Annotated in this window: 108 protein-coding genes (1 of these 108 running past the window's edge); 55 read left to right on the forward strand and 53 right to left on the reverse strand. The window is 62.5% G+C overall.

Annotated features, from left to right (window positions below):
* Positions 1–85: 85 nt before the first annotated feature.
* The 6 genes from VLU25_00295 to VLU25_00320 form a co-directional block, all read right to left on the reverse strand.
* On the reverse strand, positions 86–376 hold the full coding sequence (locus tag VLU25_00295; GenBank protein HSR66352.1) for a hypothetical protein: 291 nt from the start codon (positions 374–376) through the stop codon (positions 86–88).
* Between the two features lie 49 nt (positions 377–425).
* The gene (locus tag VLU25_00300; protein HSR66353.1) at positions 426–3005 is read right to left on the reverse strand and encodes a GH116 family glycosyl hydrolase; all 2580 of its coding nucleotides are present in this window, start codon (positions 3003–3005) and stop codon (positions 426–428) included.
* Between the two features lie 37 nt (positions 3006–3042).
* On the reverse strand, positions 3043–4650 hold the full coding sequence (locus tag VLU25_00305; protein HSR66354.1) for a sodium:solute symporter: 1608 nt from the start codon (positions 4648–4650) through the stop codon (positions 3043–3045).
* A 124-nt stretch (positions 4651–4774) separates the two neighbouring features.
* Complete coding sequence (locus tag VLU25_00310) at positions 4775–6400, reverse strand: alpha-amylase family glycosyl hydrolase (GenBank protein HSR66355.1); 1626 nt, start codon at positions 6398–6400, stop codon at positions 4775–4777.
* 65 nt (positions 6401–6465) lie between these two features.
* On the reverse strand, positions 6466–7356 hold the full coding sequence (locus VLU25_00315) for an ROK family protein (protein ID HSR66356.1): 891 nt from the start codon (positions 7354–7356) through the stop codon (positions 6466–6468).
* A gap of 68 nt (positions 7357–7424) precedes the next feature.
* The gene (locus tag VLU25_00320) at positions 7425–7874 is read right to left on the reverse strand and encodes a universal stress protein (GenBank protein ID HSR66357.1); all 450 of its coding nucleotides are present in this window, start codon (positions 7872–7874) and stop codon (positions 7425–7427) included.
* Between the two features lie 107 nt (positions 7875–7981).
* Between VLU25_00320 and VLU25_00325 the strand changes: the two genes are divergently transcribed.
* The gene (locus VLU25_00325) at positions 7982–8317 is read left to right on the forward strand and encodes a helix-turn-helix transcriptional regulator (GenBank protein ID HSR66358.1); all 336 of its coding nucleotides are present in this window, start codon (positions 7982–7984) and stop codon (positions 8315–8317) included.
* Positions 8314–11094 carry an ABC transporter permease gene (locus VLU25_00330; protein HSR66359.1) on the forward strand — a complete coding sequence of 927 codons (2781 nt, stop codon included), beginning with the start codon at positions 8314–8316 and terminating at the stop codon, positions 11092–11094. The genes VLU25_00325 and VLU25_00330 overlap by 4 nt, the downstream gene beginning before the upstream one ends.
* A gap of 238 nt (positions 11095–11332) precedes the next feature.
* Here VLU25_00330 and VLU25_00335 read toward each other — a convergent pair whose 3' ends face one another.
* Complete coding sequence (locus tag VLU25_00335; GenBank protein ID HSR66360.1) at positions 11333–11662, reverse strand: type II toxin-antitoxin system PemK/MazF family toxin; 330 nt, start codon at positions 11660–11662, stop codon at positions 11333–11335.
* Between the two features lie 154 nt (positions 11663–11816).
* Between VLU25_00335 and VLU25_00340 the strand changes: the two genes are divergently transcribed.
* On the forward strand, positions 11817–13850 hold the full coding sequence (locus VLU25_00340; GenBank protein ID HSR66361.1) for a S9 family peptidase: 2034 nt from the start codon (positions 11817–11819) through the stop codon (positions 13848–13850).
* A gap of 4 nt (positions 13851–13854) precedes the next feature.
* Here the strand turns inward: VLU25_00340 and rsfS are convergent, their stop codons facing one another.
* The 7 genes from rsfS to trkA all read right to left on the reverse strand — a co-directional run bounded on the left by rsfS (position 13855) and on the right by trkA (position 20108).
* A complete protein-coding gene (gene rsfS, locus VLU25_00345) occupies positions 13855–14235 on the reverse strand; it encodes a ribosome silencing factor (GenBank protein HSR66362.1) in 381 nt (126 codons plus the stop codon).
* On the reverse strand, positions 14210–14869 hold the full coding sequence (nadD, locus tag VLU25_00350) for a nicotinate (nicotinamide) nucleotide adenylyltransferase (protein HSR66363.1): 660 nt from the start codon (positions 14867–14869) through the stop codon (positions 14210–14212). The genes rsfS and nadD overlap by 26 nt, the downstream gene beginning before the upstream one ends.
* Positions 14866–15942, reverse strand: coding sequence for a GTPase ObgE (obgE, locus tag VLU25_00355; protein HSR66364.1), 1077 nt, complete (start codon positions 15940–15942; stop codon positions 14866–14868). Before obgE ends, nadD begins: the two co-directional genes overlap by 4 nt.
* A 296-nt stretch (positions 15943–16238) precedes the next feature.
* On the reverse strand, positions 16239–16496 hold the full coding sequence (gene rpmA, locus VLU25_00360; protein HSR66365.1) for a 50S ribosomal protein L27: 258 nt from the start codon (positions 16494–16496) through the stop codon (positions 16239–16241).
* A gap of 31 nt (positions 16497–16527) precedes the next feature.
* Positions 16528–16839 (reverse strand): 50S ribosomal protein L21, encoded by a 312-nt coding sequence (gene rplU / locus VLU25_00365; protein ID HSR66366.1) that lies wholly within the window; start codon positions 16837–16839, stop codon positions 16528–16530.
* Positions 16840–17291: 452 nt separating this feature from the next.
* The gene (locus tag VLU25_00370) at positions 17292–18743 is read right to left on the reverse strand and encodes a potassium transporter TrkG (GenBank protein ID HSR66367.1); all 1452 of its coding nucleotides are present in this window, start codon (positions 18741–18743) and stop codon (positions 17292–17294) included.
* Positions 18744–18746: 3 nt separating this feature from the next.
* The gene (gene trkA, locus VLU25_00375) at positions 18747–20108 is read right to left on the reverse strand and encodes a Trk system potassium transporter TrkA (protein HSR66368.1); all 1362 of its coding nucleotides are present in this window, start codon (positions 20106–20108) and stop codon (positions 18747–18749) included.
* Between the two features lie 103 nt (positions 20109–20211).
* Between trkA and metF the strand changes: the two genes are divergently transcribed.
* On the forward strand, positions 20212–21102 hold the full coding sequence (gene metF, locus VLU25_00380; GenBank protein ID HSR66369.1) for a methylenetetrahydrofolate reductase [NAD(P)H]: 891 nt from the start codon (positions 20212–20214) through the stop codon (positions 21100–21102).
* A 42-nt stretch (positions 21103–21144) separates the two neighbouring features.
* Here metF and VLU25_00385 read toward each other — a convergent pair whose 3' ends face one another.
* Entirely contained in the window at positions 21145–21738 is a 594-nt protein-coding gene (locus tag VLU25_00385; GenBank protein ID HSR66370.1) for a hypothetical protein, read from the reverse strand.
* Positions 21739–21890: 152 nt separating this feature from the next.
* Between VLU25_00385 and VLU25_00390 the strand changes: the two genes are divergently transcribed.
* From VLU25_00390 to trpA, 15 genes are all read left to right on the forward strand, one after another.
* Positions 21891–23156: a citrate synthase gene (locus VLU25_00390; protein ID HSR66371.1), complete on the forward strand. Its 1266-nt coding sequence runs from the start codon at positions 21891–21893 to the stop codon at positions 23154–23156.
* Between the two features lie 32 nt (positions 23157–23188).
* A complete protein-coding gene (locus tag VLU25_00395) occupies positions 23189–24184 on the forward strand; it encodes an inositol monophosphatase family protein (GenBank protein HSR66372.1) in 996 nt (331 codons plus the stop codon).
* 152 nt (positions 24185–24336) lie between these two features.
* Entirely contained in the window at positions 24337–25659 is a 1323-nt protein-coding gene (gene tig / locus VLU25_00400) for a trigger factor (GenBank protein ID HSR66373.1), read from the forward strand.
* Between the two features lie 14 nt (positions 25660–25673).
* Positions 25674–26261 carry an ATP-dependent Clp endopeptidase proteolytic subunit ClpP gene (clpP, locus tag VLU25_00405; protein HSR66374.1) on the forward strand — a complete coding sequence of 196 codons (588 nt, stop codon included), beginning with the start codon at positions 25674–25676 and terminating at the stop codon, positions 26259–26261.
* 208 nt (positions 26262–26469) lie between these two features.
* Positions 26470–27720 (forward strand): ATP-dependent Clp protease ATP-binding subunit ClpX, encoded by a 1251-nt coding sequence (clpX, locus tag VLU25_00410; protein ID HSR66375.1) that lies wholly within the window; start codon positions 26470–26472, stop codon positions 27718–27720.
* A gap of 187 nt (positions 27721–27907) precedes the next feature.
* The gene (lon, locus tag VLU25_00415; GenBank protein ID HSR66376.1) at positions 27908–30337 is read left to right on the forward strand and encodes an endopeptidase La; all 2430 of its coding nucleotides are present in this window, start codon (positions 27908–27910) and stop codon (positions 30335–30337) included.
* A 109-nt stretch (positions 30338–30446) separates the two neighbouring features.
* A complete protein-coding gene (gene yihA, locus VLU25_00420) occupies positions 30447–31007 on the forward strand; it encodes a ribosome biogenesis GTP-binding protein YihA/YsxC (protein ID HSR66377.1) in 561 nt (186 codons plus the stop codon).
* 1 nt (position 31008) lies between these two features.
* Positions 31009–32310 (forward strand): transcription termination factor Rho, encoded by a 1302-nt coding sequence (rho, locus tag VLU25_00425; GenBank protein HSR66378.1) that lies wholly within the window; start codon positions 31009–31011, stop codon positions 32308–32310.
* A gap of 263 nt (positions 32311–32573) precedes the next feature.
* Positions 32574–33929: a chorismate-binding protein gene (locus tag VLU25_00430; GenBank protein ID HSR66379.1), complete on the forward strand. Its 1356-nt coding sequence runs from the start codon at positions 32574–32576 to the stop codon at positions 33927–33929.
* Entirely contained in the window at positions 33926–34597 is a 672-nt protein-coding gene (locus tag VLU25_00435; protein ID HSR66380.1) for an aminodeoxychorismate/anthranilate synthase component II, read from the forward strand. The genes VLU25_00430 and VLU25_00435 overlap by 4 nt, the downstream gene beginning before the upstream one ends.
* Positions 34582–35601: an anthranilate phosphoribosyltransferase gene (trpD, locus tag VLU25_00440; protein HSR66381.1), complete on the forward strand. Its 1020-nt coding sequence runs from the start codon at positions 34582–34584 to the stop codon at positions 35599–35601. Before VLU25_00435 ends, trpD begins: the two co-directional genes overlap by 16 nt.
* 2 nt (positions 35602–35603) lie before the next feature.
* Positions 35604–36410: an indole-3-glycerol phosphate synthase TrpC gene (gene trpC / locus VLU25_00445; GenBank protein HSR66382.1), complete on the forward strand. Its 807-nt coding sequence runs from the start codon at positions 35604–35606 to the stop codon at positions 36408–36410.
* Positions 36404–36964: a phosphoribosylanthranilate isomerase gene (locus VLU25_00450; GenBank protein HSR66383.1), complete on the forward strand. Its 561-nt coding sequence runs from the start codon at positions 36404–36406 to the stop codon at positions 36962–36964. The genes trpC and VLU25_00450 overlap by 7 nt, the downstream gene beginning before the upstream one ends.
* A complete protein-coding gene (gene trpB / locus VLU25_00455) occupies positions 36964–38181 on the forward strand; it encodes a tryptophan synthase subunit beta (protein HSR66384.1) in 1218 nt (405 codons plus the stop codon). The genes VLU25_00450 and trpB overlap by 1 nt, the downstream gene beginning before the upstream one ends.
* Before the next feature lie 31 nt (positions 38182–38212).
* Positions 38213–38986, forward strand: coding sequence for a tryptophan synthase subunit alpha (trpA, locus tag VLU25_00460; protein HSR66385.1), 774 nt, complete (start codon positions 38213–38215; stop codon positions 38984–38986).
* A gap of 66 nt (positions 38987–39052) precedes the next feature.
* On the opposite strand, the gene moeB is transcribed toward trpA, so the two are convergent.
* From moeB to era, 4 genes are all read right to left on the reverse strand, one after another.
* Positions 39053–40195 carry a molybdopterin-synthase adenylyltransferase MoeB gene (gene moeB / locus VLU25_00465; protein HSR66386.1) on the reverse strand — a complete coding sequence of 381 codons (1143 nt, stop codon included), beginning with the start codon at positions 40193–40195 and terminating at the stop codon, positions 39053–39055.
* Between the two features lie 19 nt (positions 40196–40214).
* On the reverse strand, positions 40215–40640 hold the full coding sequence (locus tag VLU25_00470; protein HSR66387.1) for a M67 family metallopeptidase: 426 nt from the start codon (positions 40638–40640) through the stop codon (positions 40215–40217).
* A 667-nt stretch (positions 40641–41307) separates the two neighbouring features.
* Positions 41308–41826: a DUF4442 domain-containing protein gene (locus VLU25_00475; GenBank protein HSR66388.1), complete on the reverse strand. Its 519-nt coding sequence runs from the start codon at positions 41824–41826 to the stop codon at positions 41308–41310.
* 13 nt (positions 41827–41839) lie between these two features.
* Positions 41840–42742 carry a GTPase Era gene (gene era / locus VLU25_00480; GenBank protein HSR66389.1) on the reverse strand — a complete coding sequence of 301 codons (903 nt, stop codon included), beginning with the start codon at positions 42740–42742 and terminating at the stop codon, positions 41840–41842.
* Between the two features lie 96 nt (positions 42743–42838).
* On the opposite strand from era, the gene VLU25_00485 reads away from it, so the two are divergent.
* Together VLU25_00485 and ruvC are read left to right on the forward strand one after the other, a co-directional pair.
* Positions 42839–43588 carry a YebC/PmpR family DNA-binding transcriptional regulator gene (locus tag VLU25_00485; GenBank protein HSR66390.1) on the forward strand — a complete coding sequence of 250 codons (750 nt, stop codon included), beginning with the start codon at positions 42839–42841 and terminating at the stop codon, positions 43586–43588.
* 157 nt (positions 43589–43745) lie between these two features.
* Positions 43746–44264, forward strand: coding sequence for a crossover junction endodeoxyribonuclease RuvC (gene ruvC / locus VLU25_00490; GenBank protein ID HSR66391.1), 519 nt, complete (start codon positions 43746–43748; stop codon positions 44262–44264).
* On the opposite strand, the gene amrB is transcribed toward ruvC, so the two are convergent.
* Positions 44212–45015 (reverse strand): AmmeMemoRadiSam system protein B, encoded by an 804-nt coding sequence (gene amrB, locus VLU25_00495; protein ID HSR66392.1) that lies wholly within the window; start codon positions 45013–45015, stop codon positions 44212–44214. The genes ruvC and amrB overlap by 53 nt on opposite strands.
* 32 nt (positions 45016–45047) lie before the next feature.
* Complete coding sequence (locus tag VLU25_00500; protein ID HSR66393.1) at positions 45048–45494, reverse strand: Hsp20/alpha crystallin family protein; 447 nt, start codon at positions 45492–45494, stop codon at positions 45048–45050.
* 137 nt (positions 45495–45631) lie between these two features.
* On the opposite strand from VLU25_00500, the gene clpB reads away from it, so the two are divergent.
* Positions 45632–48262, forward strand: coding sequence for an ATP-dependent chaperone ClpB (gene clpB, locus VLU25_00505; protein HSR66394.1), 2631 nt, complete (start codon positions 45632–45634; stop codon positions 48260–48262).
* Positions 48263–48435: 173 nt separating this feature from the next.
* On the opposite strand, the gene VLU25_00510 is transcribed toward clpB, so the two are convergent.
* From VLU25_00510 to VLU25_00520, 3 genes are read right to left on the reverse strand one after another with little or no spacing between them, the layout of a single operon-like run.
* Entirely contained in the window at positions 48436–49185 is a 750-nt protein-coding gene (locus VLU25_00510) for a hypothetical protein (protein HSR66395.1), read from the reverse strand.
* Positions 49178–49942 carry a hypothetical protein gene (locus VLU25_00515; GenBank protein ID HSR66396.1) on the reverse strand — a complete coding sequence of 255 codons (765 nt, stop codon included), beginning with the start codon at positions 49940–49942 and terminating at the stop codon, positions 49178–49180. Before VLU25_00515 ends, VLU25_00510 begins: the two co-directional genes overlap by 8 nt.
* Before the next feature lie 12 nt (positions 49943–49954).
* Positions 49955–50815, reverse strand: coding sequence for an ABC transporter ATP-binding protein (locus tag VLU25_00520; protein ID HSR66397.1), 861 nt, complete (start codon positions 50813–50815; stop codon positions 49955–49957).
* 132 nt (positions 50816–50947) lie between these two features.
* Here VLU25_00520 and VLU25_00525 point away from each other — a divergent pair, with 132 nt between their 5' ends.
* The gene (locus tag VLU25_00525) at positions 50948–51379 is read left to right on the forward strand and encodes a secondary thiamine-phosphate synthase enzyme YjbQ (GenBank protein ID HSR66398.1); all 432 of its coding nucleotides are present in this window, start codon (positions 50948–50950) and stop codon (positions 51377–51379) included.
* 24 nt (positions 51380–51403) lie between these two features.
* Positions 51404–52513, forward strand: a complete 1110-nt coding sequence (locus VLU25_00530) for a site-2 protease family protein (protein ID HSR66399.1) — start codon at positions 51404–51406, stop codon at positions 52511–52513.
* Between the two features lie 65 nt (positions 52514–52578).
* On the opposite strand, the gene VLU25_00535 is transcribed toward VLU25_00530, so the two are convergent.
* The 10 genes from VLU25_00535 to VLU25_00580 form a co-directional block, all read right to left on the reverse strand.
* Positions 52579–53370 carry a hypothetical protein gene (locus tag VLU25_00535; GenBank protein ID HSR66400.1) on the reverse strand — a complete coding sequence of 264 codons (792 nt, stop codon included), beginning with the start codon at positions 53368–53370 and terminating at the stop codon, positions 52579–52581.
* Entirely contained in the window at positions 53367–53588 is a 222-nt protein-coding gene (locus tag VLU25_00540) for a hypothetical protein (GenBank protein ID HSR66401.1), read from the reverse strand. The genes VLU25_00535 and VLU25_00540 overlap by 4 nt, the downstream gene beginning before the upstream one ends.
* A 106-nt stretch (positions 53589–53694) precedes the next feature.
* Positions 53695–54807 (reverse strand): ABC transporter permease, encoded by a 1113-nt coding sequence (locus VLU25_00545; protein ID HSR66402.1) that lies wholly within the window; start codon positions 54805–54807, stop codon positions 53695–53697.
* On the reverse strand, positions 54804–55949 hold the full coding sequence (locus tag VLU25_00550; GenBank protein ID HSR66403.1) for an ABC transporter permease: 1146 nt from the start codon (positions 55947–55949) through the stop codon (positions 54804–54806). Before VLU25_00550 ends, VLU25_00545 begins: the two co-directional genes overlap by 4 nt.
* Positions 55946–56707 (reverse strand): ABC transporter ATP-binding protein, encoded by a 762-nt coding sequence (locus tag VLU25_00555; protein ID HSR66404.1) that lies wholly within the window; start codon positions 56705–56707, stop codon positions 55946–55948. Before VLU25_00555 ends, VLU25_00550 begins: the two co-directional genes overlap by 4 nt.
* Positions 56704–57504 (reverse strand): ABC transporter ATP-binding protein, encoded by an 801-nt coding sequence (locus VLU25_00560; protein ID HSR66405.1) that lies wholly within the window; start codon positions 57502–57504, stop codon positions 56704–56706. Before VLU25_00560 ends, VLU25_00555 begins: the two co-directional genes overlap by 4 nt.
* Positions 57501–58706, reverse strand: a complete 1206-nt coding sequence (locus tag VLU25_00565) for an efflux RND transporter periplasmic adaptor subunit (protein HSR66406.1) — start codon at positions 58704–58706, stop codon at positions 57501–57503. The genes VLU25_00560 and VLU25_00565 overlap by 4 nt, the downstream gene beginning before the upstream one ends.
* Before the next feature lie 4 nt (positions 58707–58710).
* Positions 58711–60057 carry a TolC family protein gene (locus VLU25_00570; protein HSR66407.1) on the reverse strand — a complete coding sequence of 449 codons (1347 nt, stop codon included), beginning with the start codon at positions 60055–60057 and terminating at the stop codon, positions 58711–58713.
* Positions 60054–60683 (reverse strand): TetR/AcrR family transcriptional regulator, encoded by a 630-nt coding sequence (locus tag VLU25_00575; protein HSR66408.1) that lies wholly within the window; start codon positions 60681–60683, stop codon positions 60054–60056. Before VLU25_00575 ends, VLU25_00570 begins: the two co-directional genes overlap by 4 nt.
* A gap of 114 nt (positions 60684–60797) precedes the next feature.
* Positions 60798–61808 carry an NADP-dependent oxidoreductase gene (locus VLU25_00580; GenBank protein ID HSR66409.1) on the reverse strand — a complete coding sequence of 337 codons (1011 nt, stop codon included), beginning with the start codon at positions 61806–61808 and terminating at the stop codon, positions 60798–60800.
* 443 nt (positions 61809–62251) lie between these two features.
* On the opposite strand from VLU25_00580, the gene VLU25_00585 reads away from it, so the two are divergent.
* The 12 genes from VLU25_00585 to VLU25_00640 all read left to right on the forward strand — a co-directional run bounded on the left by VLU25_00585 (position 62252) and on the right by VLU25_00640 (position 74843).
* Complete coding sequence (locus tag VLU25_00585) at positions 62252–62908, forward strand: cytochrome c3 family protein (GenBank protein HSR66410.1); 657 nt, start codon at positions 62252–62254, stop codon at positions 62906–62908.
* Positions 62905–65967 carry a TAT-variant-translocated molybdopterin oxidoreductase gene (locus VLU25_00590; GenBank protein HSR66411.1) on the forward strand — a complete coding sequence of 1021 codons (3063 nt, stop codon included), beginning with the start codon at positions 62905–62907 and terminating at the stop codon, positions 65965–65967. Before VLU25_00585 ends, VLU25_00590 begins: the two co-directional genes overlap by 4 nt.
* A gap of 18 nt (positions 65968–65985) precedes the next feature.
* A complete protein-coding gene (nrfD, locus tag VLU25_00595; protein HSR66412.1) occupies positions 65986–67374 on the forward strand; it encodes an NrfD/PsrC family molybdoenzyme membrane anchor subunit in 1389 nt (462 codons plus the stop codon).
* Between the two features lie 11 nt (positions 67375–67385).
* Positions 67386–67934, forward strand: coding sequence for a DUF3341 domain-containing protein (locus tag VLU25_00600; protein ID HSR66413.1), 549 nt, complete (start codon positions 67386–67388; stop codon positions 67932–67934).
* On the forward strand, positions 67924–68520 hold the full coding sequence (locus tag VLU25_00605) for a cytochrome c (GenBank protein ID HSR66414.1): 597 nt from the start codon (positions 67924–67926) through the stop codon (positions 68518–68520). Before VLU25_00600 ends, VLU25_00605 begins: the two co-directional genes overlap by 11 nt.
* The gene (locus tag VLU25_00610; protein ID HSR66415.1) at positions 68517–69734 is read left to right on the forward strand and encodes a hypothetical protein; all 1218 of its coding nucleotides are present in this window, start codon (positions 68517–68519) and stop codon (positions 69732–69734) included. Before VLU25_00605 ends, VLU25_00610 begins: the two co-directional genes overlap by 4 nt.
* A gap of 9 nt (positions 69735–69743) precedes the next feature.
* Positions 69744–70178: a hypothetical protein gene (locus tag VLU25_00615; protein ID HSR66416.1), complete on the forward strand. Its 435-nt coding sequence runs from the start codon at positions 69744–69746 to the stop codon at positions 70176–70178.
* Positions 70179–70243: 65 nt separating this feature from the next.
* Positions 70244–71086: an SCO family protein gene (locus VLU25_00620; protein HSR66417.1), complete on the forward strand. Its 843-nt coding sequence runs from the start codon at positions 70244–70246 to the stop codon at positions 71084–71086.
* A gap of 84 nt (positions 71087–71170) precedes the next feature.
* Positions 71171–72121, forward strand: a complete 951-nt coding sequence (coxB, locus tag VLU25_00625; GenBank protein ID HSR66418.1) for a cytochrome c oxidase subunit II — start codon at positions 71171–71173, stop codon at positions 72119–72121.
* Complete coding sequence (locus VLU25_00630) at positions 72121–73809, forward strand: cytochrome c oxidase subunit I (GenBank protein ID HSR66419.1); 1689 nt, start codon at positions 72121–72123, stop codon at positions 73807–73809. Before coxB ends, VLU25_00630 begins: the two co-directional genes overlap by 1 nt.
* Positions 73810–73849: 40 nt before the next feature.
* Entirely contained in the window at positions 73850–74452 is a 603-nt protein-coding gene (locus tag VLU25_00635) for a cytochrome c oxidase subunit 3 family protein (protein ID HSR66420.1), read from the forward strand.
* 1 nt (position 74453) lies between these two features.
* Positions 74454–74843, forward strand: a complete 390-nt coding sequence (locus VLU25_00640; protein ID HSR66421.1) for a cytochrome C oxidase subunit IV family protein — start codon at positions 74454–74456, stop codon at positions 74841–74843.
* A 107-nt stretch (positions 74844–74950) separates the two neighbouring features.
* Here VLU25_00640 and VLU25_00645 read toward each other — a convergent pair whose 3' ends face one another.
* Together VLU25_00645 and VLU25_00650 are read right to left on the reverse strand one after the other, a co-directional pair.
* Complete coding sequence (locus VLU25_00645; GenBank protein ID HSR66422.1) at positions 74951–75529, reverse strand: hypothetical protein; 579 nt, start codon at positions 75527–75529, stop codon at positions 74951–74953.
* Positions 75530–75707: 178 nt separating this feature from the next.
* Positions 75708–76520, reverse strand: coding sequence for an OmpA family protein (locus VLU25_00650; protein HSR66423.1), 813 nt, complete (start codon positions 76518–76520; stop codon positions 75708–75710).
* Between the two features lie 121 nt (positions 76521–76641).
* Between VLU25_00650 and VLU25_00655 the strand changes: the two genes are divergently transcribed.
* Complete coding sequence (locus VLU25_00655; protein HSR66424.1) at positions 76642–77940, forward strand: MFS transporter; 1299 nt, start codon at positions 76642–76644, stop codon at positions 77938–77940.
* 16 nt (positions 77941–77956) lie between these two features.
* Here the strand turns inward: VLU25_00655 and lysS are convergent, their stop codons facing one another.
* Positions 77957–79447, reverse strand: coding sequence for a lysine--tRNA ligase (gene lysS / locus VLU25_00660; protein HSR66425.1), 1491 nt, complete (start codon positions 79445–79447; stop codon positions 77957–77959).
* 77 nt (positions 79448–79524) lie between these two features.
* Between lysS and VLU25_00665 the strand changes: the two genes are divergently transcribed.
* From VLU25_00665 to VLU25_00680, 4 genes are all read left to right on the forward strand, one after another.
* Positions 79525–80703, forward strand: a complete 1179-nt coding sequence (locus VLU25_00665; protein ID HSR66426.1) for an FAD-dependent oxidoreductase — start codon at positions 79525–79527, stop codon at positions 80701–80703.
* Between the two features lie 363 nt (positions 80704–81066).
* On the forward strand, positions 81067–81336 hold the full coding sequence (locus tag VLU25_00670; GenBank protein ID HSR66427.1) for a hypothetical protein: 270 nt from the start codon (positions 81067–81069) through the stop codon (positions 81334–81336).
* Positions 81337–81610: 274 nt separating this feature from the next.
* On the forward strand, positions 81611–82615 hold the full coding sequence (locus VLU25_00675) for an ornithine cyclodeaminase family protein (protein ID HSR66428.1): 1005 nt from the start codon (positions 81611–81613) through the stop codon (positions 82613–82615).
* Positions 82616–82618: 3 nt separating this feature from the next.
* Entirely contained in the window at positions 82619–83593 is a 975-nt protein-coding gene (locus VLU25_00680) for a pyridoxal-phosphate dependent enzyme (protein HSR66429.1), read from the forward strand.
* Positions 83594–83596: 3 nt separating this feature from the next.
* On the opposite strand, the gene VLU25_00685 is transcribed toward VLU25_00680, so the two are convergent.
* Together VLU25_00685 and VLU25_00690 are read right to left on the reverse strand one after the other, a co-directional pair.
* The gene (locus VLU25_00685; GenBank protein HSR66430.1) at positions 83597–83956 is read right to left on the reverse strand and encodes a response regulator; all 360 of its coding nucleotides are present in this window, start codon (positions 83954–83956) and stop codon (positions 83597–83599) included.
* A gap of 143 nt (positions 83957–84099) precedes the next feature.
* Positions 84100–85476 (reverse strand): pyridoxal-dependent decarboxylase, encoded by a 1377-nt coding sequence (locus tag VLU25_00690; protein ID HSR66431.1) that lies wholly within the window; start codon positions 85474–85476, stop codon positions 84100–84102.
* A gap of 156 nt (positions 85477–85632) precedes the next feature.
* Here VLU25_00690 and VLU25_00695 point away from each other — a divergent pair, with 156 nt between their 5' ends.
* Both VLU25_00695 and VLU25_00700 read left to right on the forward strand, forming a co-directional pair.
* On the forward strand, positions 85633–86844 hold the full coding sequence (locus VLU25_00695) for an HDOD domain-containing protein (GenBank protein ID HSR66432.1): 1212 nt from the start codon (positions 85633–85635) through the stop codon (positions 86842–86844).
* Positions 86845–86925: 81 nt separating this feature from the next.
* Positions 86926–88512 (forward strand): NAD(P)/FAD-dependent oxidoreductase, encoded by a 1587-nt coding sequence (locus VLU25_00700; protein HSR66433.1) that lies wholly within the window; start codon positions 86926–86928, stop codon positions 88510–88512.
* A 4-nt stretch (positions 88513–88516) separates the two neighbouring features.
* On the opposite strand, the gene VLU25_00705 is transcribed toward VLU25_00700, so the two are convergent.
* Positions 88517–90073 carry an alkaline phosphatase D family protein gene (locus VLU25_00705; protein HSR66434.1) on the reverse strand — a complete coding sequence of 519 codons (1557 nt, stop codon included), beginning with the start codon at positions 90071–90073 and terminating at the stop codon, positions 88517–88519.
* 261 nt (positions 90074–90334) lie between these two features.
* Here VLU25_00705 and VLU25_00710 point away from each other — a divergent pair, with 261 nt between their 5' ends.
* The 5 genes from VLU25_00710 (at position 90335) to VLU25_00730 (ending at position 96111) form a co-directional block, all read left to right on the forward strand.
* The gene (locus VLU25_00710) at positions 90335–91531 is read left to right on the forward strand and encodes a crosslink repair DNA glycosylase YcaQ family protein (protein HSR66435.1); all 1197 of its coding nucleotides are present in this window, start codon (positions 90335–90337) and stop codon (positions 91529–91531) included.
* Between the two features lie 168 nt (positions 91532–91699).
* Positions 91700–92689 (forward strand): L-histidine N(alpha)-methyltransferase, encoded by a 990-nt coding sequence (egtD, locus tag VLU25_00715; protein HSR66436.1) that lies wholly within the window; start codon positions 91700–91702, stop codon positions 92687–92689.
* Positions 92686–93972: an ergothioneine biosynthesis protein EgtB gene (gene egtB, locus VLU25_00720; GenBank protein HSR66437.1), complete on the forward strand. Its 1287-nt coding sequence runs from the start codon at positions 92686–92688 to the stop codon at positions 93970–93972. Before egtD ends, egtB begins: the two co-directional genes overlap by 4 nt.
* Positions 93973–94126: 154 nt before the next feature.
* Positions 94127–95305: an ectonucleotide pyrophosphatase/phosphodiesterase gene (locus VLU25_00725; protein HSR66438.1), complete on the forward strand. Its 1179-nt coding sequence runs from the start codon at positions 94127–94129 to the stop codon at positions 95303–95305.
* Positions 95306–95346: 41 nt separating this feature from the next.
* Positions 95347–96111, forward strand: a complete 765-nt coding sequence (locus tag VLU25_00730; protein HSR66439.1) for a 3'-5' exonuclease — start codon at positions 95347–95349, stop codon at positions 96109–96111.
* A gap of 16 nt (positions 96112–96127) precedes the next feature.
* Here VLU25_00730 and ftsY read toward each other — a convergent pair whose 3' ends face one another.
* From ftsY to def, 10 genes are all read right to left on the reverse strand, one after another.
* Positions 96128–97087, reverse strand: a complete 960-nt coding sequence (ftsY, locus tag VLU25_00735) for a signal recognition particle-docking protein FtsY (GenBank protein HSR66440.1) — start codon at positions 97085–97087, stop codon at positions 96128–96130.
* Between the two features lie 11 nt (positions 97088–97098).
* Positions 97099–97710, reverse strand: a complete 612-nt coding sequence (locus VLU25_00740) for a biotin--[acetyl-CoA-carboxylase] ligase (GenBank protein HSR66441.1) — start codon at positions 97708–97710, stop codon at positions 97099–97101.
* A gap of 10 nt (positions 97711–97720) precedes the next feature.
* The gene (locus VLU25_00745; GenBank protein ID HSR66442.1) at positions 97721–98530 is read right to left on the reverse strand and encodes a response regulator; all 810 of its coding nucleotides are present in this window, start codon (positions 98528–98530) and stop codon (positions 97721–97723) included.
* 4 nt (positions 98531–98534) lie between these two features.
* Positions 98535–99554, reverse strand: coding sequence for an outer membrane protein assembly factor BamD (gene bamD, locus VLU25_00750; GenBank protein HSR66443.1), 1020 nt, complete (start codon positions 99552–99554; stop codon positions 98535–98537).
* A gap of 82 nt (positions 99555–99636) precedes the next feature.
* Positions 99637–100308, reverse strand: coding sequence for a ribulose-phosphate 3-epimerase (gene rpe, locus VLU25_00755; protein HSR66444.1), 672 nt, complete (start codon positions 100306–100308; stop codon positions 99637–99639).
* The gene (locus VLU25_00760) at positions 100299–101144 is read right to left on the reverse strand and encodes a PASTA domain-containing protein (protein ID HSR66445.1); all 846 of its coding nucleotides are present in this window, start codon (positions 101142–101144) and stop codon (positions 100299–100301) included. The genes rpe and VLU25_00760 overlap by 10 nt, the downstream gene beginning before the upstream one ends.
* Positions 101145–101218: 74 nt before the next feature.
* Complete coding sequence (locus VLU25_00765; GenBank protein ID HSR66446.1) at positions 101219–102511, reverse strand: transcription antitermination factor NusB; 1293 nt, start codon at positions 102509–102511, stop codon at positions 101219–101221.
* Between the two features lie 8 nt (positions 102512–102519).
* Positions 102520–103503, reverse strand: coding sequence for a methionyl-tRNA formyltransferase (fmt, locus tag VLU25_00770; GenBank protein HSR66447.1), 984 nt, complete (start codon positions 103501–103503; stop codon positions 102520–102522).
* Positions 103500–103928 (reverse strand): YkgJ family cysteine cluster protein, encoded by a 429-nt coding sequence (locus VLU25_00775; GenBank protein ID HSR66448.1) that lies wholly within the window; start codon positions 103926–103928, stop codon positions 103500–103502. The genes fmt and VLU25_00775 overlap by 4 nt, the downstream gene beginning before the upstream one ends.
* A gap of 38 nt (positions 103929–103966) precedes the next feature.
* Positions 103967–104476, reverse strand: a complete 510-nt coding sequence (gene def / locus VLU25_00780) for a peptide deformylase (GenBank protein HSR66449.1) — start codon at positions 104474–104476, stop codon at positions 103967–103969.
* Between the two features lie 257 nt (positions 104477–104733).
* On the opposite strand from def, the gene VLU25_00785 reads away from it, so the two are divergent.
* The 5 genes from VLU25_00785 to VLU25_00805 all read left to right on the forward strand — a co-directional run bounded on the left by VLU25_00785 (position 104734) and on the right by VLU25_00805 (position 109357).
* The gene (locus VLU25_00785; GenBank protein HSR66450.1) at positions 104734–105492 is read left to right on the forward strand and encodes an ABC transporter permease; all 759 of its coding nucleotides are present in this window, start codon (positions 104734–104736) and stop codon (positions 105490–105492) included.
* A gap of 2 nt (positions 105493–105494) precedes the next feature.
* Entirely contained in the window at positions 105495–106286 is a 792-nt protein-coding gene (locus VLU25_00790) for an ATP-binding cassette domain-containing protein (GenBank protein ID HSR66451.1), read from the forward strand.
* Between the two features lie 23 nt (positions 106287–106309).
* A complete protein-coding gene (locus VLU25_00795; GenBank protein HSR66452.1) occupies positions 106310–107716 on the forward strand; it encodes an MlaD family protein in 1407 nt (468 codons plus the stop codon).
* 52 nt (positions 107717–107768) lie between these two features.
* Positions 107769–108404, forward strand: a complete 636-nt coding sequence (locus VLU25_00800; protein HSR66453.1) for a CDP-alcohol phosphatidyltransferase family protein — start codon at positions 107769–107771, stop codon at positions 108402–108404.
* A 170-nt stretch (positions 108405–108574) separates the two neighbouring features.
* On the forward strand, positions 108575–109357 hold the full coding sequence (locus VLU25_00805) for an NTP transferase domain-containing protein (GenBank protein ID HSR66454.1): 783 nt from the start codon (positions 108575–108577) through the stop codon (positions 109355–109357).
* Positions 109358–109393: 36 nt separating this feature from the next.
* On the opposite strand, the gene VLU25_00810 is transcribed toward VLU25_00805, so the two are convergent.
* Both VLU25_00810 and VLU25_00815 read right to left on the reverse strand, forming a co-directional pair.
* Positions 109394–111838, reverse strand: coding sequence for a TonB-dependent receptor (locus VLU25_00810; GenBank protein HSR66455.1), 2445 nt, complete (start codon positions 111836–111838; stop codon positions 109394–109396).
* 161 nt (positions 111839–111999) lie between these two features.
* On the reverse strand, positions 112000–112743 hold the full coding sequence (locus tag VLU25_00815; protein ID HSR66456.1) for a sulfotransferase family protein: 744 nt from the start codon (positions 112741–112743) through the stop codon (positions 112000–112002).
* Between the two features lie 296 nt (positions 112744–113039).
* Between VLU25_00815 and VLU25_00820 the strand changes: the two genes are divergently transcribed.
* A complete protein-coding gene (locus VLU25_00820; GenBank protein ID HSR66457.1) occupies positions 113040–113852 on the forward strand; it encodes a DUF5995 family protein in 813 nt (270 codons plus the stop codon).
* A 4-nt stretch (positions 113853–113856) separates the two neighbouring features.
* On the opposite strand, the gene nfi is transcribed toward VLU25_00820, so the two are convergent.
* The gene (gene nfi / locus VLU25_00825; GenBank protein ID HSR66458.1) at positions 113857–114582 is read right to left on the reverse strand and encodes a deoxyribonuclease V; all 726 of its coding nucleotides are present in this window, start codon (positions 114580–114582) and stop codon (positions 113857–113859) included.
* 27 nt (positions 114583–114609) lie between these two features.
* Here nfi and VLU25_00830 point away from each other — a divergent pair, with 27 nt between their 5' ends.
* A protein-coding gene (locus tag VLU25_00830) for a DNA topoisomerase IV subunit B (GenBank protein HSR66459.1) crosses the window boundary here: on the forward strand, positions 114610–115343 show its 5' end (the start). 1141 nt of this gene lie beyond the right edge of the window; the window shows 734 of its 1875 coding nt (coding positions 1–734); its start codon is at positions 114610–114612; the stop codon falls past the right edge of the window.

Genomic DNA, 115343 nt, shown 5'->3' on the forward strand with positions numbered 1-115343 from the left:
GCTTCCGCTGGCAGCGGGCTCCTCCCTGGGCTGGAGGATCGCTCGCCTTCAGCGAGCCCGGACTTCTTTTGTCAGGTTGCAGGCCTCAGCGGCGGTAGATCACTTCGTAGGCCTGCCCGCCGCCCACGTGGGCGGCGTCGATGAGGGTGCCGATGCCGGCTCCAATAAGCATGCTGATGGGCACGACGCTGTAGACGATGTCTCCCTGGGAGACGATGACGGCTCCGAAGCCGCCTCCAGCCGCCGCGCCAATGGCGGCGCCAGTCCAGACGGGATCGCTCTTGCGGAACCGCTTTTCTATCAAGTCGACGGCCGAACGTGGGATCTCCCGCCGGCTGTCGTTGGCAAGCCGCAGCAGCAGGGCCTCGTCCTCCAAGCCCTGGAATTCGCCCTCTGAGGGGAGTCTGCTTCTTGACTCGTTAGCGTTAGCGCCGCAAGGTCAGGGAATGCTCCTGATAGCCGGATCCCTGGGGCAGCGTGAAAGTCAAGGTTTTTCCGTCATGCGAGAGTTCGGCGCCCTCGACCGAGGCTAAGGGGACGCCGCCATGGAGGTCGATGCGGTAGCTGTGGCCGCCGCGTCCTGAAACGGTGAGCGTGAAGGCCGAGATGTCGTCGTTCCACTGCTGTGAGAGGACCTTGAGGTTGGAGCTGGGCATCCCCAGAGCCGGGAGCGAAATGGGAAAGCTGTAGCGGAAGTCGTGGACGTAGTTGGTCTTGAGCGTGGTCTTGCCGGGCGGCAACTGGCGCGCCGTATGAAAGCGGCGGCCGCGTCCCGCGCGATTGCCCACGGGGCCTGGTACGGAAGGCTGCAGTGTGGGAGCCCCTTCTTCCTCCTCCATCAAAGCTTCGAATTCCACCGTGGGAGCCAGCGTGGGGCGAAAGTCGAAGTCGAGGCTCGCCTCGGAGTTGTTGACGACCTCCAGGGTCGAACCGTTGCCGTCCCGACGGAAACGGATATCGACCCGTCCCTCTCCCAAGGGGATGTTGGTGATGGCGAAGCGGTCCCAGTCACCAGGAATCTGGGGCGCCAGGATGATGCGCCGCCGGGGGACGTCCACCTCCAGCCCCAGCAGTCCGCGCAGCAGCGGAGAGACCACCATGGCGGCTGACCAGATCTGGTGCGGCGAGCTGGTGGAAAGGGGGGAGTAGGCGGCTCCCGAGACTACTTCGGTGGTGTGTCCTCCCGAGCCGTCCAGCGCGATCAGGGCGTTGGCCATCAAGTTGGCGTAGGCGGGCTGCGGACGCTGGTAGCGGTACTGACCCAGCGAGGCCCATCCGCTGAAGAGCGGCCACACCGAGCCGAAGTGGTATCCGGCGGGACCGTAGTTGGCGCTCCGGGAGGAGATGATGCGGCTGCCCCAGTCGGAAAGGTGGTCCTCAGAAGCCAGTTGGGTGATCATGCGCGAGGAGCGCCGGCCGTCAGTGAGGCGAAACCACATTGGAACGGTGGCCAGGATGCTGGGCTCGTCAACCAACTCGCCTTCACCATCGATGGCCAGGCCATAGCGGGACCGCTCTTCCATCCAGAAGCGTTCCTCCAGCCTGACGCGGCTGGCCTGGTATTGCTCTTCCCACTCTTGGGCCTTGCTTTCATCGCCGCGCAGCAGCGCCAGCTCGCTCATAGCCCGGAGTGCGGCCACTCCTAATCCGGCTTGATAGAACTCGGTGCGGACGGGCAGCAGCGGCCCGCCTTCGATCCATCCGTGCCCGACCTCCTGGTTGCGGGGAAAACCGTCCTCGTCGTAGGTCGATTTCGTGAACTCGAGAGCGCTCTCGAGGCGCTCCCAATGCTCGCTGAGAAAGCGCCTGTCCCCGCTGGCCCGGACATAGTCCAGCACGGCCAGGATGTAGAGCTGGGTGGCGTCGGCCGAAGCCCATGGGTAGGGATAGTCGCGGAACCAGTCGGTGAAAGGGGCGCTCTGAGCGATCTCGTGGGGAAGCTTGCCGTCCCCCCGCTGGTAGTGGGCGATGAACTCGATGGCCTGGCGGGCCGTGTCCAGGTCGCCTCCGGCGGTCAGGGCCATGGTGCTCCAAAAGGTGTCGCGCCCGAAGAACCAGGCAAAGCCCGGACGCGGCGCGCCCTTGGAAAGGCCGAATCCGGCCACCAGCCCGCGTCCCGGCATGAAGGGGTTCTCCACCAGTCCCTTCATCATGCTCAGCATCGACCACTCGTAGGCCGCCTGCAGGCGGGCGTCGGGGAGTTCCAGCCGCACCATTTGGCGCAGATAGTTCCGGTAGAAGTCCTCGGTCTGCCGCAGCAGACCGGCCGCGTCTTGCAGCAGGCGCCGGTAGGTCTCCTTGAGCGAATCCAGCCCCTGGAAGTCGGCAGCGATCACCAGCCACACCTCCCCCGAACCCTGGAAAGTGCCCAGGTCCATGGCGGCGTGGCGGCTGGAGTTGTAGTTGGACGCGAAGGCGCGGCTTTGCAAGGAGGCGTCGGGCGAGCCCACCAGGGCCCTCCAGGGACGTCTTTCCACGCCCATCACGAAGGCCTTCAACTCCTCGTCCCAGCCGTTGTAGTCCGACTCCAGCCCCGCCGGCCACATCAGTTTGAGGGAGGGAATGAAGCGGGCCTCGACTTCCAGCGGGGCCGAGGACTCGATGGCGAGGCGGACGAGGGCGCCTTTTTCCTCGCGGGGGACGACGAAGGTCTGTTCCACCCTGAAGTGCTGGGCGTAGTAGTCGCCGGAGTAGATCAGCGTCGTCGATCCCGGCTGGTAGCGCACCGAGCGCACGACGGTGTGCGCGGGCATGGCGCGGCCGCCCAGTGTGAAGTCGAGATGAAAGTCGTCGAGGATTCCCAGCGGGTAGACCCAGGCCTCGAAATGTCCCGATTCCTTGCCCAGGATGGCGGCGTGGGGACCGACGGCGTTCATGAACTCCCAGGGCCGGGCCGTGCGCTCGATGCGCAGATGGGGAGCGTCGTAGGAGTCCTGTGCCGGCGCGGCGGTCAGCAAGCCGCCCGCCAACCCTAACGCCAATCCGGCCCCTGCAAGTTGTCTCATAACAGCGCAGCTCATGTCTTACTCCAGCGAATCGCTCCTACCAGTAGCTGATGACCAGCCACAGCGTCAAGAGGATAAGGCCAGCCGACTGGTAGCGATAGTCTTTGTACCAGGGCACCGGCGGAAGGTCGGCGGTGGCGTCCTTGACGACTTCGGGGTTGAAGACGAAGTTCTTGACCTGATCCTGGCTGGGCGGCGCGGTGAACTGGCTGACGATCCAGACCGTCAGGCAGGAGAGAGCGAAAAATATGCCGGCGTGGATGAGGAAATGGAGATTGGCGAAGTCGCCGGTAAACGTCCCCTCGATGGACGGGTAGACGCCGTCGCTGCGCATGATCAGCACGATGGCGGCGATGGCGTGACCCACGATCATGGCCATCAGCGCCGAGGTCCCGGTGGAGCGCCGCCAGAACATGCCCATGATGAAGATGGCCGCCACCGGAGGCACCAGAAAGGCCAGCATGTTCTGGAGGTAGTCGAAGAGTCCCTCGTACTCCTGCACGACCGGGGTCCAGGAGGCGGCGACAACCATGATGAAGAGGGTGGCGAAACGTCCGATCCAGGTCAGCCGGGCGTCCGAGGTATCGGGCTTGAACTTGCGCACGAAGTCCATGGTGATGAGGGTGGAGGCCGAGTTGAGCGTGGAGTCGACGCTGGACATGATGGCCGCTACCAACCCGGCCAGCATGAGTCCTTTGAAAACCGGGGGCAGCAGCTCGGTGATCAGGGTGGGGAAGACCATGTCGCCGTTGGGCAGATCGGGAAAGAGCTGTCGGGCCATCACTCCCGGAAAGACCATGATGAAGAGCACCGGCAGCTTGAGCAGGCCGGCGAAAAGGGCGCCCCAGCGGGCGTGGCGGATGTTCTTGGCGCCTAAGACCCTCTGCACGATGAACTGGTTGGTGCACCAGAAGTAGAAGCCCAGAATGGGCACCCCGGTGAGCAGTCCCAGCCAGGGCATGGTGGCGTCGTCGATGGGACGCACCACCGACAGCATCTCGGGGGGCGTGTTGTCGATGACGGCATCCCAGGAGCCGACCTGTCCCAGAGCGATGAAGGTGATGGCGATGCAGCCCACGATGATGATGACGGCCTGAATCACGTCGGTATAGACCACCGCCGAGAGTCCGCCGGCCGCCGTGTAGAGCCCTGCCACCAGAGCCAGCAGCAAGGCTGAAAGGATGAGGTCGGCCTCGGGCCAGAAGAGCTTGATGACCACGGCACCGCCGTAGAGGGCGCCGGCCACGTCGATAAAGACGTTGTTGATGATGGTCAGACCCGAGAAATAGAAGCGCACCGCCGGCCGAAAGCGGCGCTCCAGGAACTCGGGCATGGTGTAGACCTTGGAATTGAGATAGTAGGGAATGAAGAAGATGGCGAAGAAGACCAGCACCACCGCCGCCATCCACTCGTAGTTGGAAACCGAGATGCCGGTGACGTAGGCGGCCCCGCAGAGTCCGATCAGCGTGGAGCTGGAGATGTTGGAGGCGAAGAGCGAAAAGCCCACGGCCGGCCAGGCCAGCCGCCTTCCTGCCAGAAAGTAGTCCTCGGTGCCGGCGTGCTTGCGGGCGAAATAGAATCCGATGAAGAGGACGACGAAGAAGTAGGAGACGACGATGATCAGATCAATGAGTTCTAGAGGCAAGAGATCCTCCCTTCACTCCCGCGGTCGGGTCGTTGACGTTGCTGGCGCGTTCCGTCCTGTTCGGCAAGGGTCAGTGGGCATGCAGTCGTCTCAAGTCCTTGCATGATCGGTTCTAGCTTCGGCATCAATCCTTCAGTTTCACAATCAGGCCTTCGTCGGCGCGCAGTTGCAGGCGCGACAGGTCGGCGGGGCCGCTGCGGTCGAGTCGGGTAGAGAGGACGATCTCAGCGTGTCCCGCCTCCCGGCTAAGGTCCACCCTCTTGGCCTCGGAATCAAAGTTGAGGCAGACGGCGAAGCGTTCGGATTGCGGAAATGATCGTTCATAAGCGTACACTCCAGGAGCTTCCACGGCGAGTGTGCGGTAATGGCCCAGGTGAAGGGCGGGTTCCGCCCGGCGCAAGCCCGCCAACCGGCGGAAGAGGGCCAGATGAGAGGCGTCATCCTTTTCCTGGGACTGCACCGAGAGCCGCCCGTGGTCGGCGTGGAGAGGCAGCCAAGGCTCGGCGGAGGGCGGACAGAAGCCGGCGTTGGGTCCGCGCTCCCAGAGCATGGGCGTCCGCACCTGGTCTCGGGCCATGGCGTCCACCAACTCGGGCTGAAGATGGGCGATGGGATCATTCCATTTCTCTTTGGGTATGGGGACGTTCTCTAATCCCAGCTCTTCGCCGTAGTAGACGGTGGGTGTGCCTCTCAGGGTCAGCAGCAGCATGTTGGCGCAGCGGGCCTGGCGCTTTCCCACCCGGCTGGCGCTGCGGTGGCGGTCGTGGTTGCTGGCCACGTAGCAGGGCCAGGCTCCCGGCGGCAGCAGCGACTCGTAGCGCTCGACCATGGCCCGCACCGACGCGGCCTCCCAGGACGTTTCCACCAAATGGAAGTTGAAGGGTTGGTGGCATTCGTCCAGATCTTCGCCGTAGTAGCGCACCAGCTTCTCCAGAGGCAGGTAGATCTCCCCCACCATGTAGCGGTCGTCGAACTCGTCGACGGTGCGTCGGAAGGCCCTGATCAATTGGTGGATGCCGTCCACGTCCTGGGTGTAGCAGTGGATGAGGCTGTCAAAAGGATTAACCCCGTCCCAATCGGGATTGGGCGGTTCGTCGCGCAGCCTTTCGTCCTTGAGCATCAGCCAGATGACGTCCACGCGAAAGCCGTCCACTCCGCGGCGCAGCCAGAAGCGCATGTTGTCGAGCATGGCTTCCAGCACCTGTGGATTGCGGTAGTTGAGTTCGGGCTGCTGGGTGACGAATTGATGCAGATAGTACTGGCCGGTTCTTTCGTCCAGCGTCCAGGCCGGACCCCCGAAGACGCTCAGCCAGTTGTTGGGGGTTGAACCGTCCGGCTTGGGATCGGCCCAGATGTACCAGTCGCGCTTGGGATTGTGGCGGCTGGAACGGCTTTCCTGAAACCAGGGGTGCTGGTCGGAGGTGTGATTGGGGACCAGGTCGATGATGAGCTTGAGTCCGCGCTGGTGCATCTTCTCGAGCAGACGGTCGAAGTCGTCGAGAGTGCCGAAGAGGGGGTTGATGTCGCGGTAGTCGGCCACGTCGTAGCCGTTGTCGTGCATGGGCGAGGGGTAGACGGGCGAGAGCCAGACGGCTTCGACTCCTAATCGCTGCACGTAGTCCAGGCGCTTTTCGATGCCCCTCAGGTCGCCTTTGCCGTTGCCGCTGCTGTCCTGAAAGGAGAGCGGATAGATCTGGTAGACGATGCCTGTTTTCCACCACTCGGCCTGGGTTGCCGATTGCCCGTGCATAATCCTCCCTGGGGTCTCGCCTTGAAACCCGTTTCGAAGTGCATTGTCCGCGCGCGTTCGACTGCTCAGAGGGTCAAGCAAGCCGCCCCGAAAACTCCCGACGAATCGCCCAGTTGGTTTTTCTTAACCGGGGTATCGCAATAGTCGCTGAAAACGTACTCGTGGAGCGAGTCCAGACCTTGTCCGTAGAGAAAGGCCACGTTGGAAACACCGCCTCCCAGCACTATGGCGTCAGGGTCGAGCACATTGACGACATTGGAGAGGGCCAATCCGAAGTCGGTCAGGAATCCGTCTTTCCAGCTCTTGCAGCGCTGTTCCTGGGGGTGGGCTTCCACCCACTCGACGATCTCGGCCAGGCTTAAGGAGGGTCCTCCCTGGTCTTCTTCCCAGCGGCCCTCCAGCGCCGGACCCGAGAGGTAGGTCTCGACGCATCCTTTCTGTCCGCAGTAGCAAGGATTCCCGCCCGGGTAGAGCTTTTGGTGTCCCCATTCGCCTCCGATCAGCAGCCGTCCCGAGTGGACGCGTCCATCCAGCACGATGCCGCCGCCCACCCCGGTGCCCATGATGACGCCGAAGACGCAGGAATATCCGCGTCCGGCGCCCAGCAGGGCCTCGGCCAGGGCGAAGCAGTTGGCGTCGTTTTCCATGGCCGCCTCGCGCCCCAGGGCCTCTTCCAGGTCCTTCTTCAAGGGGCGTCCGTTGAGGCAGACGGTGTTGGAGTTGCGCATCAGTCCGCTGCGGGGCGAGATGGAGCCGGGCGTACAGATGCCTACGGGGCAGGACGTCCCGGCTTCCTCTTCAAGCTGCGCGACGAAGCCGGCCAGGCGGGTGACGATGGCCGCGTAGCCTTCGCTCTGGCGGGTGGGGATGCGGCGGCGCACCACATCTTTGAGATCGTCGTCGGCCACAATCCCCTCGATCTTGGTTCCGCCTAAGTCGATGCCGATTCGAAGCATAGAAAGCCCAGAAACGGCATCGAATTATAGACGCGGCCCGCAGCGGACGCAAGGGCGGCGGCGACCCCTTAGGGGTTGCGGCGTACGATGAGGACGGAACAGGGAGCCCGTTCCAGGACGCGTCCTGTGGTGCTGCCCAACACCACCTGGTCGAGGCCGGCCGAACCGTGCGAGCCCACCACGATCAGGTCGGCGCCCCATACGTTGGCGTTCTCCAGTATCTCCTCGAACCCGCGTCCGCTGCTGATTTGGGTCTTGAAGTTGACGTCCTTCAGCCTGGCCCTGAATTGCTCGACCAGCTTTTCCATGGCCTCGTGGGCCTTTTCCTGAAGATCGACGGTCAGTTCTCCCAGACCTTCGGGCGGAAGATACTGTGAAAAAACGGGTTGGGCTTCCAGGGCGTGCAATATGAACAAACGCGCCGAGCCGCTTTGCCGGGCCAGGTCCACGGCCCTGTTGAGGGCCTCGATGGAATCGTCCGAGAAGTCGACGGCGCAGAGGATCTTCTTAAATGCCATAGCACTCCTATTTTACTGCCCCGCCCGCAGCTAGGCCAGAACGCCTCCCAGGCGATCTACGTTTGGGCGGTTTGACTTTGGCTTTTCGTTTTGTTCAACTATGTTGAATGGGTAAGAAAGGGTTTTTGGGCGAGTTCGAGCAATTGGTCATGCTGGCGGTGGCCCGTCTTAAGGGAGGAGACGACGCCTACGGCATGCGCATCCATGAAGAATTGCAGGAGACGATCGACCGTCCCGTTTCCATTACGGCGGTTTACGTGACTTTGTCGCGGCTGGAGGAAAAGGGCCTGGTGTCCTCCTGGAAGGGAGAACCCACTGCCGAGAGGGGGGGACGGGCCAAGAAGTACTTCAAGCTGGAAGCTGCCGGTGAGGAAGCGCTCAAGCAGTCCAGGGAGTTTTTGGTGCGCCTTTGGGAAGGCGTCGAATTGGGTGCCGAAGAGTGAAATCCGAGCCTCGCCATCAGGACGATCCTACCCCAAAGGTGCGTCCGCCGGCCGCGGCCGAGTGGCTGCTGGGCTGGCTGCCCGAGATTTATCGGGAATGCATCCTGGGCGATCTTGAGGAGCGTTTCTATAGTCAAGTCCTGCCGCTGAAAGGCAGAGCCGCGGCCCGCAAGTGGTACTGGAGGGAGGCGCTGCGGGCCGTCAATCCGATTTACTGGCCCCACCTGGGCCGCTTTTCTCAAACAGCCCGCAAGGCGGCTGTGGGCATGCGCCGGGTTGGACGCGCGGCGGCGGCCGCGGGCGACGACCTTTCCCTGGCCTGGAGGCGCCTCAAGCAGAGTCCCGGCTTCGTGCTGGCGGCTTTGCTGAGCCTGACCTTGGGCATCGGCGCCACCTCGGCGGTCTTCAGTTTGCTGGAGGGACTGTGGCTGCGTCCCTTGCCGATTCCGGCGGGCCAGCGTCTGGTGGAACTCAGCCAGTCCATGCCTGGGGCCGGCTTCGATGTCTTGGGGTCGACGCCCCTGGAGATTTCGGAGTACGCTCAAGCGGAATCCTTGGAGTGGGCCGCCGACCATCACTCCATGTACTTCACCCTGCTCGACGGCGTCAGTCCCAGCAGCGTGGAAACGGGAGTCGTGGCCTGGGATTTCTTCCACAAGCTGGGAGTCGAGGTTCTGCACGGCCGAGGACTGCGGGCCGCGGACGACAGCGCCCACGGGGAAGGACGCCTGCTGCTCAGCTTCGGCTACTGGCAGGAGCATTACGGCGGTTCTCTGACGGTGCTGGACCAGGCGGTGGAGATGAACAACCGGCCCCACCGCATCATCGGCATCCTTCCCCCACTGCCCTTCTACCCCTTAGACGCTGACGTCTACATGCCTCATTCCAACTGCCCTTTCCGCGTCCGCACCCAGCAGGCGCAGCCGCGGGGACGGGGAGGCTACCGGGCCCTGGCCCTTCTGACCCCCGGAGTGAGTTTGGCGGAGGCCCGGCGGGAGGTGTCGGCCATCGCCCAGGACATGCAGCGCCGCTTTCCCGACGATTACCCACTGGACAGCGGGTTTACCGTGCGCCTGCGTCCCTTGCAGGACGTGTTGGCCGAACGGGCCCGCACGCCGCTGGCAGTCCTCTTCGCCACCGTCCTCTGCGTCTTCCTCATCGTCTGCGCCAACCTGGCCAACCTCAATCTGGCCCGTCTGACCCGGCGGACCCCCGAGATGGCCCTGCGCAGCGCCCTGGGGGCAGGACGCGGACGCCTGCTGGGGCAGCTCTTGACCGAAGGATTCCTGCTGGCCGGCGCCGCGGCCCTGCTGGGACTGGCTTCGGCCGCCGCCTCGCTGGAACTGCTGCGTCCTTTCGCCGCCCGCCTGAGCGTACGGGCCGCCGAGATCAGCATCGACGGAGGCGTGCTGGCGCTGGCCCTGACGGGTTCGGTGCTGGCCACCTTGATCTTCTGCCTGCTGCCGGGACTCATCCTGCTCCATTCGGAAGGGCGCGCTCAGGGATTGACCAGCCGTTCGCGCGTCCACCGGGCGCCCGGCGCCGGACGCCTGAGAGGACTGCTGGTGGTGGCCCAGGTGGCCTTCTCGGTGGTGCTGCTGGTGGCCGCCGGCCTGATGCTGCAAAGCGTCTTCAAGCTGCAGCAGGTCGATCCAGGTTTCGACCCCAAGCGCGTCTTGGGCACCAACGTCCGACTCAACTGGACCCTCTATCTCGACGATGACCAGGTCAACGCCTTCTACCTGCCCCTGCTCGAGGATCTCTCTCAGCGCCCAGGCGTTCTCTCGGCCGCTTTGGCGGCTCACGTGCCCTTGGACGGCCGGACCTCGACAGGCAGCTACCGGCTGGCCAAGGCCGTGGCTGCGGAGGAAGACTCGCAACCCCTGGCGACCTACAACCGCAGCCTGGTGCCGGCGCCGCAGGCCGAGATGCTGGTCGAGGAGCAGGAGTACCGCACCGAGTTGCAGTCGGTTTCCGGACGCTACTTCGAAGTCATGGGTATTCCTGTTCTAGCCGGCCAGATCGGAGCCTTCCTGGGGTCGCAGCAGGCCGTCATCAATCGTACGCTTGCCGAACGCCATTGGGACGATCCATCCCAAGCGCTGGGGAGCAAGCTCTACCTGGGGACATGGGAGAATCCTCTCACCGTCACCGCCGTGGTGGGCGACGTGCACGAGCAGGACCTGAGCGTGCGGCCCAGTCCTCAGCTTTACGTCCCCTTCAACTTGTCTCCCTGGAGGCAGGCCATCGTGCTGCTGCGCACGCCTCAGAGCGCCGGGAGCGCCGCAGCCATGTTGCGCCAAGCCGTGGACCGGCTGGATAGCGAGCAGCCGCTGGAGGCTTTCCAGCCCATGGAAGAACTGCACCGCGAGTCCATCGCCCCGCCCCGTCAGACGGCCCAGTTGCTGGGTGTTTTCGCCTTGGCCGCCCTCATCGTTACCGCCACCGGAATCGTGGGCGTGACGGCTTACTCGGCTTCCCGCCGCCGTCACGAGTTCGGCGTGCGCATGGTCTTCGGCGCCAGCCGCCGGTCGATTCTTTTCAACGTTCTCAGGGAGGGTCTGGGGCTGACCGCTCTGGGCCTGTTTCTCGGCCTGCCCGTCGCCCTGCTCACCAGCCGCCTCCTGCAGGAGCTGCTCTTCGGAGTCACCTGGTCCGACCCATTGACCTATGTCGCGGTAACCCTCTTCTTCCTCGTGGCCGCCGCCGCCGCCACTCTCTACCCCGCCCGCCGCGCCACCTCCATCGACCCCGCCGCCTCCCTGCGCTGCGAATGATGCAGGGCGCCCAGAAGTACGCCACTTGAGCATCAGAAAGCGGCCGAGTATCCGCAAGAAGAGGAAGAAAAGCTCGATCTTAGCCTATCTTCGCAGCCTCTTTTTCTAATCCAAAAAGTATCGCGGCAAGGATGCTTCTCCCACCGTGGCAACCGTGGGAGGCGCGTCTTTGCGGCGATGGTCTCGACGCCTATTGCCGGCAAGTCGGCCCCTACCCGAAGCAGCACAGATCCCGCCATTAGTGCGAGAACACTTCCTGGAGGACGTGCAGGGCGCGCAGAGAGGCGGCTTTTGTGAGGCGGCCCAGTTTCTTGACCAAGCGGGACTTGTCGACGGTTCGGATCTGGTCGAGGACGACTTGGCCCTCCTTTTCCTGCAAGCGGCAATCGACCCGGGTGGGGTAAGGCCGTCCCTTAGTGGTCATGGGAGCGATGATGACCGTGCGGATATTGCGGTTAAGTTCGTCGGGGGAGATAACCAACGCTGGACGCGTCTTGCGGATCTCTGAGCCAACCGTGGGATCGAGATTGATGAGCCAGACGTCGAAGCGGCGCACTACCACTGCCACTCCTCCTCATCCCAGGTCGGGGCCGGCAGGTCGGCATCCAGCAAATGGTCGTCTCCACCCTCGGCCATCTGGCTGAGAGCCCGATCCCGGCGATCCTCATTGACCCTTCAGAGCACGAGAGACTAAACTCGTCGCAGGAATCCAGGAGGTGAGCGTGCGAGATTTCAGAGGCAGAGCGAAAGAAGTGGTTGTGGCTTTGGCGGCGGTCTTCTTAGCGGCCGGTTGGGCCTGGGGGCAGGAGGCTGAGGAGGAAACCCAGCCGGAAGTTCCCGAGTTCGAGGACATTTTGAACTTGAAGTCGCCTTCATCGCTGGCGATTTCGCCGGACGGGCGCAAGGTGGCCTATGTGGTGCGGGAGGCGGATTGGGAGGAGAACGAGTACGTGAGCCAGATCTGGCTGGCAGGGCCCGATGAGGAGCCGCGTCAGATGACCTTCGGCGAGAAGTCGGCCTCTTCGCCCCGATTCTCGCCCGACGGACGCTGGCTCTCCTTCACCTCTTCGCGCGACGAGAAGAACCAGGTCTTCCTGCTGCCTCTGGCGGGCGGCGAAGCCCGCAAGCTGACCGACGCCGAAGAAGGCGTGCGGGGCTACCAGTGGGCTCCCGACTCGCAAAGCATCGCCTATGTGGCCAGCGACGAGAAAAGCGAGGCCATGAAGGAGCGGGAAGAGAAATACGGCAAGTTCATGCTGGTGGACGAAGACTTCGACATCGACCACCTGTGGATTCAGCCCGTCGAAGAAGGCGAAGCGCGCAAGCTGGTGGGCGATGAAGACAAGAACATCGCCGGCATGGCCTTCTCTCCCGACAGCTCGCTCATCGCCTTCTCGGCCGCCCCCGACTCGCGCACCAAGTCCTTTTCAAAGACCGATATCTTCATCGTCGAAGTCGAGAGCGGAGAGATCCGCACCCTCGTCGATCAGGAGGGACCCGACTCCAATCCGGTGTTTTCGCCCGATGGGACTCAAGTGGCTTTCAACACCTCGATGGGCACCGAGGTCTACTTCGTCAATACCGAGATCGCCTCGATTTCCGTCAGCGGCGGCCCCATTGTCAACCTGACCGGCGAGTTCGACGAGGACGCCCGCCTGCTGGACTGGAACGCCGCCGGCATTCACTTCACCGCCTTCCAGGGCATGTCGCGCCATCTTTTCCGCCTGGCGCCGGACACGCGGGCCGTCCGCAACCTGACCCAAGGCGGCAGCGGGAACTTCGTCCTGCAGTCGGCGGACATCAATCCGCAAGCCTCGCGAATGGCTTTCAGCTTCGTGGACGGGCAGCACTATCCCGAGGTCTATCTCTCGCCCGTCGGCGAGTTCGACAGGCTCAAGCTGACCGATTTCAACGGGCAACTCCAAGGCTGGAAGCTGGCCCGCAAAGAAACGCTAAGCTGGCAGAGCCGGGACGGCGCCGAGATCACCGGCGTCCTCATCAAGCCCGAGGACTTCGACGCCTCTACGCGCTACCCTCTCTTCGTCATCATCCACGGAGGACCCACCGGCATCTCCTATCCTCAACGGGTGGACCGTTACAACGGCATCTATCCCATCGAGCAGTGGGTGGCGCGGGGGGCTCTGGTGCTCTTGCCCAACTACCGCGGCAGCGCCGGCTTCGGAGCCGATTTCCGCAAGCTCAACTACCGCAACCTGGGGGTGGGCGATTATTGGGACGTTATTTCGGGCGTCGACCATCTGATCGGCCGGGGGATGGTCGACGGCGACCGGGTGGCGGCCATGGGCTGGAGCCAGGGCGGCTACATCAGCGCCTTCATTACCACCTTCTCGGACCGCTTCGCCGCCACCAGCGTGGGGGCCGGCATCTCGGACTGGGTCACCTACTATTACCAGACCGACATCACGCCTTTTACGCTCCACTATCTGGGCGGGAACCCCTGGGACGATCCCGAGGTCTACCGCAAGACCTCGCCCATGACCCACATCAACAAGGCTCAGACCCCCACGCTCATCCAGCACGGGGAGTTCGACCAGCGGGTTCCCACTCCCAACGCCTACAAGCTATACCGCGGGCTGCAGGATCGCGGGGTGCCCAGCAAGCTCATCATCTACAAGGGATTCGGGCACGGCATCAGCAAGCCCAAGGAACGGCTGGCGGCCTTGACCCATAATTGGGATTGGTTCGAACAGTGGATTTGGAACCGCGAGTCCGCCGACACCTCCAGCGGACGTTGAACCCTCAGGCCGACACTTCCAGCCGGGTGCCGTCGCCCCACAGCTTGTCGATGCTGTAGAAGTCGCGCGTCTCCGGCTTGAAGATGTGGATGACGAATTCCAGGTAGTCGAGCAGGATCCACTTGGCGTCGCCTTTGCCCTCGATGTGGCTGGGACGCAGGCCGTATTCCTTCTTCAGCCTCTCCACCACGGCATCGGCGATGGCCTGGTTCTGGCGCAGATTGCGGCCTTCGCAAATGAGCAGATAAGAGGTGAAGGAAGCGATATCGGAGACGTCCAGGAGCAGGATCTCTTCTCCTTTTTTATCGCTGATGATGTCGCAGATGCGTTGCAGGACGGCCTTGGTGTCTTGCGGTTTCTCAGTGATCGTCTTGACTTGTTTCATACAACCCGAATTTGCGGGCATAGCGGAGCACGGGGTCGGGTACGGCTCCGTTCTCCGGGATCCCGCCGGATGAGAGAGTTTGGCGCAGACGGGTCGAACTCACGTCCGGCGCGTCCAAGCAGATGAGCAGTGAAGCTCCCGGGCGGATGTCGAGAGGCATCGAGGCGTCGGCAACTGTGATCCTCTCGCGCAACGGGGCAGGAAGTTTCAGCGTTGTCAAATCAACCGTCTCTCCAGGACGCTGAACAAAAGTGAAACTGAACTCTTCCAGAAGTTTAGCATAGTCCCTCCAGGAATGCAGGTCCCTGAGGGAGTCGCTTCCGGCGATGAAGGTCAGTCTCCAGGCCGGATGGCGGCTGCGGAAATGGCGCAGGGCGTCGATGGTGTAACTGGGCGCCGGACGCTTCAATTCCCACGAGCAGGGACGTAAGAGGTTGTCGTCCTGAGTGGCCAGGGCCGCCATGGCGAAGCGGTGATACGGACCCGCCAGGGAGCGCTGCCGCTTGTGGGGCGGACGCCGCGCGATCAGCAGCAGCACTTGATCCAGCGTCTGCATGCGCAGGACATGGCGGGCCAAGTAGAGATGTCCGGCATGAATGGGGTCGAAGGTTCCGCCCAATATGCCTACCTTCACTCGTTCCAGCCCTCCTCCTGGCTCCATTCTCCAGCCAATTCGGCCTCTTCGCCGCGCTCTCCGTCCTCTTCAATAGAGTGCTTGAGGGCCCTGACAATGGCGTGCTTGAGCTTCTCGAGTCCTTGGCCTTGCACGGAAGAGACGGCAAAGCAGGGAATGCCCTCCCGGCGGCAGAAGCTCTGGAAGGCCTGCTGCCGTTGGGAGTCGGCGGCGTCGGCCTTGGAGGCCACCGCCAGCATGGGTCTTTCCAGCATTTGCGCATCATAAAGCTCGAGTTCGCGGTTGATGGCCCGGAAGGCCTCGCCGGGGTCCTCGGGACCCAGGGCCGAGACGTCCACCAGGTGGACCAGAACGCGCGTCCGCTCGACGTGGCGCAAGAACTGGTGTCCCAGTCCGCTGCCCTCGCTGGCTCCCTCGATCAAACCGGGAATATCGGCCATCACGAAGCTGCCGTACTCGCCATAGGGCACCACTCCCAGATTGGGGGTCAGGGTGGTGAAGGGATAGTCGGCGATCTTGGGCTTGGCGGCCGAGAGGCGCGAGATGAGGGTCGATTTGCCGGCGTTGGGATAGCCCAACAGACCCACGTCGGCCAGCACCTTCAGCTCCAGCCGCAGGTGGCGTTCTTGGCCCTCCCATCCGTCCTCGCAGCGGCGGGGCGCCTGGTTGGTGGAGGTGGCGAAGCGGGCATTGCCGCGTCCGCCGTCGCCGCCTTTGGCCACTCTCACCTTCTGCCCGGGCCGGGTGAAATCGATGATGGGTTCGTCCAGAGGCGAATCGCCGTCGAAGACCAGCGTGCCCACCGGCACCTCCAGCACCAGGCTCTGGCCATCGGCGCCTTTGCGCTTGCTGCCTTCGCCGTGACGTCCGCGCTGGGCCTTGAAGTGGCGCTTATAGCGGAAGGGGAGCAGCGTGTTGAGGTTCTCGCTGCTTTCCAGGAAGACGTCGCCGCCGCGTCCGCCGTCGCCGCCCGAGGGGCCTCCCTTGGGGACGTACTTTTCGCGGCGGAAGGCCACGACGCCGTTGCCGCCGTCGCCGGCCTTGACGTGAATGGTGGCTTGATCGATGAACACGGTTCCAACGTCCCGTTCACCCCTCCTTCGCCAAAGGCTGTGGAGGGCGGGCAGAGACTAAATTGAACAACGAGTCCCGGTTCCCTGAAGGGCGAGCGGTCCGCTTTCCTTCGCCGAAGCTGCGCAGGGCGGGCTAGCGCCTCCCTTGAAATCGAGTCCGGGCTCGCTGAAGGCGAGCGATTCGCCAGCCCAGGGTGAAGCCTGCTGCAAGCGAAGCGCCGCGAGGGCGAAACCCTGGGTTACCGTCACTCTCCGACCCACGCTGAAGGTGTGGGATAACGTTGGTTCTTGCGTAGCTATTCGGCGGGGAGGACGTGGACGAACTTGCCCCGGCGTCCGCGGTTCTGGTAGGAGACCACGCCGTCGACGGTGGCGAAGAGGGTATCGTCTTTGCCGCGTCCGACGTTTTTGCCGGGCTTGATGGGCGTACCCCGCTGGCGCACCAAAATGCTGCCGCCGGTCACGCTTTGTCCCGCGAAACGCTTGACGCCCAGGCGTTGGGCATTGCTGTCGCGTCCATTCTTAGAGCTTCCTAGTCCTTTTTTGTGCGACATACCGGTTTTCCTCTTTTAATGCGACAGGCCCTCAGTTGACCTGGATTTTCTCGATATCGACTCGGGTGTAGTCCTGGCGGTGTCCGCGCCTGTTGCGGTACATCTTTCGGCGCTTGAACTTGAAGACGATGACTTTCTTGCCGCGTCCTTGCTCGGCGATGGTGCCGCTCACTTTGCCCTTCAGGGTGGGAGCGCCCACCTGCACGCCGTCATCGCCGCCCACCATCAAGACCTCTTCAAAGTCGACCGAATCGCCGACCTCGCCGTCGAGTTTCTCGACCTTGATGGAGTCGCCCTCGCTGACCCGATACTGTTTACCGCCGGTTCGAATAATCGCGTACACTTCTATTCGCCTCCACAGAGCTATCCAAATGATGCTCCGGAAACCACGAAGTATAGAGGAGCCCCCGGCACCGTGTCAATCCTACCTGGCCACCGGTAGTGGTGCATGGACGACTCGTTGAGATGGAAGACTGCGAGGGGGCGAAACCCGCGGTTTCGCATCCGGCATACCGACTGCAACCACATCCAGTGCGATGGGATATGGACCTATTCTGGAAAACAGCGAAAGCGGCTCACCGTCAAAGAGACGCCCCTTGAGATTTCGGGCCGGGGCGGCGTCTCGTCAGTCCCAGCCGCCGAAGAAATGGAGCAGCAGATTGTGCCCAGCCTGGTGGGAGGCGCATCCTTGCGGCGATCCTGGGCGGGCTTCAATCCGCCCCGACGCCTGCCGTCCTGCGGCTCTCCTCGAGGCTATTGAAGATCCGTCGATGGCTCTCAAGTGGGACTTGAGGGCTACTTGCGCCAGAAGGCTCGGGTGCAGATGACCAGCAGGGTGTAGAACTCCAGGCGGCCGGCCAGCATGCAGAAGGCCAGGACCCATTTGACGGGGGCGGCCAGGTGGCCGTAGTGCTCGTAGGGGCCTACCTTTCCCAAGCCGGGGCCGATGTTGAACATGGAGGCGGCCACGGCGGAGATGGCGGTGAGGACGTCTACCCCGAAAGCGGTCAGGAAGAGGCAGGCGGCGAAGTTGATGATGAAGGCCAGGTAGATGAGGTTGAGGAGCCCGTCGATGGCGCTTTCGTTGACCGCCTTGTCGTTGAAGCGGACGGCGAAGACGCCCCGGCGCTCCACGATGCGGCGGAACTCCCGTCCCACCACCCGCGCCAGAAGGGCGATGCGGGCCACTTTGAGTCCGCCGGCGGTGGATCCGGTGCAGCCTCCCAGGAACATCAGCGCCAGCAGCAGAAGCAGCGTGAAGGGGGGCCAAGTCTCGAAGTCGGTGGTGGAGAAGCCCGTGGTGGTCATGATGGAGACCACCTGAAAGGCGGCTTTCCTGAAGGCTTCTTCGCCTACCGCGATGCCGTTGAAATAAAGGGTGGCGGCCACGGCGCCGATGGCCCCGGCGGTGGCGGCGAAGTAGGTGCGGACTTCCAGGTCGCGCAGAAAGGGACGCGGCCTGCCCATGATGAGCAGGCGGTAGTGCATGGTGATGTTGATCCCCGCCGCGAACATGAAAAAGATGATGACGTACTCGATCAGCGGCGAGTTGAAGGCCTCGACGCTGATGTTGCGGGTCGAGAACCCTCCCGTGGCCATGGTGGTGAAGGTGTGGCAGACGGAGTCGAAGGGGTCCATGCCGGCCAGCCGCAGGGCCACGTATTGGGCGATGGAGAAGGCGGCGTAGATGCGCCACAGGCTCTTGGCCGTTTCAGCGATGCGCGGCTTGATCTTCTCGGAGGAGGCTCCTGAGAACTCGGCCCGGTAGAGCTCCATTCCCCCCACTCCCACCAGAGGCAGGATGGCCACCGCCAGCACGATGATCCCCATGCCCCCCACCCACTGGGTGAAGGAACGCCAGAACAGGAGGCTGCGGGGAAGCGGTTCGATGGCGGTCAGGATGGTGGCGCCGGTGGTGGTGAATCCCGAAACCGATTCGAAGAAGGCGTCGGTGAAACTCGAGAAGAAGGGCGAGAAGTAAAAGGGCAGCGCACCCACGATGCCGGCTCCGACCCAGGTGAGGATCACCAGCATGATGCCTTCGCGGTTATTGAACTGACGGTGCTCAGGCTTGTACGAATAGACCAGCCCCGCGCCCGCCAGGACCGATATGGCGGTGGAAAGCCCCAGCGGCAGCAAGCCCTCGTCGTTGTCGTAGATCGCCAGGCCCAGGGCCACCGCCATCGCTCCGCTGAGGGCCAGGACGAAGAGTCCGAGGATTCTGAGTTGGTTGGGCCAGTGGATCACGAGCTAGCGCCCCGCGATGAAAGCCGATTCGAGTTTGGGAACGAGGTTTTCCAGGCAGAAGAAGAGGACCCGGTCGCCGGGATTGATCATAGCGTCGCCGCGGGGGACGATGACCTTGCCTGAGGGAGAGGCGATGGCTCCCACGATGGCTCCGTGAGGCAGGTGGACGTCGCGCAGCTTGCGCCCTACGTACTTCGATTCCTTGCTGGCCATCAGTTCGATGGCCTCGGCCTCTTCTTCGCGGAAGGTGGTGACCGAAACCACTTTGCCTTTGCGCACGAACTGGAGGATGCGGTCGACGACCGCCAGCCGGGTTGAAAAGGCCGAGTTGATTCCCAAAAGCTGTCCCATGGGAAGAAAGTCAAGCCGGTTGATGAGGGCCACTGCTTTTCTGGCCTCCAGGCGCTTGGCCAGCAGCGAGGCGATGATGTTGTCTTCGTCGTGGCCCGTCAGGGCCAGGAAGGCGTCGATGCCCTCGATGTTTTCTTCCACCAGCGCCGCTTGGTTGGTGCCGTCGTTGTTGACCACCACGGTATCCCGAACCAGGGTGGCGATCTTCTCGCAGCGCTTGAGGTCCTTTTCGAAGAGCTTGACCTGCACGCCCTTGCGCTCTAACTGCAGGGCCAGCTCGATGCCCAGTTGCTTGCCGCCCACGATGAAGACCCGCTTGAGCCTTTCCTGGCTCTGCACGCCCATAAACTCGAAGCAAGCCTCCAACTCGTCGGTAGGGACCACGATGTAGACGTGGTCGTTGGGACGCAGCACGTCGTGTCCGCGCGGAATGATGGCTTTGTGGCCGCGGAAGAGGATGGCGATGAGGGAGTTCTCGGGCGGGCCGGCCTCATCCATTTCGGCCATGGTCTTGCCAACCACCCAACTGTCGGGGGCCACGTTCATCCCGAAGAGCTTGATGCGTCCGTCGGCGAACTCCAGGATGTCGCTGACTCCCGGAAGTCCGATGACGCGCATGATGCGCTCGGCGGTTTCGCGGTCGGGATGGATGACCAGGTCGATGTCGAGCAGTTCCTTGCCGCACATGGCCCGCCAGCGGTCGACCTCATGGGTGCGCAACCGCGCCACCTTGATCTTGACGTTGGAATGGGCCTGGGCGATGAGGCAGCCCAGGATGTTGGCTTCGTCGCTGTTGGTGACCGCGATCATCATGTCGGCCTTGTCCAGGCCGGCCTTCTCCAGGGTTTTGACGCTGGAGGCGGTCCCATATACGACCTTGGCGTCCAGAGTCTCCTCCAGACGCGCACAGCGGTCTTCGTTGTTCTCGACGATGACCACTTCGCTCTTCTCGCGGATGAGGCGGCGGGCCACCAATTGCCCCACTTCTCCTCCGCCCAGTATGAGTACTCGCATGCGAAAGGCCTGTTATACACCGATTCAGCGCTGACTTAAAGCCGCGGCCGGGCTCCCATCACCGCGGCTGATGAGGGCTTTCTGCTATTCTGCCTTCCTATCCATGCGATTCGCAGAACATTATCGCTCTGGGGGACCCGTTTTCTCCTTCGAGCTGTTCCCCCCCAAGAGCGACCAAGGCATGAAGGAACTCGAGCGCCGGCTTCCCAAGCTGGTTGCGCTCCAGCCCTCCTTTATCACCGTCACTTACGGAGCCATGGGGAGCACCCGCGAGCGCACGCTGGAAATCGTCCGGCTGGTCGCCGGCCACGGCATGGAAACGGCTCACCACTTGACCTGCGTGGGCGCCAGCCGGGGTGAACTGAGCCGCCAGATCGATGAGATCGCCAAGTGGGGCATCGAAAATATCGTGGCCCTGCGCGGCGATCCTCCCCAGGGCAGCGAGGCCTTCGTGGCCCCCGAGGACGGCTTCTCCAACGCCTACCAACTGGTCGACCTCATTCGCAGCAAGGGGCGCTTCGGGGTGGCCGTGGCGGGCTATCCCGAGAAACATGTCGAAGCCTCCGACTTCGATACTGACGTGAAGTGGCTCAAGCACAAGGTCGATCATGGCGCCGACGCCATCATCACTCAGCTCTTCTACCGCAACCGGGCTTTTTTCCGCTTCCTTGGGCGTTGCCGCGAAATGGGAATCGAGCAACCCATCGTTCCCGGGCTTCTGCCCATCCTCAGCACCCACCAGATCAGGCGCATCAGTTCCATTTGCGGCTGCACCATTCCGCAGGGCTTGCTGGCTGAATTGATGGAGGCTGGAGAGGACGAGTCAAAGGTCTGCGAGATCGGCATCCGCTACACCGTCGAGCAGGCGGTCGAACTGCTGCAGCAGGGAGTGCCGGGGATTCACTTCTACGTGCTCAACCGCTACTTCCACATCAACGAAATCATGCAGAGGTTGCGCGAGAGGATAGCCCAGGCCCGCCGACTGGCTACTTGAAGGGTGAGACCTTGCGGCGATCCTGGTAGTGCTTCCGATGGCTCAGCGGTCGTCGGGCACCTGGGCGGTTTCCCGCTGTCTCCAGTAGAAGCTGGATACCACCTGCTCGTACTTGGGCAGGGCGGCTTTTAAGTCTTCTTCCGAGCGTGAGGAGAGGACCAGCAGCACGAAGTAATCGGGTACTTCGGTCACGGCCGTGATCTCGTGACGCATTCCCGGACAGTCGTAGCTTTTGACGATGAACTCGTGCCCCAGATTGGCACGGCTCAGCTTGACATCCTTGATTTCGAATGCCGGGCAGACGGCTTTGAAGCTCTCCACGTTGCGCTTGACGAAGGCTTCCAGGCTTTCGTCTTGCTGCTGTTCGTTCCGCCCCAGCGCCTCCTGCCCGTGTTCGCCACGCTCGGGATCCACCAGGCGGATGAAGAGGATGGCGGGGGCCTCGCGCCAGTCCATGCCTTCTTTGTGGAGGACGAAGTGAGCCAGTTGAGCCGCCTCGTTGTTGATCATCCAGCCGCTGGGCTCGAGAAAGCCGAAAGAAAAGGTGCGTCCGTTGAAGGAGCGCATGGAGCCCTCTTGGGCCCACAGGACCCCCAAAGTCATGAAAAAAAGGATGATGCAGACGGTCCGTCGCATAAAACCGAGTCTACCACGCAATTGTGTTGGGCGGGAGCTTTCGCTATGCTAAGGCGGTGGGCCGGCAGGGGGCCGATCTGGTCTCTTCCGGCGGCTGCAGAGACGACCCTCTTTGAGACTGGAAACCAGCACGATAGATAGGAATCAGCGCTATGCCCAAAGATACGCTCACCATCAGGGACAACCGGACAGGACGCGAGTACGAGTTGGACATCACCGACGACACCATCCGCGCCATTGAGCTTCGTCAGATCAAAGTCCGCGAGGAGGAGTTCGGGATGCTCAGCTACGATCCCGGCTACACCAATACCGCATCCTGCCGCAGCTCCATCACCTACATCGACGGCGCCAAGGGGATTCTGCGCTACCGCGGCTACCCGATCGAGCAACTGGCGGAGCGCTTTTCCTTCATGCAGGTGGCCTACCTCATCTTCAACGGCGAATTGCCCGACCAGCAGCAGGAAGCAGCGTTCCTGCGCTCCATCGACCGCCATCGCATCGTCAACACCAGCCTGCGGCGCCTGATGGAGTCCTTCCACCACGATGCCGACCCCATGCACATGCTGGCGGCCGGGGTGGCCGGGGTAGGAGCCTTGCATCCGGAAGCGTCCGACGTCTCGGACGAGGAGAACCGCCGTACCCAGATCCGCAGGTTGGTCAGCCAGATTCCCTGTATTGCGGCCTACGCCTACCGGCACAAGACCGGCCAGGTCTTCGTCGATCCCGACCCTTCCTTGAGCTACTGCGAGAATTTCCTCCACATGATGTTCGGAGGGCCCGGAGGCAAGGACCTGAACCCGACCCTGGTCAAGGCTCTGGACGTGCTTTTCGTGCTGCATGCCGATCACGAGCAGAATTGCAGCACGGCCACCATGCGCAGCGTGGGAAGCTCCAATCCCGGTCCCTACTTGTCGGCGGCGGCGGCCATCGGCGCACTGGCGGGTCCTCTGCATGGCGGCGCCAATACGGCGGTGCTGCGCATGCTGGGCGAGATCGGCAGCAAGGACAACATTCCCGAATACATCGAACAGGTCAAAGCCGGCGAAGTCCGCTTGATGGGCTTCGGGCACCGCGTCTACAAGAATTACGACCCGCGCGCCCGCATCATCAAGAAGATGGCCGACGAGGTCTTCCAGGTCACGGGCACCAACCCTCTGCTCGAGATCGCCCTGGAGTTGGAGAAGATCGCCCTTCACGAAGATTACTTCGTGGACCGCAAGCTCTACCCCAACGTCGACTTCTATTCGGGGCTGATCTATCAGTCGATGGGATTTCCCAGCGGCTTCTTTACCGTGCTCTTCGCTATCGCCCGGACAGTCGGGTGGCTGGCCCAGTGGGAAGAGCTGATGGTGGACGGCGAAAAGCGCATCGCGCGTCCTCGCCAGGTCTACACTGGACACGGCAAGCGGGATGTCTAGTTCCGGACCGGTTGAAAAACGAAGGACTCCTCTTGATCGATTTCGACGTTCCTGAAATAGGCGTGGCCCTGGAAACGGTGGAGAGCGGCGTGGCGCTGGGGCTGGAAGTGCGGCGGGCCGTGGCTCACGACGCACTGCAGAAAGAAGACCGCTCCCCGGTGACGGTGGCTGACTTTTCCATTCAGGCCCTGGTGGCCCGCCGTCTGCAGCAGGCTTTTCCCCGAGTGCCGCTGGTTGCCGAAGAACGCTCCGACGAGTTGCGGCAGCCCGGCCACGCAGCGGTTTGCCGACAGGTGCTGGAGTGGGTTTCCCGCTTCGTCGACCCGGGCGGCAGGGAAGAGGTTTTCGGCTGGATCGATCACGGAGCCTCCGATCCCGCCCGCCGCTTCTGGACTCTCGATCCCATTGACGGAACCAAGGGCTTTTTACGCGGAGGGCATTGGGCCGTATGCCTGGCTTTGTTGGAAGACCACCAGGTGCGCCTGGGCGTTTTGGGGTGTCCTCACTGGTCGGCCGAGGTGGGATGGCAAGCGCAGGGTCCCGGCGGTCTGGTGCTGGCGGTCCGAGGAGAGGGCTGCTGGTGGCGTCCCCTGGGCGGCGATGAGCCCTTGCGTCCTCTGCAGGCTTCCGGCCGCGATCGGCCCGAGGACGCCCGCATACTGCGTTCTTACGAGTCGGGTCACACCAACGAAGAGCAGATGGAGCGCCTGGTGGAGGAAATCGGAGCCCGGGCCGACCCCGTCCTCATGGACAGCCAGGCCAAGTATGCGGCCCTGGCAGCCGGCCAGGGAGACGTGCTGGTGCGTCTCTTGCGTCCTGACAAGACCGGCTACAAAGAGAAGATCTGGGATCAGGCCGCCGGGTCGCTGGTCATCCAGGAAGCCGGCGGCCAGGTCACCGACCTGGACGGGCGGGCCCTGGATTTCTCGACCGGCCGCAAACTGCTCAATAACCGCGGAATCCTGGCTTCCAACGGCAGGCTTCACCAGGCTTGCCTGCAAGCGCTGCAGGCTCTGCAGGTGGCCTGAGCGACTTGTAGTTGAAACCCTGCCCCGGTATAATCCCGCCTTTGTGCTCAGCAAGGAAGGTATTGCCTCTCGGCTCCGTTAGGCCCGGCTAAGAGCCCGCCGCTGCCGCTCGGCAGTGCTCACCTCAAGAAAAACCCAGAGATTCCCATCCCATGAAAGTCCAAGTCGAGTTGGAAGACGTCAGCCAGGTCAAGAAAAAGCTGACGGTCGAGGTGCCCCCCGAAGAGACCGACAAAGAATACAAGCGGATTGTGGGACAGTACCGGGGCATGGCCTCTTTGCCCGGTTTCCGCCGGGGACGGGCCCCTTCGGGCCTGATCAAGCGCCGCTTCAAGGAAGACATTCAAGACGAATTGTACCGGAAGCTGGTTCCCAAGGCCTACGACGAGGCCATCAAGCAACACGAACTGCAGCCGATCTCCGAACCCCGTGTCGAGGATGTCGAATACGAGGAGGGGAGCGTCCTCAGGTTCACGGCCGTCCTGGAGGTGTTGCCCGAGTTCAAGACTCCTCGATACCGGGGGCTGGAGGTGGAAGCCCCTTCCATCCAGGTGACCCCTGGCGACATCGATGAGGAACTGCAGCGGGTGCGCGAGCAGTTCGCCAGCCTGGTGGCGGTGGAGGGGCGCGAGGTGGAACAAGGCGATTACGCCACCATCGTCCTCAAGGGGTGGTATCTGGAGGAAGACGAGTCCCAGGCCGAGGAGGAGAGGGAGGCCGACATCCACGATGAGAGCGTAGTGGTGCAGGTGGGCGACCAACGCACCCATCCGGCCTTCACCCGTGCCCTGGTGGGGATGAAGGAAGGCGATGAAGAGAGCTTTCAGGTGGAATACGAGCCCGACTATGCCGATAAGAATCTGGCCGGGCGCAAGGTGGCCTATGAGATCCTCCTCACCGAGATCAAGGAAAAGCAGCTTCCCAAGCTCGACGACGACTTCGTCAAAGACCTGGATGTGGAAGATGTGGAAACCCTCGCCCAGCTTCGCGACAGGATCGCCGAGCGGCTGGGCCAGCGCAAAGAACAGCAGAAGGACGAAGCCATCTACGCCTCACTGGCTCAGCAGATGATCGACGGAACTTCCTTCGAGGTGCCGGACGCGCTGGTGGAGGAGCGAATCGATCAGAGGATTCAACAGGTGGCGTATAATATGATGAATCAGGGCATGGATCCGCAGTCGGCCCAAATCGACTGGCGGGCGGTCCGCCGCGATCTTCGCCCTGAGGCTGAAAAGGATGTTCGGCTGGCCCTGATCCTCAACCAGGTCGCACGCGATGAAGGCATCGAGATCGGTGACTCCGACCTGGAGGAAGAAATCGCCAAGATGGCTGAAAGTTCCCAGCAGCCGCCCGAGAAGGTGCGTCAGAGATTGCGCAGCGAGGGGTCGCTGGAAGGTTTCAGAGAGCGTCTCTTGAGACGCCGGGCCATGGAACGGGTAGAGAAAAGCGCCCAAATATCCGAAGAGAAACCATAAAGGAGCAAGTTGCAGTGACTCTTGTACCGATGGTCGTCGAGCAGACCAACCGCGGAGAGCGGGCTTACGACATTTATTCGCGTCTGCTCAAAGACAACATCATTTTCATAGGCAGCCCCATCGACGACAACGTGGCCAACCTGGTGATCGCCCAGTTGCTGTTCCTGATGGCCGAGGATCCCGAGCGGGACATCTCCCTCTACATCAACTCTCCAGGCGGTTCCATCACGGCCGGGCTGGCCATCTACGACACCATGCAGTTCGTGCGCAACGACGTCTCGACGATCTGCATCGGCCAGGCCGCCTCCATGGGAGCGCTTTTGCTGGCGGCCGGCGAAGAGGGCAAGCGCTTCGCGTTGCCCAACAGCCGCATCCTCATCCATCAGCCCTCCATGTCCGGGTTGTCGGGACAAGCTACCGACATCGACATCCACGCCAAGGAGATTCTGCGCATGAGGGAAAGGACCAGCGAGATTCTCTCCTCGCATACCGGAAAGAAGCTTGAGAAAATTCACCGGGACGTGGACCGCGACTACATTATGGACGCGGAACAGGCCAGGGAGTATGGTATAATCGATCAGATTATTGAACAGCCGACGTAACGTCGGAGAAGCCGGTGAACCCCCGATCCGAGGGGGATTTCATCCCACCCAAGCGACATGCTCACTCGCATTTGCAGTGACACCGTACGCGGTGACGGATAGCCTTGAGAGAGATTGCCCGAAGGAGTTGCCGCCTTGCTTTGAAGCCTTTGAGATGGGGGGAGCCGGGCCATCGGCTGCGGCCTACCGTACCCCAGGGGGGTCTTGAGTGAAAAAAGACACGGATGATGTTCTTCGCTGCTCGTTCTGCAACAAGAGCCAGAACGATGTCAAGAAGCTGATCGCCGGGCCGACGGTTTTCATTTGCGACGAGTGTGTCGACGTCTGCAACGAAATCATCTCGGACGACATGACCGCGGAAGCGGCTTCCATCAAGGAGACCCTTCCCAAGCCCAGCGAAATCAAGGAGTTCCTGGAGCAGTACGTGATTGGCCAGGAGGTGGCCAAGAAGAAGTTGGCAGTGGCCGTCTACAATCACTACAAGCGCATCAAGATGGGGCGGAGGCGTCACCAGGACGTGGAATTGACCAAGAGCAACGTGCTGCTGATCGGTCCCACCGGCACGGGCAAGACCCTGCTGGCCCAGACCCTGGCGCGCATGCTTTCGGTGCCTTTCGCCATCGTGGACGCCACCACTCTGACCGAAGCGGGCTACGTGGGCGAGGATGTGGAAAACATCATCCTCAAGCTGTTGCAGGCGGCTGGAGGCGACCGCGACCGATGCATGCAGGGCATCATCTACATCGACGAGATCGACAAGATTTCGCGCAAGGATGAAAACCCCTCCATCACCCGCGACGTTTCCGGAGAGGGCGTGCAGCAGGCCCTGCTCAAGATTTTGGAAGGCACCGTGGCCAATGTCCCGCCTCAGGGGGGACGCAAGCATCCTCACCAGGAATTCGTGCAGATCGACACCACCGATATCCTCTTCGTCTGCGGGGGCGCCTTCGTGGGACTGGACAAGACCATCCAGAAGCGCCTGGGGACCTCTTCCATGGGGTTCCACTCGCCTTCTCTCAGCGGCGACGAATTGCGCTGGCGCAAGGCCAGCAATACGGCGCTCTTCGAGAAGGTGCTGCCGGAAGACCTGATCAAGTACGGGCTGATACCGGAGTTTGTGGGACGCTTGCCCATCATCTGCACTCTCCACGAACTGGACAGCGATGCCCTCATCCAGATCCTCACCCAGCCCAACAACGCCCTCATCAAGCAATATCAGAAGATGTTCGAGTTCGAGAACGTGTCGTTGCGCTTCACCGACGACGCCCTCAGGGCCATCGCCGACTTGGCTCTGCAGCGCAAGATCGGAGCCCGGGGGTTGCGCCTGATCACTGAAGACCTGATGCTGGACGTCATGTACGAACTGCCTTCCAACAAGAAGGTCAAGGAGTTTGTCGTGACCCGCGAAATGGTCGAGAACAAGGACGTGGTTTTCAAACTGCTGGAAAAGGCCGGATGAGACTCCGGGACAAGACGCTTTTTCCCAAAGCACGGGTCAGAGGAAACTGATAATCTAGACATCATTCAGAGCGAGCATCTCCGCATCCCCAGAGGCGGATCACCCGGAAAGGCTCAGGCAAGGTGCCGCGGCACCGGAACGGCAGCGATTCGTTGACGGCCCCGACCGCCTTCGACAGGAAACAACCATGAGTGAACAAGAACAAAAAACGACCCAGCGCTACCCGATGGTTCCCATTCGGGACGTGGTCGTTTTCCCCTACATGATGGTCCCCTTCGTGATCGGTCGGGCTTCCTCGGTGCTGGCTTTGGAGAGGGCGCTGCAAACCGACAAGAAGATCTTCCTGGCCACCCAGAAAGACGCCTCCCAGGACAATCCCTCCCCCGACGAGATCTTCGAGGTGGGCACCGTGGCCAACATCGTGCAGAGCCTCAAGCTGCCCGACGGCAATATCCGCGTGATGGTGGAAGGCGTGCGGCGGGCCTGCATCAGCGGAGTCCACGAGACTGAGGACTTCTTTCAGGCCGACGTCCACTTCCAAAAGGTGCCCCGCATCTCCCACGCCAAGACCAGCCTGCTGACCAAGAAGCTGAACGTGCTCTTCGAGCAGTTCGCCAAGCTCAATCCCAACGTCAATTACGAGACCATCGTGCAGGCCTCGCGCTCCACCGACGCCGACCGCCTCTCCGACACCATCGCCTCCAACCTCCCCATCGCCGTGGAAGACAAGCAGGCCCTGCTGGAGATCTTCGACCCGGCCGAGCGGATGGAGAAGATCTGCGAATTCATCGAGATCGAGATCGAGAAGATCAAGATGGACAAGTCGATCCAGGGCCGCGTACGCCGGCAGATGGAAAAGGCCCAGCGCGAGTACTACCTGAACGAGAAGATCAAGGCCATCCAGAAGGAGTTGGGACGGGGCGAGAAGGACGAGATCGAGGAGCTGAAAAAGAAGGTCGAAGAATCCAAGATGCCCGAAGAGGCGCGTGAAAAGGCCCTCAACGAGATCCGCCGCCTGGAGCAGATGCCTCCCATGAGCGCCGAGAGCACGGTCAGCCGCACCTACCTCGACTGGCTGCTGGCCATGCCCTGGGAAAAGCGCACCGACGAGATCAAGGACATCACCAAGGCCGAGCAGATCCTGGAAGAAGACCACTACGGCCTGGAAAAGGTCAAGGAGCGCATCCTGGAGTTCCTGGCCGTTCGCCAACTGGCCAAGAAGCGGGAAGCTCAGGGGTCGATTCTCTGCTTCCTGGGACCGCCGGGCGTAGGCAAGACCTCGCTGGGGCGCTCCATCGCCCGGGCCACGGGACGCAAGTTCGTGCGCCAGTCGCTGGGCGGCGTCCGCGACGAGGCCGAGATCAGGGGCCACCGCCGCACCTACATCGGCGCCCTGCCGGGCCAGATCATCCAGATGATGAAGAAGGCCGGCAGCAAGAATCCGGTCATGCTGCTGGACGAGATCGACAAGATGTCGACCGACTTCCGCGGAGACCCCTCGGCGGCCCTGATGGAAGTGCTCGATCCCGAGCAGAACAGCGAGTTCAACGACCACTATCTGGACGTCGAATTCGACCTTTCCGAGGTGCTCTTCATCTGTACGGCCAATGTGCTGCACACGATTCCGCGTCCCCTGCAGGACCGGATGGAGATCATTCAGCTTTCCGGCTACACCGAGGAAGAAAAGCTCAACATCGCCCAGAAGTATCTGGTCAAGAAGCAGATCGAGCAGAAGGGCCTGACCCCCGAACAGATCGAATTCGACGACGAGGGCGTGCAGGAGATCATCCGCTCCTACACGCGTGAGTCGGGCGTCCGCAGCCTGGAGCGCGAAATCGCCAACGTGTGCCGCAAGGTGGCGCGCAAGGTGGTGGTCTCGCGCAACAAGGACGAGGACGATTTCGAGCCCGTCAGCATCGACCACGATGCGGCCCGCGATCTGCTGGGCGTGCCCAAGTACCGCAACCAGATGGCCGGCAAGTCCAACGAGGTCGGTTTGGCCACCGGACTGGCCTGGACCGAGGTGGGCGGCGAAGTGCTCATGACTGAAGCCACCGCCATGCGCGGCAAGGGCAACCTCACCCTGACCGGAAAGCTGGGCGAAGTGATGCAGGAATCGGTCAAGGCGGCCTTCTCTTACATCCGCTCGCGCAGCGGCGAATACGGCATCGCCTCCGATTTTCACAAGGCCAACGACATGCACGTCCACGTGCCCGAAGGAGCCATCCCCAAGGACGGTCCCTCGGCCGGCATCGCCATGGCCACCACCATTGTTTCCGCCTTGACCGGCATACCGGTGCGCCGCGACGTGGCCATGACGGGTGAGATCACCCTGCGCGGCAACGTGCTGCCCATCGGAGGCGTCAAGGAGAAGGTGCTGGCGGCTCACCGCGCCGGAATCAAGACGGTGCTCCTGCCCAAGGAAAACGAAAAGAATCTCAAAGATATTCCCAAGTCGGTCAAGAAAGAACTTGAGATCCGGCTCGTCGAAAGTATGGACGAGGTGCTGGATATCGCTCTGGAGCGGCCCATTGGAAAGAAAAAGGAGAAGGACGGGGACCTGATCGAACAACGGCCCCCCCAGATCAAGGGGGAGGATCGTCCCGGCGTCCATTGAACTCACCCGGAGGGCGGCTTCGGCCGCCTTTCCGTGTCTTGAGACCCTCCCAGAGCCTGCCGCCCGTCCCTACAGATTACCCGGAAGAAAAAGCAAAACGCTGGTCAACGTGGAAGCGTCGTTTGTTACAAGTGCAACCCAGCCCCGCGAATACCCGACTCGCCCTTTGCCGCGAATCGCCTTCGTGGGGCGTTCGAACGTAGGCAAATCAAGCTTGATCAACAGCTTGGTCGGACGCAAGAAACTGGCTCGCACCAGTTCCTCGCCCGGCCGCACGCGCCTGATCAATTTTTTCCTCGTGGATTCCAAATGGCTCTTCGTGGATCTGCCCGGTTACGGATACGCCAAGGTCTCCCGCTCGGAGCGGGAGCGCTGGGGACCGATGATCGAGGAATATCTGCGCGGCGACCAAGATCTGAAGCTGTTGATCCTGCTGGTCGACGCCCGGCACAAACCCAGCAACCTCGATCAGATCATGCGCGAGTGGCTGGAGCAATACAGCATTCCGCACCTGATCGTGGCCACCAAGGCCGACAAATTGTCGGCCAGTCAATTGCAGAAATCGTTAAAACGCGCAAGGGAGACCTTCAACGCCGATCTCGTGCTTCCCTATTCGGCCCATACCGGCGCCGGGAAGAAGGAGTTGTGGCGAATCATTCAAGAGGTTTGATATGGCTGAATCTTCGACCAAGACCGCAAACATTTCCGAAGGCGATACGCTCAACATTCAAGAGCTGAAAGAGCTCAAGAACCAAGAGCTGAACAAGATCGCCAAAGAGCTGGAGATCGCCGGCGCCACCGGCATGCGCAAGCAGGAGTTGATCTTTCAGATCCTCAAGGCGCAGACCGAACGCAGCGGCCTGATCTTCTCCGAAGGCGTGCTGGAGACCCTGCCCGACGGCTTCGGCTTTCTGCGCGCCCCCGAGTACAACTACCTGCCCGGACCCGACGACATCTACGTCTCGCCCTCCCAGATCCGCAAGTTCGACCTGCATACGGGGGACACCGTTTCAGGGCAGGTGCGGCCTCCCAAGGAAGGCGAGCGCTACTTTGCGCTGATCAAGGTCGAAGCCATCAACTTCGAGCATCCCGACGTGGCTCGCGAGCGCACCTTTTTCGAGAATCTGACGCCCGTTTATCCCGACGAGCGCCTGCAACTGGAGACCGAACAGGACAACCTTTCCGGACGCGTCATGGACTTGCTCACCCCCATCGGCAAGGGACAGCGGGGGTTGATCGTCTCTCCGCCCCGGGCCGGAAAGACCATGATCTTGCAGAGCATCGCCAACTCCATCACGGCCAACCAGCCCGAGGTGGTGCTGATCGTGCTGCTCATCGACGAGCGTCCCGAAGAGGTGACCGACATGCAGCGTTCGGTCAAGGGCGAGGTCATTTCCTCCACCTTCGACGAACCCGCCACCCGCCACGTGCAGGTGGCCGAGATGGTCATCGAAAAGGCCAAGCGCCTGGTCGAGCACAAGAAGGACGTGGTCATCCTGCTCGACTCCATCACCCGCCTGGCCCGCGCCTACAACACCATCGTCCCGCCTTCCGGCAAGGTGCTCTCGGGCGGTGTCGATTCCAACGCCCTGCAGCGTCCCAAGCGCTTTTTCGGAGCCGCCCGCAACATCGAGGAAGGCGGCAGCCTGACCATCATGGCCACGGCTCTGATCGACACCGGATCGCGCATGGACGACGTCATCTTCGAAGAGTTCAAGGGCACCGGCAACATGGAACTGCACCTCGACCGCAAGCTGGTTGACAAGCGCGTCTTCCCCGCCATCGACATCAACCGTTCCGGAACCCGTAAGGAAGAGCTGCTGCTCAGCGCCGAAGAACTGAACCGGGTGTGGGTGCTGCGCAAAGTGCTCAACCCGCTTTCGGTCACCGAATCTATGGAGCTGCTGCTGGAGAAGCTCTCCAAAACCAAGAACAACAACGACTTCCTCAAGGCCATGACCAAGGGCATGTAGAGACCCGGCAAACGGCCCCGCCCGAAAAAAGGGGTTGATTTTAATCCAAGGAATCCCTATTCTGATTGTCTGGGAAGAAGGATGATGGCAGACGGTTTTTTCTGGCGAAGCGACTTCAAGATGTGACGCCGGAGAATTGTCTGCCGATCTGACTTTCTACTAGATCAATGAGTGGAAAAGCCGTGGGGACTAGTTCTCCACGGCTTTTTTTTGTGCCCGACATCAAACCGACGGGGCGGGCTTGCGAGGGAGAAGACGCTGTCATGATCCATCAGAAGCGATTGTTGGGCGACACCTTCACGCCGGTGTCGACGTTTCTCAAGCTGGCGGCTGAAGCCGATCGAGCCTTCCTGCTGGAATCGGTGGAGGGCGGTGAACGCATCGGACGCTATTCCTTCCTGGGGATGGCTCCCGAGCGCCATTTCAGCGGCAGCTTCGAGGAGTTCAGGGAGGAGTTCCGCCGCTTCGAGATCTCGCCCGATCAACTGCCGCCTTTCTGCGGAGGAGCGGTGGGAATCTTTTCCTACGACCTGGTGCGCGAGTTCGAGCCTTTGGGTGAGGGCCGGAAGGCCGGTCCCCACCTCCTGCCGGGCCACAGCGTGCGCATGGACTTCTACTCGACGGTGGTGGTCTTCGACCATCTTCGTCACGAAATCGTCGTGCTCTCCCACGAGGGCCCCGACAAGGTGGAGGAACTGGCGGAACGGCTGCTCAGGCCGCAAGCCGAGGATGGGGCTCATTACCGCAACGGGCCCGCCTTGCGGAGTTGCGGCGGCGAACCGCTCTCCTATTCGGCCAGTTGCGGGTACGGCGGGGAGCGCTTTCAACAAGACGTCCGCACCGCCAAACGGCACATCGTGGAGGGAGACATTTTCCAGGTCGTGCTCTCCCAGCGTTTCGAGGTCGACTACCCGGGCGATCCCTTCAACGTCTACCGGGCCCTGCGCTACCTCAACCCCTCGCCCTATCATTTCTTCCTCAAGCAGGGGGACCTGGCCGTGGCGGGAGCCTCTCCCGAAATGCTGGTGCGGGTCCAGGGCCGGCGCCTGGAATGCCGTCCCATTGCGGGGACGCGCCGCAGAGGCAAGGACGAGGCCGAGGACGAGCGCTTGGCCGAGGAACTCAAGGCCGACGCCAAAGAGAGGGCTGAGCACCTGATGCTGGTCGACCTGGGACGCAACGACCTGGGACGCGTTTGCCGTTTCGGCAGCGTCGAGGTGGACGGCTTCATGTTCCTGGAGCGCTACTCGCACGTCATGCACCTGGTCAGCTCGGTGAGCGGACGCATGCGTCCGGGCCTGGACGCACTGGACGCGCTGCGGGCCTGCTTCCCGGCCGGGACCGTTTCAGGAGCGCCCAAGGTGAGAGCCATGCAGATCATCGAGGAACTGGAGCCCTGGAGACGCGGCGTCTACGCCGGAGCCGTGGGCTATTTGGACTACACCGGCAATCTGGACACCTGCATCGCCATCCGCAGCATCGTCTTCAAGGACGGCAAAGCCTACGTGCAGGCGGGAGCCGGCATCGTGGCCGACTCCAAGCCCGCACACGAAGACATGGAATGCCACAATAAGGCCCGAGTCCTCTTCAGGGCCCTGGAAATGGGAGCCGCATCATGAACAGCAAAGGATTGAGGGACAACGCCCCGGGCCAAGGCAAAGGAGCCCCAGGACTGGGCGACTGGGAGCGGACGGCCGGCGGCGCGTCCCGCCAGGGCAGTCTGCTGGTCATCGACAACTACGACAGCTTTACCTTCAACCTGGTTCAGTACCTGGGCCAACTGGGCGCCCGTCCTCAGGTCTACCGCAACGACGCGCTCAGCCTGGAGGAGGTGGAAGCCATGCGTCCCGACCGCATCGTCATCTCGCCCGGGCCCGGACGTCCTCAGCAGGCCGGCATCTCGCTGCAGGTGGTGGAACGCTTTTCGGGCCGCATCCCCATCCTGGGCGTATGCCTGGGGCATCAGGTCATCGGCCAGGCTTTCGGGGGACGCATCGTCCACGCGCCTGAGCTGAAGCACGGCAAGACCTCCATGGTGCACCACCAGGGAGGAGGCCTCTTTCGGGGACTCGACAATCCCTTCGAAGCCACCCGCTATCACTCCCTGGTGGTGGAACGCGACTCGCTCCCTTCTTGCCTGCAGGTGACGGCCTGGACCGAGGACGGTACCATCATGGGATTGCGCCATCGCGATCACGACACCGAGGGCGTGCAGTTTCACCCGGAATCGATCATGACGCGGGCCGGTATGGCCCTGCTTGAGAGGTTTTTATGTTGCGGGAGTTGACCCGGCAGGCCGAGGGCGGAGAGCATCTCTCGGCCCGCCAGGCGGAAGAAGCGCTGGACGCCATACTTTCCCGCCACCTGCCGGACTCCGAGATCGCCGAGCTGCTGGTGGCGCTGGCCGAGAAAGGCGAGCATCCTCAGGAGATCACCGGATTTGCCCGCGCCATGCGCCGCCACGCCTTGCGCCTACCCGTGCGGCGCGACGACCTGGTCGATACCGCCGGCACGGGCGGGGGAGCCGACACCTTCAACGTCTCCACCACGGCGGCCTTCGTCATCGCCGGAGCCGGGGTGGCGGTGGCCAAGCACGGCAACCGGGCCGTCACCTCGCGCAGCGGATCCGCCGACCTGCTGGAAGAACTGGGCGTCGACATCGGCCACCAACCCGAGTTGGCCGCCGCCTGCCTGCAGGAGATCGGAGTGGCCTTTCTCTTCGCACCGGCTTTTCATCCCGCTATGGCCAGGGTGGCCCAGATCCGCCGCAACCTGTCCAGACGCACCATCTTCAATCTGCTGGGTCCTCTCACCAATCCCATGGGGGCCTCCTATCAACTGGTAGGCGTGTTCGCGCCCGAGTTGACGGAGTCCTTGGCCTGGTCGCTGGCTTCGCTGGGATGCCGCAGGGCCTGGGTGGTCCACTCCCGGGACGGCCTGGACGAGATCTCTCCGGCCGCCTTGACCCGCGTCAGCCAGGTCGAGGACCGGCGCGTCCAGACCTTCGATTTCGATCCCCGCGATTACGGAATCGAAGAGGACGAGAGGCCTCTGCCCAAGGGAGGCGATCCCGCCCGCAATGCCGAAATCACCACCGGACTGCTGGAAGGGCGCCTGGGGGGCCGGGCCCGCCAGATCGTCCTCCTCAACGCCGCCGCTGCCATCTATCTGGTGGAAGGCGGCAGCTTCGAGCAGGCTCTCGACAAGGCCGCCGAATCGCTCGACTCCGGTGCGGCCCTCGAAAAACTGCGCCGGCTGGTGCAAGCCACTCAAACAGGAGATTTGTCGTAGCCGTGCACATCCTCGATCAAATCGTCGCCCGTAAGCGAGCCGAAGTGGACGAAATGCTGCGGCAAAAAGCCTTCGCCAAGCTGCTGGAGGAACTCCCCGGCGACCTCATCCAAAGCGCTCCCCCTTCCTTCTCCCGGGCCCTGCAGGAGGATGGCATCAACATCATCGCCGAGATCAAGTACCGCAGCCCTTCTCACGGTCCCTTCGCCATTCAGTGGCCGCCCGAGGAAGTGGCCGAGGCCTACCGCAAAGGTGGCGCCGCGGCGCTCTCGGTGCTCACCGACGAGTCCTTCTTCGACGGCCGTCCCGAATACCTGCAGCGCCTTTCCGCCCAACAGGAGCACTTGCCGCTGCTGCGCAAGGACTTCATTGTGGAGCGCTACCAGATCGTGCAGGCCCGCATCTGGGGCGCATCGGCCTATTTGCTCATCGCGGCCTGCCTGACCCCGTCCGAGTTGGCCGATCTGGTCTCCTGCTCCGAGGAATACGGCATCGACGCCCTGGTCGAAGTGCATGATCTGCGCGAGCTTGAAATGGCTCTGGAGGCCGGGGCCAAGGTCATCGGAGTCAACAACCGCGATCTCAAGACCTTCCAGGTCGACCTCGACACCTCTTTCCGGGTGGCGCGGGAAATGGAAGGCGAGAAGGGACGGCTTCTGGTGTCGGAATCGGGCATCGATGAGCATCTTCAGATCGCCGAATTGCGCGATGCCGGCTTCAGCGCCTTTCTGGTCGGTTCCAGCCTGATGAATTCCGAAGATCCGGCCGCCACGCTGCGGAGCCTGCGGGGGGAGGACTCTGAATGCTGATCAAGATCTGCGGCATCACGACCCTGGAGGACGCCCTGGCGGCCTTGCACGGAGGAGCCACCGCGGTCGGCTTCAACTACGTCCGGCAAAGCCCGCGCTACATCGATCCTGAAGGGTCCCGGACCATCCTCAAGGCCCTGCCTGAGAGTGCCCTCAAGGTGGCCGTGGTGATAGCCTCGCGGGGTCCGCGGCCCTTCATTCCTCCCGAGATCGACGTGGTGCAGGTCCACGGGGCGACAGGTGAGGCCGACCTGCAAGGGTGGGGACGCCCGGTGTGGGCGGCGGTAACGCCTTCGGATATCGGCCGTTTTCCGCAGGGCGACCTGCTGGTCGATCCCTCCATGGGAAAGGGCGTCAAGGCCGATTGGGACGCCCTGCGCCGCCAACTCGCCGGACGCCCCTTCATCCTGGCCGGCGGACTCGATGCCGACAACGTGGCCGAGGCCGTACGGCGGGCGCGTCCCCAGGGGGTGGACGTATGCTCCGGAGTGGAGTCCGCGCCCGGCCGCAAAGACCCCCTCAAACTGAAACGCTTCCTTTCGGAGATATCCTGATGAGTTCCTATGCCAAGCTGCCCGACGCCGGAGGCCATTTCGGCCCTTATGGCGGCAAGTTCGTTCCCGAGACCCTCATGTCGCCGCTGGAGGAGCTTGACCGCGCCTACCGTCAAGCCCGCCGCGACGAGTCGTTCGAGGAGGAGCTGCAAGACGTGCTGCGCCGTTTCGTGGGCCGTCCCACGCCCCTCTATCAGGCCCGCCGCCTCTCCCAGCAAGTGGGAGCCCGCGTCTACTTCAAACGCGAGGACCTCTGCCATACCGGCGCCCACAAGATCAACAACGCGGTGGGGCAGGCCTTGCTGGCTCAGCGCATGGGCAAGTCGCGCATCATCGCCGAAACGGGAGCCGGACAGCACGGCGTAGCCACCGCCGCCGCCTGCGCCTGGCTGGGACTCGAGTGCGAGGTCTACATGGGCACCGAGGACATGCGCCGACAGGCTCTCAACGTCTACCGCATGGAACTCTTCGGGGCCACCGTGACCCCCGTCGACGCCGGTTCGCGCACCCTCAAGGACGCCATCAACGAAGCCATGCGCGACTGGGTCAGCAATGTCGAAGACACCCATTACCTGCTGGGATCGGTGTTGGGCGCTCATCCTTACCCGGTGATGGTGCGCGACTTCCAGTCGGTCATCGGACGCGAGGCCCGCCGCCAGGTCCTGGAAACCGAAGGGCGCCTTCCCGACGCCCTCTCGGCCTGCGTGGGCGGAGGCAGCAACTCCATCGGGCTCTTTCATGCCTTCCTCGACGATCAAGAGGTGGTCATGGTGGGGGTGGAAGCCGGAGGCCGCGGAGGCGACCTGGGAGATCACGCGGCCCGCTTTCAGGGCGGATCCCTGGGCGTGCTCCACGGCACCCGCAGCTATCTGCTCCACGACGAACTGGGACAGGTGGCCTTGACCCATTCCGTCTCGGCGGGACTGGACTACCCTTCGGTGGGGCCCGAGCACGCCTACCTGCATGACCAAAAGCGTATCCTCTACACTTCGGCCGACGACGAAGAGGCGCTGGAGGCCTTTCACGCCGTGTGCCGCCTGGAAGGCATCCTGCCGGCGCTGGAATCGTCCCATGCGGTGGCCGATCTGATGCGCCAAGAGTCGGTGGCCTTGTCGGCGGCCCGCCGGCGGTCAGGACGCCCTGAGCCCATCGTCATCGTCAACATGTCAGGACGCGGCGACAAAGACGTTGAAACCGTCCGCAGCTTCTCAGAGTGAGCGCAGGTTCGAGAAAGGACCGGGAACCAAGATGTCGAGACTGTCCGCAGCCTTTCAGAAACAACCCAAATGCTTCATCCCTTTCGTCACCGCCGGACATCCCGACCTGGAGACGACTGAAGAGATCATCGTGGAACTGGTGGCAGCCGGGTCCGACATCGTAGAGATCGGCATCCCCTTTTCCGATCCCATCGCCGACGGCCCGGTCATCCAGCGCTCCTCCTTTCAGGCTCTGCAGCACGGATACTCCATGAGCGATTTCATTCACATGGTGGGACGGGTGCGGGCCAAGACCGACGCCGGACTCCTCTTCATGAGCTACATCAACCCGCTGATGCGCTATGGACTTGAGCGCCTCGAAGAAGAAGCCGCCCGATCAGGACTGGACGGGCTGCTTATCTCGGACTTGACTCCCGAGGAATACCGGCTCATGCAGCCCTTGGAGAAGCTGGACACGGTCTTTCTGGCCGCGCCCACCTCCTCGGACCAGCGCCTGCAGAGCATCGCCCGGGTCAGCCGGGGCTTTCTCTACCTGGTGGCCCGAACCGGCGTGACGGGAAGTCACACCGAGGTGGGGGAAGAAATCGCCTCCACCGTGGCGCGCTTGCGCCGCTACACCGACACGCCCATCGCCGTCGGCTTCGGCATCGATTCCCCGGAGGCGGTGCAGCGGGTGTGGGAGCAGGCCGAGGGCGCCGTGGTGGGTTCGGCCATCGTCCAGTTCATCGAGGAACACAAGGGCGAAGCCGAGTTGCCCAAGCAAGTCGGCCGCTACGTGCGCCAACTCATCCCCGACGTCAGGTAGCACACGGTCGGTCCTTGAAAGCTGGGAGCGCATCCTTGCGGCGATCTGCACAACGCCTCAAGCCTCTCAATACTTGGCAATGGAAGGATCGACTTGATCCGACCAGGCCAAGATGCCTCCGGCCAGGTTGCGGACGCGTCTAAAGCCGTTCTCCAGCAACCTCTCGGTGGCGTCCGCGCTGCGCGCTCCGGAGCGGCAGAAGACCACGATGTCCCTGTCGGGATCGAGTTCCTCCATCCGCTCATCCAGCTCGGGCAGCGGGATCAGCGCCGAAGCCGCTTCCAGCTTGGCGATATCCAGTTCAGGCGGATTGCGCACGTCGAGGACGAACAGGTCTTTGCCGGCATCCAGTTCCTCTTTCAATTGACGCGGACTGACCTCGGGCACTCTGGTTTCTTGCTCGTGATTCCTCATTCCACAAAACCCCTCATAGTCGATCAGATTGCTTTGGGTGGGATGATCTCCGCACACGGGACACTCGGGATTGCGCTTGATCTTAAGTTCGCGGAAGCGCATGGACAGCGCGTCCACCAGCAGCAGGCGTCCCGCCAGCGGCCGGCCGCGGCCCACTATCAGCTTGATGATCTCGGTGGCCTGGATCACTCCCAACAAACCCGGCAAGATGCCCAGCACGCCTCCCTCGGCGCAGGAGGGCACCAGTCCCGGATCGGGCGGTTTGGGAAAGAGGCAGCGGTAACAGGGGCCTCCCGGCAAGCCGAACAGCGAAGCCTGTCCCTCGAAACGGAAGATGCTGGCGTAGGCGTTGGGCGTGCCCGTCAGCACGCAGGCGTCGTTGACCAGGTAGCGGGTGGGGAAGTTGTCGGTCCCGTCGGCCACCATGTCGTAGTCTTCGATGACTTCCAGCGCATTGCTCGAATCGAGGCGCATCTCATGGGTCACCACTTCCACCTCGGGGTTCAGATCGCCCAGCCGCTCCCGCGCCGATTCCAGCTTGGATCGCCCCAGACGGGAAGTGCCGTACAGGATCTGCCTTTGCAGGTTTGAAGCGTCCACTACGTCGAAGTCGACGATGCCCAGGCGCCCCACGCCGGCCGCCGCCAGGTAGAGGGCCAGCGGAGAGCCCAGTCCGCCGGCGCCCACGCACAGCACAGAAGCCTGTTTGAGCTTCTTCTGCCCTTCCATTCCCACTTCGGGCAGGATCAAATGCCGGCTGTAGCGCTCCAGTTCGGCGCGGCTCAACTCGCTCATGGCTCCAGCATAGCAGGATTCAGGTGCAGATAATTTCCACCTGGTCGGCTGAAGGGCGCAGCCTCCAGGCTCTGCTCTGGCGGGCCTGGCCGCGCCTGACGCTGAAGATCCAGTAGACGAGTTCGGGCCAGGCCATCTTCAGGTCGAAGCGGGACGGCTGAGGCGGTGCGTCGGGATGGGAATGATAAACGCCTACGACGTGCAGGCCTTTCTTGCTCAGGGCGGAGTGAACCCGGCGATGAAAGCCGGGTGCGATGGTGAAGCGGGAACCCCTGCCCTCTTCCCCATCCTGCGGCCACGAGTTGGGGGCCGGGAAAGCCTCCGCCACCTGGACGGTCTCTCCCTCCCGCCTTCCTCCCAACAGGCCGCAGGCCTCCTCAGGATAGGCGTCTTGCACACGTTCGGTAATGGAGGCCATCAATTGGCGGGAGACCTTCAACTGCACCAGGGCAGTATCTCACAGTCAGAAAGTGAAAAGGCCCGCAGGGTGCTTGCGGGCCTTTTCGGTTTCCAATCGGTATGGAATCGATCGCACTCGACGCGGCTGCCTTTCGGGGTCGTCGAATCGCGCCCACCGCATTAGGGTGTGGAACGGCGGTATCGGGTTGCGACTCGCCAGCCTCTCCGGCTCTGCAGCGCAGGTCCCTTAAGGGGAAGGGAAACAGGCCTGCGCTAAAGGCCACGTCAAGCTTTTCTATTCTGTGCCGAATTCCCTTTCCTGTCAATAAGTTTATGCCCATAGAAAGGGTTTTGGCTTCTTGCGCGCACTCTCAGCCGTTGGCCCGGGTGCTGCCGATCGACCGGAGAAAGGAGGATTACGCTAAGCCTTGGGGGAGATGGCAGGGGCGAGAAGGGCTTGAGCTCGCTAGGGTAGGTAGGGTTGCCTTCCCGCCCCCCGTTTCATCCATCAGGAGGCACCGCCATGAATGGCGATGACTTTCATAAGAGTTAGACGGTTTTCTGCGGAAAAAGTTCGTATGAATCTCCAGTTTTTTCCTCGAACTGCCGAAAAATCGCCGTCACAAGGCCGTGAAATGGCCCGAATCTTTTGACGGCGTGGCAGGCGGAGGACTGTCTCGGGCGGCTCCTGGAACCCATTCCAGACTTGGTCTTCAACGGGTTTGACGCTTCTTGAAGGACCATGTGAAGGCGAAGCGGGCCACCACGGTTCCGTCCTTGAGACGACCGACGGTTTCCACCCTGGCGGTGGCCGGCTCGCCCTCTTGCAAGGTCTGAGATACGGCCCTGGCCAGGGCCTCTCCCTGCTGGCAGGTGAAGAAGGTGGTCCCCGTGGCCTTCTTTTCGAACTCGGCTTCCAATCCCACTATGAGCATGGCCACCGAAGCGGGCGCCAGACGCACCTGCAGATCGGCCAGCAAGCCGGTGGAAAGCTCGGCCGCCATGGAGAGAGCAGCGAAATAAGTGGAGCGGAAGGGATTGGTGGTGCGCCATCCGTAAGGCACTGAGACCCGGCAAGAGGACTCGTCCAGGTCCCTCACCCGCAGCCCCGCCATCAAGGCCAGCGGCAGCTTGGTCAAGAAGAAGAGGCGCAAGTAAAAGGGACTGCGCACCTTCTCGATCATCGATTGCACCGTGCTGCGCTGAGCGGGGGCGGCTTCTGCTTTGTCCATGGCTGTGTTCCTCTCAGCGGCCGATGACGCCCATTTGGTCGAGGAGGCCTTCGCGGTCGCGCCAGCCGGCTTCTACCTTGACGTTGAGGTCGAGGTAGAGGCTCTTGACCTCGAGCATGCGCTTGAGCTCCTTGCGGGCTTCGGTGCCGATCCGCTTGATCATGCGTCCGCCCCGCCCGATGACGATTTTCTTGTGGTTGGGCTTGTCGACCAAAATCGAGGCCGTGATGCGCAGGAAGCTTTCCTCCTCCTGGCGACGGCTCTCGTCGAACTCCTCGATCACTACGGCGGTGGAGTAGGGAATCTCTCGGCGGGTGTGAGCCAGAACCTTTTCGCGGATGATCTCGGAAGCCAGGAAGCGCTCCTGCTGATCGGTGAAGTAGTCTTCGGGAAAAAGCCAGTCCGACTCGGGCAGATGCTCGGCGATGCGCTCCAGCAGCACCTCGACGTTGTCGCCCTGGGAGGCCGAGATGGGGATGATCTCCTGGTAGGCGAAGCGCTCGTTGTAAGCTTCGATCTCGGGCAGCAGACGGCCCTTGTTGACGGCGTCGGCCTTGTTGAGCAGCAGCAGGGTGGGCTTGCCGGCCTGCTTGACCAAATCGACCACGAACTGCTCGCCGCGTCCGTAGGGCTCGGAGGCGTCCACCATGTGAAGCAGCAGATCCACGTCCTTGATGGCTTCGTAGACGGTATCCATCATGATCTGGTTGAGGCGGTAGCCCGGCTTGTGGATTCCCGGAGTGTCGACGAAGATCATTTGTGCCTCCCCGCGGTTGAGGACGCCCAAGATGCGCCGACGCGTGGTTTGGGGCTTGTCGCTGACGATGGCGATCTTCTGCCCCATGAGGTGGTTGAGCAGCGTCGACTTGCCCGCGTTGGGGCGTCCGATGAGCGCGATGTGACCGCATTTGGACATGGCTTCAGTGTATCGGATTTCGCTTCGCCGAGTCGCGATGTCAGCCGCGCCGGCCGTGTTAAAATAGGCGTTTGGACCGACGGGAGCAGAACCAATATGTCAGGACATTCCAAGTGGCATTCGATTAAACATAAGAAGGCGGCGGCTGACGCCAAGCGGGGCAAGCTGTTCACCCGCTTGATCAAGGAGATCAGCGTGGCCGCGCGCCTGGGCGGCGGGGACGAAGATTCCAATCCGCGGCTACGCACGGCGGTTGAGAAGGCCAAAGGCGCCAACATGCCCCAGGACAACATCAAGCGGGCCATTCTCAAAGGCACCGGAGAACTGCCGGGGCAGGTCTACGAACCCGTCAGCTACGAGGGCTACGGACCGGGCGGAGCGGCCGTCTTCATCGAAACGCTGACCGACAACAGGAACCGCACCGTGGCCGAGATCCGTCACCTCTTCTCGAAACATAACGGCAACCTGGCCGAGAACGGGGCGGTGGCCTGGATCTTCGAACGCAAGGGCTACTTCAGGGTTCCTCTGGACGCAGCCGAGGAAGACCAGTTGCTGGAGATTGCCCTGGAAGCCGGCGCCGAGGACATGGAGACGGGCGAGGACGCTTACGAGATCTATTCGCCCTTCGAGCAATTCGATGCGGTGCGCGACGCGCTGGACAAGGCCGGCATCGAGGCCGAAAGCAAAGAAGTCACCATGATCCCGCAGAACTCCCTGGCCCTGGAGGGCAAGCAGGCCCAGCAGATGCTCAAGCTGATGGATGCGCTGGAAGACCACGAAGACGTGCAGAACGTCTACTCCAACCTCGACATCGACGAAGCCGAGATGGAAGCCCTCATGAACTGAGGGGCTGGCCTGGCTCGCCAAAATCCAACTTCCAAAGCCCCCAACTCACAACAGTCGGTCTTGCCCTTTTTTGGAGCCTTTGCGGGTTGGGAATTGGAGCTTGAGAGTTCGAGTCGGCCACGACTCGCATGACAGAGCCGCGTGACAAGATAAGCGGATGAAGGTGTTCGGCGTCGATCCGGGCAGCCGGGTGACGGGCTACGGGGTCATCGAAGCGCAGGGAAGCCGGCTCAAGTGCCTCGACTATGGAAAGGTGGAGGGGCTCAAACGCGGAGACTCTTCCGATTTCGCCCAGCGTCTGGTTCGCATCTACCAAGGATTAAAGCAGCGCATCGCCGAGCACCAGCCCGAGGTGGTGGCGGTGGAGAAGGTCTTTCACGCCGTCAACGTGCAGACGGCCCTCAAGTTGGGCCATGCCCGCGGCGTCATCTTGCTGGCCGCCGCCGAAGCCGGCGTCCCCATCCTCGAATACTCGCCCCTGGAGATCAAGAAGTCGGTGGTGGGCTACGGACGGGCCGAGAAAACGCAGGTGCAGATGATGGTCAAGACGTTGCTCAACCTGCGCCGTACGCCTCAGCCCCACGACGCCGCCGACGCCCTGGCGGTGGCTATCTGCCACAGCTTCAACGGATCACCACGCCGGCGTAGCCGACAACGCTGGAAAATTCCCCGGTAACGTCGCTGGACTGGGCATAGTCGACCACCTCGGCTCTTCGCGCCTCCAGCAGCCTGCACGCCTCCATAATCGCGATCATGGGACCGTATCCGCACATCGAGATGGGCCGTTCCCGCACCTCGCGATAGAGCCCCTGGCAGTCCATTTCACAGATCAGGCGCAGGGCGGCTTGGTCCTTTTGGCGGCCGACCTCGGCGGGCTCGAAGTGGTTCATGTCGGAAGTGGCGATGAGCATGACCGGCTCTTCCGCCTCTTCCAGCACAGCCGCCAATCCGCGTCCCAGAAGCAGCAGGCTCTGCAGTCGCGAGGTTCCCACGGCCACCGGCACGAAGGTGAACTCGTCCAGGAAGTACTGGAGGAAGGGCAACTGCACTTCCACAGAGTGCTCGCGGCGCAGGGCCTCGGGGCTGTCCTGCACGTTCAGGCAGTGGCGTTTGATGGCGCGCGCCAGCGGACGGTCGATCTCAACCTCGCCGAGGGGAGTCTGCCAGCGTCCCAGCGACTGGATGGAAAGCGGGGCGCCCCGTCCCGTGTGGTTGGGGCAGAGCAGGATGAAGCGGCGGGGAAGCTGCAGCCCTGCCAGGGTCTTGCCGATGATGTGGCCGCAATAGCGGTATCCGGCATGGGGCAGCATCACGCCCAAGGCCTTGTGCTTGGAGCGTTGAGGAGGAATGGCCGAGGCTACCTGGCGGCGCAGTTCCGGCGCTTCTCCAGGATAAAAGCTGCCGGCAAAAGCCGCCTTGTGGATCATTTCAATGCCTCCCTCTCTATCTTAACGTCCTCCTAGCTGATTTCAATGCGGCGGGGGCTGAGCTCTCTCTGCTTGGCCAAGCGGATGGTCAGCACGCCGTCGCGCAGCAGGGCGGAAATGGTGTCCGAGTCGAGGTGACCGGGCAGGTTGAAGTGGCGGATGAAGCGGCCCCAGGCGCGCTCGCGCTGATGGTGGACCACTTCGCCCTCGGCCCTCGGCTGCCGCCGCCGCTGCCCGCTCAGGGTCAGCACGTTGCCCGTCAACTGCAGTTTCACGTCCTCTCGCTGCACTTCGGGCAACTCGGCCTTGACCACGAACTCCTCCGCCGTTTCCAGGATATCGACGACGGGGGTCCAGGCCCGCTCGGAGGAAGGTGCGGAGGACTCTTCGGCCGAGGGTCCCGATTGGACGCTCTGCTCCAGGATCTGCTTCATGCGTTGCTGGAGCTGTTTCAACTCTTGAAACGGGTCTTGACTCATGCGGTCACGTCCCTGAAATCAAACTTGAGTCTGTTCTTGTCAACTTTTTTAAGCCCCGGCCTTGCTTCCGGCGCGGTCGGGTCTTAGATAAACTCTCGCAGAAGAGTTTAAAAGAATTCCTTTGAGGACGAAAGTAAATGGATATAAATCGAATGACCGAGAAAGCCCGCCAAGCCCTGATGGAGGCCCAGAGCGATGCCGCGCGCAGAGGCCATCAGCAGGTCGACGTCGAGCATCTGCTGGCCACGCTGCTGGTGCAGCCCAAGGGATTGACGGCTGCCATCCTCAACAAGGCCGACGTCAACGTGGAAGGGCTGCAACAGCGCATCGAGGGGGATCTTGAGCGGCGTCCCTCGGTTTCGGGACCGGGGGCCGAGGCCGACAAAGTTTACATAACCGGACGCCTGAATACCTTGCTGGCCCAAGCCGAGTTGGAGGCCAAGGGCCTGAAAGACCAGTATGTCTCGGCCGAGCATCTGCTGCTGGCCATGCTCGACGACAAGGGCACGGCAGGCATGTTGCTGAAGGAATTCGGCGTGACCCGCGACCGCATGCTCAAGGCGTTGCGCGAAGTAAGGGGATCGCAGCGCATCACCTCCCAGAACCCTGAATCCACCTATCAAGCTCTGGAGCAGTACGGGCGCGACCTGACCCAGGATGCCCGGCGGGGCAAGATCGATCCCGTCATAGGACGCGACGAAGAGATCCGCCGCATCACCCAGGTCTTGTCGAGGCGCACCAAGAACAATCCGGTGCTGATCGGCGAGCCCGGCGTGGGCAAGACCGCCATCGCCGAGGGACTGGCCCAGCGCATCGTCAACGGCGACGTGCCCGAGGGACTCAAGAACAAGCGCATCGTCTCTCTCGACATGGGCGCCCTGATCGCCGGCGCCAAGTACCGCGGCGAGTTCGAGGAGCGTCTCAAGGCCGTGCTCAAAGAAGTGCAGGAAGCCGAAGGAGAGATCATCCTCTTCATCGACGAACTGCACACCGTGGTGGGCGCCGGACGCACCGAGGGATCGATGGACGCCGGCAACCTGCTCAAGCCCATGCTGGCCCGCGGAGAACTGCACTGCATCGGCGCCACCACTCTGGACGAGTACCGCAAGCACGTGGAAAAAGACGCCGCGCTGGAACGGCGTTTTCAGCCGGTGCTGGTCGATCAGCCTTCGGTGGAAGACACCATTTCCATCCTGCGCGGCCTCAAGGAGCGCTACGAAGTGCATCACGGCGTGCGCATCCAGGACGCAGCACTGGTGTCGGCCGCGGTGCTTTCCAACCGCTACATCTCCGACCGCTTTCTGCCCGACAAGGCCATCGATTTGATGGACGAAGCGGCCGCCAAGCTGCGCACCGAAATGGATTCCATGCCGGCTGAACTGGACGAGATCCGGCGCCGCGTCATGCAGCTTGAAATCGAGCGCGAGGCTCTCAAGAAAGAGAAGGACGAAGCCTCCCGCCAGCGCCTCGACAAGCTGGAGGAAGAACTGGCCAACGCCAAGGGTTCCTTCGACGCCCTGCAGGCTCAATGGCAGTCTGAAAAGGAGGCGGTTCAGAAGCTCCGCGACATCCGCGAAGAAATCGAGCGCACCCGCACCGAGATCGAGAAGGCGGAACGCGAATATGACCTCAACAAAGCCGCCGAGTTGCGCTACGGCCGCATGCAGGAGTTGGAGAAGCAGCTCAAGAAGCAAGAGGAAACGCTGCATCAAAAGCAATCCCAGAGCCGTCTGCTCAAAGAGGAAGTCTCGGAAGAGGACGTGGCCCAGGTGGTTTCCCGCTGGAGCGGCGTGCCGGTTTCCCGTCTGATGGAAGGGGAAACGGAAAAGCTGCTTCACCTGGAGGAAGAACTGCACAAGCGGGTGGTGGGGCAGGACGAAGCCGTCCATGCCGTGTCTCAAGCCGTCATCCGGGCCCGCTCGGGACTCAAGGACCCCGAACGGCCCATCGGCAGCTTCATCTTCCTGGGGCCCACCGGCGTGGGCAAGACCGAGCTGGCGCGGGCCCTGGCCCAGTTCCTCTTCGACGACGAGCGGGCCATGATCCGCATCGATATGTCGGAGTATCAGGAGAAGCACTCGGTGGCCCGCCTGGTGGGCGCGCCGCCCGGCTACGTGGGATTCGAGGAAGGTGGCCAGCTCACCGAGGCGGTGCGCCGCCGTCCTTACTCGGTGATCCTGTTCGACGAGATCGAAAAAGCCCACGTGGACGTCTTCAACAGCATGCTGCAGATCCTCGACGACGGGCGTCTGACCGACGGACACGGGCGCACGGTGAACTTCAAGAACACCATCGTCATCATGACCTCCAACATCGGCTCCACCCGCATCCTGGAGTTCCAGGGGGACTTCGAGAGCGAAGGCTATGAGCGCATGAAGACGGAGGTGTTGAGCGAGTTGCGGCGCAACTTCCGGCCCGAGTTCCTCAACCGGGTCGACGAAACCATCGTCTTCCATGCCCTCAGCCGCCAAGACCTCAAGGCCATCGTGACCATCCAACTGGGCTACCTGCAAAGGCGCCTGGAAGACCGCAAGATCACCATCGAGCTGAGCGATGAGGCCGCGGGACATCTGGTGGACGTGGGTTACGATCCCCACTTCGGAGCCCGCCCCTTGAAACGGGCCATCCAGCGCGAGATCGAGAATCCGCTGGGCATGCTGCTGCTCAAGGGCGAGATCGCCGACGGCCAGCACGTCGAAGTCGACCTCAAGTCCGACGGCACCCTGGACTTCGTCCCCGTCATCCCGGCCGAGCCCGTCGAGGCTTAAGGCGAGATTTCATAGGGCGCGCTGACGAAGGGATGGCGGGCGGGATCGAAGTCCTTGCTGTTGCGGGTGATCGGATAAGGGCGCGCCGCGAAATATGGTGTGTCGCTTCTCTGACCCCGTTGAAATGGTCAATCAGAACGAGAGAATGATATTGGTCGTGACTGCCGCTCTTGTCAAGGCCGACGGGCCCAGCGGCGGGAGAGCCAGAGGATCAGGGTTGTCTGGATGAGGAGCGAGATAGCGAAGTAGAGCCAGGCGGTCGTGGGGGTCGCGCCGGAGGCTTGGGCGTCGGCAAGGGTCCAGAGCATTTTGGCAGCCCAGAAGTTGGGGAGGATGCCGAAAGCGAGTTGCAGGGGCGGGTCAACGAAGTAGGCCAGCACAAGCGGCATCTGGACGCCGCTAAGAGCCTTGTAGAGGGCGAATCCCTGCACTTTGTCCTGGGCCCAGGCGGCCAGCGCCAGGGCCATCAGCGGACCGAAGAGGGCGGCGGCCAGGCTGCAAGCCAGCAGTTGCGTCCAGGAGAGGCCCGCCAGCCCCAGCCAACGCACCAGCAGCGCTCCCACCAGGGTGCTGAGCAAGACCGTGTATCCCAAACGGCCCAGCAGGTAGGTGGCGGGATGCAGAGGCGTGACGCTGAGGGCTTCGCGGGTGTGCTGGTCGCGCTCCTCCAGCAGCAGAAATCCCAGCACGAAGCCGTAGCTGCCGGGAAGGATTCCCAGCACCATGACGGCGATGAGGGGTTCGTAGTCCCCCAGCTCGACCTGATAGACCTCGGCCAGCAGTCCGGCCAGCATCGGCAGCCCCCAGACCAGCACCAGAAAGAGGGCCAGGGGAAAGACCACCATCCAGCGCAGCAGGCTGTCGCGCAGCACCAGGCGGCGGTCGATCCCCAGCAGGACGAAGAGGCGCTTGACTTCAGACATTCCAGCCCCCCCGCTGGACGATCCAGCGCCGGTAGGCCTTGCCGCACAGCCAGGCCAATAGCAGCGCCCAGCCGGCCAGGATGGCGGTGTCGGCCAGAGTCCAGATCCAGGCGCGGCGGGCAAACGCTCCCTGCAGCAAACCCATTCCCGCCGCTACCGGATGCCAGGCGGTTACCCAGTAAGGGGCCATCCCGAAGGCGGCCGGGAAGGGAAGAACCAGCCCGGTCGCCCACAGCATGGAAGGAAAGAGGAAGGTATTGACCGAGTCATGGCGGGCGGCCGCCAGGAAGCCCAGCAAAGTCATGATGATCCCCATCCCCATCACGCCCGCGAAAAGAGCGGCCGCGTCAAAAGAGACCCGAAGTCCCAGCAACACCAGCAAGAGGGATTCGCCGGCCACGATTCCCGTCAGGACCAGCGCCTTGGATCCCAGGTAGAAGCCGAAGGGCAGGGGCGTTACCGCCAGGGCCGCCAGCGAACCCTCTTCCTTTTCGAGAATCAGCAGCGCGGCCAGGAAGAAGAACGTCCCCATGAAGAGCTCTCCGAAGATGAGCAGCGGCGCCATGGGGATGCGCATTTCCTGGGGAATCCACTGCAGGACGGCCAGCATCACCGCCACGACCAGGGCCGAAGCGACGATGAATCCCTGCCTGACCTGGATGCGGAGGTCACGCCGCAATGTGACCAGCAGAAGGCGCAGCCGAGGCCAATCCCATGGTGTCTGCAACTGCACGTCCGCCGTTGAACTTGGGCGCATTGAATCCGTCTCCTAGTGCAGGTATTCGCCGGTGACCTCGATGAAGACGTCCTCCAGGGTCGCCTCGCGCGAATGCATGGTGAGCACGCGTCCCGAACGCAACAAGGCCAGGAACTCGGGATTGTCCCCCAGCCCCTCAAGGCTGAAGGCGGCCTCTTCGACTTCCCCCTCGGCCTCGTAACGGAGGTTGACTTCCCTCTTCCCGTGCCTCAGCTTCAAATCTCCGGGGACGCCCACGGTTGAAATACGCCCCTCCACCAGGAAAGCGGCCCGGTGGCAGAGCGCGTCCACCAGGTGCATGTCGTGGCTGGTGAGAAAGACGGTGCAGCCGTTCTCGTTTTCCTGCCTGATCAAGTCCCGCACCAGGCGGGCGTTCTTGGGGTCGAGTCCGGCTGTGGGCTCGTCCAGAAAGAGGACGTCGGGCCTGTGAAGCAGGGAGCGGGCCAGGCTGAGCCGGTTCTTCATGCCCTTGGAATACTCCTCCACCCGCTTCTGGCCTTCGCCTCCCAGCCCCACCCACTCCAATACCTGCTGAGGCGAGCGCCGCTCTCCTTCGAAGAGCGCTCCGTAGTAGCTCAAATTCTCCAGGGCCGTGAGCTTCAAGAAATGGGTTGGATACTCGAAGGAAATCCCGACTCTCTGGTAGAGTCCTCGCCCCCACTTGCCGATGCCTTGTCCCAGGACCGTGGCCTGCCCCTCGAATTCCGGCAGCAATCCGGTCAGGATTTTCTGGGTGGTCGACTTGCCCGACCCGCTGGGCCCCAGGAAGCCGAAGATCTCGCCTTCCCGTATCTCGAAGTCAAAACCCTTCAGCGCCTCCTCGGCCGCGCGGGGATAGCGGAATCTCAAGCCGCTGACTCCAATCACGCTCATCGCCAGTTTCCTTTCTCCCGCCCAAGTCTACGCTCCCGCGGCTCCAGCATTCACTGCCGCTAGTATTCTTTCAAGCGGGCACATGCCGCATCAGTAGCTCCACTGGGAAGCAATCTGTTAAGTTGAGCGGGTATGGCGTGGACGCAAAGACAAGTACGGCTCAAGCCCCGTCGACGCGGGTTTCACCTGATTACGCGGGAGGTCGTGGAGCAGTTGCCGGAGCTGGAGGAGTACAGCGTGGGGCTGCTTCATGTGTTCATCCTCCACACCTCGGCCTCGCTCTCCCTCAACGAAAACGCCTCGCCCGACGTGCGCGGGGACATGGAGCGCCATTTCGACCGCATGGTCCCGGAAAATCAGCCATACTATGAACACACCTTGGAAGGGCCGGACGACATGCCGGCCCACATCAAGGCCTCCTTGCTGGGCAGCGGGCTGACGCTTCCCATCAGCGACGGCAAGTTGAAGCTGGGCACCTGGCAGGGTCTTTACTTGTGTGAGCACCGCAACAACGGCGGCGCCCGCGAGCTCGTCCTCACCCTGTGGGGCGAGAAGCGTAGTTGAACAGGGCTTCGATTCGGATTTGCCATGAAATGGTCTATCAAGCTCGGCCGCCTGGCCGGGATCGACGTTTATATGCACCTCACCTTCGTCCTCATTCTGGGGTGGGTGGGATGGATTTACTACAACCAAACCGGGACTCTGGAGGGGGTTCTCAACGGTCTGGTCCTCATCCTGGCTGTCTTCGGAATCGTGGTTTTGCACGAGCTGGGGCACGCCTTGACGGCTCGCCGCTATGGCATCGAAACGCGCGACATCACCCTGCTTCCCATCGGGGGCGTGGCCCGTTTGGAGAAAATGCCCGAAGACCCGCGCCAGGAACTCGTAGTGGCCTTGGCCGGACCCGCCGTCAACGTGGTGCTGGCCGTCATCTTCATCGCCTCCGTGGTGGGATTGTGGGGCACGGGCCGGCTGCAGGACGTGGAGATGGTCACCGGTTCCTTCCTGACCCAGATGGCGGCCATCAACGTCATGCTGGCCGCCTTCAACATGCTTCCAGCCTTCCCCATGGACGGCGGGCGCGTCCTGCGGGCCCTGCTGGCCTTGCGCATGGACTATGTCAAGGCCACCCAGGTAGCGGCTTCCATCGGCCAGGGCATGGCGCTGCTCTTCGGCTTCCTGGGGCTTCTTTGGAATCCCTTCCTGATCTTCATCGCCCTCTTCGTCTGGCTGGGAGCCAGCGAGGAGTCGGGAATGGTACAGATCAAGTCCGCCATGTCGGGGCTGCCCATTTCCCACGCCATGATCACCGAGTTCCGCACTCTCGAGGCCAGCGACTCGCTGCGCCAGGGAGTCGATCATCTGCTGGCGGGATTCCAGCACGATTTTCCGGTGGTGGACCGCGACGGCGAACTGATCGGCGTGCTGACCCGCTCCGACCTCATCAGCGCCTTGCGCAACCAGGGCGAGGAAACTCGGGTCCACGACGTCATGCAAACCGATTTTCAGGTGGCCGAGCCCAACGAGATGATGGAAACCGTCTTCAACCGCCTGCGCCAATGCACTTGCCGCTCCCTGCCCATCCTCAAGGACGGACGCCTGGTCGGCATGGTGACCATGGACAACCTGGGCGAGTTCATGTCCATCCAAGGGGCCGCCAAGATCGTGGAAAGCGATTCCATGCCTTCAAGCTCATGAGCTCTTCCGGCGCCTGCCCGTTGTCCAGGAACCGAGCCGGCCGCGCCTTCCCTGAACCTTGAGCTCTAGAGTTCGATTTGCCGAAAGCGCCCTTCCATTTCCTGCAGGCGCTTGAGCAGATCGCTGAGGAGAGAGGCTGCCTCAATGGGCTTGGAAGACGTGAGAGCGCGGCGCGCTTGGGACAGTCCGTCCTCAATCGGAGCCGGGTCGAAGCCGTGGTGGGTGAGCATGAACCTGAGGCCGTGCCCCTTCCGGAAAGCGCCGTCGGCTTGGGAAAGCAGGGCCAGGGCTTGTTCGCTTTGACGCTCTTCAGCGGCCTGCCGCGAGCGCTCCACCAGGTCGGCCAAATGACGGATGACGTCGAGACGAGGCTGGCTGCAATGGACGCGCAGTGAAGCGAGCCGGTCAGCCGCTTGGCCGTCGATGTAGGGACGCAGGTAGAAGCGTCCGTGCCCGGCCGTCCACCGCGCCCGGTAGCTCCCGTCTTCCCGCCGCTCCATGGGGAGGCGGCGCCGGGGCATTCTGCTGTCCAGAATCTGACGGACTTTGGGGTCATCGAGAGAAGGCTGATAGGCTTGCGCCCGTCCCTCCAGCACGTCTTTCATGTGGGCCATCTGCCTGTCATGCGGCCAGCGATCGGGTTCCGGCGCCAACTCGGGATGGTGGAAGTAATGAAACTCCACGATTTCTAATTCCACAGTGCTTGTGTCGTCCCGGCCTACAACCAAGACCGCCTCGACCTGCTCTCCGGCCTTGGCGAAGGCAGGCACCGAGAAGGCTTCGATTTCCTGGCCCCTGGCCTGAGACGCCCAGCCCGACGCCGCAACGACAACGAGGAAGATCCTGAATACTCTCATGCCCGCTTGGACGGCTCCAGCGCCGTGAAATCTTCCCTCTTCCTGGCCGTCGCTGATGCCGGCATCTTGACAGCAGATCTCACGTTCAGATCGTGCTGCCCGGACAGCGTCATCTCGAGATTTTTCAGGGTTTGCTGGAGGATGCCGGAGTCGGCGGCAACCTCTGTACCGACGCTCATCTCGCTTCCCTGGCCATCGAGCACCAGTGCGAGCTGCATTCCAATAACGCCCACTTCTCCCGCTTCAGAGGCTTACGCTGGAATAATCCGTTGGGCTGATTGGGGCGGTTGGCCCGTTCGAACCTCGCCAATGGCAAGCCGCACTTCACTGGTTTCGCTTTTGGAAGCGCCAGGTGCTGAGGGCGATGGTGGCGGCGGCCATCAGCGTCAGGACCAGGCATTGCGGCCACAGGATTTCCAGTCCGGTGCCCTTGAGAAAGACGCCCCGCACCAGCTCGAGAAAATAGCGCATGGGATTGGCCAGGGTGATCCACTGGACTGGTTCGGGCATGTTGCGGATGGGAAAGGCGAATCCGCTCAGTAGAAACGAGGGCAGGAAGAAGAAAAACGATCCCATCACGGCCTGCTGCTGGGTATTGGAAACCGTCGAGATGAGAAGTCCCACTCCCAGGGTGGTAGGGATGAAGAGGGCCGATCCCAGCAGCAGCATGCTCCACGATCCTGCCAGCGGGATGTCGAACACCAGCAGGGCCGTCAGCGTAACCAGGGCCATCTCGGCCAACCCCACCACGGCGAAAGGCAGCGTCTTGCCCAGCATCAGTTCGAGGCGGCTGATGGGGGTCACCATCAACTGCTCCAGGGTGCCGATTTCCTTTTCCCTCACCACGGCCATCGAAGTGAGAAGGATGGTCACCAGTCCGATGATGTTGACCACCACTCCGGGCACGAAGTAGTCCTGGCTGCGCAGGTCGGGATTGAACCAGACGCGGCTGCGCAGCTCCACCCGCTGCAGGGTGGTCGCCTCGGTGGGCCGAAGCCGGGCGCCGGCCTGGTTGAGCGCGCGGGTCAGATAGCCGGAGACGATGGAGGCGGTGTTGGAGTCCGATCCGTCAACCAGCACCTGCACGGCTCCCGGCCTGCCGGAGATGACGTCGCGGCCGAAGCCGGGCATCACATGAACCGCGGCGGTCACGCTGCCCCGTTCCAGGAGCGATTCCATCTGGCGCTCGTTTGCGGGCTGTCGGCTGATGCGGAAGTAGCGGGAGCCCTGCAAGGCTCCGGCCAGTTCCCGCGATTGGGCAGTTCCGTCCCGGTCCAGCCAGGCCAGACGGCTGAGTCCCACGTCGAGGTTGACGGCGTAGCCGAAGATGATGAGTTGAAGCAGCGGCGGCCCGATCAGCATGGCCCGCATCTTGGCGTCCCGGAAGGTGACCAGTATCTCCTTGAGGATGATGTGGCGGATCCGTCCCAGGTTCATGTGACCGCCTTGCGCGAGAGGCTGCGGGTGGCCGCCAAGAAGACGAGCAAGCCGAAGATCGTCAGCAGGACGAATTCCCAGGCCAGCACCTGCAGTCCTGATGCCTTGAGGAAGATCCCCCGCAGGATGGAGACGAAGTAGCGGGCCGGCACCAGGTGGGTAAAGGCTTGAATGGGCCCGGGCATGTTGTCGATGGCGAAGACGAATCCCGACAGCAGGAAGGCAGGAAGGAAGGAACTCATCATGCCCAACTGGAAGGCCAGAAGCTGAGAGTCGGCGGCGGCCGAGATGAGGATTCCCCAGCACAAGGCTCCGAAGAGATAGAGGGCGCATCCGGCCGCCAGCAGCAGCAGGCTGCCGCGCAGCGGCACCTGGAAGACGGCTACCCCCATGACGACGGCGATGAGGGCGTCGATGATGCCCAGGGCGAAGTAAGCGGCCATCTTGCCCAGGATGATCTCGCCGGGTCGGACCGGTGTGGAGAGGAGTTGCTCCAGGGTGCCGCTCTCCTGCTCGCGTGCGATGGTCAACGAGGTGAGCAGGGCTGCGATCAGCATCAGGATGACGGCCACCAGGCCCGGTACGACGTAGTTCTTCGATTCCAGTTCGGCGTTGTACCAAATGCGCTGGCGCAGCTCCAGGGGAGGTCTCGGCTTGCCTTCCACCCAGGCGCCGGATGGGGATAAATCGGTGCGCCTTGAGAAGTCGGCGACGACGTTCTCGGCGTAGCCCAGTCCGATGGAGGCAGTGTTGGAGTCGGAGCCGTCGAGCAGGAACTGGACGGCCGGGCGCAGACCTCGCTGCAGGTCTCTTTGAAAGCCCCGCTGGATGGCCAGTCCTCCCAGGGCGCGTCCCCGGTTGATGAAGGCTTCCAACTGGGCATAGTCGTGGGCTTCTCCCAAGATCTCGAAATAGCGCGAACCCTGGAAGAGGGAAACAAGCTCACGCGAAGCCGGCGTACGGTCCTGATCGAGCACCAGGATGGGGAGACGGTCGACGTCGAGCGTGAGGGCCCAGCCGAAGAGCAGCAGCATGAGGGCGGGAAGGGCCAGGGCCATGAGCAGGCTGCGCTTGTCGCGCAGGATGTGCCAGGCCTCCTTGCGGGCCATGGCCCGCACGCGCCGCCAGCGGAGGTCTTTCATGGCTTCTCCTCCTTGCGGCGCTCTTCCACCTCGCGTTCGATGAGCTGCACGAAGACCTCTTCGATGCCGGTGCGGCCCTTCTCGTCGATCCGGCGTTTGAGGGCCCTGGGCGAGTCGAGGGCGATGATGCGTCCGGCGTGCATGAGAGCCAGCCGATGACAGTGCTCGGCTTCGTCCATGTAGTGGGTGGTGACGAAGATGGTCCGCCCCTGCTGAGAGAGGGCTCTGATGAGCTTCCAGAACTCGCGGCGGGCGATGGGATCGACCCCCGAAGTGGGCTCGTCCAAAAAGAGGATGGGGGGATCGTGGAGTATGGCGCAGCCCAAAGCCAGACGCTGCTTCCAGCCTCCCGGCAGGCGGCGCGTCAATTCCCGCCGCCGCTCTTGCAGGCCCAGTCGTTGGGCGATTTCTCGCCGCCGCCGCCGCCCCTCCTGGCCGCGCAGCCCGTAAACGCCCCCGAAAAAGCGCAGGTTCTCGGACACGGTCAACTCGTCGTAGAGGGAAAAGCGTTGCGACATGTATCCGATGCTCTGCTTGATCCGTTCGGGTTGGAGGTAGACGTCATAGCCTTCTACGCTGGCTTCTCCCGAAGTCGGTCTGAGGAGTCCGCAGAGCATGCGGATGGTGGTGGTCTTGCCGGCTCCGTTGGAGCCCAGGAAGCCGAAGATCTCGCCCGGCTCGACTCTGAAGCTGACCCCGTCGACGGCCACGAAATCGCCGAACTTGCGGCTGAGATCCTGCACCTGCACTCCCTTCATGAACGGGCCTCGCTTTGCTGGTCTCGGCTATTGTCGAGGTGCTGTTGCCGCACCAGGGCGACAAAGGTTTCTTCCATGGAGGGCAGCTCTTCTTCCATGCCCGAGGCCCGGGCGCGGCGCAGTTGGCCGGGCTTGTCGCAAGCCACCAGACGCCCCTCGTACATCAGCCCCACCCGGTCGCAGCGTTCGGCTTCGTCCAGGTAGGCGGTGGCCAGCAGGATGGTGATGCCCTGGTCCGTCAAGCCGCTGAGGATTCTCCAGAACTCGCGCCGCGAGACGGGGTCGACGCCGTTGGTGGGCTCGTCCAGCAACAAGATCCGCGGCTGGTGCAGCAGCGCGCAGGTCAGACCCAACTTCTGTTTCATTCCTCCCGACAGTTTTCCGGCCGGGCGCGAGAGAAAGTCCTGCAGGCGGGTCATCTGCAGCAGCCGGCTTCCCCGCTCACTCAGGGTTTTCGGGTCCAGCCCGAACAGGTCGGCGTAGAAGCGCATATTCTCCTCCACGCTGAGGTCGAAGTAGAGTCCAAAGCGCTGGGGCATGTAGCCCAGGCTGTCCTTGAGCTGGTATCCGGGCCGCTTGCCCGCTTCGATGCGGTGGCCGTCCACCAGGGCTTGGCCGCCATCGGGCGCCAACAGTCCGCAGAGCATGCGGAAAGTGGTGGTCTTGCCGGCTCCGTCGGGTCCCACCAGACCGAAGATCTCGCCCCGCTCAACGCGCAGGTCAAGGCCGCCAACCGCTTCCAGATTGCCGAAGCGCTTGCGCAGATCCCGGCACACGACCGCCGCCTCCCGGCTCATGCCGCTGGTTCCTCCTCGTTCAGGTCTTGTCGGGCAGGCTGCAAGGGGATCTCGACGTCGCAGGGCATGTTGAGCTTGAGTTCGCCCCGCGGATTCTCGAGGCTGATCTTGATGCGGTAGACAAGCCGCGAACGCTGCTCCGGGGTCAGCACCTGACGGGGCGTGAACTCGGCCTCAGAGGCGATGAAGGTGATCTCTCCGCGGTAGACCTTGCCCGGATAGGAATCGGTGCTGACCTGCACCGGCGAGCCCAACTTGACCCGTCCCAGCAGGTTTTCGGGAATGTAGGCGCGCATCCAGGGCCGGGCATAGTCTCCCAGGCTGAGGATGGGGGTGCCCGCTGCCACCACTTCGCCCGCTTGGCCGCTCTTCAAGAGCACCACGCCGTCGATAGGAGACAAGGCTTGCGTGTCGTCCAACTGGGATTCGATCTGGCTGACCCGCGCTTGGGCCCGTTCGATCTCAGCCCGAGCGGTCTCGATGGAGCGCGAGAGGCGTTCGATGTCCAGGCTTCCAGCCTGCGCCAGCCTGAGTTGGGCCTGGGCCTGTCGGACTCGCGACCGGGCTGCCTCGATGTCTTCTTGGCGAGGACCCTCCCGCAACAGGTCGAGGCGCTGGCTGGCCTGCTCCGCCTCGGCCTGAGCGGTTTGGTAGGCCGTTTCGACCTGGTCGAATTGCTGGCGCGAGATGTCTTCGTGCTCCACCAGCGGCTGGGCGCGCTTGTAGTCGCTCTCGGCCTTGGACAGCCTGGAGCGGGCCCGCCTGAGGGCGGCGTCAGCCTCTTCGATCTCCTGCTTTCGGGTGCCTGAGAGCAACTCTTGCAGCAGGGAGCGCTGAGCCTGCAGGGCCGATTGGCGCTCCTCCACGGTGCTTTCCAGGCTCTCCTGCTGGAAGGCTCTCTGGGCCCTCAATTCGTCAACCCGAGCCGAGGCCGCCTTGAGTGCCGCCAAGGCTTCCCGGCGCCGCTGCCGCAACTCCTCATCGTCCAGGCTGGCCAGCAGGCTGCCCGCCTCTACCGGTTCGCCCTCCGCGACCCTGATCTCTTCGATTCGGCCGGCCCTTTTGAAAGCCACCTGGACTTCAGTCATCTCAATGTTGCCGGTGAGGCTGATTCTGTCGCTCGCTTGCGGGACAGGCCACAGCAGCCAGGCCGTGACTGCCAGCCCGGCCAGGACGAGCAAAGCCAACCCAGTCTTCTTCATCTTGCTATTCCTCCCTCTGCCCGATCGGTCCCAAATGGCTCCTGATGGTTCCGATGGCAGCCCGCAGTTCGACGCGGGCCGTGCCGCTTTCGAAGAGCGCCGAATTATAGTTCTCGCGTGCGCGCTCCAGGCTGGCTTGAGCTTCGGTGACCTCCAGCGAATTGGCCACGCCGGCCCGGTAGCGGCGTTGCGCCCGCTCCAGTTCTTCTTGTGCCAGGTCCAGACCTTCTCGCGACACCTGCACCTGCTGGTCGGCCAGGCGGGCCCCGGTCAGGGCCAGGCGCACTTCCAGCTCGACTTCCTGGCGCAGGTCTTGCAGGAGGGCTTGGCGGCGCCGCAGCAGCGCCCTCGCTTCGGCTTGCTGGGCCTTCAGGCGTCCCCCCTGGAAAATGGGGATGTCAAGGCGCAAGCCCAGCGTCCAGGTGGGCAGGGAATCATCGGCATAAATGCCGCTGGAACCGTAGTCGGCGAACGCCGCCACCGAGGGCAGGTGGCGGGCCCAGGCGGCCCGCACACGTCTTTGAGCGCTGCGCACCTGGTCCTCGAGCGCTTTCAGGTCAGGACGCGAGGCGCGGGCCGTCTCGTCGGCCTGGCGGGCGTCCATCAAGGGAGCAGAATCTCGCTCCAGCCGATCGGTGAGTTCGATGGGTGCGCCGATTTCGGCTCCGATGACGCGCTGCAGGTGCAGGTAGGCCCGTCCCAGCCGGTTCTGAGCCACCAGCAGGCGCTGCTGCTGATTGGACAGTTGGACAGCGGCCCGAGTCTCCTCCAGGCGGATGCCTGTGCCGGCTTGCAGGCGGCGCCCGGCTGTTTCCAAGAGCGAACGGGCCAGCTCAACGTCGGCCTGGGCGGCTTCAAGGTCGGCCCGGGCCCGCAGGGCCTGCAAATAGATGCGGCACACCTCGGCAGCCACCAGATCGCGGGTGCGCTCCAGGTCGTGAAGGGCGCCCTCAGCCGAAGCCTCGGATGCTTGCAGCTCTTTCAGCGCACTCCAGTCGAAGACCGTTTGGTCGATCTGGGCGCGGGCGTCGAAGGTGCTGAAGGGCCCGACAAGCCGGGGCGGGCGGAAGTTGCCTCCCTGGTCGCGCAGGCCTAGAGCTTCCAGATTGCGGGTCAGCCGCCGCTGGTCGACGAGAGCCCGCAGGTGAGGAAGCAGGGCCCCACGGCTGATGTCAGTCCTGGCCCGTGCCGCTTCCAGATCGGCGCGGGCCGCTTCCACCCTGAGGTTGCCCTGGGGAGCAAGCGCCATCTGGACGGCCTCGGCCAAGCTGAGGCGAAGGGTGTCGGCAGCCTCAACGCTGGGCGCCGTCCCCAGCAGGAGCGAAAACGCTACGGTCAATAGTCGTCTCATGCGTCGTTTTCACCTGTCAGTTGCCGCTTTTCGCCTTTGCCGTCCCTGCCCGGGGTGAGGATACCCGTCATCAGGACGGCGACGATCCGATCCAGAACCTGGCCGGCGGAAAGCGGCAGTTCCGCCAGCACCTGGGGCGTGATCAGTCCCTGAACCATGGAGAGGAAGATGCGCAGGATGAGGTCGGTGCTGAGGTCCTCGCGAAGAGCGTGCTGCTGCCGGCCCTCTTGAAGCAGGCGGCGGAAATGAGAGCTGAGTATCCGCTCGCGTTCCTGCACCAGTTCCTGCCACACCTCGGGGGCGCCGCCGCGCAAATCGCGGAAGAAGCGCTGCGAAGGCTGGGGCAGGGCCTGGGCCAGGCGCTTGAGGACGACGCGCAGCTTTTCGGCGAAGTCGCCGTATTGCCGAGCCGTGGCGTCGCGCAGCACCTGGTCGATATGCCGGGTTCGCCCCAGCAGCACCTCCCGCAGCAGGGCTCGCTTGGAGTCGAAGTGCTGATAGAGCGTCCGCTTGCTCATGCCCAGGCGCCGGGCCAACTCGTCCATGGTCACGGCCCGGATGCCGTCCCTGAAGAAGGCCTCCTCGGCCGCCTGTCTGATCTTGTTCTGCGCTGCGCCTTGTTGCAATTGCGAGTCTGCTCCCTAGAAAACTGAATGAGTTTTATAAGTTTCCAACGCATCTTAGCTCACTCTCTCCGCTCTTGTCAAGACCATGGAGTTTCCGACAACGCGGGTCGCTTGCTATGACTCGGGACCGACTTGCAGGATGAGTTTGCCCTGGTTGGCGCCTTCGAAGAGGTCGTTGAGGGCTTGGGGCGCGTTTTGCAGTCCCTCGCGGACGTCCAGGCGGTACTTGAGGCGGCCTTCCATCAGCCAGGGAGCCAAGTGCTGGAAGGCCTCGTCGCTGCGGTTCAGGTAATCCATCACGATAAAGCCCTGCACCTTGAGGCGCTGGGTGAGGATGCGCACGAAGTTGTAGGGACCTGGGACCGGCTCTGTGGCGTTGTACTGGGAGATGAGTCCGCAGACGGGGATGCGCCCGTAGCGGTTCATGCGCGCCAAGACGGCGTCCAGAATCTTTCCGCCCACGTTTTCGAAGTAGATGTCGATGCCCTGGGGACAGGTTTCCTCGAGGCGCTCGTAGACGTCCTCGCTCTTGTAGTTGATGGAGGCGTCGAATCCCAGGTCTTCAGTGATCCAACGGCATTTTTCGCCGCTTCCGGCGATGCCGATGACGCGGCAGCCCTTGATCTTGCCGATCTGTCCCACCAGCGAACCGACCGCTCCGGCGGCGGCTGAGACCACCAGCGTCTCTCCCTCCTTTGGATCGGCCACATCCAGCAGTCCGAAGTAGGCCGTCAGCCCGATGTGCCCCAGCACTCCCAGGTAGGCGGTCAGGGGGACGGGCAGCTCGGGCAGTTTGGTCAGTTGCTCGCCCGCCAGCGCGGCGTACTCCTGCCATCCCAGCAGGCCTTGGACATGATCGCCCTTTTTGAAGCCGGAATGCTTGGATTCCTCCACCTGGCCCACGGCGATGCCGTCCATGACCCGGTTGAGCTGAACCGGCTCCCGGTAGGAGGGTTCCTCGTTGGCCCATCCGCGGTTGGCCGGATCCAAGGAGAGGTAGATGACCCGCACCCGCACTTGGCCTTGCTGCAGGGGATCCAGTCCGCCCTCCACCCACTTGAAGTCCGATTCCTCGAGCCGCCCCTCGGGACGGGAGACCAACTGCCATTGCCGATTGACCGTCATGTTCTATCCTTTCCGCCACTTTTGCCGATGGCTTCTTCCCCTTCGCAGGTTTCGTTTGATTAGAACAGTACCATAGATTCAAAGGTAAAGAATGAGTGCAGAGAAGGGCCTTTCGAACGTGTGTGCCGGGTTCCTTGCGCGACTCGGAGGGACGCTTCAGGAGGGCTGAAACATCCTTGAGATGCAGAAATTCGCTGGAAGAACTCCCTGGATTGAACTGAGCCATGCGACAGGCTACAATACGGCGCGTGACCGTGAGAGCGCGGGCACCCGGACGGAACGGTGATACTCTGCCAGGGGAGGCACACGGATCACCGCAGCAGATCAGATGCAACCCTCTCTATTCCGTTCAGGTCAGGCTCCGGTGGGTGCCGCGGGAGTGAACTCGCGGCCGAATGCCGGGTACCGAACCCCGATGTAACTGGAAGTAGCGACGCTCGCATATGGGACAGATATTTCATCGAAGCACGAATGCCTACGCCAAGCTGAGCATTGCGTTCGGAGCTTTGCTTGTCGTGATTCTGGGCTGGGTGGCCTTCACGCTGCACGGATCGCCCTACGTGACTCGGCAATACATTCCCCGTGAACAGAAGGTGCCCTTCAGCCACCGCCATCACATCGCCGGCTTGGGCATAGATTGCCGTTACTGCCACACCTCGGTGGAGGAAAGTTCTTTCGCCGGAATCCCTGCCACGGAAACTTGCATGTCCTGTCACTCTCAGGTCTGGACCGAGGCCCCCATGCTGGAGCCGGTCAGAGCCTCCTGGCGGGATGAGCTTCCTTTGGAGTGGAACCGGGTCCATGACTTGCCCGACTTCGCATACTTCAACCACAGCGTGCATATCAAGAAAGGGGTAGGATGCGTCACCTGCCACGGACAGGTCGACCAGATGCCCCTCATCATGCAGACTCAGACGCTTCACATGGGATGGTGTTTGGATTGCCACCGCAATCCTGAACTCTACGTGCGTCCGCGCGAGGAGGTCTTCAACGTGAACTGGACGCTTCCCGAGGGCGTGACCCAGCGCGAGTTGGGCCTGCGCCTGGTCGAGGAATACGACATCCGATCCCTGCAATCCTGCTCGACGTGCCACCGATGACTACGGAATACTCCAAGCCCCGGCGCACCGAATACTGGGAGCTGTACGACAAGATGCTGGCGCGGACGTCCGAAAAGGGCGGACGCGACTACTGGCGCAGCCTGCACGAGCTGGCGGAGACTCCCGAGTTTCAGGAATACTTGAGCCGCGAGTTTCCACATGGCGCTAGCGAGATGCAGGACGCGGTGGGACGGCGGCGCTTCCTCAAGCTGATGGGAGCCTCCATCGCTTTGGCGGGAGCCACCGCCTGCACCAAGCAGCCGGTTGAGAAAATCTTTCCCTACGTGCGTCAGCCCGAGCAGATGGTGCCCGGCAAGCCTCTTTTCTTCGCCACCGCCTTCACCATGGGCGGGCGGGCCCGGGGAGTGCTGGCCGAGAGCCACATGGGACGCCCCACCAAGCTGGAAGGCAACGAGATGCATCCGGCCAGCCTGGGGGCCACCGATCTCTTCACCCAGGCGGCCGTGCTGTCGCTCTACGATCCCGACCGCTCCCAGGTGGTGCGCAACGCCGGCCAGATCCGCACCTGGAGCGTCTTCGCCGACCGTTATCGTCAAGCCATCGAAGAACAGGCCGCCCAGCGGGGCGCAGGTTTGCGCATTCTCAGCGAAACCGTGACTTCGCTCTCTCAGGCCGCCCACCTGCGGCGGGTTTTGGAGCGCTTCCCTCAGGCCAAGCTGCACCAGTGGGCACCCCTCAACCGCGACAACGTCTTCGAGGCCACCCGCATGGTTTTCGGCGAGCCTCTGGAAGTCCGCTACAAGTTCGACCGGGCCGACGTCATCGTCTCCCTGGACAGCGATTTCCTCCACGGTTCCGAGGCTCCGGTGCGTTACGCCCGCGACTTGGCCGCCCGCCGCGACCCTTCGGGGGACGGGCCCATGTCCCGCCTCTACGCGCTCGAAAGCAACTACTCCGTCACCGGAGCCTACGCCGATCACCGCTTGGCCGTGCCGCCTTCGCACATAGAATCGGCGGCCCGGGCGCTGGCGCGACGAATCGGCTCGGGGGGCGGACAGGATTGGGGCGAGCACGGGGAATGGATCGATGCCGCTGCTTCCGATTTGCAGGCGGCCGGCGCCGGCGCTCTGGTGCTGGCCGGAGACCACCAGCCGCCCGCGGTTCATGCTCTGGCTTACCTGATGAATCAGGCGCTGGGCAGCATTGGCCGCACGGTGGAGTTCACCGACCCGGTTGACGCCTTTCCCGTCAACCATCTGGAGTCGCTCAAGGAACTGGTCGACGACATGAACGGCGGCGATGTCGAGGTGCTGCTGATACTGGGCGCCAACCCAGCCTATGACGCGCCCGCCGATCTGGACCTTGCTTCCGCTCTAGACAAGGTGCCGCTGCGCGTCCACCACGGACTCTACGTGGACGAGACGGCCCGCCTCTGCCACTGGCACGTGCCTGGCGTCCACTTTCTGGAAAGCTGGGGCGATTGCCGCGCTTACGACGGGACGGTGACCATCCAGCAGCCTCTCATCGCGCCTCTCTACGGCGGAAAGAGCGTCTACGAGGTGCTTTCCTTCCTGACCGGTGAGGAAGGCATCAGGACCTACGAAGCGGTGCGGGAATTCTGGGAAGACAACAGCCCTTCCATCGATTTCGAGTCCTTCTGGCGGCAGAGCGTCCATGATGGAGTGGTGGCCGACAGCGCCCTGCCCGCCCGTCAGGTCAGCGGGTCGGCCCAGGGTTTGCCTCAGCCTTCGACCTCCATACAGGGGATGGAGGTGGCTTTTTTGCCCGACCCCACCCTCCATGACGGTTCCTTCGCCAACAACGGCTGGCTGCAGGAATGCCCCAAACAGCTTTCCAAGCTGACCTGGGACAACGCTTTGCTGGTCTCTCCCGCCACTGCCGAAAGGCTAGGACGGGTCTCCAGCGATGCCGCCCTGAAGGGTGAGATGACGCAGTGGAGCGTGGCCGGCCAGATGGCCCAGGTCAAAGTCGGCGGACGCACCATCGAGGCCGCCTTGTGGGTGCTGCCCGGACACGCCGACGATTGCGCCACCCTCTTTCTGGGCCATGGACGCAGCCAGGCCGGACGGGTCGGCAACGACACCGGATTCAACGCCTACCCGCTGCGCGCCTCCGACGCCATGGGCTTCGCCGGCGGACTGGAGATCACGCTGCAGAGCCGGCGCTACCCGCTGGCCTGCGTCCAGGACCATCACAGCCTGGAGGGCCGCAACCACTACCGCGCCGCCACCCTCGAGTACTTTCGTGAACACCCCCACTTCGTAGAGGAGTTGGAGCACCTTCCGCCCGATGACCTGCCCACCCTCTATCCCGAGTGGGACTACCAGAACGAATACCGCTGGGGCATGGCCATCAACCTGGGCGCCTGCACCGGATGCAACGCCTGCGTGGTGGCCTGCCAGGCCGAGAACAACATTCCCGTGGTGGGCAAGGACCAGGTGCTGCGCGGACGCGAGATGCACTGGATTCGGGTGGACCGCTACTTCAAAGGCGACATCCATGCTCCGGCCGCCTTCAACCAGCCCGTTCCCTGCATGCAGTGCGAGAACGCACCCTGCGAGCCGGTTTGCCCGGTGGCCGCCACCGTTCACAGCGATGAAGGCCTCAACGACATGGTCTACAACCGCTGCGTGGGAACCCGTTATTGCGCCAACAACTGTCCCTACAAGGTGCGGCGATTCAACTTCTATCTCTACGCCGACTGGGACACCAAGTCCCGCAAGATGCAGTACAACCCCGACGTCACCGTGCGCAGCCGGGGCGTCATGGAGAAGTGCTCCTACTGCGTGCAGCGCATCAGCGCCGCCCGCATCGAGGCCAAGCGCGAAGACCGCCGCATCCGCGACGGCGAAGTGAGGACGGCTTGCCAGCAGGTGTGTCCCACCGAGGCCATCCTCTTCGGCGACCTCAACGACGCCGACAGCCGGGTGGCGGCGGCCAAGCAGCAGCCGCACCACTTCGCCATGCTGGCCGAACTCAACACGCGTCCCCGCACCAGCTATCTGGCGCGCATTACCAACCCTCACCCCGGTCTGGAAACACCCGTCGAGCAGGCCCAGGAAGAAGGGCATCACTGAAGCGGAGCAAGAGGATAAATGGCGACCCAATCGCAAAAACTGCCGTCCGGATACGAGCCGCCGCCCAAGGTGATTAAACCGGGTCACGACCTGGGGACGATCAGCGACCGCTTGAGCGCCTTCGTGCTGCGCAAGAGGACGCCTCAGTGGTGGCTGGTCGGACTCAGCATCAGCTTCATCTTCTTCATGGGCTTCATGCTGGCCGCCGGCTATCTGCTCTACTGGGGCGTCGGCGTCTGGGGCGTCAACAACCCGGTGGGATGGGGATTCGCCATCGTCAACCTGGTCTGGTGGATCGGTATCGGCCACGCCGGAACGCTGATCTCGGCCATTCTTCTGCTCTTCCGCCAAAAGTGGCGCACCTCCATCAGCCGCTTCGCCGAAGCCATGACGCTTTTCGCCGTGGCTTGCGCCGGACTCTTCCCCATCCTCCATACGGGACGCCCCTGGCTGGCCTACTGGCTGCTGCCCTATCCCAACACCATGCAGATGTGGCCCCAGTTCCGCTCGCCGCTGGTGTGGGACGTCTTCGCCATCTCAACCTACGGGACGGTCTCGCTGCTCTTTTGGTACGTGGGCCTGATTCCCGATCTGGGCACTTTGCGCGACCGCACCAAGAAGCGCTTCTTCCAGGTGATCTACGGATTCCTTTCCCTGGGATGGAGAGGATCGGCCAAGCATTGGCAGAACTACGAGATGGCCTACCTGCTGCTGGCCGGACTGGCCACCCCGCTGGTGCTTTCGGTGCACACCGTGGTCAGCTTCGACTTCGCCGTCTCGCTGATTCCCGGATGGCACACCACCATCTTTCCTCCCTACTTCGTAGCCGGCGCCATCTACTCGGGATTCGCCATGGTGCTGACCCTGGCCATTCCCGTGCGCTGGTTCTGCAAGATGGAGGACTTCATCACCATGCGCCACCTGCACAACATGGGCAAGGTGATGCTGGCCACCGGACTGATCGTGGCCTACGGATACATGATGGAAGCCTTCATGGCCTGGTATTCGGCCGCCCAGTACGAAGTCGACATGATGCGCTACCGCGTCTTCGACGGTCCTTACGCCCATGTCTACACGATGCTGATCCTCTTCAACATCCTCATCCCGCAGTTGCTGTGGTCGAGCAAGATCCGCGCCAACGTGGTGATGCTGTGGATCCTGTCCATCGTGGTCAACGTCGGCATGTGGCTTGAACGCTACGTCATCGTCGTGACCTCTCTGGCCCGCGACTACATGCCTTCCGCCTGGGATACCTATGGAGGAACCGTTTGGGACTACATGCTCTACTTCGGAACCATCGGGTTGTTCGTCACCCTGGTCTTCCTTTTCATCCGCGTTTTGCCCTTCATCTCCATGTCGGAGATACGCCATATGTGGAGGGAGCAGAAGCATCAGGGTGAAGCCTAGGAAACGAGAAGATGCAAGCTAAAACCCAGCAGACAGAGCTTTTCGGACTGATGGCCGAGTTCAAGGACGCCGAGTCCATCATTGCCGCGGCCGAGAAAGTTCGCCGGCAAGGATACCGCAAGGTGGAAGGCTACTCGCCCATGCCGGTCGAGGAACTCGATCACGCTTTGGGCCACTCCAAGAGCCACGTGCCCAAGCTGGTCTTTCTGGGCGGGCTGCTGGGATGCGCCACGGGAATCGGCATGCAGTACTGGATCTCGGCCGTCGACTACCCGCTCAATGTCGGGGGACGCCCGCTGGCCTCCTGGGTCTCCTTCATTCCGGTGACCTTCGAGTTGACCATTCTCTTCGCCGCCTTCGCCGCGGTGATAGGGATGATCGCTCTCAACGGACTGCCTTCGCCCTACCATCCGGTCTTCAACGTGCGCCGCTTCCAGTACGCCAGCCGAGACCGCTTCTTTCTGGTGGTGGAGTCGGCCGACGCCCGCTTCGACCGAGTTGAAACCAGACGATTTCTTGAGACCTTGAATCCCACGGGAGTGCATGACGTTGAGCCCTAGAACGACCAAGCCAACTGCTTTGCGGCTCTTTGCGACCCTTCTGCTGCTGCTGGCGGCCGGGGAGGGCTGCCGTCTGGACATGCACGACGCGCCCAAGTACGAGCCGCTGGAGCAGTCAGACTTCTTCGCCGACCGCCAGGCCTCGCGTCCGCTGGTGCAGGGTACGGTAGCCCGCGGTTATCTGCGCCAGGACAAGCTGCTCTACACAGGCAAGATCGACGGCGACTTTGCGCCCCTCTTCCCCTTCCCGATCACCGAGGAGATCCTGCTGCGCGGACAGGAGCGCTACAACATCTACTGCTCGCCTTGCCATGGGCGGACCGGCAACGGCCGCGGGATGATCGTGCAGAGAGGCCTCAAGCAGCCCGAGAGCTACCATTCCCAGCGTTTGCTGGAGATGCCTCCGGGTTACTACTACGACGTCATCACCAACGGATTCGGCGTGATGTACTCCTATGCTTCGCGCATCAAGCCCGAAGAACGCTGGGCCATCGCGGCTTACATCCGGGCCCTGCAGTACAGCCAAGCGGCGCCGCTTGAAGATCTGCCCCAAGAAGACCGCCAGAGACTGAGGGAACTGCAATGAACGAGTCCGCAAATATCGGCCCGCGTCTGGAGAGCCTGCAGAGCGCCGCACTGGGAGTGGGGGCGCTGGCCGCCGTGCTGTCGATCGGGGCTGCCTTTATGGACTTCGAGGCCTTTTCCAAGTCCTACCTGCTGGCCTTCGTCTTCTGGATCGGGCTGCCGCTGAGCTGCCTGGCCTTGTTCATGCTCCACAATCTGGTGGGCGGACGCTGGAGCTTCTTCGTGCGGCGGCAGTTGGAAGCCGGGAGCCGCACGCTGCCCGTTTTCGTGCTCTTCTTCATCCCGGTGGGGCTGGCCGTCTCGGGAACCCACCTCTATGAATGGCCCCACTATCAGGTGGGAAGCGGAGACGCCATCCTCGACCATAAGGCGGCCTATCTCAACCAGACCTTTTTCTACCTGCGCACAGCCCTCTTCTTCGCCATTTGGATCGGCTTGGCGCTGATGCTCAACAAGTGGTCGGCCCAGCAAGACCGCGGCGGCAACGGATCGCTGGTCAAGCGCATGAACTTCGTCAGCGGACCCGGAATCGTCATCTACTTCCTGACGGTGACGCTCTTCTCGGTCGACCTGCTGATGTCGCTTGATCCGCACTGGTTTTCGACCATCTACGCCCTCATCTACATCATCGGGCAGGCCCTTCTGACCCTATGCTTCCTGGTGCTGATCTCGCGCCGCCTGGCTGAGCGCGAGCCGCTCAAGACGGTGGCTTCGTCCGATCGCTTTCACGAACTGGGCAATTTCATGCTGGCCTTCGTGATGCTGTGGGCCTACCTCTCGGTTTCACAGTTGCTGATCATCTGGTCGGCCAACCTGCCGGAAGTCAATCCCTGGTACGTGACCCGCTTTCAGGATCCCTGGGCCCTGATGGGCTTCGCCATCCTCCTCCTCCATTTCGCAGTGCCTTTTCTGCTGTTGCTGTGGAGGACCACGAAGCGGCACCCCAACCTGCTGCGAAACGTGGCCCTCGGACTCATCGTCATGCGTCTGGCGGAGCTCTTCTGGATCATCAAGCCCAGCATAGATCCGGCCGCCCAAACCAGTTTCGCGCCCCTCAACCTGGCAATGGACCTGATCACCTGGCTGGCGCTGGGCGGCCTCTGGATCTTCCTCTTTTTGGGACAGTTAAAGAAGCGGGCCCTGCTGCCCGTCAACGATCCGCGGCTGCCTCATGAGTTCGTCGAGAAGCTGTCCGCCGAAGAAGCCGGAGCCTAGGAGAAAACGATGGCTCGACAACATCCCAAACATGACCACGAACGCAGCGATACCCCCCTGCGTCCGCTTATGATATTCGGAGGCGCTCTGTTGGCTGTCACGGTAGCCGCCATGCTGGCCATGTGGGGACTGTTCCACTACCTGCAGGACAAGACGGTAGACACCTATCCTCAGCCCTCGCCCCTGGCCGAGACTTTCGAGAGGCCGGCGGCGCCCCTGCTGCAAGCCGATCCGCCGCGCGAGCTCGAAATGCTGCGCCGCCAGGAAGACGCCATCCTCAAGACCTACGGCTGGGTCGACACGGTCAACAACGTCGTGCGCATCCCCATCGAACGGGCCATCCAGGTGGTGGCCGAAAAGAAATTGCTGCCCCACCGCCCGCAGCAGCAGCCCGCAGTGGCCGCGCCCCGGCCGACGGAGGAGGAATCGGATCAGAACCCTTAGATTGGCCGGCTGAGTTGGTTTGGTTGGCGGCAGAGGACGTGCGAATCTAGTGAACGCGACTTGATATGAAGGACCTTAAACCATTACGGACCGCAGTTGCGGCGCTGGCTCTCTTGGCGGGACTGACGGCCACGACCTGGGCCCAGATGCCCAATTCTGAAACGCCCCCTGAAAAGCGCCAAGGGGTGGGGATCGATCAGAATCTGGATGCGGCTCTGCCTCTTGATCTTGAGTTCGTCGACGAAGAAGGCCGCCCCGTCAAGCTGGGAGCCTACTTCCGCCAAAAGCCGGTCATCCTGGCCATGGTCTATTACGAATGTCCCATGCTCTGCACGCTGGTGCTCAACGGTCTGCTGCGGGGGTTGAGCCCTCTGCAGTTCAGCGCCGGAGAGGAATTCGACGTGGTGGCCGTAAGCATCGACCCCGGCGAAACCGCCGCGTTGGCCAAAGCCAAGAGGGCCGAGTACGTGAAGCTCTATGACCGCGAGTCGGGAGGCAGGGGCTGGCACTTCTTGACGGGCGACGAAGAGAACATCCGCAAGCTGGCGGAGGTGGTGGGCTTCAACTACCGCTACGATAGCGAGACCGACCTCTACATTCATGCCAGCGGCCTCATGATGGCGACTCCTGAGGGGCGGCTGTCCCGCTATTTTTATGGAATCGAGTATCCGCCCCGCGACCTGCGCCTGGCCTTGGTGGAATCGTCCCAGGGTAAGATCGGCAGCCCGGTGGATCAGTTGTTGCTCTATTGCTTCAGCTACGATCCCACGCTGGGCAAGTACACCATGGTGGTCATGAACGTGCTCCGGCTGGGTGGCATTTTGACCATTCTGGCGGTGGCCGCCTTCATCATCGTCAGCTATCGCCGCGACCGGCGCCGCCACAACGCGGAGGCCGCTGCCGGATGACGCATATGAGAACAGGGCTCTCGAAGCCCCAGGAGTTCAAGGGCCGGATGCTCTCGCTCCTCGAGAAGCTCTTAGCGAGGAACAATGTCTGAATTCAGTTTTATTCCTGAAAGCGCCTCGACTTTCGCAGCGCAGGTCGACGCCTTGTTTTGGCTGCTGGTGGCGGTCACGGCCTTCTTCACCACGGTCATCTCGGCCGCCGTGCTCTACTTTGCCATCAAGTACCGCCGCTCCAAGTCGCCGGTGGCCGAGCCGGCCCGCAGCACCTTGGCCCTCGAAGTGACCTGGTCGGTGATCCCGCTGTGCATCGCCCTCTTCATCTTCGCCTGGGGAGCCGACGTCTTCATGCACATGAACACGCCCCCGGCCGAGACCCTCGATATCTACGTCACCGGCAAGCAATGGATGTGGAAGATCCAGCATCCGGAAGGCAAGCGCGAGATCAACGACCTGCATATTCCCGTGGGCACCCCGGTCAAGCTCACCATGACCTCGGAAGACACCATCCACAGTTTCTTCATCCCGGCCTTCCGCACCAAGATGGACGTGCTGCCGGGGCGCTACACAACCCAATGGTTCCAGGCCACCCGGACGGGCGAATACCATCTCTTCTGCACCGAATACTGCGGGACCAAGCACTCCGAGATGATCGGCACCGTCTACGTGATGGAGCCCGAGGCCTACGATGCCTGGGTGGCTGGAGGAGTGGCCGGCCTGACCGCCGCCGAGGCCGGCGAGCAGCTCTTTCAGGGACTGGGCTGCGCCACCTGCCACAGTCCCCAGTCAGGCGCCCGCGGCCCTCACCTGCTGGGCAAGTACGGTACCGAACAAGCCCTGGAAGGCGGCCGCACGGCTCTCTTCGATGAGGAATATACACGCGAAAGCATCCTCAATCCGCGCGCCAAGGTAGTCAGCGGCTATCAGCCCGTCATGCCCAGCTTCCAAGGTCAAATCAGCGAAGAAAACCTCTTGCGCTTGATCGCTTACATCAAGTCCATCGGAGCTGACACGGCTTCGGGGGAGGAAACCGAATAATGAGCAGCACCTCAGTGGACCAGGGCGCGGTGCTGGAGCGTCCGCCCCGCGGCAGCAAGCCCTTGAATTATCTCAATATCAGCCACGGACTCAGGTCCTGGCTGTTGACCGTCGACCACAAGCGCATCGGCATTCTCTATCTCATCTCCGTCACGCTTTTCTTCTTCCTGGGAGGCGCCATGGCGGTGGGCATCCGCCTGGAGCTGGCCTCGCCCCAAGGAGACCTGCTGGCGGCCGAGACCTACAACAAGCTCTTCACCATGCACGGCGTGGTGATGGTCTTTTTCTTTCTCATCCCCAGCATTCCGGCAGTTTTCGGCAACTTCCTGGTGCCGATGATGATCGGCGCCCGCGACGTGGCCTTTCCCAAGCTCAACCTCCTGAGCTGGTACGTCTTCATAACCGGCGGCACACTGACGCTCATCGCCATGGTGGCGGGAGGCGTCGATACGGGATGGACCTTCTACGCTCCTTACAGCACGACCTACGCCAACGGATGGGTGGTGCTGACCGGGGTCGGCATTTTCATCACCGGGTTTTCATCCATCCTCACCGGACTCAATTTCATCGTCACCATCCACAAGATGCGGGCGCCCGGATTGACCTGGTTCAAGCTGCCCCTCTTCATCTGGTCCCACTACGCCACCGCGCTGATCATGATTCTGGGGACGCCGGTCATCGCCATCACCGTTTTGCTGGTGGCGGTGGAAAGGCTCTTCCGCATCGGCATCTTCGATCCGGCCTTGGGCGGCGACCCGGTGCTCTTTCAGCACCTCTTCTGGTTCTACTCCCACCCGGCCGTCTACATCATGATCCTGCCCTCCATGGGAGTGATGAGCGAACTGGTGACCTGCTTCTCGCGCAAGCGCGTCTTCGGCTACAAGTTCATCGCCTTCTCCAGCCTGGCTATCGCCGTCCTGGGCTTTCTGGTCTGGGGACACCACATGTTCGTGAGCAGCCAGTCCATCTACGCCGGAATGGTGTTCTCGGTGCTGAGCATGCTGGTGGCTATTCCCTCGGCCGTCAAGGCCTTCAACTGGACGGCCACCCTCTACAAGGGATCGGTTTCCTACCAGGCCCCCATGATCTACGCCTTCGGCTTCTTGGGCCTGTTTCTGATCGGGGGACTGACGGGGCTCTTCTTGTCCACGCTGGGGACCGACGTTCATCTGCACGACACCTATTTCGTGGTGGCCCACTTTCATTTCATCATGGTGGGGGGAGCCATCATGGGTTATCTGGGAGCCATCCATTTCTGGTGGCCCAAGATGACCGGGCGCATGTATTCCGAAGGTTGGGCGCGCTTTGCCGCGCTGGTCATCTTCATCGGCTTCTACCTGACCTTCTTCCCCCAGTTCGTGGTGGGCTACCTGGGCATGCCGCGCCGCTACCACGTCTACCCCGAGGAATTCCAGATCCTCAACGTCCTCTCCACAGCGGGAGCCTCCATCCTGGGAGCCGGATACCTGATTCCCATGGTGTATCTGATGGTTTCCCTCTTCAAGGGCAAGAAGGCTTCGCCCAATCCCTGGGACGCCAAGGGGCTGGAATGGCAGACGCCGTCGCCGCCGCCCACCGAGAACTTCCCGGTAACGCCGGTAGTGACCGAAAATCCCTACAACTATCCTGGAATGGAAGACGAAAGAGACAGGGAGGCAGACCGTGAGCACGCACCCGCAAGCGCCTGAGGCCGGCCACAATCCGTTCGTGGCCCATCACTTCGACGACATGGGCCAGCAGAAGGAAGCCGCGACGCTGGGCATGTGGGCCTTTCTGGTGACCGAGATCATGTTCTTCGGCGGACTCTTCGTGGGCTACGGCGTCTACCGCTTCATGTATCCCGAGGCCTTCCACTTCGGCAGCCATGAGTTGGACATTCAGTTGGGCGCCTTCAACACCGGGGTCCTCATCGCCAGTAGCTTGACCATGGCCCTGGCGGTGCGGGCGGCCCAGACCAGCAAGAAGAAACTGCTCATCATCTTTCTGGCGGCCACCTTCGTGCTGGGCGCGATCTTTCTGGGGGTGAAGGTTGTGGAGTACTCCTCCAAGTGGGATCACCACCTGGTTCCGGGCAGCCATTTCCAACGGCCCGAGGGAGCTCCCGTACAGCTTCAGGTCTTCTTCGCCTTTTATTTCATGATGACGGGCATGCACGCCCTGCACATGATTATCGGCGCCGGCTTGATGATCTGGGTCCTCTACGGAGCCGTCAAGAACCGATATCACTCCAATTACTACGCCCCCGTGGAGATGTTCGGCCTTTACTGGCATTTTGTAGACATCGTGTGGATTTTTCTCTTTCCGCTGCTTTACTTGATAGGACGCCACTGATATGTCGGATCACATCACGCCCATCAGAACCTATCTGGCCATCTTCTTCGCATTGGTCGTGCTGACCGTGATCACGGTGGCGGTGGCCTTTGTCGATTTCGGCTATCTCAACGACGTGATCGCACTGGGAATCGCCATTTTCAAGGCCACGCTGGTCATCCTCTGGTTCATGCACGTCAAGTACAATACGCGTCTGACCTGGGCTTTTGTCTCGGCAGGTTTCTTCTGGCTGGTGATTTTCTTCTTGCTGACGGGTGCCGACTACGTCTCCCGCAACTGGCAGTATCAGACCGATGGATGGGAACCGGTGGGCGATAAGGCCGCGGCAGCGGCGGCTCACGAGACCCCCGCCCAATCCGGTCAAGAGCAGGGGGCCGAAGAGGAGCACTGACCGCAGACGCCCGGTCAAAAAAAATCCCCCGGCTGGGCCGTTTTCGGCCGGGCCGGGGGATTTCGCTTCGATTCTGCTATATGGGGCTGCTTATATGGGGCGCGGGCTTAGCGGCGCCGCACGTTCATCAGGCGCACGAACTCCAGCCCGAATTCCTTGACTTCCAGGTTGCCCTGGTCGTCGAACTTGAGGCGGGCCGGGTAGGCCACTTTTCCTGATCCGCGGCCTTGCTCATCCAAGGTCAGTTCGATCCAGGTGTAGGGGTACAGGTTGGTGCGTGAGGAAGAACGCAACTCGAAGATCGACCGGTCGCGGACGCCCACCAGAATGAGCTTCCTGCCCTCGTCGGTTTCGTAGGAGCGCACGATGGCGATGTCGATGCCGACCTCGTCGGCTCGTCCCATTCGTCCTTTCTCGACTTCTTCGAGCCGGTTGAGCAGCGCGTCCTCGCCTTTTTCTTGGAGCAGGTTCTGCAGTTCCCGCAACTCGCCGTCGCTGGTCATCTCATCCACGTGGATGTTGACGGGAACGGACCTGCCGCCCACCGGGGAGCGGACGCCGACGGCCGTGGCCGTGTAGTGCTCGCCCTTTTGATCGGGGGCGGCCGAGGCCAAGGGCAGGGCCCCCATCAGTACAATCAGAATCGGCGCCAAACTCAATATGTAAACTCGATTTCTCGATTTCATGGTTTCTCCTTCTTTCCGTCTGCGGTGGCTTGGACATTCCCCCTTTCAAGTTCTCAGGGGGCAACATCGAGGATATTGCGGAGTCAGTTTCCTCGCCGCGCCACGCAATACCTTAGATGAGAATCAAGGCAGGTTGTTTCACTCCCAGCGGCTACGGGAGTTGCCGGGGAGCCGGGTTTCAACGCTCTTCGGCGGCCACGTCCGCGTAGCGGACGCGGGTGTTGACGATGCCGATTTCGACGCGGCGGTTCTTGGCCCGGGCCCGTGGAGAGTTGCCCTTCACCAGCGGGCGCGACTTGCCGAAACCCTTGGTGGTGATGATCTCGGACGGCACTCCGGCCTCCACCAGGTAGTCGCGCACCGTCTCGGCCCGCCGTTCCGAGAGGCGCTGGTTGTAGCTGCTTGAACCGACGTTGTCGGTGTGTCCGTAGACGTAGACGCTGTAACCGGAAGTAGTCAGAAGGACGCCGGCGATTCGGCTCAGGATTTCCCGGTTTCCCGGCCGCAAGGTAGCTTTGTCGAAGTCGAACTTGAGGGCGTCCTCGCCCAGGTTCATGACCAGCCCCAGCGCGTTGCGGCTGGTATCGGCGATGTCTCCCAGCACCTTTTCCAGGCGGCGCAGCTCTTTCTCCCGTTCACGGCGGATCTCTTCAGCCTCGGCGATGGCCTGGTTGCGTTCGAGTTTGGCCTGGGAGGCGTCCTCCTCCGCCTGCTGTGCTCGCGCTTGTGCCGCCTCCTGGAGTTCTTCGGCGTGCTGGCGGCCCTGGGCCGCCCGACGGGCTCCTTCTTCAGCGTTAAGGGCCCGCTGCTGGGCGCTGTCGGCCTTTTCGCGTGCTTCTTCAGCCTTTTTGAGGGCCTGGTCGACCTGGCGGGAAACAGCGGCCAATTGGCGCTCCACTCCCGAGAGACGGTTGAAAATGAGTACGGCCATGATGGCCAGGGCCGCCAGCAGGACCACCGACATCAGCCATCCCAAATGCTTCCAATTCATCGTTTGCCTCGTCGTTCCTTATAGAGGTCCAAGACAGCAGTTAAGTTGCATGCAGGATCGAATGCGCTTCTCCCCTGCCCTTCTGCGGTCGGGGAAGGATTGGTCTAAACTGCTTGCTGCCATGCACCAGCAGCGCAAGGCGATCAGGGCCTGGTGGCTCTACGATTTCGCCAACTCAGCCTACGCCACCACCATTCAGGCCACCGTTTTCGGACCGTTCTACCGCTCTCTCGTGACGTCATCGGGCGGTTCCGAAGCCGAGGCCACCGCCTACTGGGCCTATCTCAATTCGCTGACTCTCTTGTCGATCGCCCTGATCGGCCCCCTCCTGGGAGCCATCGGGGACTACAGCGGACGCCGCAAGCGCCTGATGGGCGTGTTTCTGGGGCTGGGGCTGGCCGCCACCTCCTGTTTCGTGCTGCTGGGCGACGACAACTATCTCTTCGCCTCCCTGCTCTACCTGGCCGCCACACTGGGCTACGCCTCGGCCGAGATCTACTATGACTCCTTTCTGCCCTTCATCTGCCGCAGCGATGAAGTGGATTCCGTTTCCTCAAAAGGCTATGCGCTGGGATACCTGGGCGGGGGCCTGCTCTTGTCGCTCAACGCCTGGTGGATGATCTCTCCTCAGACTTTCGGGATGCCGGACGTGGAGTTCGCGGTACGGGCCAGCTTCCTCAGCGTAGCCTTCTGGTGGGGCTTCTTTTCCATTCCCCTCTTCCGCCGCATGCCCTCCGACACTCCGCGCCGCCGCGCCCTGGGAGAGGCTTCGCCCCTCCTGGGAGGATTCCGGCGCCTGCGCCGCACCTTTACTCACGTGCGCCGCCATCGGCAGTTGTTGCTCTTCCTGCTGGCCTTCTGGATCTACAACGACGGCGTAGGGACGGTTCAGAAGATGGCCGCCGCCTATGGCGACGAACTCGGGTTCAGCATGGGCCAGTTGGTCTCGGCGCTCCTGCTGGCCAACTTCATCGGCTTTCCGGCCACCTATCTCTACGCGTTGCTGGCCAGGCGATTCGGGGCCAAGCCCATGGTGCTGGCGGGACTCTTCTTCTATGCCGTCATCTGCCTGGGCGCTTTCTTCATCGACAGCGCTGCTGACTTCTTCCTGCTGGCGGCGGCGGTGGGACTGGTGCAGGGAGGCGTGCAGGCTTTAAGCCGCTCGATCTTTTCCTGCATGGTTCCTCACACTCAGTCGGCCGAATTCTTCGGATTCTTCTCCACCAGCTCCCGTTTCGCCGGCATCTTCGGTCCCCTCATCTTCGGTGTCGTCGCTCAGGCCACCGGCTCCTCCATCTTTTCCATCGCCTCGCTGGTGATCTTGTTCCTGGGCGGTGCGCTGGTGCTGTCGCGGGTGGACGTCGAGGAAGGCGCCCGTCTGGCGCGCCTGGAGGACGCAGACATCGGGCCCGAGGAATAGAAGGCCGGGCTCCCGTTCACTCGTGGGCTTCTTTGCGCATGAGGGGGAAGAGCAGGGCGTCTTTGATGTTGGTCAGTCCGGCCACCCGCTTGAGCAGCCGGTCGATGCCGATGCCGGTTCCGGAGATAGGAGGCATGCCGTGCTCCATGCACAGCAGGTAGTCTTCGTCCAGATCCATGGCCTCGTCGTCGCCGCCGCTTTTCAGCGCGGCTTGCTCGGTCAGGCGGCGCCGCTGTTCCAAGGGATCGACCAGCTCCGAGTAGGCGTTGACCAGCTCAGCGCCGTCCACCACCAGTTGGAAGCGGTCCACGATGGCGGCATCTTGATCGTTGCTGCGGGCCAGGGGCGAGATCTGCAGAGGATGTCCAGTCAGAAAAGTGGGCTGTACCAGCATGGGACGCGCCGTTCTCTTGTAGAGCCCGTCGATGATCCGCCCCAGGTTGTTGGACTCCACGTCGTCCTCGTCCAAGCGCACCCCGGCACGGGAGGCGGCCGCGGCCAGCTCTTGAGCGGAATCGTATCGGCGCACGTCGACACCACTGTGCTCCTGGATGACGTCGCGAAAGTCGACGGCAGGCCAGTCTCCCGAGAAGTCGAGTTTCACCGTCTCGCCTTCCCGCCCTTCCCCTTGCGAGGGCAGTTCGAACTGGAGCGAGCCGAAGGTCTCGCGCAGGCTCTCCTGCAGCAAACGCTGGGTGAAGCGCATGTTGTCACGGTAGTTCCAGTAGGCCGCGTAGTACTCCAGCATGGTGAATTCCTGCAGGTGCTCGGCGCTGATGCCTTCGTTGCGGAAACACTTGGCGAATTCGAAAGTGCGGTTGAAGCCGGCCGCCGTGGCCCGCTTGAGGTAGGTCTCGGGAGCGATGCGCAGGAAGACGTCGATATCGAGGGCATTGTGGTGGGTGACGAAGGGCTTGGCCAGGGCCCCTGACTGAGTCACGTTGAGAACCGGCGTTTCGATCTCGAAAAAACCCTCACGTTCGAAGATGGTCCGCATGCTGGAGATGAGCTTGCAGCGCTTGAGCATGGTGAGGCGCGTCTGTTCGTTGCTGATGATGTCGAGGTAGCGCTGACGGTAGCGGGTCTCGACATCGCGCAGCCCATGCCACTTTTCGGGCAACTCGCGCAGGGCCAACCCCAGGATCTGGAAATTTTCGGCCTTGACCGTGAACTCTTCGGTGCGGGTCAGAAAGGTCTTGCCGGAAACGCCCACGAAATCGCCCACCTTGACGGCTTTCTTGAAAAGCTTGAAGGCTTCGTCTCCCACTTCGGCTTTGGAGATGGCCGCCTGAATGCGTCCAGTCACGTCCGAGAGCTTGACGAAGATCAGTTTGCCGAAGCCGCGCAGGGCCGTCACGCGTCCCGCCACGCGCAGGTCCTGGTCGAGTTGATGGGGAATGTCGTCGATATTGGGATAGGAGGTTTCGAAGCGTTCGGGATAGAGCGGCAGGCCCGCCTGGCGGATGCGCTCGATGTCTTGCTTGCGGCTTTCCAAGAGGTCGTTCATAAGAGGTCCACATTATGCCACATCGCTTGCGGCGGCCTGCTTGCTCCGCCGGGCCGGCTTGTGGTACTCCCTGCTTGATGACGCATAAGGCTTCAGAGGACGGCAAGGCGGGCTCCCTGGCGGAGTCCCAGGCCGTGGTGGTGGGGGCGGGGGCTTTCGGCGGCTGGACGGCTCTGCACCTGCAAGAGTCGGGCGTTCAGACCACCTTGGTGGATGCCTGGGGACCCGGCCATGGGCTTTCCAGCTCGGGAGGAGAAACGCGGGTGCTGCGCTGCGGATACGGGCAGCTTTCTCTCTACGCCGAAATGGCCCTCAGGGCCCGCCGGATGTGGCAGGAGCGGGAGGAACGCTGGGGGGTGGAGTTGTTGCATCAGCGTCCCATCCTCTGGATAGGTCATGAAGACGATCCGCTCTTGCGCGGCAGTCAGCAATGCTTCGACCAGCTCGGCCTTCCTTACAACAGGCTCAGCGCGGCCCGCATCCAAGAGCGATTCCCCGACTTCCGCTGCGGTGACGAGGTGGTGGGACTGCTGGAACATCAGGCCGGTGTCCTCTACGCCCGCCGCGCCTGCCGGGTGGTGGCGGACGCCTTCCAGGAGGCGGGAGGAGTGTTGTTGAGGGGACGGGCCAAGGCTCCCGCGGGAAGCGGTTCCTTGAAGGTCCTCGAGCTGGACGACGGACGTCGCCTTAAAGCCGACACCTATCTCTTCGCCTGCGGCCCCTGGATGGCCTCGCTCTTTGACCGCTACCTGGAAGACCGCCTGGAAATCACCCGCCAGGAAGTCTTCTTCTTCGGTCCGCCGCCGGCTCATCCCATGCTGGACGAGCGGGGCGGCCAGGACTGCCGCCTGCCGGTCTTCTATGACGCATCCATGGATTCCTACTACGGAATTCCGCCGCTGCAAGGACGGGGATTCAAGCTGGCCAGCGACCTGGCCGGCCCCGTGGTCGATCCCCAAGGCGATTCCCGCCAAAGTTCGCCTGAGGCCCTGCGGGGGGCGCGCGACTTCCTCAAGAAACGCCTGCCCGTTCTGGCCCATGCTCCCCTGTCTGAAAGCCGGGTGTGCGTCTACACCCGCACTCCGGACCGGCACTTTGTGATGGGGCCCCATCCGCGCATTTCAAATGTCTTCCTGGCTGGCGGCGGCTCCGGCCACGGCTTCAAGCACGGGCCGCTGGTGGGAGAGTATGCGGCCGCAATGATGAGCAAGAACCGACCGTTCCCCTCCCAATGGCGCCTCGACCGTTTGCTGTAAGCTCGCGGCAAGCCGGCCAAGGCACGAGTGCAGTGCGTCAGAAGTTTTGAACCACCCTGTGGCGTTTTCCCACGCTTTCACAGCGTTGGCACATTTGCCGTCTGAAACCCAGGGCGGCGCCCCGTCTCGCTTGCGCTCGCCGGGGCTGACCCTGGGCTGGCGAATCCGTCCCTTTCAGGAACAAAAACGGCGGCCCTGGCACCGAACTTATGACCGGGGGCACCCGCTTCGATGGCCACCATGATTCCTCTGGCGGAAATTCCCTATAAGCGTCTCAAAGTCTCTTCCTGTGTCAGACGCATTTAGTATATACTTAGGCTCGGGCAATCTGACTAGCCAATCAAAAAAGGGGGGAATACCTAAATGCTAACCGTAAAAGAAGGCCAAACATGGGCCGGGGATTTCGCCAAGAAGACCGCGGCCCAGATGGGACTTGACATCCGTACATTCTGGAGAGCGCCTGCCAACGGCGTCGATTGGACCTTGGAAATGACCGTGGAAGAAAGCGGCGAGTCGGTGGGCGTCTCCGTTTGGTTTCTTCATTTGAAGAAGCTGGAAGAAAAGACCAAGTCCAAGATCAAGGCCGATATTCGTAGAGGCCTCAAGGAGTTGCAGGCTAAGATCGCGGCATGAACGGCTCCTTCCGAGACTGCGGCGGTTCTTCCCCCCACCGCTGTCGTCGGCCCGACGGGTCCGCCCTCGGGTTTCTGGCGGGCGCCCTCCCATGCGCGCCGGGAAGCGGCCCCTTTTTCGGCCTGCCGCTTTCCAAATCGCGAAATGCTCAATAACTCATCAGATAAGTTAATATAACACTATTCTTAACTCCCCCATCATATACAATTAGCATCCCTGTGTCCCGGGAGGCGGCGCTTTTCTCCGTCCACCTCAGGGCCCTATACTGACCTGCATGGAGATTCTTGTCATCGATCGTCCGCTGGTGCGGCGCCTGCTTCCCATGGGGCAATGCATCGGGGCCATGCGAAAGGCCCTGGCCGGATTGGCCCGTGGTGAAGGGGTGCAGCCGCTTCGCACCATCATGTGGCTCCCCGAGAAGAAGGGCGCTATCGGCCTGATGCCGGGATACACGGCGGACCCGCCTGCCGCCGGCGTCAAGGTAGTGACCGTCTTCCCTCAGAATCACGGCACCGAGTTTGATTCCCACCAGGGGGCCGTCCTGCTTTTTCACGCCCAGCACGGCTACCTGCTGGCCTTGGCTGAAGCGGGCGAGATCACGGCCATCCGCACGGCGGCCGTTTCGGCGGTCGCCAGTGACTTGCTGGCTCGTCCTCAGGCCGGCGACTTGGCCATTCTGGGCAGCGGGGTGCAGGCCCGCCAGCATCTGGAGGCCATGAGTTGCGTGCGCGATCTGCGCCGGGTAAGGGTGTGGAGCCCGACCCGAGAGCACCGGGAGGACTTCGCAGCCCGCCTCAGCGGCCGCTTCGGCTGCCGGGTGGAGGCCATGAGAGGGCCACGCGAAACGGTTGAAGGCGCCGACTTGATCTGTACCACCACCTTCGCCTCCCAGCCTGTCTTAGAAGGCGGGTGGCTGGCGCCTGGTTGCCACATCAACGCCGTGGGCTCGAGCCTTCCCACTGCGCGCGAACTCGACAGCCAGGCCGTCTTGCGCTCGCGCCTTTTCATCGACCGCCTGGAATCGACCCTCAACGAGGCCGGCGACTTTCTCATCCCCAAAGAGGAGGGCGTGATCGACGACAGTCACATCCAGGGCGAGATCGGAGATATTCTGGAGGGCAAGATCGAGGGACGCCGGGGCCATCATGAAATCACCCTCTTCAAGTCGTTGGGACTGGCCGTGGAAGACGTGCAAGCCGTGGAGTGGATCTATCGCCAAGCCCTCAGTCAGGGCGTGGGCGAAAAAGTGCCCTTCGGCGGTCCCAAAGAAGCGGACTGAACGATGAAGCCTCTTCAGCCGATTCCTCTGCAGCAGGTGAAGGCGGCCCGCCGGCGCCTGCGGGGAAAGGTGGTGCGGACTCCGCTGGTGCCGCTCAACGCCTCCCAGTCTGCGGCTTCCATCTACCTCAAGCTGGAGAACCTGCAGCCCATCGGATCCTTCAAGCTGCGGGGCGCCGCCAACGCCATGTTGGCCTGCGACCCGGAACTGGTGCGGCAGGGTGTGTACACGGCCAGCGCCGGAAACATGGCTCAGGGCGTGGCTTACCAAGCCCAGCGCATGGGGGTGCAATGCAAGGTGCTGGTGCCCGATCACGCCCCCCGCACCAAGTGCCGGGCCGTGGAGCGGTTGGGAGGAGAAGTCATCAAGGTGCCGTTCGAGGAATGGTGGCGCGTGCTGGTCGAGCATGAACATCCCCGCATGCGCGGACTTTTCCTGCATCCGGTCAGCGACGAGCGGGTGATGGCCGGCAACGGCACTATCGCGCTGGAGATTCTCGAGGACTTGCCCGACGTCGAGGCGGTGGTGATTCCCTTCGGCGGCGGCGGCCTGAGTTGCGGCATTGCCTCGGCTTTACGGGCTCTCAAGCCCGAGGTGCGGGTTTATGCCGCTGAAGTGGAGACGGCCGCTCCTCTGAAAGCCTCCTTGCTCAAGGGAGAGGCCGCCAGCATCGACTACCGGGCCAGTTTCGTGGACGGCATCGGAGGCAAGAGCGTGCTGAGCGAGATGTGGCCGCTGGCCCGCCGTCTCCTCCACGATTCGCTGGTGGTCTCCCTTGCCGAGACCGCTCAAGCCTTACGCCTGACGGCCGAACGCAATCACGTCATTGCCGAGGGTGCCGGGGCGGCCGCCGTGGCAGCAGCCCTGGGCGGAGGTGCCGGTCAAGGCAAGGTGGTCTGCGTCATATCGGGAGGCAACATCGACAGCGAACGGCTTATCGCCGTCCTCAGCGGACGCCCGCCCCACGAGATCCCTTGAATCTCAGGACTGGTCCAGGGCGCGCTCAACCTCCTTGACCAGGTCGGGCAGGCCGAAGGGCTTGCGCAGCGTGGTGAAAGCCCCCAGGCGGCGCGCCGTTTCCAGTCCGGCTGTGCAGGAGGAGTCGCCTGAGATGGCGATGATGGGCAGTTCGGGTCGAAAGTCCTTCAGCCGGCGGATCAGTTCGAGTCCTCCCAGGCGGGGCATGGAAAGATCAGTGATGACCAGATCGGCGGGCGCCGTTTGCGCCAGGCCTTCCCGGCCGTCGCCGGCTTGCACGGGAGAATGGCCAAGTTCCTGAAGAGCGCAGCAAAGGGAGGAGCGCAGACCGTGGTCGTCATCGACCACCAGAATGTTTGCCATCGAAGAGAATCCTCTCCAAGTTCCCTGGACCTCACCTGCTACTACTTTACACGCTAATCGTCTTGCCTGTTTCACAAAAGGCCGGAGAGAATCCGTCGGTGCAAGTCAGCTAAGGAATTCTGCTACATGGGAATTTTCCTTGACTAAACCGGTGCGCCGACGGACAGGCTTTCGGCGACTTCCAGCAGCCAATCGAAGAAGCGGTCGATGTCTTTTTCGTCCAGGTCGGAATTGACGCAGGGCAGGCGCACCACGTTCTCGCCTTCCACGTCGCCATAGCCGACCTTGAGGACGCCTTGCCTGTCGAGTCGGTCACACAACTCCACCGCGTCCACCTCTTTAACGCGGAAACAGACGTTGACCGATTCGATGTCCTTGACCAATTCCAGACGGGGGTGGTCAAGCACCTTGCGGCGTGCGTAGCCGGCCAACTGAAAGAGGTGCGTGATGCGTTGGTCCATTCCGCTGTCGCCGTAGTAGCTCCAAAGGGCCCAGGCTTTGAAGGCGTCATTGCGCCGTCCGCATTGCAGCGATTTGGTGCCGGGGTTGAAGTCGTGCTCGGACTGGAACAGATAGTCGGCGTTCTCGTTGAAGCAGCGTTCCAGCAGTCCTCCGCGGTTAACCAGCAGCACCGAGCAACTCAGCGGCACTCCGCCCATCTTATGCAGGTTCCAGGCGAAGGAGTGGCTGAGCTGCGAGCCTTCCAGCAGGTGGCGGTAGCTGCTGCTGAGAAGGGCTGACCCTCCCAGTGCGGCATCCACGTGCATCCACAGTCCGTACTCTCGGCAGACGTCGGCGATTTCGGGCAGCGGGTCATAAGAGCCAAGCACGGTGGTGCCCGCTGTGGCCACCACGCAGAAGGGCAGGAAACCGCGCTTGAGGTCGCGCTTGAGGGCTTGCCGCAAGGCTTCGGGATCGAGCCGTCCAAGATCGTCGCTGTCCACCTTGCGCAGCGACTCGCGCCCCACGCCCATGAATCCGCAGGCCTTGACCAGCGAGTAGTGGCTGATGTCCGAGGCGTACGCTGTCATGCGCCGGCCGACTCCTCTTTCTCGCGAGGCCGGGTCGGCCTGGTTGCGGGCCAATAGCATCCCCACAAGATTGGCCAGCGACCCGCCGGGAGTAAAGGTGCCGTCGGCCGCCCCGCTGTATCCCACCTTTTCGATCATGCGTTCGATGACGATCCGTTCAATGAGGATGTGAGGCCCGGCCGCCTTGAAGGTGTACATGGAGCTGTTGAGGACGGCGCTGAGCATCTCGGCGGAGAGGGCGGGGAAGCACTTGCCTCCGAACAACTGATTGAAGAAACGCCGGCTGCCGACCTCGGGGGTGGTTTCCATGATGGCTTGCAGACGGCTGAAGAACTCTTCATCCGAGAGTCCCTGCTCAGAGATCTCCAAGTCGAGGTGCTGCTGCAGTTGCTGGGGCGTTCGGTACTGAAAGGGATGCAGCGTCTCTTCACGTTGAAGGTAGTCGCCGGCGAGCTTGGCGGTTTGCTTGAGGAATGTCTCTCGGTCCATAGGGTCGTGATCTCCCGCGTGACGGGCGGACGGGCGCCGCCGCGTCAGGGTGCGGACTCCTTAAGTTGTTTCCAGCCGAGATGCGGATCGGACAGGCAACGTTTCGCTGGGGTTAATGCCAGGCTTGATCCTGCCGAAGAGAAAAAAGAGTTTGCCATGGATGTATTCGTTGCCCGCCAGCCCATCTTCGACCGCCTGGGACAGTGCGTCGCTTACGAATTGCTCTTTCGGGCCGGATGGGAGAACATCTTCCCCCCTGTCGACCCGGACTCGGCCTCTGCCCATACCCTGTCCAACAGCCTGGTGTCGCTGGGCCTCGACACCTTGGCCGGAAGCAAAGACGTCTTTATCAATTTTACTCAAAAACTGCTGACCAGCGGCGCGGCCACCCTCTTGCCTCCTCAGAAAGCGGTGGTGGAGGTGCTGGAGTCGGTCGATCCGGCAAACGCCCAAGTGCTGGAAAGTTGCCGTGACCTGAAGAGCCGAGGCTACCGTTTGGCCTTGGACGACTTCGTATTGCGCGACGAGTCGCGGGAACTGGCCGGGTTGGCCGACATCATCAAGATCGACTATCGGGCGTCCAGCCCGCTGCAGCGTTCGACCATGGTCAGGCGGCTGGAATCTTCGGGCGTGGCTTTCCTGGCTGAAAAGGTGGAAACCGCCGAGGAGGTGAGGGAGGCCGAGGAACTGGGTGTCCGCTACCTGCAGGGCTATTTTTACTGCCGTCCCGACATCGTTGCCGGCCGGGTCATCCCCGGCTTCAAGTTCAGCTATGTCGAGTTGCTCCGTGAGCTCTACAAGCCGGATTTCGACCTCGACCGGGTGGAAAAGCTCATCAAGAGCGACCTTTCGCTTTCATACGGGCTGTTGAAGCTGGTCAACTCGGCGGCCTTCGCCTTGGCCCGGCGCATCGAATCGATGCGCCAAGCCCTGGTCCTGCTGGGGCAAGACAAGGTGAGGAAGTGGGTCTCGGTGGTGATTATGTCGCGCATGGCCAGCGACAAGCCGCAGGAGCTGGTGGTGAACTCGATCATACGCGCCTATTTTTGCGAGAAACTGGCTCAACAGACCAGCCTGCGGACGCGCAAGGACGATCTCTTTCTGATGGGCATGTTTTCGCTCGTCGATGCCATCCTCGATCAGCCTTTGACGGAGGCGCTGGAATCCTTGCCCATCGACTCCGACATCAAGCAGGCCCTTCTGGGCGAGGAGAGCGAATTGAGCGGCGTTTTGGACCTGGTGCTGCGCTATGAAAAGGCAGATTGGGAAGGCCTTTCCAGATGCGCCTCCCAGGCCGGACTTGCCGACGAGACGTTGCCCGCCCTCTACCGCGAAGCGGTTCAATTTGTCGATTCCCTCAAAGTCTGAAGAGCCTCGCGGCCCGGCTCCGTGTCCCGACCCGCTTGAACTCGCGGGCTCCCTGTGCCAGAAAGATGGCGGGTAAACGCCATGAAGAAGGCCACCGCCGTTATCGCCGGAGCCGGCCCTGCCGGACTGACTGCCGCTTTGGAACTGCTGCGCGGCGGTGAGGTGCATCCGCTGGTCTTCGAGATGGACGATTGCGTGGGCGGGATTTCCCGCACGGTCTGTCACAACGGCAACCGCATGGACATCGGCGGGCATCGGTTTTTCTCAAAGTCGGACTGGGTCATGGGCTGGTGGCAGTCGATTCTGCCCGTGGCTCGAGAGGAGAGCGGCCCGGTGAGCCTCACCTACCAGCGTCAGAGCCGTCCGCTGAGGGTGACGCGGCGGGCAACGGATAGTCAGGACGACGTCATGCTGGTGCGCCGCCGCATTTCCCGCATCTATTATCTGAGACGCTTCTTCAGCTATCCCATCCGCCTCAACTGGGCCACCCTGCGCAACCTGGGACCGGGGCGCGCCGCCCGCATCGCCTTCAGCTACCTGCGGGCGAGGGCCTTTCCCATTCGTCCCGAGCGCTCGCTGGAGGACTTTCTCATCAACCGCTTCGGACGCGAGCTCTACAGCACCTTCTTCCGCGACTACACCGAGAAGGTGTGGGGACGGCCCTGCAGTCGCATCTCGCCCGAATGGGGCGCTCAGCGCATCAAGGGGCTTTCCGTCAGCCGGGCCCTGCTTCATGCCTTCAAGCAAGTCCTTCCCCGGCGCGGCGGAGACGTGAGCCAAAGAGGCACCGAAACCAGCCTCATCGAACGCTTCCTCTATCCCAAGTACGGCCCGGGACACATGTGGCAGCGGGTGGCCGAGCAGGTTGAAGAGCGAGGCGGGGAGGTGCGTCTCAACCACCGGGTGGAACGTCTTTTGCTGCGCCAGGGGCGGATCAGCCAGGTCGAGGTGCTCGACCGCCGCAGCGGAGAGCGGCGGCGCGTGGACTGCGACTACTTCATCTCCACCATGCCCGTCAAGGAACTGGTGGAACAAGTCGATCCTCCTCCTTCTCCCGCCGTCCGCCGGGTGGCGGGCGGTTTGGAGTACCGCGACTTCATTGCCGTAGGACTGCTCGTCCCTCGCCTCAAACCCGAGGGCCAAGGACGCCGCGGCGACCGCCTCATCCCCGACAATTGGATCTACATCCAAGACCAGGGCGTGCGCTTGGGGAGGGTGCAGATCTTCAACAACTGGTCGCCTCACCTGGTGGAGGATCCCGACCAGGTATGGCTGGGACTGGAGTATTTCTGCCGCCAGGGGGACGAACTGTGGAACCTCGACGACCAGCAGATGGTCGCTTTGGCGGTGGACGAGTTGCGCCGCATCGAACTGCTCGAATGCGACGTTCCCGTTCTCGACCAGCACATCCAACGGGTGCCCAAAGCCTATCCCGGCTATTTCGGGACCTACGGCGAGTTCGAGGTGATACGCCGCTGGGCCGACTCGGTTCCCAACCTGTTCCTGGTGGGACGCAACGGCATGCACCGCTACAACAACCAGGACCACTCCATGCTTACCGCCAGGGCCGCCGTCGACGCCATTTACGGTTCGGCCGACAAGTCGGCTATCTGGGACGTCAACGTAGGCGACGACTACCACGAAGAGGCGTCTGTGGGCGAGTCCTGAGCGCCTATTCCTCCTTGCCGATGATCACGCGCTTGAGGCGCACGATGCGGTCTTCTTCGCCCGAACTGCCGTAGAGGTCCCAGCGCACCCGACCGTCCTCGACGGTGGCCACTCCGAAGTTGTTCTTCTCGAAGGCGGCATGGAGGGCCTGGAAGTAGACCTCTTCATGCTCCTCCTCTTTGCGCGGATGTGAGACCAGCTTGCCTTCCTCATGCACAACCAGCTTGAGGCCGCGTCCGATCAGCCCCGTATTGTAGGAGATGGCGCTGGAGGTCAACTGGTAAACCCGGGCCTCGGGATACTTGCGCTGGGAGAGGCTGAAGGCGGCGGCGACGTGCACGTCTCCGCTCAGGAAGACGACAGGTTTTTTCTGTTCATGAGAGACCTTGAAGATGGCATCCAAGAGCTGGTCGCGTTCGCGCCAGTTGCTCTCATGTTCCCATTCATCGCGCATGTCGTCGGCGAGCCCCAGAAGGTTGAGGTCGAGGGTGTTGACGAAGAAGGATCCGGCATGGACCATGGGCACCGGAGAAATCAGAAAAATCACCTCGCTCTGCTTGACCTGTTCGCCCTCCAGCCATGACTTCACCCGTTGGAATTGCTCTCGCCCCATGATCCTGAATTCCTTGCGTTTGAAATCGCGCGTACCCCGCATGTCGAAAGCATAAAAGGCGCAGGGACCCCATTGATAGTGATAGTCCCAACGTCCATCCTCGGTAGCTGGATTATGGCTGTGCTGATATTCGCCATAGACCTGAGCGGCGGCTTTGAACATGAGTTTGGCCAGGCCTAGGTTTGTCTTCTGATCCTCCCATTCCCAGATGGTGTCCAACTTGTCGGAAAGTTCCTCGTCGGTGTAAGAGCCCCATCCGTCCATGATCTCGTGGTCGTCCCAAATCATGTAGGTGGGAAAACTGCGCAGCACCTGACGCAGCGCCAATGGGCCCCAGTAGCCGCGGTAAATGTCGCGGTACCAGGAAAGCATGATCTGCAAGCGTTCGGCCTCTTTCTTGCGCAGGAGCTCGCCTTTGTTCTGCCGCAGCCACTCCCAGATGCTCAGGGTCTCGCGTCCGTCGCTGTAGACCTGATCGCCGCCGCCGATCACGAAATCGGCGTTGCGGTCCTGCAGGATTTCACCGAACCAGTTCCACATCTCCATGTTGGTCAGGTTGCCGTGCTTGTCGTAGGGATTATGGCAACTGTAGAGCCCGAAGGTCACCTTGTCGGGTTTCTTGGCCTGGGTGCGGAATTTCAATTCCTGCTGGTAGCCCAGCTCCCACGTTTGAGCCCGCTCTCCCGACGACTCCGGATCGGCGAAGGCCGCATAGTAGTAGGCGGTGGCGGCCTTGAGTCCCTTGACCTCGAAGACGCCGGTCAGGTCGGTGCTGAAATCGAAGGACTTCTTGTAGAGCTTGGCGGGGATTTCCTGCTTCTTGCCCGCCTCGGTCAGCACCAGCTTGCGGCTGCGCCCCGAGCCCTTGAGTTCGGGCTGGCGCTGGCCGGCGCCAATCGGCTCTTCGGAGACAACCAGCCAGTAGTCTCCTTCTTTCCAAACCCGCATCCAAAGTCTGCAGGAGGAGTGGGTGGTATGGCCGATAATGGCACTGTTAGTCAGCCTCGGATTGGGCCAAGGCCGATCTTCGCGGTCATAAAAACTCAAGGGTCTCATGGGCATTCCTCCATGCAGGCGGGTTCTTCGGAAAGGTATCTTTAAAGATGACTTAAGTGTACCCGCCCTTAAACCTTCGTGCACAGGTTGAGTCAGGACGCCTTGCCGCCAGAGGCTTGCGCGCGTCGGGAGGGTGGCGTACTTTTGGCCTTCATGGCCGAGAAAATGACGGCGCTGGCGGCGCGCAGGTTGTTGATGGGAGGGCAGGGGTTGTTGTCCTCGCCTGAAAGGAGAGTGGGGCCGCGGACTCTCTACAACCAGATCGAGCGGATGGGCTTTGTGCAGGTCGACACCATCTCGGCGGCCGTCCGGGCCCATCATCACATTCTCCTGACGCGCTTTGACGGCTATCGCCGAGGCCTGCTCAAAGGACTGCTGGAAAAAGAGCGCAGTCTATTCGAGCACTGGACGCACGACGCCTCCATCATCCCCAGCCGCTGGCTCGACCACTGGAAGGTGCGCTTCCAGCGATACCGCAAGGCTCCCCGCCGAGCCTGGTGGCACAAGCGCATGGGCCCCCAGCCTGAACGCGTGATGGAACACGTGCGCCGCCGCATCGAGGAGGAAGGGCCTCTGCTCAGCCGCGACTTCGAGCGGGCCCAGGAATTGCCTCATGACGAGGTCTGGTGGGGCTGGAAACCGGAAAAGACGGCGCTGGAGCACTTGTGGCGCTGCGGAGAGTTGGCGGTATGCCGTCGGATTCGCTTTCAAAAGGTCTACGACCTGTCCCACCGCGTCTTTCCCCACCTTCCCCGACTGGACGTCCCCAGCCGCGACCGCCACGCCGAGTGGGCTTGCTGCAGCGCTTTGGACCGGCTGGGCACGGCCACCCCCGGCGAACTGGCCGCCTTCTGGGACGCCCTGGACGCCGTGCAGGCCCGCCGCTGGAGCCAGCGAGCCTTGAGGCAAAGACGCATCGTGGAAGTCGATGTCGAATCCGAGGACGGTTCGCCTGCCCGGCGCTCGCTGGCCTGGCCCGATTGGAAGCGACGTCTTGGCGCCTTGCCCTCCCCTCCCCGCCGGGTTCGCCTGCTTAGCCCTTTCGATCCCGTCATTCGCGACCGGGATCGCTGCCGGCGGCTGTTCGGTTTCGACTACCGCTTTGAAGCTTTCGTCCCGGCGGCCAAGCGGCGCCACGGCTACTACGTGCTCCCCATCCTGCGGGGCGACCGGCTCATCGGACGCCTGGACGCCAAACTCCACCGCGATCAAGGTCGGCTTCAGGTCAAGGGCCTGTGGTGGGAAGAAGGCGTCAGCCTAACTCCCGGCGTCACGGCGGGCCTTGAGGAAGCTCTTCTTCGCATGGCCGCCTTGGAGGGTGCCGACAAGGTCAGTTGGCCTCCCAGCTAGTCCCTCAAGCCACCCCCTGATTTTCCGATCTTTTTGCTCCAGCAGCGAAACGAACCCCGCCTGATTCGCTTCCTAAGTGGTGTGGGACGCCGTGCGAGTCGCATCGGCTGCTTTTATGGAATCGGGACCAATCAGCCTTTTCAGACAACCGGGAGAACACTGTTGACTGTGGAAACGCCTACCTCCGCCGACTCCGCTCAGGCTGAGCAAATCTGGCAAGGGCTCTCGAAGGACGGGCAGAAGACGCTGCCTCCGCAATACCTCTACGACGAAGTGGGCAGCGCTCTCTTTGAATCCATCACCAAGTTGCCCGAGTATGGCCTGACTAAGGCCGAAGAACGCAACCTGCGGCGCTGCGCCGAGCCCGTGGCCGAGATCTGCCGCTCAGACGTCATGGTGGTCGAACTGGGGAGCGGATCGGGCCGCAAGACCCGGCTGATCCTGGAGGCGCTGGCGCGACGGGGGGACCCTCTCGACTATTTCGCCATCGATGTCTCCCAGGAGGCCCTCAAACAATGCGGACGCGAGATGGAGGATATTCCCGGTGTCAGCTTCACCGGCGTTCAAGGCACCTACCTGGAAGGTTTGGACGAAGTGCTGGCGCAGCGTCCCCGAGGACGCCAACTGCTCCTGCTCTTTCTGGGAAGCACGCTGGGCAACTTCGAGCCCGAGCAGGCTGAGGACTTTCTGCAATCTCTCAGCGACAAGCTGCAAGAGGGCGATCTCTTCCTGCTGGGGGCTGACATGGTCAAAGGCGAAGAGGACCTGCTCACCGCCTATGACGACCCCGCCGGGGTCACCGCGGCTTTCAACCTGAACCTGCTCTCCCGCCTCAACCGCGAGTGGGACGCCGACTTCCGCCACGACCGCTTCGAGCATCACGTGCGCTATGATGAAGACTTGCAGCGTGTCGAGATGCATCTGCGTTCGCTGCAGGACCAGGACGTGCGCCTGGGCGAATTCGGTGCTCGTCTCCGGTTGAGGCGCGGCGAGACCATCCATACCGAGTCCTCGCACAAGTTTCGGCCGGAGGACTTGCAGCGGATGGCCGGGCAAGCCGGCTTCCGCATCGCGCGCTGCTGGGTCGACGACCAGTGGCCCTTCGCCGATTGCCTGCTGTCTGTCGATCACCCTCTCGACAATGAGGAGTTGATATGAGTTCCGCTTTGAAATCAATCGCCAAGCCGGCCCACTGCGCCGAGCTGGCCGGACGTTATCGCCGGGTGCGCGATCTGAGCCTGGAATTGGTCGACCCGCTCTCGGTCGAGGACTGCCAGGTGCAGTCCATGCCCGACGCTTCTCCCGCCAAGTGGCATCTAGCCCACACCACCTGGTTCTTCGAGACCTTCGTGGTGGACCGCCAGATCGAGGACTACCACCCCTTCCACCCCCACTTTCAGACCCTCTACAACTCCTACTACAATGCCGTCGGCCGGCCTCATCCGCGGCCCCAGCGGGGATTGATTACGCGGCCTTCCCTCAAGCAGGTTTTCGATTACCGCAACCATGTCGACGCCCTGATTCACGACTTGCTGCACAACCAACGGCTGGACCGTGAGGCAAGAGCCGTCATGGAGATCGGATTGCAGCACGAGCAGCAGCATCAGGAGCTGATTCTGACCGATGTCAAGCATCTGCTCTCGCGCAATCCGCTCCTGCCGGCCTACGACGATCTGGCGCTGCCCCTGGGCCGTGCTTCAGGTCCCATGCAGTGGTTCGATTACCCGCAAGGACTGCGCGAGGTGGGATTTGAGGGCGATGGATTCGCCTACGACAACGAATCGCCCCGCCACACCGTCTTCCTGCAGGCCTTTCAGTTGGCTTCGCGCCTGGTGAGCAACGCCGAGTTCCTGGAATTCATGGAGGATGACGGTTACGGGCGGCACGAACTGTGGCTGTCGGAAGGTTGGGATACGGTCCAGCGGGAAGGCTGGAGTCACCCCTTCTACTGGCAGCGCCGCCAGGACCAATGGCAGGAGTTCACTCTGGGCGGCCTGCGTCCGCTCGACCCCCAGTCCCCGGTGTGTCACATCAGCTACTTCGAAGCCGACGCCTATGCCCGCTGGGCCGGAGCACGCTTGCCCCGCGAGGAAGAGTGGGAAGCCGTTGCCGCAGGAGAAGAGATCGAAGGCAACTTCGTAGACGACGAGCTGCTGCATCCTGCGGCTCCCGTTGAGGACGCCGATTCCGGCCGGCCATTGCAGCTTTTCGGCGACGTCTGGGAGTGGACCGGGAGTTCCTACAGTCCTTATCCCGGCTATCGGGCCGCCGAAGGCGCTTTGGGCGAGTACAACGGCAAGTTCATGTGCAACCAGTACGTGCTCAGGGGAGGGTCCTGCGCCACTTCCCGCAACCACATCCGTGCCACCTACCGCAACTTCTTCCCGGCCTCGGCGCGCTGGCAGTTTTCTGGACTGCGGCTGGCCCGCGATCTGAGCTGAGCAAGGCGCCGGCCTTGGACAGAGTCCGTCGCCCCGACGTCGTTCGACCGGCAGGCTTGACGGACTCGCTTCCCGCCTTCAAACTGGCTCGGCCATGCACAAGTCTCTTCCGGCGGGTTTGGCCGCTGCTCTACTTCTCTGCTTATTGCCGTATTTGGCATGTTCGAACCAAGGCAATCCACCGTCCGCCCTCATCTTGATCAGCTTCGACGGCTTTCGCTGGGACTATCTCGATCATGCCGAGACGCCCAATTTCGACCGCCTGACTTCCCACGGGATTCGGGCCCGCGGACTGATTCCGGTCTTTCCCACCAAGACCTTCCCCAACCACTACAGCATCGTGACGGGCCTTTATCCGGCCAATCACGGCGTGGTCGCCAACGTCTTCTACGACCCTGAGTACGATGAGCACTTTCGGGCCGGCACTCGGGAAGCGGCTCAAGAGGAGCGTTGGTGGGGCGGAGAGCCGCTGTGGGTCAGCGCCGAGCGGCAGGGGCTCAAGACGGCGCCCAAGTTCTGGCCCGGCAATGAAGCCCCTGTCCAGGGGGTGCGGCCCAGCTACTCGATGCCCTACCAGCACGGGATGCCCAATCCCGAGCGGGTCGAGCAGGTGCTGGAGTGGCTCGACTTGCCCGTTGCTCAGCGGCCCTCCTTCATCACCCTCTATTTTTCAATGGTCGACAGCGCCGGGCACGCCTATGGTCCCGACTCGCCTCAGGTGACCGAGAAGGTCGTCGAGGCCGATCAGCTCTTGGGACAGCTATGGGAGGGTCTGGAGCAGCGCAGTCTTTTGCAAAGCGTCAACATCCTCATCGTCTCCGATCACGGCATGGTCGCCACCTCGCCCCTCAGGGCCGTGGCCCTGGACGACTATGTCGACCTGGAAAAAGCCAACGTGGTTCACTGGGCGCCCGCCACCGGACTGTGGCCGTCCGAGGAGAACTTGCAGGAAGTCGCCGCTGCGGCGGCTCAAGTCCCCCACACCCGTCTGCTCAGCGGCCAGGAGCTGAAAGAGCATTTCAACTACGCCGGACACCGGCGCATCCCTCCCCTCCTGCTGCTGGCCGAGGAAGGATGGAGCATCGCCACCTCGCAGTTCATCAAAGAGAACCCGGAGCGCCTGCAAGGCGGCTCTCACGGCTACGACCATCGCCTGCAATCCATGCAGGGGATCTTCCTGGCCCACGGCCCGGCCTTTAAGCAGGGATACGTGGTGGAGGCCTTCGAGAACGTCCACATTCATCCCCTCATGGGCCACTTGTTGGGAATCGAAACACCGCCTTCGGACGGGCGTTTAGAGGCCGTTGCACATCTTCTGCGCCAGGCCCCCTGAGTCCCGGGAGCGGCTTGTCAGTATGTTAAACTCTCCACTTGATGGCACCCACGACTAGCGCTTCCGGCCAGCAACCGGCCAACCGATCCCGCACGCCTCATTCCACCTCGTCACCCAAGCCTGAGCCGGAATGGAAGGCTCTCCAGGCGGAGGAGATCAACGCCCTGCCCCTGAAGCGCTTCCCGGGTCCTATCCACGTCATCAGCCATAAAGACGAGGCCTCGCAGGTTCTGCAGCAGGTGAGGGAAGCGGAGATTCTGGGGTTCGACACCGAAACGCGGCCCGCCTTCAAGAAAGGCAGCTACTTTCCGCCCGCTTTGCTGCAGTTGGCCACCGAAGCTGCCGTTTATCTTTTCCAGATCAGCCAGATCGGTCTGATCAAGGGACTGCGCGACATCATGGCCGATCCCAAGGTGCTCAAGGTGGGAGTAGGGCTCGATTACGACGTGCGGGAACTGAGAAAGCTGGCCCGCTTCAAGCCGGCCTCTTTTCTCGACGTAGGCGAACAGGCCAAGCGGGCCGGAATGGATCGGGTCAGCTTGCGTACGCTGGCGGCCACCTTTCTGGGATTCCGCATCTCAAAGGGCGCCAAGTGCTCCAATTGGGCCGTCTCGAACCTCAAGAAGAGCCAGATCAAGTACGCGGCCACCGACGCCTGGGTCAGCCGCGAGATCTATCTTTTCATGGCCGGGCGCAATCTCATCGATTATTCCATGCGCGGCAACTCCGGCAGGACGGCGAAGGGCAGGAAAGCCGAGAAAAGAGCCCGGGCCGTGTCTCGGAAACAACCCCGAAGGCCCAAGTAGCCGGTTGGCGGTCCGATTATTGTCGGGGACCGAAGAGGGAGTCGACGTAGGCTTCGGGAGAGAAGCGCATCAGGTCGCCGAGCTGCTCGCCCACCCCGATGAATTCGATGGGGATCTTGAGTTCTTTGGCGATGGCTACCAGGATACCCCCCTTAGCCGTGCCGTCCAGTTTGGCGACGATCAGGCCGGTCACGCCGCTGACCTTGAAGAACTCGCGGGCCTGGACCAGGCCGTTCTGCCCGGTGGTGGCATCGAGCACCAGGTAGACCTGGTGAGGCGCCCCCTCGATCTCGCGGGCGGCGATGCGGCGGATCTTTTCCAGCTCGGCCATCAGGTTGGCCTTGTTGTGCAGGCGTCCCGCCGTGTCGATGACCAGTACGTCCTTGCCGCGTGCCTTGGCGGCCGCCACGGCGTCGAAGACCACGGCCGCCGGATCGGACCCCTGACGCTGCTTGACCAGGTCGGCCCCCACCCGGTCGGCCCAAATCTGCAGTTGTTCCACGGCCGCCGCTCTGAAGGTGTCCGCCGCGCAGATGAGCACCTGCCGGTCCTGCTGGCGCCAGCGGTGGGCCAGCTTGCCGATGGTGGTGGTCTTGCCTACTCCGTTGACGCCCACCACCAGCACCACCTCCGGCCCGGTTCCCACCTCGGTCCGACGCTCCTGGCCGGATCCGCTGGCCTGCAGGATGTCGAGCACTTCCTGGCGGATCATGCGCTTCAGCTTGTGGGTGGTGATGACTCGGGTTCCGCGTGTTTCTTCGCGGATCTTGTCGATGATCCCGAGGGAAGTCTCCACCCCGATGTCGGCTCCGATCAGGATGCTTTCCAGGTCTTCCAGGTGTTCCTCGGTGACCGGCGTTTCGCCCTTGCCGAAGACCTCCGACATCTGGGTGCTGATGTCCTTGCTGGTGGTCTTCAGGGCGTCTTTGAGCCGGGCGAAGTAACCGGGCCGCTCCTTGTAGTTGAAAATGCTCACGGGGGCGTATTTTACCGTGGATCGGCCGGCCATGAGGGTTCGGCCGCCAGACGCCCCCTCAGGTCCTCTCCTCCGTCATCTTCGATTTGCCGGTAGTAGTGCTGGAAGCGGTCCAGCAGTGAAGATGCCAGGGCCTCGTCGTCGATCGACCTGACGCCCTCCAGCAGCAGGGAGGTGGCCGGACGCCTGAGGTCCTTGGGGAAACGCCTCTGGCGCAGGTTGAGCCCCACGCCTACGATGGCCCAGAGGATCCGCTCCTGCTGGCTGCTCAGTTCGCTGAGAATGCCGCACAGCTTGCGCCCCCCGGCCAGGATGTCGTTGGGCCGCTTGAGGCTCAAGTCCAGTTCCGGCCCTCCCTGAGACCTGAGAGTGTCCAGTACGGCCGCCATGGCCGCAAGATTGAGCCAATCGGCCTGGGCCGCAGGCCAGGCGGGAAAGACCAGCATGGAGAGATAAAGACCCTGATCGAGGGCTGAGTGCCAGGTGCGCCCGTATTGTCCCTTGCCGGCGGTTTGGCGGCGGGCCCTGACGGCTCTGGGCCGGCCCTGGTCCAGAAAGCGCTTGAGATAATCGTTGGTAGAGGGCAGGCTGCGGAAGGTTTCGATGGTCTCGAAGAAGGCCAAGGCAGCGGCTCTAGCGCTCGTGGCGCTCTTCCTCCAGGATGGCGCGGACGATGTCGGGGAGTTTGCCGGCCAGTCTGGCCACCACCCGGTCGACCTGATCGTCGCCTCGGGGCTCGTTTTCGGAAGCCGAATCCCCCTCGCCGGACGCGTCCTCGCCGGACGACTCCAGGGAAGCCTGGCGGCTGGCCTCCTGCGCCTCCTGGAGGTGTTCAGGCTCCGGGACGGCTGCCTCCTCATGGGACGGTTCAGCCTCACCCGCCTCCAGGGGCGCGGCCTCTCGCCTCACCCTCTGGGCCGAGGGGCGGCACTGGTTGGCCTTGAGGGAAAAGACGAGGCGTTGCGGTTGATCGCCGACCGGTATCTGAAAAATCATGGCGGACTCCGATTTCACGTGCGTCGATTCTTGGACACCCGCCTCCGAAGCAGGCGGGGATGATCCGTCAGACGCCGTTCCGGCTCCGCTCAGAAGGTCCTTGACCAGATCCACCAGGCTGGCGGGTTCGACCGGCTTGGTGATCTGGCTGTGATAACCCGCTTCTTCGGCTCTTTCCAGGTCGACCATCTGAAATCGCCCCGCCATCAGAATGACCGGCACATGCTGCAGGCTGGGATTGGCCTTCACCAGGCGGCACAATTCGTATCCGTCGATGGCTGGCAAAGCGACATCGGCCAAAACGACGTCGATCACGTTATCGGACAGAAAGTCGCGGGCCTTCAGTCCATCGCTGAAAGAAATCACCTCGACGGCTTCTTCAGCGAAGGACAGCTCGACGATCTTGCGGTTGGTGGGATTAGCGTCGGCCAGCAGGATGGAAGGCATTGAACTAGCGGTTGCCTTCCTGCTTGTTGTTGCCGTTGGTAGAGGCCTGCTCCCCGTTTGCTCCCGACTGGGTCAGCATGCGCCGTTCCTCGGCCTGTTTGCGGGCCACTTCATAGAGGTCGGCCCGGCCCGAGAAGATCTTCTTGATCAGGTCGAGGGGGTTGAGCACCGAACCATCGTCCTGCTGGGCGATGAGGTTGGCTCTGCGGCGTTCCGCTTCGCTCTCGTCGATCTCGGGAATGGGCTTTTCCAACAGCTCCAAGCGGTTCACGGCGTCGTCGTAGTAATCCGAGAAGGGGAACTCGCGGGCGATTTGAGAGAAGTATACGGATGCTTCTTCGCTGCGTTGCATGCGCATCAAGGTGTCGCCCAGGCGGAAGAGAGTCGTGTCCAGTTCGCTGAATTCCGGAAATTTCTCGAGGACCTCTTTGTAACGGCTTTCGGCGGCCGGGTCGGCGCCCCGCTTGTAGTAGAAATTGCCGATGCCCTGCACTCCCATGGCCTGGTTTTCCTTGACCTGAATCAGCGCCTCGCGGGCCGTGGGAGCCAGTTCGCTGTCGGGGTACTCGCGGATGAAACGCTCCAGCTCTGTGTTGGCCTTGCGGGTGTAGGTGGCGTCGCGGTCAGGCGAGTTCATCAGTTTGTAGTTGACGGCGGCCACCTTCAACTGGGCGTCGTCGGCCATCTCGTGGGTGGGAAAATAGATGATGAAGTCTTTGTAGTGGCTTTCCGCCTGCAGCAGCCCGTCGGTACCGCCTTCATCGTAGTAGGAATTGGCGATGGCCAGGTAGGCGCTGGGTGTGTATTCGCTGTCGGGATAGGTATTGATCAGGGTCTGGAAGGACAGCCGCGCCTTGATGAACTGGTTCTTGCGCAGGAACTCGACGCCGTTTTCATAGAGCGTCTTGTCGGGCGCCACGGCGTCTTCCTGCAAATTGGCGCTCTTCTGTCCGCATCCGGCCGCCAGCAGCACGGCCAGCAGAATGAGAAGCTTGCCGATCGTCGGTTTCTTGTTGAGTATCATGGTCTACTCTCTTTTCCGCCGCATCGCCTGAACTATCCGCATGCGGCAAACGGATGGGAAGAAATCTCAAGTCTAAAGAATACTACAAGGCGGCCGCGCCGGCTTGGGCCCGCTGCTGCATCTTTCTGAATGTTTCCTTCGGGTCGTCTGATCCGAAAATCGCCGAACCGGATACGATCCAGTCGGTTCCGGCCTGGGCGGCATCGCTCACGTTGTGCGGCCCCATGCCTCCGTCGATCTCGATCTTGGCGGCCAGCTTCCGATCCTCTACTATTTTCCTCAATTTTCGAATTTTTTCAAAGCTGTGGGGGATGAAGGCCTGTCCAGCATACCCTGGATTGACCGACATGACGAGCACGAAGTCGCATTTGGGGAGCACGTCTTCCAAGACGGAAACGGGCGAATGAGGGTTCAATGCCACCCCGGCCTGAGCCCCTTTGGCGCGCAGGGCTTCCAGCAGACGGTCGAGGTGAGTGGCGGCTTCGTAGTGGACGCTCACCATGTCGGCGCCCGCCTCGGCATAGGCTTCGGCCATGCTGTCGGGATTGGAGATCATGAGATGGACGTCGATCTTCAGGTCAGTCGCCTTGCGCAGAGCCCGTAGAACAGGCAGACCGATGGTGATCTCGGGGACGAAGTGACCGTCCATGACGTCGAAATGGAGCATTTTGGCGCCGGCCTCGCGCATGGACTCGACGTCCCGGCCCAGGCGGGTGAAGTCGGCCGACAGAATTGAGGGAGCGATCAACGCCATCGGCTGGCCACCTCCACGTTGATTCGGTCGGTTGCCGCCAGACGAGCCCCGGGCTCGGGATACTGGCGCAAGATGGTTCCCCGCCGAGTCCCTCTCTGAGGAACGTAGCGGATCTCGCCGATGCTGATGCCGCGCCGTTCGAAGAGCAGCAGCACGTTGTTGAGCCGCTCCCCCAGGATGTCGGGCATGAGGAATGAGGCCGGGGCCTCGCGCGCCACCAGCAAGTCGATTTGTGTGCCCCCCGACTTCTCCGATCCGGGTTCCGGGTACTGTTTCAGCACCAGTCCGTCTTCCACTCCCTGGAGACGGATTTCGCTGACGGCGCCCAGACGGTAGTCGGTTTCCACTAGCCGGGCTCCCGCCGAACGCAAGGTTTCTCCCAGCAGGTTGGGCACCGGCTCTTTGCGCACCCCCCGGCTGACGATGACCCGCACCTTTTGCCCCGCCTTGACGCGCGACTGGGGGGGAGGGCTCTGGGAGATGATGGAGCCTTCGGCGACTGAGGCATCGTAGTGACGCGAGATGACGGCCAGTTGAAGGCGCCGTTGCTGCAATTCCTGCTCGGCCTCTTGCAGAGGACGGCCCACCAGATCGGGGGTCGCCAGGTCGTCGCCGCGGATGGCCACCTGCATTCCGACGATGGCGCTGGCCAGGGCCACGGCCACCAGGATGCCTGCCAGCAAGGCCAGCCGTCCGATGCTCAGGAACTTGCGGCCAAGCTCGCGCCGGCTGCGGGCCGCGGCATCAAGAGACCGATCCCGGCTCTCCTTGCCCGCGGGCGCCTCGGCATCTTTCGGCGCGGTCTGCCGAGGGGTTTCATTGTCGCGTTCCGCCATCCGCCAAAGCTTACCACAGCTTCGCAACTCCCAAGCCCCGACAAGCGACTCCCCAGGGCCTCCCTGCCGTTGGCCTAGTAGTCCTGCCCGGGCTTGCCCAGGAGTGCCGAGAAAAAGGCGTCTCCAGGACGGCGAGAGTGCAAGGAAAACTCGAAGGGCTGGAGCAATCGGGCCTGTGGATCAGAGTCGAGAAAAGCTTCGACCACCTGCTCGTTCTCCTCTTCTTCCGAGGAGCAGGTGACATAGAGCAACCGCCCTCCGGGACGCAGGCTGCCGTAGGCGTTGGCCAAGATGTCGGACTGAAGGCGCTGCAGGCGCGCCAGGTCGGCCTCCTGGAACTTCCAGCGGATATCGGGATTGGAGCGCAGGGTGCCCAGTCCGCTGCAGGGAACGTCGGCCAGGATGAAATCGCAACGAGGCGCCAGCACGCTTCCGCGGCGCCAATCGGCCTGGATGAAAGCGAGGCCGGGCAAGCGCAGGCTGCGCTGCCGCCGCTGGGCCTGGCCAAGTCGCCGAAAGGAGCGGTCGCAGGCGTAAAGTCGGGCTTCCGAGGGCATGCGCGCCGCCAGCAGGAAGGCCTTGCTGCCGGGCGCGGCGCAGACGTCGGCCACGAGCCGTGTCTCCTCCAGATCCAGACCGTGCAGGACTTGTTGACTTCCGGCGTCCATGAAAAAGCCGCGTCCCTCCTCGGCCAACCGGTGCGCCGCCAGCGACGCGTCCACTTTGAGCGCCTCAGGCAAATCGGGCCATGGACTGTAGCCGATGCCCGCTTCCTCCAACAGGCGGCCCATCTCTCGCAGGCTTTGGCGCCGGGTGTTGACCCAGAAACAGGACTCGGGAGGCGAATTGTTGACGTGCAGGAGCCGTTCCGCCCGCCGCCAACCGAAGCGCTTGAGGTAGCGGCGCACCAGCCACAAGGGATGGCTGGTGCGGACCGCCAAGTCCTCCGCCCGGCGGCCTTGAGGCAGGGGCGGTTGCTGACGCAGGAAGCGGCGCAGCAGGGCGTTGACGAACCCCCCCGCCGAGGTCACTCCCAGGCGGCGGCAGGACTCGACGGCTTCATGAACCGCCGCTCTCTGAGGAACGCGCAGGTTGAGTATCTGAAAGAGGGCCAGGCGCAGAATCCACAGCACTGGCGCATCGAGCTTGTGCAGAGGACGCTTGGAGAGCCGGCTGATATAGAAGTCGAGCTTTCCCCGCTCGCGTTCCACTCCGTATGCGAGCTGCATGAGGAAGCGGCGGTCGCGATCCGCCAGCGCCTGGAATTCGGGTTGCCGGCTGAGGGAGCCCAGGTGGCTTCCGGGGGCGGAGAGCCGCTGCAGCAGTCGGACGGCCGCGATCCTGGGGTCGGGAGTCGAATCGGACATGGCTGGGATCACCTGTTTGAAGCTGGGGCCGGCTCTCCCAGGACCTGCCCTGGACGCAAGGCGTATCCGTTGGCGAAATCGTAAGCCGCCAGGCGCTTGCGGTTGGGAGGCTGAACCAGGGTCAGCAGCAGGTCCTGCCCGTCTCCGCAGCGGACGCTCAGCCCCGGCGAGGCCACGTTGGTGATCTGTCCCGGCAGCGCATCCTCCTGCCCCTTTGCCGCGGCCGCGCCCCGCAGCCGGCTGGCCCACAGCTTGAGGTCCTCTCCGCGCAGGCTGGTATAGGCGCCGGGCCAGGGATTGAGGGCGCGGATGTGGTCGTGGACGCGGCGGGCGCTCCATCTCCAGTCCACCGCGCCGTCGGACTTCTTCATCATGGGAGCCAGGCTGGCCTGGGCGTCGTCCTGGGGTTGAGCCTCGATCTCTCCCCCCACCCAGCGCGGCAGGGTCTCCGCCAGCAGTTGCGCCCCCTCCTCGGCCAGGATGGGCTCCAGTTCGCCGCGCGTGATATTGACGGGGATGGGCACCCGGCGACGGCTCAGCATGGGTCCCGTGTCCAGCCCCTCCTCGATGAGCATGATGGTGATGCCGGTTTCTTCCTCCCCCTCCATGATGGCCTTGGCGATGGGAGAAGCGCCCCGGTACTTGGGCAGCAGCGAGGCGTGAACGTTGAGGGTGCCGTGAGGAGGCAGTTCGAAGTACCGGGGCGGCAGGATCTGGCCGAAAGCCGCCACGACCAGGATGTCCGGATGACGCTCTTTAAGCCATTGCAGGGCCTGAGGATCTTTGCGCAGCGAACGGGTCTGGTACACGGGCACTCCCGCATCCAAAGCCTTCACCTTGACGGGAGGAGGGGTCAGCTTGCGCCCCCGCCCCGCCGGACGGTCGGGCTGAGTCAGCACCCCCGACACTTCCACCTCCTTCAGGTTCAACAGCGTCCGCAGGGAAGGGACGGCGAAATCGGGCGTTCCCAAGAAAACCGTTCGAATGCTCAATCCATAGCCCCCAAGGTACCGTCCTGCAGCGCCCTGGATTCGACCTCGGCGGCCGAGTGACGGCGTCCCCGGTTCATGCCCGGGCACTTGCGCGCCGTCGCCTCCCAGTCACGCCGCGACTTCACGATCTTGCCCCAAAAGGGCCAAGTACGGCATTGACGGGGACGGTCTGAATAAACCGTGCAGCCGAGTCCCCGCCGGTAGAAGACGCAGTCGTAGTTTTCCTTTTCCTTCAAGCTGTAGGCGCCGTTGGGCAGGCGGCGGAGGTAGCGGCGGCGGAAGCCGGCTTCGTCCATCTCGAGCCGCCGGGCCAGAGCTGCAGCTTCCGGGTGGCTGACGATGACCACGCCCGGCTCGCCCCCGCAGCAGTGGCCGCAGCGCGTGCACTCGAAGCACAAGCCTTTCCGATACCAGGGTTCCTTCATGGGGATCCGATCCCGCTTCCGCCTTGAGGCAGGCCGCCTTACCACTCGCCGGCCTTCATCATCTTGCTGATCTTGCGCTTGATCATCTGGCGCTTGAGGGGCGAAATCCGGTCCAGGTAGAGGATTCCCTCCAGGTGGTCGATTTCGTGGCAGAGGGCGCGGGCCAGAAACTCCTCGGCTTCCATCTCCAGCGGCTCGCCCTGCAAATCGTGGCCCTGGATTGTGACGCGCATGGGACGTTCAACGTTGGCCGTAAACCCGGGAATGCTCAAACAGCCTTCTTCACCCACCTGAGAGCCTTCAGAAGAGGTGATCTCGGGATTGACCAGCACAACCTGGTTGCCCGCTTGCCGACCCGATGTCACGTCGACTACGATGAGCCGTTTGTTGATGCCCAACTGGGGGGCCGCCAGTCCCACGCCCTCGGCGTCGTACATCGTTTCCAGCATGTCCGAGGCCAGTTTGCGCAAATCGTCGTCGAACTCTTCCACCCTCTCCGACCTGGTGACGAGTTCGGGACGCCCATACTTGATGATCTCGCGAATCATGGCTCTTTCCAGCCTTCAGAATACCGTCTTTGGCTCCGCCACTGCAAAAGGGTTCAGGACCATGATCCTGTCACCTCTCGGGCATCTGTTAAACTCGTTGAGGTAAGCTGCGCCCGTCGCACAATAGGGACGCTCCGGCTGGCGCCGCCTGCCTGTGACGGCATCCGCCCGCCTCACGATTCGATGCGACGATGCCGCTCCCGAAACATCTGTTAGAGGACGGTTGAGCGCCCACGGGTCTCGGGAACGGTTGTTACATGGATTTTATCTACAAAGCGCTGCAGGAAGTTCAAGACTTTACCCTTCTGGGCGTGCGCGCGGTGACCAACATCTTCCGTCGTCCGCGCTACTTTCAAGACACGCTCATTCAGATGGACGCCATCGGGGTGGGTTCGCTGGGCATCATCATCCTGACCGGATTCTTCACCGGAGGCGTGCTGGCCCTGCAGAGCGCCAACTCGTTGAAGGCCTTCGGGGCCGTCAACCTGACCGGCCAACTGGTGTCGCTTTCTCTCATCCGCGAACTGGGTCCCGTGCTCTCGGCCCTGATGCTGGCCGGACGGGTGGGCTCCGGGATCGCTTCGCAACTGGGTTCGATGGTAGTCACCGAGCAGGTCGACGCCATGCGGGCGCTGGGAACCGATCCCTCCAAGAAGCTGGTCACGCCCCGCGTCATCGCCTGCGTCACCACCATGCCCCTGCTGACCGTTCTGGCCGACCTCTTCGGACTGCTGGGCGGATGGATCGTGTCTTTCTACAAGCTCAATCTCAACACCAACCTCTACTGGACCACGGCACTGCGGGCCATCGACTACAACGATGCTCTGGAAGGGCTGGTCAAGCCCATTTTCTTCGGCTTCATCGTAGGCATGGTGGGCTGCTACCGCGGACTCAGCACCAAGGGAGGAACGCGGGGGGTCGGAGAAGCGACGACGAAAGCAGTGGTCACGGCATCCATCTTGGTGATCGTGGCCGATTTCTTCTTGACCAAAGTGATGCAAGACCTGAGATATTGAGCATGATCCGTTTTGAACATGTGACCAAGACGTTCGCCGGGGAGCGGGTGCTGGACGATTTTTCAATGTCCCTGCAGCCCGCCGAGACCAAAGTCATCCTGGGCGGAGGCGGATCGGGCAAGTCCACCATCCTCAAGATGGTTCTGGGCCTGGTCAAGCCCGACAGCGGACGGGTCTATGTGGACGGCGAAGACATTACCGAGGTGGAAGAGGAAGATCTGATGCCCTTGCGGCGGCAGATCGGCATGGTCTTTCAAGAAGGCGCTCTTTTCGATTCGCTGACCGTGGGCGAAAACGTGGGCTACCGGCTTATCGAGGAGGGTCGTCACAGCCACCAGGAGGTCGAGTCCATCGTCCACCAGGTGCTGGGATTCGTAGGACTGGAGCACGCTGTCGGCATGATGCCCTCGGAACTCTCGGGCGGCATGCGCCGCAGGGTGGGCATCGCCCGGGCGCTGGCCGGAAAACCGCGCATCGTGCTCTACGACGAACCGACGGCCGGACTGGACCCCATCACCAGCCGGACCATCTCGGAACTGATTATGAAACTGCGCGATCTGGAAGGGGTGACCTCCATCCTGGTCACTCACGATCTGACCACGGCCATGATCCTGGCCAGCGAGATCGCCACCGTCGATGAGGAAGGCGAGACCCGCTTCAGGCGTGAAAACGGGGAGTTCTGCCTCATCAACACGCGCTTCGTCATGCTTAAGGAAGGACGGGTCCTCTTCGAGGGGCCCGACGAACTGCTGCGCGAATTCGACGACGGATACGTCAAGGAGTTCCTCGACTGAGGGCCTCGAAGGGAAGTGGAATCATGGAAGGAAAACGGCGCCCCACGTTCTCGGAACTGAGAGTCGGCATCTTCGTGGTGGTGGCCTGCGCCATCCTGGCGGTGGCCATCTTCACCATCGGCACCCAGGTGGGACTTTTCGAGAAAACCTTCATCGCCAAGACCTACCTGAACAACGTCTCAGGGCTCAAGCCCGGCGACATCGTGCGTCTGGGCGGAGTGGAGGTGGGCAACATCACGCGGGTGGAAATGTCGCCCGCCGGGGTCATTCCCGACACCCAGACCAACCAGCAGACCCTGGCCCGCCTCAACCTCCTCAACAGCCAGGCCGCCACCCTGCAGAACCAGGTGCAGGCCGCCCAGCAGAACGCCTCCCGGCTGGAGGCCGACTATCAGGCTGCGGTGGCCGACGCGGGAGCCGACTCGGAAGCCGCCCGCCAGGCCCTGAGGCGCCTGGAGGACGCCCGGGACCGCCGCGACGACCTGGAAAGCGACCTGGAATCGGCGCGGGAAGACATCGAGCAGGCGCGAGCACAGATCCAGAATATCGCCGTCTACATGCAGTTGACCGAGCAGCACCGCGACTGGATCCGCAACGACAGCAGCATCTCGCTGGGCAACGTGGGCTTGTTGGGCGACAAGTACATCGAAATCTCCCTGGGACGGACCGATGAGCAGCCTCCCGTCGTCACCGAACTGGTGGACGGCGCTTTCGGCACCGAAGAGCGCGAAGTGGTGGTCATCACCGGTCAGACCCAGTCGGGCTTCCAGGAACTCATCACGGGAGCCAACGACGTGCTGGCCAACTTCGAACTGCTCTCCGGCAAGCTGGTGAGGCTGATCGACCAGTTCGAGGAAGGCGAGGGCTCGGTGGGACGCTTCTTCAACGACCCCTCCTTCTACAACAACCTCAACGCGGCCGTCGAATCAGCCCGCCAGACCGCCGACGAAGCGGCCCGCTTGCTGCGCGAGGTGACCGAAGGGGAAGGCACCATTCCTACCCTGATCCAGAGCCGCGAACTGCACGACAAGGTGGTGGCCATGACCGACGACGTGGGCAAGGTCCTGAAGGCCGTTCAGGAGGGCCAGGGCACTATCGGCAGGCTGATCAACGAGCGCGAGGTCTACGACAAGGCCAACCGCATGCTGGGCAACGTGGAAGAGATCACCGCCCGCATGCAGCGCGGCGAGGGAACCCTGGGCAAGCTCTCCAAGGACGAGCAGCTTTACACCGACCTGCGCGATTCCATCGACCGCCTCTCCGCCATTCTGGAGGACGTGGAGCAAGGACGCGGCACCTTGGGGCGGCTGGCCAAGGACGAACAGCTTTATCGCAACGTCAACGAACTCTCCAGCGAAATGGTCAAGCTGCTCTATGATTTCCGGCAGAACCCCAAACGTTTTCTGACCATCAAGTTCGAGTTGTTCTAGGATCGCGGCCTTGCTTGGCGGCCCTTGCTAGTTGCAGCATAGGCGGCCTTGAATGGCCGTGGTATCCTACCTCACCATGATCACAGAGAAAATCGGACAAGGCGCCCAAGTGATCCTGCGGGCCATCGTCAAGCTGTTGGCCTTTCTGCGCATCACTCCCAACCGGCTGACCTTTTTGGGCTTCCTGGTCAGTTTGGCGGTGGCTTTCGCCTTCGCCTATTCGGATGGGGACTTTACTCTGGCGGGATTCATTCTCATCGTGGCGGGGCTCTTCGACATGGTGGACGGCATGGTGGCTCGAGCCACTAATTCCGTCTCCGAATTCGGAGCCTTTTTCGATTCCATCATGGACCGCTACTCCGACCTCATCATCTTGCTGGGACTGCTCATGCACTACGGACGAACCGACCGCCTGCCTTACGTGGTGTTGATCGGAGTGGTGATGATGGCGTCGGTGCTGATCTCGTACGCGCGGGCCCGGGCCGAATGCCTGATCCCCAAGTGCAAGGTAGGATTCCTGGAGCGGCCCGAGCGCATCGTGCTGCTCATCATCGGCTCCTTCTACCACATGGAGCCGGTGCTCTGGGTGATGGCCGTGTTGGGCAATTGGACAGTGGTCCACCGCATCCTCTACACCAAGGCTCAAATCACTGGGAAACCTCAGTTTTTGCGCCAGCAGGGGGGCTGAAAAAGACGTTAGGTATTCCTTACGACGGATAAGGCTGTTATACTCCCCGACTCAAACGCCGTCCCAACACCGCCGCCGGGCGGTACGCGCACGGTGGCCGAAGGAAGGGCTGTGCAGGGAACGCGATTTGTCGGCTGGGGACGGACGGACACGCACACGAGGTAGAGCGCATGCACGAGGGGAAAGTTAGGCAAGCCGTCATCCTGGCTGCCGGCAACGGAAGCCGCATGGCCTCCGCCGCCGATCTGCCCAAGCCGTTAGTCGAGGTCGGCGATCAGCCGTTGATGGGTCACATCCTCGGATGGCTGGAGGAATGCGGCCTGGAGCGGGTTTTCATCGTGGTGGGGTACCGGGGCCTGGAGATCCGCCGGCAATTCGAGTCCTACCACGGGCTTCCCATCGAATGGGTGCACAATCCTCTCTACGACCGCCCCAACGGCGTCTCGCTGCTGGCCGTGGAGGACTTGGTGGAATCCTCCTTTCTGCTGCTCATGTCCGACCACCTCTTTCAACCCGCCACTCTGCGGGCCCTGCTGGAGCGGGAAGTACCCGAGCACGGGGGCATTCTGGCCACCGATTCCAAGCTCTCCGACGTCTTCGATTTGCAGGACGCCACCAAGGTCCACTGCGTGGACAACTGCATCCAGGACCTGGGCAAGAACCTCGACGACTATAATGCCGTCGACACCGGCATGTTCAGCCTCTCTCCCACCGTCTTCTGGGCCATGCGCGACAGCCGCAACCGGGGCGACGCCTCCCTCAGCGGAGGCATCCTGTCGCTGGCCCGCCAGAGTCATGTCGAAACCTGGGACATCGGGTCCAACCTGTGGATCGACATCGATACCCCCCAGGCCCGCGACGAGGCCGAACGGATGCTGGCCCAGGGCTGTTTTTCGGCCATTCCCAAAAGCTTCCCGACCGCCAAACCCCAAAGAGCCACTCCCAACTTGTGAGTTGGTGATTGGGAGTCGGTTGTTGACCCAAGGTCCCTAGGGTTCGATCTGAAAGGTGCCCCCGAAGCTCCGCTCGTTGGTGTTGAAGAAGGTGCCGAAGCGCGGCGAGTCGACGATGTTCTGCACGTCGCGGGGCGTGAAGGTGTTGAAGAAATTGAAGATGCGGATGCCGATGCGGGCCCGGATGCCCTTGATGGTGAACCACCTCTGAACATCGACGTCCAGCGTGATCAGGTTGGGGAAGCGTCCGGCCCGGTTGCGCGGGCCCACGAAGTTGCGGTCCTCGTCCAAGGTCGAAAAGGGAAAGCCGGAGCGCCATTCCACAACCGGAGAGAAGATCCAGTCGCCGGGCAGCATCCAGGTCCCCTGCAGCAGGAAGCGGTCGGTGACGTCGTTGTTGCCCAGGGAGTATTCGTTGGGCCGGATGATGGGATCGCGGAAGTTTCCGAAGAACTGGTCGAAATCATTGAGGTCGCGCTCGCCCTTTGAGCGCAGGTAAGAAGCGATCAGATAGCTGTCCTCGGAATAGTCCCAGCGCGTCGTCAATTCCACCTCCCAAAAGCGCGAGCGTCCGCGGCTGTCCACTCGCAGCCTGGGGTCGGCGCCGTCCAGCGGGTCCACCAGGATTTCGTGGTGCCCCTGGCGGCGCAGGAAATTGGTCTTGAAGAGCAAGTTGGGGCGGATGCGGTGGTCGTATTCGATATTCCAGGTAAAGGAGTAGGGCGTGCGCAAGTCGTCGGCCAGTACGTGGCGAAAGGTGGTAGGCGGACCCAAGGGCGTTTGGCCGTCTTCGGCGAAGCGCGCCACGCTGCGCAGCTCGAAGTCGGGAAAGGCTTCCACCGTCAGGGGCACGTGGTCGTAAAAGAGTCCGGCGCCGCCCCTGAGAATGCCCTTGCCATCGGGCAGCAGGCCTATGGCGAATCCGAAGCGGGGCGCCAGGTTGGTTCGCTGGAAGACGCCGTCGCGGTCGACCCGGGCTCCGAACTCCATCAGCAGTCGGTCGTTGATACGCCAGCGGTCCTGGGCGAAGAAAGCGAAATCGGTGTTGCGGACGCGCTGGGAAGCGGCCGGCGAATAGGTGATGCGCCGGCTCAGGGTCCCGTCCTGGCGGACCACGTTGACCGGACGGCTCTGGGAGAGCCCGTCGTAGGAGGCGGTGAGCAAGTCGAATCCGAACTTGAAGAGGTGCTCCCCCGACCACCCGCTCTTCTGCAGGCTGAGCGATTCCACAAGCTGCCAGCTGCGTGTGCGGCGGCGCTGGATGTTGTAGAAGTTGCCGCTGTTCTCCTCCACGTTGAGGAACATCTCTCCCAAGCCTTGTCCGAAGATGTCGACGTCGTAGTCCTTGAAGCTGACCGTCGACTCCAGAACCGCCGAGGGGTTGATGACGAACCGCTCCGAGAGTCCCACCTGGTAACCCCTCTCGTGCAGGTTGGGGGTCACGGGCCGGGGATTGAAGGTGTCGAGATTGACGAAGTCGAGCTTGCGGGGAAAGACGGAGACAAAGGCCGACAGGTAGTTGCTCTCGTTGAGGTTGGCGTCCAGTTGGGTGAAGCTGGAAAAGCTTTCCAGGCGCGTGTCCGATTCCAGCGGGGGGAGCGAGGGGACGTCGGTGATCAGGTAGCGGTACTGTAAAGTCTGGGCCAGGAAAAGGCGGTCTTTGACCAGCGGACCCCGCACCAGAAAACGGGGCGTGAATCCTCCGATTCCCATCAGCGTTCCGTCGCGGAACTTGGGGCGGGGAAGAAAATTGTTGACCAGAAAACGCCACCTGTTGCTGCCTTGACGGGTGAGGATGTTGGTGATGCCGGAGGAGAAGCGTCCCAACTCGGCGGCGTAGGGATTGGAAAGCACCTCTACGCTTTCCACGGCGTCGGTGGGCAGCGTGAAGCCCAGGTTGCCCGAGGAGGGGTCGGTGATGTTGGTGGAGTTGTTGATGACGTAGCTGGTTTGGGTGGGGGTGCCGCCGTTCATCACCAGGCGGCCGTCTACCCCGCGCACCACTCCCGGCAGCAGCGGCAGCAGGGCCGAGAAATCGTCTCCCTTGACGGGGGCGATATCGGCCAACTCGCCTTGCAGCGATTGGGTGGAAGTGCCGCCTTGCCGGTCTTGGGCCGCACCGATGACTTCGACGTTTTCCCGCAGCGACTCGATGGGCAGGGCCAGGTCGACCTGGCGCAGTCCTCCTGCGGGCAGGTCGAATTCCTCGCTCTCCGTGGTTTGAAATCCGTCGAAAGAAGCGCTGACCTGGTAGCGCCCCGCCGCCAGTCCGCCGGCCCGATAACGTCCCTCATCGTCGCTCACCACGCTGGCCGCCGCTTGGCCGCCCGGAACGGTCAAGATCTCTACCGACGCTCCGGGCAAAAAAGCTCCGTCCTGGCGTGAGGAAACGCGCCCTTCAATGGACGCCAGATCTGATTCCGGCTGGAAAGGTTGAGCCGCCGTTAGGAGTGCGCTTGCCACCAAGAGAGTCAGGATCAACGAAAAACCTCATTCCGACTTGCCGCGTTGCCTTCCAGCCCGGCAGAGCCCGAATCGCCCTCCGCCCGGCCCCCTTCGAAACCTCTGCCCAGTCCGCCTCATTGTCGCAGGACACAGGTCTGGATTCAACATCGGAGGCGGGCCGCAGCTTGCCGTCAACCTCAGCGCTGAGCGCGGATGATCCACTGGCGCATGTAATCGTAATGAGGACGGCAGTCCTCCAGGACGGAGAGCAGGTCGCGTGGAAAGGGGTCGTCTTTGCCCTGATAGGGCTTGAATCCCTCGGAACGGTGCACGTTGTGGTACCAGTGAGGAGCCCATATGCCGTCTTCAGGACGTCCTCCGCTGGACCACTCCAGCATGGCGGGCTGAAAATCGATCTCCAGGCGTTCGCAAAGCGTGCGCAGCACGCCTTGCGGATCGATGAGAAGTTCTTTGGCGTCCAATACCGGCGGGTCCTCGCCCAGCCGGTGCAACTGGCCGATCAGTTTGGACTGCATGGCTAATCCGGTATCGCCCAGTTTAGGATGCTCGACCTGCTGGGCCAGCGAGGGGAGCATTTCGCGCGGATCGCGGATCAGGAAGACATTGGCGGTGCTGGCCAAGAAGGTGCGGTCAAGCTGAATCAGGTGGTGGGCCATCATCTTGAAGAACAGCACCGGTTTGTTGTGGCGTCCCATCACCACCTGGCGCACGACCTTGTTGCCGTCGCGGTCCTGATCGGCCAGGACAGCCTCGCGACCGGGATGGTCGACGCCGGTCACTGCCAGGTAGTGGGCATAAAGGGGTTCGTCGAAGACACGGGTATCGTCGCGTTGGGCGAAGGCGTACATGAGGGCGGTCGAGACGTTTCGGGGACCCGACCAAAGGCACAGCCGCAAGGGCTTTTCAACGGTGTATCGCACGTTTCCTCCTAGACTATAGCGAGCAGCCTCATACCGCCGAGAGCCATCAGGCCTTCAGGGCGGTCGCTGAAACTTGATTCGTGTATAAACTTGTTGGCCACCTGGTGGCCTTAGCACCGAATAGCCCAATCCCGATCGGCCAGTCAAGGGATCAAATCACACTTTCCAGTAATCAACCAACGGCTTCAGGAAATCGATTGAAGTGCAATCGGCCCCTTGTCGAGCGTCGCTCGCGTCTCTAAACTATGAAACGATTCCAGTCATGACAAGACCGCAGCGCCAGGGGGAAAGCTACGGTGCAAGACGGGGCCACAGGGCAGATTTTGGGCAAGCTCGACCAAGTTGTGCAGGAAGCGCTGCGTAAAAATGACCGCATCGGTTACTTCGCCGCTTTTAACCACCGGCTGGTGCGCGAGGTCGAGATCGCTATCGAGCGCGGCTATTTTGTCGACGCCGAGCGGACGGCCGCTCTGCTCAAGGCTCTCAGTTGCCGCTATCTGGACGCCCTCGGGTCTTACCGCCAGGAGAACGGATTGGCCCGTTGCTGGCGGTCGGCTTTCCAGGCGACCCGAAGCAAGCGCTTCATCATTCTCCAACATCTGCTGCTGGCTCTCAACGCCCACGTCAACCTCGACCTGGGCATCGCCGTCAACCGGGTGGCCCCCACCCCGGCCCGCCTCAAGGAAATCGAAGAGGACTACCGGCGCCTGCGCCGCATCCTGCAGGAGATGGTGGCACAGGTGCAGCGGCGCATCGTGGTGATCTCTCCCTGGATCGGACTGCTGGACCGCCTGGGGCAGCGGCGCAAGGAGCGCTTCATCCTGTTCAGCACGCGCGCCGCCGGGCGAGCCGCCTGGAAGGTGGCCAAGGATCTCTCTACCCTCAACAGCCAACAGCAGCGCGAGTTGCTGCGCTCGCTGGACGGAGTGGTGCTGGCCTCCCAGCGCCGTCTGGAAGGCCGCAAGCTTCACGTCCGCTGCGCCCTCTGGCTGATCCGGCGCAAAGAGAGCCGTGACGTGCGGGCCAACATCCGCTTCCTCCTGGAGGGATTCGGCACCGAGCCCGGCGATGCCGTCCAATCTCTGCTCTCCCGTCCCGGCTCCCGCTGAGCGGCTAGCTGAACCCGGCTTTCTTGGCCAGGGCGGCGTAGCGGTCGGCCTGGCGGATAGGTTCGGGCAGGCGGTAGCGGGTCAGCGATTGCAGGGTCCAGCGCAGGCATTCAGCCAGCGGCAGGCCGTATCCTGAGGAAACGTAGATGGGCTTGACATTGTCGCGGCTGCGCAGCACCAGCGCGATCTCTTCGCCCTTGTCGAGGAGAGGCGCGATGGAACCCCTTTGAGCAGCGGGGACGGAATGCTCTCCGCAGAGGCGGGACTTGCCGATGCCGATGGTGGGCATTTCCAACCACAGGCCCAGGTGGGTGGCGATGCCCATGCGGCGGGGATGGGCCTGGCCGTGGCCGTCCACGAAGACCAGATCGGGCCGGCCCTGCAGCTTCGCGAAGGCGGGCAGGATGGCGGGAATCTCGCGGAAGCTGAGCAGCCCCGGCAGGTAGGGAAAGGGAGTCGGCAGGCTCGAGATCTGCTCCTCCACCACCTGTAATTGGGGAAAGCTCAGAACGACCACCGTGGCGAAGGACTCGCCGCTCTCCTTGTCATAGCTGACGTCCACTCCCGCCACCCGCCGCGGATTCCCCACCTGCAAGTCGGTGCGCACCCTGCGGCACAGTTCCCTCTGCAGTTGCACGGCTTCTTTGGGCGTCAGGTCCCAGCGATGCAGGTCATGGTGCATGCCAGATGGGTAGCAGGTCGAGGGCGGGGCCTGCAACCTCAGTCTCACGACAGCGGGGCTTGTTATGATGGAGAGGTGGCTAGCAATCTCAGCGCGGTAGCTGAATACACCGAGGAACACATACGCTCGCTGGACTGGAAGGAGCACATCCGCACCCGTCCGGGCATGTACATCGGACGCCTGGGAGACGGCACCCAGTTCGACGACGGAATCTACGTTCTGCTCAAAGAGGTGCTCGACAACAGCGTCGACGAGTTCCTCATGGGAGCGGGCAAGAGAATCGAGATCCACGTGGAGGACGACTGGGCCGCGGTGCGCGACTACGGGCGGGGAATTCCCCACGGCAAGGTGGTGGAATGCGTGGCCAAGATCAACACCGGAGCCAAGTACGACAAGGGCGCCTTCTACCGCACGGTGGGGCTTAACGGCGTGGGCACCAAGGCCGTCAACGCGCTTTCGGCTTCCTTCCTGGTGGAATCGATCCGCGACGGCAAGCTCAAGCGGGCCGAATTCCGCCGGGGCGACCTGGTCAAGGAGTACCGTCCCGAGCCCAGCAAAGAGCGCCAGGGGACGCGCATCCGCTTCGTTCCCGACGCCTCGGTTTTCAAGGGATACAAGTTCGATCCCCAACTGGTTGAAGAGCGCCTCTGGACCTACGCCTACCTCAACCAGGGACTCAAGCTCGACTTCAACGGCCAAGTCATCTCCAGCGACAAGGGGCTCCGCGACCTGCTCCAGAACGAGGTCAAAGAGGGGGCTCTCTATCCCGTCATCCACGTCAAGGACGAGGAAATCGAGTACGCCCTGAC

This window comes from Acidobacteriota bacterium, assembly GCA_035471785.1.
GTDB lineage: Bacteria > Acidobacteriota > UBA6911 > RPQK01 > DATIPO01 > JANQFM01.

What these genes read in the sequence shown, in the direction of transcription:
- VLU25_00540 (HSR66401.1), bottom strand. Translation starts at nt 53,588, where the DNA reads ATGCAGCTCGCACTGGTGCTCGATGGCCAGGGAAGCGAGATGAGCGTC.
- egtB (HSR66437.1), top strand. Translation starts at nt 92,686, where the DNA reads ATGAGTTCCGCTTTGAAATCAATCGCCAAGCCGGCCCACTGCGCCGAG.
- VLU25_00385 (HSR66370.1), bottom strand. Translation starts at nt 21,738, where the DNA reads ATGCGACGGACCGTCTGCATCATCCTTTTTTTCATGACTTTGGGGGTC.
- VLU25_00510 (HSR66395.1), bottom strand. Translation starts at nt 49,185, where the DNA reads ATGTCTGAAGTCAAGCGCCTCTTCGTCCTGCTGGGGATCGACCGCCGC.
- VLU25_00765 (HSR66446.1), bottom strand. Translation starts at nt 102,511, where the DNA reads ATGTCCGATTCGACTCCCGACCCCAGGATCGCGGCCGTCCGACTGCTG.
- VLU25_00520 (HSR66397.1), bottom strand. Translation starts at nt 50,815, where the DNA reads ATGAGCGTGATTGGAGTCAGCGGCTTGAGATTCCGCTATCCCCGCGCG.
- tig (HSR66373.1), top strand. Translation starts at nt 24,337, where the DNA reads ATGAAAGTCCAAGTCGAGTTGGAAGACGTCAGCCAGGTCAAGAAAAAG.
- VLU25_00430 (HSR66379.1), top strand. Translation starts at nt 32,574, where the DNA reads ATGATCCATCAGAAGCGATTGTTGGGCGACACCTTCACGCCGGTGTCG.
- VLU25_00545 (HSR66402.1), bottom strand. Translation starts at nt 54,807, where the DNA reads ATGAACCTGGGACGGATCCGCCACATCATCCTCAAGGAGATACTGGTC.
- VLU25_00435 (HSR66380.1), top strand. Translation starts at nt 33,926, where the DNA reads ATGAACAGCAAAGGATTGAGGGACAACGCCCCGGGCCAAGGCAAAGGA.
- VLU25_00450 (HSR66383.1), top strand. Translation starts at nt 36,404, where the DNA reads ATGCTGATCAAGATCTGCGGCATCACGACCCTGGAGGACGCCCTGGCG.
- nrfD (HSR66412.1), top strand. Translation starts at nt 65,986, where the DNA reads ATGGCGACCCAATCGCAAAAACTGCCGTCCGGATACGAGCCGCCGCCC.
- VLU25_00630 (HSR66419.1), top strand. Translation starts at nt 72,121, where the DNA reads ATGAGCAGCACCTCAGTGGACCAGGGCGCGGTGCTGGAGCGTCCGCCC.
- VLU25_00795 (HSR66452.1), top strand. Translation starts at nt 106,310, where the DNA reads ATGGAAGGAAAACGGCGCCCCACGTTCTCGGAACTGAGAGTCGGCATC.
- VLU25_00650 (HSR66423.1), bottom strand. Translation starts at nt 76,520, where the DNA reads ATGAATTGGAAGCATTTGGGATGGCTGATGTCGGTGGTCCTGCTGGCG.
- VLU25_00800 (HSR66453.1), top strand. Translation starts at nt 107,769, where the DNA reads ATGGCCGTGGTATCCTACCTCACCATGATCACAGAGAAAATCGGACAA.
- VLU25_00785 (HSR66450.1), top strand. Translation starts at nt 104,734, where the DNA reads ATGGATTTTATCTACAAAGCGCTGCAGGAAGTTCAAGACTTTACCCTT.
- VLU25_00690 (HSR66431.1), bottom strand. Translation starts at nt 85,476, where the DNA reads ATGGACCGAGAGACATTCCTCAAGCAAACCGCCAAGCTCGCCGGCGAC.
- trpB (HSR66384.1), top strand. Translation starts at nt 36,964, where the DNA reads ATGAGTTCCTATGCCAAGCTGCCCGACGCCGGAGGCCATTTCGGCCCT.
- VLU25_00390 (HSR66371.1), top strand. Translation starts at nt 21,891, where the DNA reads ATGCCCAAAGATACGCTCACCATCAGGGACAACCGGACAGGACGCGAG.
- VLU25_00300 (HSR66353.1), bottom strand. Translation starts at nt 3,005, where the DNA reads ATGAGACAACTTGCAGGGGCCGGATTGGCGTTAGGGTTGGCGGGCGGC.
- def (HSR66449.1), bottom strand. Translation starts at nt 104,476, where the DNA reads ATGATTCGCGAGATCATCAAGTATGGGCGTCCCGAACTCGTCACCAGG.
- VLU25_00790 (HSR66451.1), top strand. Translation starts at nt 105,495, where the DNA reads ATGATCCGTTTTGAACATGTGACCAAGACGTTCGCCGGGGAGCGGGTG.
- rho (HSR66378.1), top strand. Translation starts at nt 31,009, where the DNA reads ATGGCTGAATCTTCGACCAAGACCGCAAACATTTCCGAAGGCGATACG.
- clpB (HSR66394.1), top strand. Translation starts at nt 45,632, where the DNA reads ATGGATATAAATCGAATGACCGAGAAAGCCCGCCAAGCCCTGATGGAG.
- trpD (HSR66381.1), top strand. Translation starts at nt 34,582, where the DNA reads ATGTTGCGGGAGTTGACCCGGCAGGCCGAGGGCGGAGAGCATCTCTCG.
- VLU25_00705 (HSR66434.1), bottom strand. Translation starts at nt 90,073, where the DNA reads ATGCGGGTTTGGAAAGAAGGAGACTACTGGCTGGTTGTCTCCGAAGAG.
- trpA (HSR66385.1), top strand. Translation starts at nt 38,213, where the DNA reads ATGTCGAGACTGTCCGCAGCCTTTCAGAAACAACCCAAATGCTTCATC.
- VLU25_00655 (HSR66424.1), top strand. Translation starts at nt 76,642, where the DNA reads ATGCACCAGCAGCGCAAGGCGATCAGGGCCTGGTGGCTCTACGATTTC.
- VLU25_00590 (HSR66411.1), top strand. Translation starts at nt 62,905, where the DNA reads ATGACTACGGAATACTCCAAGCCCCGGCGCACCGAATACTGGGAGCTG.
- VLU25_00695 (HSR66432.1), top strand. Translation starts at nt 85,633, where the DNA reads ATGGATGTATTCGTTGCCCGCCAGCCCATCTTCGACCGCCTGGGACAG.
- VLU25_00580 (HSR66409.1), bottom strand. Translation starts at nt 61,808, where the DNA reads ATGACGGTCAATCGGCAATGGCAGTTGGTCTCCCGTCCCGAGGGGCGG.
- VLU25_00325 (HSR66358.1), top strand. Translation starts at nt 7,982, where the DNA reads ATGGGTAAGAAAGGGTTTTTGGGCGAGTTCGAGCAATTGGTCATGCTG.
- VLU25_00315 (HSR66356.1), bottom strand. Translation starts at nt 7,356, where the DNA reads ATGCTTCGAATCGGCATCGACTTAGGCGGAACCAAGATCGAGGGGATT.
- VLU25_00745 (HSR66442.1), bottom strand. Translation starts at nt 98,530, where the DNA reads ATGCCTTCCATCCTGCTGGCCGACGCTAATCCCACCAACCGCAAGATC.
- VLU25_00570 (HSR66407.1), bottom strand. Translation starts at nt 60,057, where the DNA reads ATGAGACGACTATTGACCGTAGCGTTTTCGCTCCTGCTGGGGACGGCG.
- VLU25_00700 (HSR66433.1), top strand. Translation starts at nt 86,926, where the DNA reads ATGAAGAAGGCCACCGCCGTTATCGCCGGAGCCGGCCCTGCCGGACTG.
- amrB (HSR66392.1), bottom strand. Translation starts at nt 45,015, where the DNA reads ATGATCCACAAGGCGGCTTTTGCCGGCAGCTTTTATCCTGGAGAAGCG.
- VLU25_00635 (HSR66420.1), top strand. Translation starts at nt 73,850, where the DNA reads ATGGGCCAGCAGAAGGAAGCCGCGACGCTGGGCATGTGGGCCTTTCTG.
- VLU25_00585 (HSR66410.1), top strand. Translation starts at nt 62,252, where the DNA reads ATGGGACAGATATTTCATCGAAGCACGAATGCCTACGCCAAGCTGAGC.
- VLU25_00685 (HSR66430.1), bottom strand. Translation starts at nt 83,956, where the DNA reads ATGGCAAACATTCTGGTGGTCGATGACGACCACGGTCTGCGCTCCTCC.
- trkA (HSR66368.1), bottom strand. Translation starts at nt 20,108, where the DNA reads ATGCGAGTACTCATACTGGGCGGAGGAGAAGTGGGGCAATTGGTGGCC.
- VLU25_00600 (HSR66413.1), top strand. Translation starts at nt 67,386, where the DNA reads ATGCAAGCTAAAACCCAGCAGACAGAGCTTTTCGGACTGATGGCCGAG.
- VLU25_00560 (HSR66405.1), bottom strand. Translation starts at nt 57,504, where the DNA reads ATGAGCCGGGAGGCGGCGGTCGTGTGCCGGGATCTGCGCAAGCGCTTC.
- VLU25_00680 (HSR66429.1), top strand. Translation starts at nt 82,619, where the DNA reads ATGAAGCCTCTTCAGCCGATTCCTCTGCAGCAGGTGAAGGCGGCCCGC.
- VLU25_00530 (HSR66399.1), top strand. Translation starts at nt 51,404, where the DNA reads ATGAAATGGTCTATCAAGCTCGGCCGCCTGGCCGGGATCGACGTTTAT.
- VLU25_00525 (HSR66398.1), top strand. Translation starts at nt 50,948, where the DNA reads ATGGCGTGGACGCAAAGACAAGTACGGCTCAAGCCCCGTCGACGCGGG.
- VLU25_00535 (HSR66400.1), bottom strand. Translation starts at nt 53,370, where the DNA reads ATGAGAGTATTCAGGATCTTCCTCGTTGTCGTTGCGGCGTCGGGCTGG.
- lon (HSR66376.1), top strand. Translation starts at nt 27,908, where the DNA reads ATGAGTGAACAAGAACAAAAAACGACCCAGCGCTACCCGATGGTTCCC.
- moeB (HSR66386.1), bottom strand. Translation starts at nt 40,195, where the DNA reads ATGAGCGAGTTGAGCCGCGCCGAACTGGAGCGCTACAGCCGGCATTTG.
- VLU25_00670 (HSR66427.1), top strand. Translation starts at nt 81,067, where the DNA reads ATGCTAACCGTAAAAGAAGGCCAAACATGGGCCGGGGATTTCGCCAAG.
- VLU25_00515 (HSR66396.1), bottom strand. Translation starts at nt 49,942, where the DNA reads ATGCGCCCAAGTTCAACGGCGGACGTGCAGTTGCAGACACCATGGGAT.
- VLU25_00320 (HSR66357.1), bottom strand. Translation starts at nt 7,874, where the DNA reads ATGGCATTTAAGAAGATCCTCTGCGCCGTCGACTTCTCGGACGATTCC.
- rpe (HSR66444.1), bottom strand. Translation starts at nt 100,308, where the DNA reads ATGGCGTTGATCGCTCCCTCAATTCTGTCGGCCGACTTCACCCGCCTG.
- metF (HSR66369.1), top strand. Translation starts at nt 20,212, where the DNA reads ATGCGATTCGCAGAACATTATCGCTCTGGGGGACCCGTTTTCTCCTTC.
- VLU25_00710 (HSR66435.1), top strand. Translation starts at nt 90,335, where the DNA reads ATGGCCGAGAAAATGACGGCGCTGGCGGCGCGCAGGTTGTTGATGGGA.
- VLU25_00640 (HSR66421.1), top strand. Translation starts at nt 74,454, where the DNA reads ATGTCGGATCACATCACGCCCATCAGAACCTATCTGGCCATCTTCTTC.
- VLU25_00665 (HSR66426.1), top strand. Translation starts at nt 79,525, where the DNA reads ATGACGCATAAGGCTTCAGAGGACGGCAAGGCGGGCTCCCTGGCGGAG.
- VLU25_00775 (HSR66448.1), bottom strand. Translation starts at nt 103,928, where the DNA reads ATGAAGGAACCCTGGTATCGGAAAGGCTTGTGCTTCGAGTGCACGCGC.
- VLU25_00610 (HSR66415.1), top strand. Translation starts at nt 68,517, where the DNA reads ATGAACGAGTCCGCAAATATCGGCCCGCGTCTGGAGAGCCTGCAGAGC.
- VLU25_00615 (HSR66416.1), top strand. Translation starts at nt 69,744, where the DNA reads ATGGCTCGACAACATCCCAAACATGACCACGAACGCAGCGATACCCCC.
- VLU25_00565 (HSR66406.1), bottom strand. Translation starts at nt 58,706, where the DNA reads ATGAAGAAGACTGGGTTGGCTTTGCTCGTCCTGGCCGGGCTGGCAGTC.
- VLU25_00645 (HSR66422.1), bottom strand. Translation starts at nt 75,529, where the DNA reads ATGAAATCGAGAAATCGAGTTTACATATTGAGTTTGGCGCCGATTCTG.
- VLU25_00310 (HSR66355.1), bottom strand. Translation starts at nt 6,400, where the DNA reads ATGCACGGGCAATCGGCAACCCAGGCCGAGTGGTGGAAAACAGGCATC.
- VLU25_00475 (HSR66388.1), bottom strand. Translation starts at nt 41,826, where the DNA reads ATGGACAAAGCAGAAGCCGCCCCCGCTCAGCGCAGCACGGTGCAATCG.
- lysS (HSR66425.1), bottom strand. Translation starts at nt 79,447, where the DNA reads ATGAACGACCTCTTGGAAAGCCGCAAGCAAGACATCGAGCGCATCCGC.
- rpmA (HSR66365.1), bottom strand. Translation starts at nt 16,496, where the DNA reads ATGTCGCACAAAAAAGGACTAGGAAGCTCTAAGAATGGACGCGACAGC.
- ruvC (HSR66391.1), top strand. Translation starts at nt 43,746, where the DNA reads ATGAAGGTGTTCGGCGTCGATCCGGGCAGCCGGGTGACGGGCTACGGG.
- VLU25_00485 (HSR66390.1), top strand. Translation starts at nt 42,839, where the DNA reads ATGTCAGGACATTCCAAGTGGCATTCGATTAAACATAAGAAGGCGGCG.
- VLU25_00555 (HSR66404.1), bottom strand. Translation starts at nt 56,707, where the DNA reads ATGAAGGGAGTGCAGGTGCAGGATCTCAGCCGCAAGTTCGGCGATTTC.
- bamD (HSR66443.1), bottom strand. Translation starts at nt 99,554, where the DNA reads ATGATACTCAACAAGAAACCGACGATCGGCAAGCTTCTCATTCTGCTG.
- rsfS (HSR66362.1), bottom strand. Translation starts at nt 14,235, where the DNA reads ATGAAACAAGTCAAGACGATCACTGAGAAACCGCAAGACACCAAGGCC.
- VLU25_00730 (HSR66439.1), top strand. Translation starts at nt 95,347, where the DNA reads ATGGCACCCACGACTAGCGCTTCCGGCCAGCAACCGGCCAACCGATCC.
- coxB (HSR66418.1), top strand. Translation starts at nt 71,171, where the DNA reads ATGTCTGAATTCAGTTTTATTCCTGAAAGCGCCTCGACTTTCGCAGCG.
- VLU25_00500 (HSR66393.1), bottom strand. Translation starts at nt 45,494, where the DNA reads ATGAGTCAAGACCCGTTTCAAGAGTTGAAACAGCTCCAGCAACGCATG.
- VLU25_00805 (HSR66454.1), top strand. Translation starts at nt 108,575, where the DNA reads ATGCACGAGGGGAAAGTTAGGCAAGCCGTCATCCTGGCTGCCGGCAAC.
- VLU25_00675 (HSR66428.1), top strand. Translation starts at nt 81,611, where the DNA reads ATGGAGATTCTTGTCATCGATCGTCCGCTGGTGCGGCGCCTGCTTCCC.
- VLU25_00550 (HSR66403.1), bottom strand. Translation starts at nt 55,949, where the DNA reads ATGAAAGACCTCCGCTGGCGGCGCGTGCGGGCCATGGCCCGCAAGGAG.
- VLU25_00620 (HSR66417.1), top strand. Translation starts at nt 70,244, where the DNA reads ATGAAGGACCTTAAACCATTACGGACCGCAGTTGCGGCGCTGGCTCTC.
- era (HSR66389.1), bottom strand. Translation starts at nt 42,742, where the DNA reads ATGTCCAAATGCGGTCACATCGCGCTCATCGGACGCCCCAACGCGGGC.
- VLU25_00760 (HSR66445.1), bottom strand. Translation starts at nt 101,144, where the DNA reads ATGGCGGAACGCGACAATGAAACCCCTCGGCAGACCGCGCCGAAAGAT.